We start from the raw sequence: 115343 nt of genomic DNA on the forward strand, positions 1-115343 counted from the left end.
CCACACCCGAGCAGGTGCCGACTTCCTTGAGCATTTCCAGATCATAGGTTGTGCGCATGCGCAGTCGCTGCGCTTCGAGAAGTTTGCCCTGAGATTCGAACCATTCGAGGCGTTCGGCCAGTTCATCCTCAATCGACTTGATCGCACGCTTCATACGCTCTTCGCCAGCGACATAGTGAGAGGCCGGAAATAGGTAGACCTGGTCAACGTCACGTATTACGTCGCCTGTCAGCGGGTGCAATACGGCGAGCTGGTCGATTTCATCACCGAACATTTCGATGCGGATAGCGAGTTCCTCGTACACCGGGATGATCTCGATGGTGTCCCCGCGCACACGGAACGTGCCGCGGGTGAATGACATGTCGTTGCGCACGTACTGCATATCCACGAAGGCGCGCAGCAAATCGTCGCGGTCAATGACCATTCCTCGCTGCAAATCCACCATACGTGCCACGTATTCTTCAGGCGTGCCCAGGCCGTAAATGCAGGACACCGACGAGACCACAACCGTGTCCCGACGCGTCAGCAATGAGTTGGTTGCCGAATGTCGCAGGCGTTCAACCTCGTCATTAATGGAGGAGTCTTTCTCAATATAGGTGTCTGTCTGAGGCACGTATGCTTCAGGCTGGTAGTAGTCGTAGTACGACACGAAGTATTCGACCGCGTTCCTAGGCAGGAATTCGCGGAACTCGGCGGTGAGCTGAGCGGCCAGCGTCTTGTTCGGCTCCATGATCAGGGCGGGACGCTGAATCTGTTCGATGAGCCACGCGGCCGTTGCCGTCTTGCCGGTGCCGGTCGCGCCCAACAGCACGACATGTTGTTCCCCACCGTTGATGCGTTCGGCAAGCTCACGAATCGCGTGTGGCTGGTCGCCTGAAGGGGAATACTCCGCGATCACTTCGAAAGGATGTTCCTGGCGTAAGATTCGTTGCCCGCTCATACGTCCCACCGTAGTCGCTGCTAACTGCTACCGCCTCCCGCCCATGGAGCAAGTGTCCTAGACTCGTATCTATATGAGTGCCTGCATGCGCCATAAGACCAGAGTTGTCTTCGATGAAGGTGGATTACCGTGACACATACTGCTGATCAGCCCCAATGGTGGAAGTCCTCGACTGTTTACCAGATCTATCCTCGGTCTTTTCAAGACTCCAACGGTGACGGCATCGGTGACATTCCCGGCATTACCTCGCGAGTGCCGTATCTGAAGAAACTCGGTGTTGACATCGTGTGGCTGTCTCCCCTGTACCGCTCTCCTATGGCCGACATGGGATACGATATTGCGGATTATCAGGATGTTGATCCGATGTTCGGTACCCTCGATGATCTTGATGAGCTGATCACGCAGCTGCACGCACACGACATGCGCCTGATCATGGATCTTGTAGTTAATCACACCTCCAACCGGCATCCCTGGTTCCAGGAGGCGCTCGACCCCGCATCAGACAAGCGCGACTGGTACATCTGGCGCGACCCGCGCCCGGGAGCAACCGCCCACGAGGTGCCGGCAGGGCAGCGCCGCGGTGATGAGCCTAACGACTGGACTGCGGCATTTAACGGCCCGTCATGGACGTGGCACAAAGCCTCCCAGCAATACTACCTGCACCTGTTTGCGCCTGAGCAGCCGGATTTGAACTGGGACAACCCTCAGCTGCGCCAGGCGATCTTCGAGATGATGCGCTGGTGGCTTGACCGAGGCGTTGACGGCTTCCGCATGGACGTCATCAACCTGATTTCCAAGCCTGAAGGATTCGACCAGCCTGGCGAAGGCTCTATCACATCGGCCGCTTTCGGCCCGCACTTCCACGAGTACATCCAGCAAATGCACCGCGAGGTGTTCGACCGCTATCCCGACCGCGTGTTCTTCACCGTCGGTGAGACACCGGGTGCCACACCCCATGATGCGATTTTGACCTCTGATCCGGCGCGCCGCGAGTTGGATATGATCTTCCAGTTCGAGCACATGGGGCTGGACAGTGCTGACGGGGACAAGTACCACATTCGCGATCTGCATTTGCCTGACATGAAGCGCAACCTTGCGCGCTGGTCGCAGGAACTGGCTGGAAAGGGCTGGAACTCCCTGTACCTGTCGAACCACGATCAGCCGCGTCCCCTGTCGCGCTATGGCGATGAGGAGAATCACCGCTACCATTCAGCCACCGCATGGGGCGCGATGCTGCACGCTCACCCGGGCACACCGTTCGTGTTCGAAGGCGAAGAGATCGGCATGTCGAACTACCCGTGGTCCGGTATCGACCAGTTCAAGGATGTGGAAACGATTGGTCAGTGGCGCCAGTCAGTCACCCTCGACGGCCAGGATCCTCAGGCAGTGTGGCCGGCGATCGTGAAGATGAGCCGCGACAATGCCCGCACCCCGATGCAGTGGGATGCGACCGAGAACGCCGGATTCACGACCGGTGAACCGTGGCTGCCGGTGAACCCGAATTATGAGACGGTCAACGCGCAGGCACAGGTTGACCAGGCAGGCTCCACGTTCGAGTTCTACCGCGCGATGATCGCGCTGCGCAAGCAGTATCCGATTCTGGTCGAGGGTGACTTCGAACTGGTCGAGCCAGATGATCCATCGATGTGGTGGGTGCGGCGCACCCTGGGCGACCAGGTGCTCGATGCGGTGGCGAATATGTCCTCGCATTCCATTGCCTGCGCTGTCCCCGACGGCGACGTGATCTTGTCGAACCGTCGTCACGACAATGGTGACGAGTGGGAGTACGCGGCTCTGGCCCCGTGGGAAGTCCGGTGGGTGATCCACCCAGCTTAAGTGCTCACCCGACCAGGGTGCTGCCCAGGTAAACGGCCACGAGAATCAGCCCGACCCCGGCGATGCGCTGAGAGATCAGTGCTCGCGAGGGGGCGGGCTGTTCCGATGCTTGCGTGCCGCGTACCAGAAGCTTCCAGATGATCTGCGGGCGGATGACCATCAGGAGGCCAAGGGCGCCAAAAAGGACGACGAAAAACCACAACATAAGGTGATTTTACAAATTCTGCCCGCGAACCACAGCGACGATTCGCTGCGCCTCGTCAGGATCGGTGCGTCCTGGCTGCTGTGCCGGAGCACGCATATGCACTTCGGTCGCTCCGGTGCTGTGGATCACAGAGGCGACATTGTGCGAGCGTAAACCGCCTGACACGAGGATGATCATCTCTCCAGCTGCGCGGTCTGTCAGGTGGCGAATATTCTCCACGTTGACCACAGACGCATCACCGCCGGTGGTGAGCACTCGATCGAATCCCGCACAAATAAGCTGGTCGAGGCTTCGGTCCATATTCTGCACGGTGTCGAAGGCACGGTGGAAAGTCAGTGGTCTCTCCCCGGCCGCGTCGCGCCACAGTGACAGCACGTCCTGATCGATCTCGTGGTCACTGGTTAGTCCACCGACGACGAAACCCACCGGTATGTCGGTGTGGTCGGTGCGTTCACGCAGGCGTCGCATCGCCTCGGCAATGTCGCGTTCCTCACCGGAGGGCATCACGAATGTGCCGGGACGGGGGCGGATCAGCACCTGCATCCCGCCTGACGGTGCGACGCTGAGCGCGCTGTCCACCACTCGATCAGAAGGAGTCAGGCCTCCGCAGCTCAGGTCATCGCACAGTTCGACTCTGTCGATGCCCATCTGTGAGGCAATCTGCACTCCCTCAGTGTCTTCAACACATAGCTCGATAACCGTCATTGATCTTCCAGTCGTTCCATATCTGCCGGTTCGCAGCCTGGGCACCCAGGATCGCGGCTCCCCACTTCCCTGCCTCTGCGCCCAGGCGGGCCGTCACAATTTCGGGAGGTGTTCGCCACGCCATCAGGTCACGCAGGTGACGGCGCACCGGTTCCAGCAACGTCTCACCGGCGTTGGACAGGCCCCCGCCGACAACGAAGCGAGTGGGGTCGAGGGCGAAGGTGAGGTGCGCGAAACACAGGGCCAGCGCGTAAGTGGCGGTATCCCATACCTCATCTGCAATGGGGTCGATTCCCAGCAGATCCTCTACCGTGCGAGCTGTTGCCTCTTTGCCGGTCTTCTGCGTGAAGCGTCGCGCGATGGCTTTTGCTGATGCGTACACCTCCGTGCAGCCTCGCTGTCCGCACGTGCATGCTTCACCATTCGGAATGACCGGCGTGTGGCCAACTTCTCCGGCGCTGAAGGCATCACCTGCCCACGGTCGGTTACCGTGGCAGATGGCTGCCGAAATGCCGGTGCCGATGGGAACCATGATGAAGGTGGGTGCGCCCTGGCCAGCGCCCAGGAGACCTTCAGCCAATCCTGCTGCCCGCCCGTCATGTCCGAGGCGCACCGGCCGTAAGCATGCTTCCTGCATGCGCTGGGCAAGGTTCACGTTCTTCAGTTCGAGGTTAGACGCATACTTGATAACGCCGGCCTCTTCGTCCACCACACCAGGTGTGATGACACCGATTCCGGCGACCTCTGGCCACTTGTCCACGATGGTCCGGGCGACGTGGCACGCTTGTTCGACCACGTTGCCCGGACGCGTGTCCAGGTGTACAGCATCGGTGACGTGTCCAGCTGAGTCCACCAGGAATGACTTGATGGACGTACCGCCAACATCAACCCCCGCAACCACGGTGTTCAAGAGATAAACACCTCTACGTCCAGTTTGGCGTCGGTCACATCCTCATCGAATGGGAACATCGGTCGGTCAATGCGGCGATGTCCCAGACGAATCAGATCCTGATCAACTCCGCCTGGAGTCAGTGCCATCATCCAGTCGGCCTGCGCCTTGTACAGATCCGGTTCCAGGTAGCCGATCTTGACTACCACGACATCGGGATCATCGATCGACAGCCCCAGTCGCTCATATTGCACGCGAGAATGGTATTGCATGCGCTGAGAGGTCACAATGACAGTCAGGCTATTGATCTTCAACGCACAAGTGCGACCACCCTCCGGATCGTCGATTACTCGGAGCACTGTCGCGTGGACCTTTTGCGGTCCAGGTTCACGCGTATCGATGTGCGCGCCCAGCTCAACATCGACCTGTGCCCCTTCACCGGCCTGATCCGCCACCTTCACGGCATTCGGATCAACCAGCGATGCGTACAGAACGTTGAGCGCCTCGTCCTTTACCGGTGCCCACTCCACGAGCTCCGACAGCGCGGCCGTGCAGTCGTCAGCACCGCCAGCACCGGGGTTGTCTCCGGAATCCGAAATGAAGAACGGACGCGGAGCGTCGAGGGCGTGCTCAAGGCACTCGCTCATGGTCCCCACGGGTGCAACGAATTCGAACTGATCGCGTACATCCCAGAAATGCTGAGCCAGACGCAGAGCCTGAGCTTTCACGTCCTCAGCGTCATCGCCTGTGACCACAACGGCCCCCTGGCAGCGTGGCTGATCCGCCCATGCGAATCCGACCCAGATTGCCGCGTCAAGAATACCGGGACGCTTTTCAACCTCCGGAATCATGGCATACAGCGACTTGGCTGGTTCAATACGTGTCGATGTCTTCTCACCAGGCAGCAGCACCGGCACGTGAACCAGTGCCTTAGCCGGCCTGCCTTTGCCACTGACCAGTCGTTCCACTAGGTTCACCGCTGCTCGCTTGCGCGATTCGAACGCATCCTCATGGGGTGCCATCCTGTAGCAGGTGAGCAGATCGCATCCTGCGAACAGGGCTCGGGACACGTTTCCGTGCAGATCCATGGAGGTCGAGATCAGGGGTTTATCTCCGACAACTGCACGGACGGCTGTGATCAGGTCACCCTCGGTATCGTCGTATCCCTGAGCGGTCATGGCGCCGTGGATGTCGAAGAAGACTGCGTCGACAGGTGCAACGGCGGTTAAGCCGTCGACTATTTCCTGCCGCCAGGCTTCGTAGTCTGAGCGCAGCACCTGGCCGCCCGGCAGTGCGCGGGCGTGAAGGATCGGGATCCATTCGACCTGGCGCGCCCAGTCCTCCTCCATCCACGTGTAACGTGCGAGCAGCTCCTCACCACGGCTGACCTGGAAATCCTTTTCAGTTGAAACGTATGGGGTAAAAGTCGAGGACTCGATGTGGAGCCCACAAATTGCTATTCGCGGAAGAGTCATTTCACCATCGCTTTCCATCTAAAAACATCTGAAGTCTGAGATCCGTACCACTCGTTCTACTCTTCGAAGATGATGTCAGGGTCCTCATAGCCAGTCACTGACTCAAATTCCGTCCTCAGCAACATAGCCTCATTCCACTCCGAACCGGCGAGGTCTTCCCTCTCAGACGGGTCCTGCTCGAGGTTATACATCTGACCGGTTTGATCGCGTTGAGCAGGACGACCAACAGGTTCCGAGAAACCTCCAGAACCTGAACTCCAAATTGCCTTACAATTCCCCTTCCGCAAAACCAAACTGCCGTCGTAAGACGAAACTCCGATGACACGCTCAGCATCGGAATTCGAAGAAACTAGATCTATTCCGTCGGTCTCAGATATGTCTGATAGGCCCATTAAGGTGCACAGTGTGGGTAAGAGGTCAAGGAGGCTCATAGGTGTGTCAGATTCGAAGGCTTCTGAACCGGGTCCGCATGCGATCAGCGGCACTCTATGTCCCCCCTCGAAAACATCAGCCTTCTGGCCTCTCCATGACGAGTTCGGCCGGTGGTGAACGACATCGCCGTCTTCAGGGAAAATCATCGGCGCTCCATTGTCACTCGTGAAGATGAACAGAGTATCGTCCAATACACCCAGCTCATCCAGAAGCTCCAGAATCCTTCCCACCATCCAGTCGACGAGCATTACCGAATCCCCACGCAGACCAGCCTGCGACTTTCCACGAATAAACTCGGGGGGCACGCAGGGGCGATGGGGAGCAGCAGATGCTACATATGCCAAGAATCCCTGCTTAGCAGACACCTGATCGGAAATCCATTCGAGAGCCTCACGCGTAACCGTAGTGTCAACTTCATCGTCCTTCCAGCCTTCGACCTGCAGTCCAGGCCTTTGAGAAGTGACCCGAGGTTCTTTCTCACGATCTGGAATCCCAACCGTTCGATCTTGACTCAGGAAACAGTAAGGAGGCATGTCCAGAGAACCCGCGATGCCGAAAAAGCGATCAAATCCATGGTCTAGTGGACCGTCCAAGAAAGGCTTAGAGTAATCAATCTCCCTACCATCTCCCTGCATATCGGGAGTCCAACCTTCTTCGAACGCGCTGTTAACGGTTCCCGCCTTCGACTGCCACCCAAGCCCAAGGTGCCACTTACCGAATGCTCCGGTCACGAAGCCGGCTCGCTTCGCATAGGTCGCGATTGTAGGAACCGTTCTCTCAATAATGGCAGGGTCGGATCCACCGAGAACGCCCTTTTTCAAGGGGCTTCTCCAAGGGAAGGAACCCGTAAGGATTCCATACCTACTTGGTGTGCAAACAGCGGAAGCTGCGTGACAGTCTCGAGCAATCCACCCGTTCTGTGCTAGGCGCTCAAGATTAGGCGTAGAGATTTTCTCTGCCCCTAAAGGGGTGATATCGCCGTACCCTAAATCATCTGCAACGAAAAGGACAATGTTCTTTACCACCGCTTACCGCCCCGCAAGTCCAACCGTCGCGATGCCTTTGACCAGATGTCTTTGAAGCACGATCACGACTAGCAGCGTCGGAAGAATAGAGATTACCGAGGCAGCGAGAATCAAGTGCCATTGCGCACCATGTTCGCCGACAAATGACTGCAAACCTAACGGCACTGTACCTAGCTTCCGGACGTCATCAATAGCAATCAATGGCCACAGGAAACTATTCCAGTTCGTGATGAAAGTCCAGACACCCAGAACAGCAAGAGACGACTTCGCCATCGGGAGAACAATTCTTGTAAAGGTTTTCCAATGCGAACATCCATCAATACGAGAAGCCTCAACGATGGCGTAAGGCAGATTAAGGAAAAACTGCCTCAAAAGGAACGTACCAAAAGCACCAAAAGCGAATGGCAAAATGAGAGCCTGCCAAGTGTTAATCCATCCCAATTTCTGCATAAGCAAAAACATAGGAATAACCAAAACTTCCTGCGGAATCATCATCGTTGAGAGATAAAGAAGCATCGTGCCATCTCGGCCACGCCAGCGGAGAATTCCGAAAGCATAGGCAGACAGCGACGAAACAGTCAGTACAATCAAAGTCGCGAGAGCGGAAACAATCACGCCGTTAAGAATGTATCGACCGAATGGTGCCTGAGAGAACACTTCTATATAGTTGCTCCACCGAACCTCAGAGCCAAAGAGTCTTGGTGGCTTCGAGAAGATCTCGTTCTTCGGCTTTAGCGACGAAGTGATTGCGAAGAAAATCGGAAAGATATAGCAGACCGCCAAGAAAGCAAGGCAAAATTCAGCAAGAAACTTGCCAATCTTAAGAGGCTTATTGTTACGCATAGTTCCTTTTTCCAGGGCGATTGAACTGTCGCCCACTAAAATCTTCTCACTCATAATGAACCCACTTCTTCTGTCCAAACCACTGGAATAAAGTCACAATCAAGATGAGGCCAAACAGTACGATGGCTGGCGCAGCGGCTTCACCGAGCTGCCCACTCTGGAATGCCGTTTGGTAGATATTCATGACGACTGTAGAGGTTGCGTGACCTGGACCTCCCGCCGTCATTACAAACGGCTCGTTGAAAACTTGGAAGGCTTGGATCATGGTGACGGTAGTAGCGAAGAAGATTGATGGTGTCAGGAGCGGAATCTTAATTTGGAAGAGCAGTCTTATAGATGACGCCCCATCAACCTTGGCGGCCTCAATTACCTCATTCGGCAACTGGTCGATAGCAGCTGAAAAAATCAAGGTGTTATAACCGAATCCTTGCCATATGATGACAGCGAGGACAGCGAAAAGGGCAGTTGACTCCGTCGCAAGCAAGTTTGGAAGCTTAATGCCGAAGATGCTCGCAATCCATGAAAAGAACCCATCTGGTTGATACAGCATCTTCCATATAACTGCAGTGGCGACAGAAGGTGTCACAACTGGTAGAAAAAAGACTACTCGATAGAACTTTGCAAAACGGCTAGTGGCTATCCAAAAAGCCATTGAAAGAGTCAAAATCAAGTTGATAGGCACAATCAGGAGAGTGAAGACAATCGTGTTACGCAGTGAAGCGAGGAATCCACTCAGCTCGTTTGTGAGTTCCTTGTAATTTGCGAGACCCGCAAAGCTTATCTCGCCAAAGGTCGGCCAATGAAAGAGGCTCGTAACAAAAGCAAGAACTGTAGGAAACACGATAAAAAGAGTTAGTCCCACCACGCTCGGTGTCATGAAACCGAGCGCGGCAGGCAACTCCGACCGGCGAGCGCGAGTCACTTAGAGGCCTCCTCGACCGTCTTAAGTGCTTCTGCTGGTGTGGTCGATCCCGAGTATGAGAGCACGAAATAGCGCGCAATCTGCTTAGTCGTTTCGTCCCAATTACTCGTCGAGATGAAGGGAATTGCATTTTGGGATGCAGCTTCCATCGTCTCTCGAGCCTGTTCAGAGTAGCCCGGATTCTTGGTATCCACTGATGCAGCCATCGACTCGAAGAACGCATCCATGGCGCTCAAACGTGCAGGTGCAGAGCCTCTCTGAGCCTGCTCCATTGCAGCTTCCTCCGAAGTGATGACTTCAAGAACCTTTGCCGCAGCTTCCTTGTTTTCACACGACGACGAGATACCGAAGCCAGAGTTAGCGGAGAATGTTCCACTGCCGTTCTTACCCGCAGGTAGTGGCACCGTACCAATCTTGAATTCAACATTCGACGCGTTATCTGCAATGTTCCACGTCCCATCAACCGCCATCGCAACGTTACCGGCTAGGAATTGTTGCTCGCCCCAAGGGACATCAGAACTGCTTGCCGGAGTGCTAGCAACATTTTGTTCTGTTGATAGACCCGAATACCATTCAAATGCCTCTTGCATCTCTGGCGTACTCAACTGTAGCTCACCATCTTTGGAAACAGGCGTTGCGCCGTTAAAAGAGTGAAGCATAGAGAACATATGAAGATCCGAGAACGACTGGCCGAATGCGAGTTTGTCGGTCTTCTCGGTGATCGTCTTTGCTGCCTTTTCGAAATCTTCAATGGTCCATGAAGGATCGGGCACAGGGAGGCCAGCAGCGGCGAAAATATCCTCGTTGTAATACATAACCAGGGTCGACATTCCAAAAGGAATAGCGTACTGCTTACCGTCATACTGCAATGCTTTGAGAGAGCCGGCATCCCATTGCTCGGCTGAAAAGTAGCCTTCAGGCATGACGTCGTCAAGTGGCGTCAATGCATCCTTGAAGGCAGGAAGTCTTAAGCTTTGCATCGAGATCAGACAAGGTGCAGTTCCGCCTGCCAGCTGCGACTGTAGCTTCGTGAAATAATCAGCAAACGGTGCCTGCGTGAGGTTCACCTTGACCGCCGGATCCGCTTCCGACGCCTTGGCCGCTAACCCTTCCCAGATTTTATTTAGCTCGTCCCCTTGGTTCCAAAAAGTCCAGTTAATAGTAGTATCTCCGCCCGCCGAAGCGCTTTCGGCTCCAGAGTTGTCGGAGCAGGCAGCCATGCATCCAAGCAGGCTGACCGAGGCAACTACTGCGGCGATTTTTCGAATTGATTTCACGAGAACCTCCACATCGAGTCAACATCGTCCTTATGGCACGATAGACTTAATTAGACCCCTTATTAACCTGTCTGTCAACTTGGCGCATTCGGTGTGTCAGACACTAAGCTAGTTACCAGTAAGAAATCTAGCTCTCTGGGTGGAGGTGCATAACCAAGTGAATCAGTTAGATGCTGAGAACCAGAGCGCGATTCTCCACCTCCTTTCGAGAGTTGGCCCCCTGAGCAGGAGCGAGATTGCGCCTATGTTAGGCATATCAGCACCTACCGCGACGACGCAGGTACGGAGACTCCTAGATGCAGGGTTCTTGACGGAAATGCATCCAACACCGAGCAACGGAGGCCGACCAAAGAAGCCATTGAAGATAGACGATGCCGCTGCATATACGATTGGAATCGACATCGGAGTTGATGAATCAACACTCGTCTTATCTTCACTATCAGGAAAGATCCTGAAGGAGTCTCGCTGTCACTATTCATCTCTAGACGAGATGCCTAGCACTATTGCAGTAGCCGTCAGTTCTCTTGAATCAGATCTGCCTCCAGGCATCAATTGCCTCGGAGGTGCAGCCTCCGTTTCCGGTACGATAACTCCGAACGCAAAAGATGTCAGCCTGTCGGTGGTCCATCATCGAGCAAACTGGCCTCTCGCACGTTTACTCTCCCTAGCGACTGGTCACTCTTTTGTCCTAGTTAACGACGTACAAAACTTTGCACTATGGAATTTATCCTTTGAACCAACACGACCACAGAGCTTCCTCTTAGTCTCTCTGGACATCGGCGTTGGTGCCGCCATTGTCCACGACAATCGCCTCCTTCACGGGGAAAAAAGTACTTCCACAGAATTCGGACATGTCTCAGTCGACCCGTCAGGGCCCCCATGTTCTTGCGGAAATTCCGGATGTCTTCAAGTTTTCGCCGGAGTCGAATCCTTTATCCAGCTGCTTTCGCATACAACTTCACATCCTCTCGACTCAATGCAGGATGCTCGAGACTTTCTCGATTCTGAACCCCGTGTCGCTCTTGAAAAGGTTGAGAAAGTTGGCTCCCTAATCGGCCGGTCTGTCGGAGCGACCTGTACATTGCTCGGCCTATCGGAAGTTTTGATCGGAGGGAAATTAACTCAAGTTTGGCCCTACCTAGAATCCGGTTTTACTTCCCAGCTCACTTCAAATACTTCTACCCTTCAACAAGTGCCGACCGTGAGACACGTTGACCTCTGTAGTCTAAATCTTGCGCGAGCGGCATCCGATTACGCCCTAGTGCGCCATTTCTCAGAAACCAAATCAGACTCTATCTAGAAGAGGAAATATAGTGATTAATTTCGAACATCGCACCGGCCCGGTTTTCTCTCCTGAGCCAACCTACCCACAACGCGATGTGCCCGACTGGTTCCAGGATGCCAAACTCGGCATTTTCGTTCACTGGGGTCTCTACTCTGTTCCCGCCTGGGCATCGCTGCCTGAAGAAGGCGTACAGCCCGATGACGAATACGCAATGCATTCCTACGCCGAGTGGTATGCCAATACAGTGCGGATTCCGCACAGCCCGGCGCATATTCGCCACAACAAGAAGTACGGAATCGGAACCTCCTACGAGGATTTTGCGCACATGTGGCACGCGGAGAAGTTCGATCCGCGCGCGATGGTGGACCTTTTCGTTGAGGCAGGTGCGCGCTACCTCGTTCCCACAACCAAGCACCACGACGGTTTCTGCCTGTGGAACACGGACACCACGAACTTCTCAGCCGCGCAGCGAGGCCCCCAGCGCGACATCATTCAGGAGTTTCATGACAGTGCGCGCGAGGCGAAACTCAAGTTCGGCGTTTACTTCTCGGGCGCCCATGACTGGCACGTTGCGCATTTCCCGCCGATCGAATCGGACAGAGATCTGTTCGTCTACCGTCGCAATGACCCTGAATTTGCGCGCTACGCGGCCGATCAGCTGCGCGAGCTGATTGACCGCTTCCATCCCGACATTCTCTGGAACGACATCGAATGGCCCGACAGCGGAAAATCGAATGAGGATTACGCTCTGGCCTCGCTTTTCCGCAAATACTTCTCGACTGTTCCCGATGGTGTCGTGAACGATCGTTGGGGTATTCCCTACCATGGCTACCTGACGCGCGAGTACAGCATCATCGACTCAGTGATCCCCGAGCCGTGGGAAGCAACACGTGGTCTGGGGCATTCATTCGGCTACAACACCAATGAAGACGAGAACAACACCCTGTCGGCACCAGCCCTGATTGATCTTCTCGTCGACACTGTCTCCAAGAACGGCAATCTGCTCATCAATGTCGGACCACGCGCCGATGGCACTATCCCGGAGCTCCAGCAAAATTCGCTGCGCGGCCTGGGACAGTGGTTGAAGACGAACGGCGAGGCGATCTACGGCACGCGCGTCTTTATCGATGCTGACAGTAGGAAAGCCTCGCAACGCTACACGCGCAATGATGGTGAGCTCTTCATCTTCGTGGATCCTTCTCAGCGCAGCGACGTTGAGATTCCGTCAGGGTGCCCGAGCGATGCGTCTGTTCGCTGGCTCGGTAATTCGTCACCGGCTGAGCGCAACGGCCTCGCGGTACAGATTCCGGACAGCCTACGTTCAGGTTCCCTCGCGGTGTGCGCAGTGCGCATGAAGTAGGCACCACCGTCGCTGTCATATAGAAAGATCCCGACTCGCTTGGCGAGTCGGGATCTTTCGTGCAGCTTCTTACCGCATCAGCATCAGTTGTTCGTCAGCTTCTCGCGCAGAGCGGCGAGTGCCTCATCCGATGCCAACGTGCCGGAGTTGTCAACCGGCGAGGAGTAGGACGCCTGTTCCTCGACTGACGGAGCAGCCTCTGCGTCTTCTTCCAGTGCCTTGGCAACCTGGGCACGGTGGGCTTCCCAACGGGCGTGCGCTTCGGCGTACTGGGCTTCCCAGGCCTCGCGCTGCTCGTCGTATCCTTCCATCCATTCCTGGGTTTCCGGATCGAAGCCTTCAGGGTACTTGTAGTTGCCGTTTTCGTCGTATTCGGCAGCCATTCCGTACAGTGACGGATCGAAGTCTTCCGATTTCGGGTCGACGCCCTCGTTGGCCTGCTTAAGCGACAGCGAGATGCGGCGACGTTCCAGGTCAATATCAATGACCTTGACGAAGACCTCTTCACCGACCTTGACGACCTGCTCCGGCATCTCAACGTGGCGCTGGGCGAGCTCGGAGATATGGACAAGGCCTTCGATTCCGTCCTCGACGCGCACAAACGCACCGAACGGAACGAGCTTGGTGACCTTACCGGGCACAACCTGGCCGATTGCGTGGGTACGGGCGAATGCCTGCCACGGATCTTCCTGGGTGGCCTTCAGGGACAGGGAGACGCGTTCGCGGTCCATGTCGACGTCGAGGACCTCGACGGTGACTTCCTGGCCGACCTCGACAACCTCTGACGGGTGATCGATGTGCTTCCAGGACAGTTCGGAGACGTGCACCAGGCCGTCCACGCCACCCAGGTCGACGAATGCGCCGAAGTTGACGATCGAGGAGACGGTGCCGTTGCGGACCTGTCCCTTCTGCAGGGTGTTGAGGAAGTTGGTGCGAACCTCGGACTGTGTCTGCTCCAGCCATGCGCGGCGCGACAGGACCACGTTGTTGCGGTTCTTGTCGAGCTCGATGATCTTGGCTTCAAGCTCGCGGCCGATGTAGGGCTGCAGGTCACGCACGCGACGCATCTCAACCAGGGATGCGGGCAGGAAGCCGCGCAGGCCGATGTCGAGGATCAGGCCGCCCTTGACGACCTCGATGACAGTGCCGGTGACAACACCTTCTTCTTCCTTGACCTTTTCGATCTGGCCCCATGCGCGTTCGTACTGTGCGCGCTTCTTCGACAGAAGCAGGCGGCCATCCTTGTCTTCCTTCTGGAGTACCAAAGCTTCGATCTGATCACCCACCGCGACGACGTCATCAGGATCGACGTCATGCTTGATGGATAATTCGCGTGAAAGGATGACTCCTTCGGTCTTGTAGCCGATGTCGAGGAGGACCTCATCGTGGTCAATCTTGACGACTGTTCCCTCGACAATGTCCCCATCGTTGAAGTATTTGATGGTCTTGTCGATGGCGGCGAGCAGGTCTTCTTCAGACCCAATGTCGTTCACTGCAACCTGAGGCGTAGAGATGCTCGGCTGCTCGGTGCTGGTGGTCATGTAGTTATGTACTCCGAAACGGACGATCTAGTAGATGGACAAAATTGAGTGTGTCCGTCAGTCACCGCGAAGGCAACTGACACACACCCGAGAAAGTTTACCAGTTCAGGATCAAAGATCTACCCTCAGCTCCTGAAAAGATGTGTGAGCAGTGACATATTTGACCAATCTCACAACTGGTGCACTTAGTGAGCAGCTTCTTTCCATGAATGGCCGATCCCCACCGCTACATCCAGCGGCACGCGCAGCGCCAGCACCGGGTGTTCGGCGCGCGTATGGTCGGTGGCTTCCTCCTGGCCGGTGGGTTCCACATCGCCATCGTCATCGGATTGCGGGGCGCGAGCAGTCTGCAGGCCATGCGGCAATGGAGGATAGGCCATGTTCTCACGTACCAGCTCTTCCACGTGCACAGCTTCTCCCTCGGCTATTTCAAGAATCAATTCATCGTGAATCTGCAGCAGTATGCGCGAGCGTAGTTTCTCGTCGCGCAAGGCACTGTCGACTCCAACCATCGCGATCTTGATGATGTCGGCTGCCGATCCCTGGATCGGCGCGTTCAGTGCGGCACGCTTGGCTATTTCACGGCGCTGACGATTGTCGGAGATGAGATCGGGCAGGTAGCGGCGACGACCGAACATTGTCTGGGTAAAGCCATCCTTCTGGGCCTGCTCCACGATGCCGTCCAGGTAGTCACGCACGCCGCCGAAACGCTCAAAGTAGCGTTCGCGCAGCTCCGCCGCCTCCGGCACACCGATTCCGAGCTGCGCAGACAGACCGTACGATGACAACCCGTAGGCCAGACCGTAGGACGTGGCCTTGATGCGCGAACGCTGCTCGGATGTCACCTGATCGACAGGCGTGTCGAACACCATCGACGCCATCGTGCGGTGCAGATCCTCACCCGAGTTGAAGGCGTCAATCAGTCCTTCATCGTTGGACAGGTGCGCCATGATGCGCATCTCGATCTGCGAATAGTCCACGCTCATCAGGGACTGCCACCCCTCCCCTGCAACGAACGCGTGCCGGATGCGCATGCCGTCGGGTGTGCGCGCGGGGATATTCTGCAGGTTCGGTTCCGACGAGGCGAGCCGCCCCGTGGCAGTCGCAATCTGAGAAAACGTCGTGTGAATCCTGCCGTCATCAGCAATCGCGCTGTGCAGGGACTGCGTCATCTGGGACAGCTTGATGCGGTCGCGGTGCGTGAGCAAATGCTCCAGGAACGGGTGGCGCGTCTTCGCGAACAGTGTCTCCAGCGCTTCCGCATTCGTCGTGTACCCCGTCTTCGTCTTCTTAGTCCTGGGCATATCGAGTTCATCAAACAGGACCTGTTGGAGCTGCTTGGGGCTCGACAGGTTCACCGTGTGGCCGATTGCGTCATAGGCGCGTTGCGCAGCACCTTCAACAGCTTTCGACAGCTCCTGACGTTGCAGGTCGAGTTCCTCACTGTCAATCGCGATCCCCACGTGTTCCATGCGTTCCAGCATGCGCGCGACAGGCTGTTCCACATCGTCAAGCAATGTTCGTTCATCATCATTCATCGCCCGCCTGAGAGCATCAGCCACATACGGCAGGACGGCTGCGCGCTGCGCCATCTGTCTACGCGCCGCAGCCTGTTTCTCCTCCGATTCACCGTCCAGATCCAGCATCTGCTGACCGGATTCTTCCTCTTCCAGGGCCGTGATGTGCACGCCCAGATACTGCTCAGCCAGATCGTCGATCGCGTAGGAGCGCTGCTCGGGCCGCAGCAGGTAGGCGCCCAATGCAACGTCGAAGGTCACCGGCAGGGTCTCCACGTCCCAGGCGCGCATCATATGCACCAGTGTTTTGAGGTCATGGGCAATCAGGGGTCGTGTCAGGTGCGCCAGCCATTGCGTGCACTGAGCCGTCTGCTCGGTGGTGACCTCTCGAGCATCAATGAGGAGTACCTTCATGCCGCTCGCGATCGCAAGATGTTCCAGGTCAGGCAGGGGCGGGTTCGCGACGCCTTCGCACCAGATTCCCACTGACGTCTCTGCCTCAAAGGTTGCAAGGACCTGCTGGACATTCGTGTTCGCATCGGCTCGGATAATTTCCACGTCATCAAGGATGAGTGATTCTTCCGCGCCACCCTCGTCGGCCGCGCTGCCCCCGGAATTGACGAGGGCGTCCGGAGCAGAGGGGTTGAGTGCGATCGATGCGACCGAGACGATCTCGCGGCGCGTGCCGGGTCCGAATTCAAGGCTGTCGCACAGACTCATCGCCTCTGAATGTTCGGTGGGACGACGGTAAAGGTCATCGAGGGTGATTCCCAGATCAACGTCAGTGAGCAGGCGGTTCAGCGAGCGGTTGCGGCGCACGTCATCGATATGGGCGCGCAGATCTGTTCCGCGTTTGCCACCGATCTCATCTGCGCGAGCCAGGACATTTTCCAGTCCGTCGAATCTGTTAATCCACGTGGCAGCGGTCTTGGGGCCGACGCCAGGCACTCCTGGCAGATTGTCGGCGGTCTCCCCCACCAGCGCGGCAAGCTCCGGGTAACGCTGAGGCGGCACGCCGTACTTCTCCTCAATGGCTTCCGGTGTCATGCGACGCAGGTCCGACATCGACTGACCGGGGTACAGAATCGTGACGTGTTCGTTCGCCATCTGGAAGGCGTCGCGGTCACCTGATGCCACGACAACATCCAGCCCCTGTTGAGACGCAGTATGTGCAAGGGTGGCCAGAATGTCGTCAGCCTCTATATTCTCCTTGCGCAGACGGCAGATACCCATGGCTTCCAGGAACGCGTCGATCAGATCAACCTGTCCGTGGAATTCAGGAGGAGTCTCATCGCGCGTGCCTTTGTACTCCGGGTACTTATCCGTGCGGAACGAATGACGCGAGACGTCGAAGGCAACAGCGACACGTGTCGGATTCTCATCCTTGAGGATCTTCGTGAGCATGCGGATAAATCCGAACACAGCACTGGTGTCCTGACCGGTCGAGGTCTGGAAATTACCCGAACGCATCGCGTAAAACGCGCGGTAGGCCATCGAATGTCCATCAATAATCAGCAGTTTTCCGTCCACACATGACACCCTAGAGGTATGAGCGAGACGAATCACGCCAATGACACACATTCACATCAATCTGATGACCATCAGGAATCTCACAGTGACTATGGGCCGACGATGGTGGGTCAGCATTGGCCAGGGACGCTGATGGACGCGATGGGCATGGAAGTGACACAGTATGGCCCTGACTGCACGTCGATCACAATGCCGCTTGAGGGCAATACGCAGCGAATTGGAATTCTGCATGGCGGCGCATCGGCGGCTCTGGCTGAGACAGCCGGATCGCTTGCGGCGGGAGCACACGCCTACAGTGTGGGCGGCCCGGATGCCTACGTGGTGGGCGTGGAACTGTCCATCTCGCATCTTCGAGCAGGCACCAAGGGGCCGATTACGGCGACGACCCGTGCGGCCCATCTGGGTGGCTCATCAACGGTTCATCTGGTCTCGATCACCGATGGAGATGAACGCCTCATTGGAACCGCACGTATTTCCAATCGTGTGCTGAAGCGACGCTGATCTCGGTCTTGAGCGAGACTGACAAGGGCGACGAAAATACGCGGTCTACACCTCTTGAGTTCACTGAGACGAATGCCACAGACACTGTTAATCTCATTTTTGGGATAGGGACTTACGTCACACCTACCTAAACTCCAATTGAGAGGACATTGTCATGACCACACACTCAATCGAAGAACTTGCCAACGCAATAGCTTTCGACTCCAACGGCGACAAGCTGGGCGACGTGAAGCAGGTATTTACCAACGATGCGACGGGTGAGCCCGATTTCATCGAAGTTGCTCACGGCCTCTTTGGCATGGGCTCCAGCCTTGTCCCACTGCGTGGATACCGCCTCGACGAGGAAGGCCTGCACCTCGCGTTTGAAAAGGATCGCATCAAGGATGCGCCTGACCTCGCTGATGAAGGTCACCTGACTCCTGAGGATCAGGACACACTGTACCGCCACTACGGTGTCGGTTCTCTGGCCGATGGTGCAGCACCGATCGAGGACCAAGCTCCGCGCACTGCACCGGAATCAGACGTTCCTGCCGCCGCCCCCGTTGCGCCTGTGGCCGACGAGGAAGTTCACGAGGAGGATCGCGCCGCTGAGGCGCGTCACCTGGCTGACCAGGAGCCGATCCACGACGAAGCAGACCAAGGCGAAATCATTCGTTCCGAAGAACAGCTCAACGTTGCCAAGGAACGCGTCGCGACTGGTGAAGCTCAGCTCCGCAAGACGGTCGTCACCGAAACCGAGACTGTCGAGGTTCCCGTCGAGCGCGAGGAAGTACGTGTGGTTCGCACCCCCATCAGTGAGGAAGAGGCAAAGAACCTGGATGGCCAGGACATCTCCGAGGGTGCTGCTTCCGTGACCCTGCATGAGGACCGTGTCGTTGTCTCCAAGGAGAGCGTGCCTGTTGAGCGCGTGTCACTCGAGACGCAAACCGTTCAGGACACGCAGACCGTGTCTGAAGACCTCAAGAAGGAGCGCATTGAAAGCAACGTCGACGGCGAAGAGCGTCTCGACTGATTGAGCGCGACTCTCACTCAACAATGCGGGTCTTGCAACTTCGTGCAAGACCCGCATACACATATCTCAAGCAGTCTCAGTCATCCACCTGATCGATCACTGCGTCTGCGACCTCACGCATGGACAGGCGACGATCCATGGACGTCTTCTGGATCCATCGGAACGCCTCAGGCTCAGTCATGTCCATCTTTTCCATCAGGAGTCCCTTGGCGCGGTCAACGCGCTTGCGCGTCTCGAAACGCTCCGACATGTCGGAGATTTCTTCTTCCAGTGACTCGATTTCACGGTGACGGGACAGGGCGATTTCAACTGCGGGAATCAGGTCGGCAGGGCTGAAAGGCTTCACAACGTACGCCATAGCTCCTGCGTCGCGCGCACGTTCGACCAGTTCTTTTTGTGAAAAGGCAGTCAGCATGACAACAGCGCAGGAGAGCTCTCGCAGAATCTTCTCTGCAGCTGTGATGCCATCCATTTTGGGCATCTTGACATCCATCACACACAGATCAGGAGTGTCATCCTCGTTGTCGGGCTCCAGTGCCAGCCGAACAGCCTCTTCTCCGTCACTTGCCTCTGCGACGACGTCGAAACCTGCTGCGGTCAGCGTCTCGACAATATCAAGGCGGATCAGGGATTCGTCTTCAGCTACTAACACTTTTCGCGGCTTGTTTTCGTCTGTGCTCATCTGAAATTCCTTCAATTGGTGTCTGATCAATAAATATCTTATCCTTGATGAGCACGTTCGCGTGTGCCCTGGTAGCCCAATTGGCAGAGGCGGTCGGCTCAAACCCGGCTTGTTGTGGGTTCGAATCCCACCCGGGGTACAGAAGTATTCGGCATTATTCGGCTGAAAACTCCCTCGACGAGGGCGTTTAGGGTGCGTTTATCACACCAGTTGGAATCACCCTTCTGAGCTGTGTTTCACTGCAGTATCCGCTCGTAATGGGATGGAAAAAGTCCTGCAGCAGGCTACGACAATGTGAATGTCTTTTCACCCCCGAAGCAAGAAAGATCTCACTCGATACGGCCGAGAAGCAGGGCAGCGCCGTGGACCAATGGAACACAACCGCTGCGCCTGGTCACATTCCCAGCAAACTGACAGGTGGAATGAAGTATCTCCCAAGAATCGTTTCTTATGCTCAAGCTATCCGAGCCGGACAGAACATGAAGCACGACACGTGCTGGTGCGACTGGCCGTTACGCTCGGGGATCTGAAGGAAGGGGCTCTGTTTTCGAAGGACTCGCACTGTGTTGATGGGATAGTGTTGGGGGTCGGCCACATGTGGCCGACCCCCAACACTGCGTCTGTGGTAGCTTTCCCTTATGCAGCTTCAATGAGTTCAAGACCCAGAAAGTCTGCTGCAGCGATGCGGCTGGCAGGCACACGCAGAGCCTCGATGGCGCGACGTACGTCGCCGTTCGTGAAATCAGCAAACCACGGGCGTACCGCATTGGAAAGTTGATCAAGCAGAACGTTGTTTGCCTGCCGATCCGAATTCCGGTCATGGACTGACACGGTCTTTGCATTGCGATCTTCAATTGTCATATTTCTATCCTCTTCTTCTTCCTCACGCCATAACGGGGTATGTACTCTTTGCGCACAGGCCGCCCCGTCAGGCATTCAGTTCTCAATCACACTCGCCCACCCCTCATCAGGTGGAAAGTGTGAAGTCATATCAGCGCAACTCTCAACACCAGGTTGACAGTTTGCATCCACGTCAACGATAACACATCATCGGGTCGCGTGAGAATAAGCCTCGGCGGCCGTTAGAGAAAACGTCCTCCCCGCAGCATCGCCGTTGATGCTGACGGCTCGACGCGATCATCTACTGTCTGCCCAGCATTCCGACTCGGCCACCAATGGAGTAATCAATATCGTCACCCACTGAGTGAACACGAATCAGGTTCGACGAGCCCGACACGCCCGGCGGCATACCGGCCACGATGACCAGCTGGTCACCCTGCTTACACAGCCCGGCTGTCTGTGAGATTTGATCGACCTGCCAGACCATGTCATCGGTGTGCATCACCGAGGGCACACGGTAGGTCTGCACTCCCCACGTCAGTGCCAACTGCCTGCGTGTCTCTTCGAGCGGCGTGAAAGCCAGCATTGGGATAGGGCTACGCAGACGCGCCATATAGCGCGCCGTCATTCCTGCCTGCGTGAAGGTCACCAGGAACTTCGTATCGAGCTTCTCTCCCACTGACACGGCGGCCTGGGAGATCACGGCCGAGCGGTCTGCGATGAAACCACCCAACGGCGCGATGCGCTCACCACCGTTTTCTTCGATGTTCTCCACAATGCGTGCCATCGTGCGTACAGCCTCGATCGGATACTGACCAATCGACGTTTCACCCGACAGCATGACGGCATCAGCACCGTCAAGGATCGCGTTCGCACAGTCCGATGCCTCAGCCCTGGTCGGACGCGGGTTCTTGATCATCGACTCCAGTACCTGGGTCGCAACGATAACCGGTTTGGCTGCCCGGCGTGCCAACTCAATGGCGCGTTTTTGAACCAGCGGCACAGCTTCAAGCGGCATCTCCACACCCAGGTCACCGCGCGCCACCATGATGCCATCGAAGGCGTCGACGACCTCCTCGAGCACCTCAACGGCCTGCGGCTTTTCAATCTTCGCGATGACAGGGCGCCTGCGGCCTTCCTCGTCCATGATCGCGTGCACTTCGTCAATGTCGCGGGCGTTGCGCACAAAGGACAATGCAATAAAGTCCGCACCGATCCTCAGTGCCCACCGCAGGTCATCGCGGTCCTTTTCCGACAGCGCCGGCACTGACACCGCAACACCCGGAAGGTTCAGGCCCTTGTGATCGGACACAAATCCGGGGACCTCTACCTTGGTGGTTACGTCGGTGTCCGTTACTTCCATGACACGCACGGCGACGTTTCCATCGTCGATCAGGAGACGGTCACCAGGACGACAATCCCCCGGCAGGCCTTTGAACGTCGTGCCGACGCGTTCCTTGGTGCCCTCGACATCTTCAGTCGTGATCGTGAAGGTGTCTCCCATCTCAAGGAACTGCGGGCCGTCCTTGAATGTCTGCAGACGAATCTTCGGGCCCTGGAGGTCCGCAAGAACAGCTACGGCCCGGCCCGACGTCATCGCTGCACGACGCACACGCTCAATGACACGTTCGTGTCCTTCGTGAGTTCCGTGTGAGCAGTTGATACGGGCCACATCCATGCCCGCGTCCACGAGTGCCTGTACTTGTTCGGCAGATTCAGTGGCTGGGCCTAACGTACACACGATTTTTGCTCGACGCATACTCTTACTCTACAGTGCCGATCTCGATTCAGGGGAACCCTCACCGGCTTCGGCGCTATCAAAGACGTTTTTCGCGCCCTGCACGCTGCCCGATTCGTCCGCGAGTTTCGATACATCCTCTTCATCTAAAGATTCGTCGGCCTCATTATCTGCGCCATCCGACTTGTCGAGGCCCAGGTGTGCCCGCAGGCGCTCATGCTCGTCTTCGCTGACAGTCGTTGACCTGCCGAGGCGTCCTGCCACGCAGAAAACGGCCAGGCCCGCGAGGAAGACCGCGATCGATGTCCACACGTTCAGACGCAGCCCCAGAATGTGCTGCGCTTCGTCAACGCGGAGCATCTCGATCCACACACGCCCGAGCGTGTATCCCATCAGATACAGCCCGAAGACCTGACCTGAAGCGAACCGTGCGCGTCGATCCACCCACACGATCAGTGCGGCAATAACCAAATTCCACAGGCATTCATAGAGAAATGTCGGGTGAAAGAGCGTGCCGGCGGCATACTGGGCAGGCATGTGAGCCGCGTCGACCTGCAGCCCCCACGGTAGTGTCGTCGGCGCGCCGAACAGTTCCTGGTTAAACCAATTCCCCCACCGGCCTATTGCCTGTGCCACCAGGAGGGCCGGTGCAATGGAGTCTGCCAGAGGTCCCATTCGTTGGCCGGCGCGTCGCAGCGCAATGTAGGCACCAACAGCGCCCAGAGCGACGCCGCCCCAGATTCCAAGACCGCCATTCCAGATTTTGAACGCGTCAATGGGATTGCCGTTGGGGCCGAAGTAAGCATCAGGTGAGGACACCACGTGGTAGATTCGCGCTCCGATGATTCCCAGCGGGATCGCCCACAACGCAATTTCGTACATGAAGTCGGCCACGCCACCGCGCCGCTCGTACCGCCGGCCGGTGATCCACACTGCAGCGACCATCCCCACCATAATGAGGATGCCGTACATATGGATGGTCAGTGGACCAATGTTCCACGCTCCCTGCGGCGGAGACGGTATCGCTGAGCCAATCAGTGAGCTTGCCACAGTCAGATCGTTCATCGTCACCGCGCCTTCCGGTTAGACAGTTCGTGAGTTCTTAACGCCATCACTGAGTTCACGGGCCAAAGTTCCGAGCGCTTCGAAAGCCTGTTCCCTGTCCTCGTCAAAAAGTGTGCGCACAAGTGCAGAACCCACAATAACGCCATCGGCGTAGGAGCCTATTTCATGTGCCTGCGTGCCGCTGGAAACGCCCAGACCCACGCACACGCGCTTTGCACCGGCTTCACGCGTGCGTGCGACCAGTTCGCGCGCGTGAGTGCCGACCGAGGATCGTGCCCCTGTCACGCCCATCGTTGACGCGGCGTACACCCATCCGCGTGCGTGGGAACTGATCAGTTCCAAACGCGTGCGAGTTGACGACGGTGCCACCAGGTAGATGCATTCCAGGTCATTTTCGCGAGCGGCATTTTCCCATTGCTCGCCTTCTTCGGGCGGCAGGTCCGGCGTGATCAGGCCTGATCCGCCGGCCTGGGCAAAGTCGCGGGCAAAATGGTCCACGCCGTACCATTCGACCGGGTTCCAGTACGTCATGCACACGGTGGTCAGACCATAGTCCACAACTTCCCTGGTCGCTTCCAGCAGGTCCTCCAGGTGTGTTCCATGTTCGAGGGCGGCCACGGTTGCGCGCTGGATCGTGGGGCCATCCATCCCAGGGTCGGAATACGGGAAACCAAATTCAAGGACATCAACGCCGTTATCTGCCAGAACTTTCGCTGCACGCACCGAGTCTTCCACAGTGGGGAAACCGACGGGCAAATATCCGATCAGGGCGGCGTGCCCGGCATTATTGGCGCGATCAATCGCATCTGCGCTGTGCATCATTTGTCGGCCTCCCTGCTCGGATCAATGTTCTGGTATGTGGGTTCACCCAGGCCGAACCACTTCGAAGCGGTTGTCACGTCCTTATCGCCGCGCCCAGACAGGCACACCACGATAATGGGTTCCTTGCCTTTTTCAATCGGTCCTGCTTCGAGTCGCTCGTGGGCCCACTGAATTGCCCCTGCAAGTGCGTGTGCCGATTCAATGGCGGGAATGATACCTTCGGTGCGACACAGGCGCACGAATGCGTCCATGGCGTGCGTGTCGTCAATCGCAATGTAGCGTGCTCGTCCGGAACGGGCCAGCCATGCATGTTCGGGTCCCACACCCGGGTAGTCCAGGCCCGCAGAAATCGAATGGGAGGCCTTGGTCTGCCCGTCGCGTTCCTGCAGCACGAATGTGCGCGCACCGTGCAGAACACCGACTTCGTTCGCTGAAATCGATGCAGCGTGGCGACCGGTCTCGATGCCGTCGCCTCCGGCTTCACATCCGATCAGCTCGACGTCCTCATCATCGATAAAAGCAGTGAAGGATCCAATCGCATTTGAACCACCGCCCACGCACGCGGTCACGGCATCCGGCAGGCGCCCCTCGCGCTCCAGGATCTGCTCGCGGGCTTCGTCACCAATGACGCGTTGGAGGTCACGGACGAGGCCGGGGAACGGGTGCGGACCTGCAGCAGTGCCGAAAATGTAGTTCGTGGTCTCCACATTCGTCACCCAGTCACGGAACGCTTCGTTAATGGCGTCCTTGAGCGTTTGAGACCCCTGAGTCACACCAATGACTTCCGCGCCGAGCATCTGCATGCGGGCTACGTTGAGTGCCTGACGTTCGGTGTCTTCCGCGCCCATATAGATCGTGCAGTCCAGGCCTAGCAGCGCCGCGGCCGTTGCGGTGGCAACGCCGTGCTGTCCGGCTCCGGTCTCAGCGATGATACGGGTCTTGCCCAGTTCCTGTGTGAGCAACGCCTGTCCCAGCACGTTGTTGATCTTGTGGGATCCGGTATGGTTAAGGTCCTCGCGCTTGAGGAAGACTCGGATTCCCCCCAGATCGGCAGCAAAGCGCGATGCTTCTGTCAACAATGAGGGGCGTCCGGCATAGTTGACGAACAGGTCATGGAGTCGTTTCTGGAAACCGTCATCATGCCACAGACGCTGCCACGTTTCATCAAGTTCTTCCAGTGCAGCCATCAGCGATTCGGCCACGAAACGACCACCGAAGGCTCCAAAATACGGGCCTCTCAGGTCGTCCGAGCGCGGCGATGCGGTACTCGACATGCCGACTCCTCCTTACTCGTCAGAAGATTCATTGCGTGCCATGCGCACGCGAGCTTTTCTATCGGTGAGCAGTGCCGGATGTTGGCCGGCGCTGACGATATCGCTGACGGCGGTCGCTGGATCACCGGACGTTACCAGTGCTTCTCCGACCAGCACAGCATCAGCGCCCCAGTTGGCGTACTGGATGACGTCGTGGCGATCGCGCACACCGGATTCGGCTACAGCGATCACGTCGGGCGGGATAACATCGATCACCTGCTCGACAACAGTTGGATCGACATCCAGGGTGGTCAGGTCGCGTGCGTTCACGCCAATCACGCGCGCTCCGGCATCGAGCGCCCGCAGCACTTCCAGACGCGAATGCGCCTCGACCAGCGCCGTCATTCCCAGTGATTCCGTTCGTTCCAGCAACGACACCAACGCCGGCTGTTCAAGTGCGGCAACAATCAGCAGCACAATGTCAGCGCCGTGAGCGCGCGCTTCATGGACCTGATACGGGGTGACAATGAAATCCTTGCGCAGCACAGGAATATCGACTGCTGCGCGCACTGAGTCAAGATCGGACAGTGACCCCGAGAAGCGACGCTGTTCAGTAAGCACCGAGATTGCAGCCGCACCGTTCGCCTCGTAGATGTGGGCCAGTGCTGCCGGATCGTCGATATGCGCCAGCGCGCCCTTCGAGGGCGAGGACCGCTTGACCTCTGCGATCAGCGAGACGGCACCACTGCTGCGCAGTGCTGATACCGCGTTTTTCGCGTCGGCGCAGCGTTGCGCACGCTTCTTGATGTCATCCATCGGCACGCGTGCTTCCCGCTCACGCAGATCTTCCAGCACTCCCGCGATGATCCCATCGAGGACTGTTGCCATCGCTCCTCCTCACCGTTGCCTACTGTGATGCTAACCAAAGTCAGCGTGTTTTCCCCAATTGGCTCACATGATGGGCTCAGTCCAGGTCCCCCGTCAGCTTCGCTGCGGTCAGTACGGATGCCAGTGCCGCGGCCGCTTTATTACGGGTCTCCACATACTCCGTGTGTTCAACCGAATCGGCCACAATTCCAGCTCCCGCCTGCACGCTGGCGCGGCCGTCTTTCAGGCATGCCGTGCGGATCGCGATCGCAAAATCTGTGTCGCCGCCCAGGTCAAAATAGCCGACCACTCCCCCGTACACGCCGCGCGCACACGGTTCGAGCTCGTCGATCAGTTGAATGGCGCGCGTCTTGGGCGCACCTGACAGTGTTCCGGCCGGGAACGTTGCCACCAGGCAATCCAGCGCGTCCACCCCCTCGTTCACGATGCCCGTAACGGTGGAGGAAATGTGTTGAATATGGGAGTAGCGCTTGATTTCCATCAGCGTAGACACTTCCACCGATTCAGGCCTGCAGACTCTCGACAGGTCGTTGCGCGCCAGGTCCACCAGCATGGCGTGTTCGGCCAGCTCCTTCGGATCCTTCAGTAGGTCTACGGCCAGGTCGTGGTCCTCGCTCCCGTTCGCTCCGCGTGGGCGTGACCCGGCAATCGGATAGGTCCACACGCGCTGTCCCTGCGTACGCACCAGTGTTTCAGGCGAGGAACCCACCACGTCGAAGTCACCGCCCACGCCATCGGGCAGGCGCAGCAGGTACAGATACGGCGAAGGATTGAGGGTGCGCAGCACCGAGTACACGTCCAGCGCATCCGCCTGGGTGGACACATCCATGCGTTGCGACAGCACAATCTGGAAAGCGTCGCCTCGCCCGATCGCCTCTTTCGCATCCCTGACGGATTGTTCAAAATCGTCCTGCGGTGTGCGGTGCTGGATCGCCAGATCATCCGACGAGGGGGATGCACTGACCCATACAGCTGGATTCATGCTGGATTCCAGGCGATGACACATGTCGCCCACTCGACGGCACGCTTCGTCATACGCCCAGTCGACTCGTTCATCGGTACCGTCCATGTTCCACGCATTCGACACCAGCCACAGTGAGCCGTCACTGTGATCGATAGCAGCCACGTCGCGCGCCAAAATGAGCGATGCATCCGGTACGTCCATCTCGCGCGGAGCCGACATCGTGATGCTCGGCTCCCATTCGCGGGCCATTGCCCAGCCAATCGAGCCGACAAAAGCGCCCGTCAAGGGTGGCAGACCTTCGATGGGATCAGCTCGCAGCACCTCGAGAGCCGAGTGCATCACCTCGAGAAATGATCCGGTCTCCATTGCGCCCCTCGGGCACACCCCCTGCCAGGACGTGACGCCATCACGGGTGATCACTGACGAGGCGGAATCCACTCCAATGAATGACCAGCGTCCCCACCTGCCGTCGTGTTCGGCTGATTCAAACAGGTACGTCCCCGGCTTCGAGGCACACAGGTGGCGGTACAGGCCCACCGGTGTGATATCGGGCGCCAGGACTTTCCGTGCCACGGGAATGAGGCGTCGGTTGCGCGCCAGCTCATGGAACTCTTCACGCGATGGCCATATCTGTCCCAGATGCAGGTCAGTGGCGTGACGTGTCATTGAATTGTTCCTCCCGCTTCAAAACATGAATGTGTCCCCGTATGGCACGCAGCACCGATCTGATCGACTTTCATCAACAGGGCATCCCCGTCGCAGTCAATCTGAATGCTCTTGACGTGCTGCACGTGTCCTGACGTGTCGCCTTTGCGCCAGTACTCCTGACGGGAGCGTGACCAGTAGGTGGCACGCCTGCTTTCCAGTGTGCGTCGCAGTGCTTCGTCGTCCATCCATGCCAGCATCAGAACTTCGTCAGTGTCGTATTGCTGGACGATGACTGCCACGAGACCTTGCTCATTTCGCTTCAGTCGCTGCGCGATGCGCGGGTCGAGGTTCTCAGCCGACCGTTTCACAGTCGCACCGCGATTCCGGCACGCGCCATCGCGTCCTTGACTTGCGTGATCGTCAAGGTACCGAAGTGGAACACTGAGGCAGCCAGAACTGCGTCCGCACCTGCCTGAGCTGCCTGAACGAAATCGTCAGTTGTGCCGGCCCCGCCCGAAGCGATCAGAGGAATGGACACTGTGGATCGAATCGCGCCGAGCATTTTCAGGTCGAATCCGCCCTGAACCCCGTCTGCGTCCATCGAGTTCAACAGGATTTCGCCTGCTCCCAGTTCGGCGACCCGGTTTGCCCACTCGACCGCGTCGATGCCGGTTGAGCGCGTTCCACCGTGTGTCGTGACTTCGAATCCGGAGGTCGTTGAGACACCCTCGGGCGTGCGCCGTGCGTCTAGGGACAGCACGATGATCTGGTCGCCATAGCGTGAGGCGACCCGTTCGATCAGGCTCGGGTCAGCGATCGCCGCCGTATTGACTGATACTTTGTCGGCTCCGCAGTCCAGCAGGCGTGACACGTCGTCCACACTGCGTACACCGCCACCGACAGTGAGCGGCACAAAAATCTGGCTCGCAGCGGCAGAGACGACATCGAGCATTGTCGAGCGCTGCTCGGTCGAGGCGGATACGTCGAGCAAAGTGATTTCATCAGCGCCCTCGTCGCTGTAGTGACGGGCACGCTCAACAGGATCGCCCGCATCTTTCAAATCTGCGAAGTTGACACCTTTAACGACGCGTCCGGCGTTGACGTCCAGGCATGGAATGATTCGGCAGGTCACTGACATGCTTCCATCGTAGCCATGTGCACGCTCTTGGTTGGCACCGGCTCAGGAAGTGGATGACGACGGCGGGTAGGTGGCAAGGATATCGACCAGGACGCACAGCGTGTCGTCACCTTCGGCCAGATCAGGAGGAATGGTGATCGCCAGGCGTGAGCCGACTCTTTGATCGACCAGCCCCTGCTGCAGGCCCGGCATGATGGTCGCCATGTCCAACCGTTCCGGCATTCCGTCGTTCCACGTTGATCGACCCTTGTCCGGATTGTTCCACCCCGCAATCACGTATTGCACCAGGACCCGGTCATCGGGCCCGACCTGAGGACCGTCGCCTTTGATATGTGGGGCGATGACGATCTGGCTGGGGGCCTCCCCCGTGTGAGTGACCTTGAAGCCATCTTCTGCGAATTCGACGCTGAATGGCTGGGTTGGTTCGGGATCAATCGGTGTGCCAGTTGCAGTCGAGGAGATCACATCGACGACGTCAATTTCAATGCGCGGCTGCGCAGGGGTCGTTCCGGCAAGTGTCTCCCCGTCCTTATCCGCCGCCGGTGTCAGTGGTCTGACGAACAGGAGGCGCGTCCCTTCGCGAGACCCGATCAGAGCCTGAACCAGCGTGGCATCCAGTTCGTCACTCGTTGCACGCTCCGTAAAGATCGCGGGCTGCCCGTCGGCCGTGATGACTCCCCCCGTGTCTCCGTCAAACGGTGTGATCGCGGCGATCACGGGCGACCCCTCGGTAATTTCCCGTCCTTGCCCCTCGATAATCGTTCTCACGAAAGGTGCCGTCACCGTCAAGGTACCGTGAATGGTCACAGTCGGTATGGCGCCGTGGTTACCGAATACTTCAACCTGATTGCCCACTGACTGTGCGTCATCAGCGCTTTGCACCACGTCAGGTGAGCTGCGGCGCCCTAGGGTCCACCACCCGACCATGATGAGGACGACGACCACCAGCACAGTCACTGTGGCAACCGTTCTGCGCGAAGACAGTGTCATGTGATCACGCCGGCAAGTCAGGAGCTGACTGGTTAATGTGCTCGATCAGCGCATCCACTCGCGCATCCTCGTTCGAGAGCGGGTCATTGAGTGTCAGTGGGGTGGCTGAAATATCTCCGAGCCGCACGTGCACCCAGTCGACCGACAGATCCCGGCGCGCGTCCTGTGCTGCACCGATGATCCGGCCGCGCAGGGACGCCCTCGTTGTGGCAGGAGGCGTGGTGACTGCGCCTGACACCTGGTCGGCCGCGATAAGCCGGCGCATCAATCCGCCGCCTTCCATGCGGTCACGCAGGCCTGTCGCCGTGATGTCGTGGTAGCTGAGCTCCAGGCGCGCCACGCGCGTGTCGGACAGCGGCACTGAGCGGCGTTCACAGTACTGGCGCAGCAGGCGGCGCTTGATTCCCACATCCAGTTCGGTCTCGACGCCGGACCAGTCTCCTGATTCGATCGCATCCAGTCCACGCTTCCACAGGTCCAGAACGTAGATGTGCATGGGATCGAGGGCGCTGGTGTCCGTGTGGTCGAGGATCCTGCGCCGGATTTCCCGCTGGATTGCCACAGGTGACATGGATGTTCCCGAGGCCAATGGGATAGGTGCCTGTCCCGTCAGGTCCGCGTTGATGGAGCGAATAGCCGACATGGGATCGGCCAGCGCCAGGTCTGCCAGCTTCACACCATCTTCGACCGCGCTCAGCAGCAGCTCGGTTGCCCCGACCTTCAGGGCGGTTGTCGGCTCGGACACGTTCGTATCCCCCACGATCACATGCATACGCCGGTAGGAGCCTGAATCTGCCAGTGGTTCGTCGCGCGTGTTGATGATTGGGCGCGAACGAGTGGTTGCTGCCGAAACTGCGTCCCACATCTGGTCTGCACGTTGGGAAAAGACGTACGTACTGCGTCCTGAAATGGTGCGGATATGTCCAGCTCCGACAACGATTTGTCGGGTGATGAAGAATGCGACGAGGGCGTCCGCGACTTCTCTGAAGTCACGTCGGCGGTGCAGCAGATAGTTCTCGTGGCAGCCGTAGGAGTTTCCCTGGGAGTCCACGTTGTTGCGAAACAGGTGGAGTCGGGCTGGGACGCCCTCGGACTGGAGCTGCTCGTCTGCGCGAGAGGCGAGGTCAGCCAGTAGAAGGTCACCTGCACGATTTTGGGCCAGGAGGTCCTCCAGCAGGTCGCATTCGGCTGTCGCATATTCAGGGTGTGAGCCGACGTCGAGGTACAGGCGCCCGCCGTTGCGCAGGAACAGGTTCGAAGAACGTCCCTGGTCAATGAGCGGGGCGAACAGGTACCGCGCCGCCTGATCCGCATCCACTGGTGAGGGCGCGGAGGTGGTGGAAGCTGCGGTCAGCCCGTATTCCGTTTCGATTCCGACGACTCGGCGCCTCACTTTATTGGCCGCCCTTCTGCACGAAGCCCTGAACGAAGCTTTGCGCGTTTTCTTCCAGGACGGTGTCGATGTCATCCAGCAGGTCATCGAGGGAATCGGTGTTCGCCTGAACCTGCCCGGCCTGGGCGTCGTCCTCGTCGAGCGGGTCTGAGTGAGGTGAATGTGTGAGTGACTGAACCATGGATGCTCCTTAGACAAGGTCAGAGATGTCGGTTGTGGTATCAGATGCGTCAGGCAGTGAGATGCGGACCAGGCGGTTGTGTTCGGGGTCGTCGACTACCACTGATGTCCATGATGCCCGAACGACGTTCGGCATCGAGGCAACAGCGTGTCCGCGTACTCTGGCGCGGGTTGACTGCGGCGGCGTATCGGCCGCACGGATCACGTCGTCAGGTGTGAAGAGTCTGCGGACTCGTCCCGCACGGTCGAGGCGGTTCACCAGGGAGCGTTCTTCTCGCAGGTCCGCCCATTGCAGATCCATTGCCGCCAGACGTGGGTCGGCCCAATCGGTGTTCAGCCGCTCACGCTGGCGATCGAAAAGCTGGTATTTTGCCACCCATTCAACGTCGCTGGCCACCGAGAACATGTCGGTGCGCAGACCGTCCAGGACTCGCTGCCAGGTGTCAAGCAGGTCGCGTGTGTCCTCATCCGGATTCTGGCCAGTCTCGTCGAGTGTTTCGAGCACCAGATCCAGGTAGATCTGCTGAATATCAACGGCATTCAGTGCGCGTCCGGCAGCGATCGGAACTTTGTGGCTCAGCGTCGGGTCGTGACTGACGTTCCATGTTTCCTGCACCGGATCGTCAATGCTCAGTCCATCCCAGTGCATCGACGTGCCCTGTTCAATGGCCCACAGGACAATCGCGGTCGTCCCCATCTTGAGGTAGGCCGAGATGTCGAAGAGGCTGGCATCGCCTCCGATGACATGCAGGCGACGGAACCGTGCGGGATTGGCATGAGGTTCGTCGCGCGTATTGATGATCGGGCGATTGAAAGTGGTTTCCAGGCCGACCTCGTTTTCCACGAAGTCAGCGCGCTGCGAGAGCTGGAAGCCGGGAGCCTGTGACTTTTGACCCAGCCCGACCCGACCCGAACCACAGGTGACGGGGCGCGTCACCATGAATGGGATGAGGCCGCGGATCAGGTCATCCAGATCAACTGAACGCTCCACCTGGTAGTTCTCATGAGTGCCGTAGGCCGCACCTTTACCGTCGGTATTGTTCTTGACCAGGACGAGCGGCACCTCCGAGCTGGCATCGATATGTGCCATGATTCGGCGCGCAATCTCATCACCGGCCCTGTCCCACAGCACTGCTTCGCGCGGTGACGAGGTTTCAGGTGCGGAATACTCCGGATGTGCGTGGTCGACGTACAGGCGCGCACCGTTGGTCAGCACCGCCACCGTCGGGGTTGGCAGTGCCCGCTCACTGTCACTGGGGCGTTCCAACGCTTCCACGCCCCCTGACGGTGCCAGGTGGTAGGGATCATCGGTCAACAGTGACGGGTCGGCTGCGGCACGGGACAGGCGCATACCGCGCAGATCATTGAGCGGATCCTCACCCGTGTAATCCCATCCAACAGGGTCGCCCTCGCGCGACAGCTGTCCGCCTGCAGCGACTGCCTGCGTGGACAGTGCGACCGCATTTGCCCACGGGTTGCCTGGCTGATAGACACCGAATTCTGTTTCGGTGCCCATGATGCGGTGGACGCTCATTGTGGATCTCCTTGAATGGGGGTCACGGATTGAATATCATCACGCACTCCCACGGTGCGTGCCCAGTCCACTGGCGAAGACGTAGCAGCCAGCTCCATTGATTCGCGCATCTCTTCTTCCACGCCGCGCAGCACGTGTTCCTGACTCAGCCCCTGCTCGCTCCCGCCAAGCGTGGCGCGGATAGCGCGTTTCTTGGCTCGCTCCACGCTCGAGGCGATCAATGCGCCTGAAACGATGTCACTCAGGTACAGCGTCGTCTGCGCGCCTGAGGTCAGCGTCGCGTGGAACAGTGCAGTGGACTGATCGCGTGCATACAGACGCTCCACGGCGGCGTCGATCATCTGATTGAGGGCCTCCTCGTGGCTCCCATAGCGGGAAATCTCGCTCGCTGCAATCGGGACGTGCGTGGTCAGATACTTCGTGAAGATGTCGCGCGCGCCCGTCCGGTCGGGTCGGTCGATGCGTATACGCACGTCGAGGCGTCCGGGCCGCAGTACAGCAGGGTCGATCATGTCGGCTCGGTTGGATGCGCCAATGATGATGACATTGTCGAGGGCTTCCACTCCGTCCATTTCAGCCAGAAGCTGCGGGACAATCATGGTTTCCACGTCAGAGGAGATACCTGCGCCGCGCGTGCGGAACAGAGCTTCCATCTCATCGAAGAACACGACAACAGGGATCCCGGTTGCCGCCAGTGCACGAGCACGGGAGAAAATTGCCCGAATCTGGCGCTCCGTCTCCCCCACGAATTTGTTGAGCAGTTCGGGGCCCTTGATAGACAGGAAGTGGCCGCGCACGCCTGATTCGGTCTGCGACAAGGCGTTTGCCACTGCTTTGGCAATGAGTGTTTTACCCGAACCTGGCGGCCCGTACAGCAGGATGCCTTTGGGCGGGCGCAAGCCGTAATCGCGGTAGAGCTGCGGGTGACGCAGCGGCATCTCGATCGAGTCACGCACACTGGCCAGCTGCTGATCCAGTCCGCCGATGTCGTCGTAGGTGACGTCCGGGACCTGCGGGGTGAGCAACTGCTCGACATCCGAGCGGGTGACGCGCTCGATGGCCTGACCGGCGCGCAGATTCGCCATGACGGAATCGCCTGCCCGTACGCTTCCGTGCCGCAGTGGTCCGGCCAGCGTCAGAACCTGTTCCGCGCCGCCTTCCAGGGACACCAGTACGCGATCGGCGCCCAGTACTTCCAGCACCGATGTCAGTGTCCCGGTGCGCTCGAAGTGGTCCACACCCACCACGACCATGTCCTCGTTGAGGCGTACCAGCTGTCCGACGGCCACCGTTGACAGGTCAACACTGGAGTCAACGGTCAGGCGCATGCGTTTGGTGCCCACCATTGCATCGATCTGACGCGCGGCGGTATCGACCGCGAGAACTGAGACGAATGTGTGTGGAGGCTGCTGAGAGCGGTGGATTTTCTCGTTGAGTTGGACAAGCTGTCCGCGGGCCGTCGACAGGGCACGTGAGAGGCGTTCGTTCTTCTCTTCCAAAGAAGCGACAGATCGCCGCAACGCGTCAACGGTCTGTTGGTCGGCAGACGTGCTCACTCGTACCCTCCTCGCGAGTCAGTTTTAGTGGTCATTCAACACTATGACGATCAGTGGGATTCCTCCAGATCCTTCCGAACCGTGGTCTGTAATGTTTCTCCCACCCAATGTTCGCTGCGCGCAGTTGCGTCACGACGCACTCGCCGTACTTTCTTGTCGCTGGGCACTCGCTGCCCGATTGACGAGGGTGTCCACCCATCTTCGTCGTCCCACATTCCACCCTGTCCTTCAGCAGCCGGAGCGGGGCGGCGTTGGGCGGTTTGCGGACGGGTGTGCGGTGCCAACAGACGCGTGGTGACCAGAAAGCCGGTATGGGCCACCATGCGGTGTTCGGGGCGCACAGCCAGCCCTTCGAGATGCCACTCGCGCTGCATCGTTTCCCACGCCAGTGGCTCTGTGAATCGTTCGCATGCGCGGATGTCTTCGACCAGACGGGACATCTGGGTCACTGTGGCGACGTAGCACGTCAATACTCCTCCGTAGTTCAATGCGTGTTCCACGGCTTGAAGGTTCTCCCACGGGGCCAGCATGTCGAAGACGATGCGATCCACGCTATGCGCCTCGCATCGATTGAGCACATCAGCCACCTCGCCTACTTCCAGGGTCCACGCGGGGTGGTGAGAGCCGAACCAGAGATCCACATTGGCGCGCGCAATGTCCGCAAAGTCTTCGCGGCGTTCCACTGAGTGGAGGTGGCCGTGTTCGCCTACCGCGTTGAGCAGTGCCAGTGTCAATGCACCTGATCCCACACCTGCTTCCACTACGCGTGCGCCGGGGAAAATGTCCCCCATATGAATGATGGTGCCGGTGTCTTTGGGGTAGATCACCGTTGCGCCGCGCGGCATCGACATGACGTAGTCGCTTTGCAGGGGTCGCAGCACCTGGAATGAGCGTCCTTCAGGCGTGGTGATCACCTGGCCGTCGGGCTGACCGATCACGGCGTCGTGATCGAGCCATCCGCGATTGGTTTGGAAGCGTCCGCCCGCCACCAGCGTGATGGTGTGGAATCGTCCCTTCGGGTCGCGTACCTGCACCCGATCGCCTTCGCGCAGTGGCCCGCGCCGGTTTTCCTGACCTAGTTCACTATGAGTACTCATCGCTGGGATTGTATCCACAACTGGAGCAGGCGAGCACGCAGATGCCGGTGCGCGGCGTTACGGTAGGCACATGCCGTCTTCATCATCGTCTGAACAGTGGGCGCCCGCACTGTCGGTGTCGCGCGCCCGCGATTTCATGAAATGCCCTCTCAAGTTCCGCCTGCTAGTTGTGGATCGCATTCCCTCGCCCGCCACACGTGCCACGGCGATGGGCACCCTCGTACACGCTGTCCTCGAGCATCTCTTCGACGTGCCGCAGCACGATCGCACCCCTGAGCATGCTCAGGAACTGGTTGCCCCGCAATGGGAAGTGCTACGCAGCAACGATCATACAGTGATGGATCTGTTCGATTCTGAAGAGGATTTGCAGTCATGGATGCGTGACGTGCGAACCGTCATCGAGCAGTACTTCCATATCGAGGATCCACGGTGGCTTGAACCGGTTGGACGTGAAGAACTGATCACTGTGGTGATGCCGGAAGGCATTCGTCTGCGCGGATTCATCGACCGCATCGATCAGGCTCCCACAGGCCAACTGCGCGTTGTGGACTACAAGACTGGCAAGGCTCCCAGTCCACGTTTCCAGGACGAAGCTCTCTACCAGATGCGCTTCTACGCATTGCTGCTTCAGCTCACACGCGAACTTCCGGCCCGCACGCAGTTGGTGTACATCAAGTCCGGTCAGGTCCTCACCTTGGACCCCACCGACGCCGACATGATGGACATTCGCGCCGATGTGGCACAGCTGTGGGAGCGCATCGAAAGTGCAGCTCGCCAACGTCGTTTTGTTCCGACAAAAAACCCGCTGTGCAACTGGTGCCACGTGCAGTCCATGTGCCCCATCTTTGGCGGTCAGGTGCCCGATATTCCTGAAGAAGGCATCGAGCGTGTACTGTCCATGCGTGCGAGTCAGTAAGTCACCCTCGTCAGGCTGCGACTCCCCCGGGCGTCAGGACGCCGGTCAGCAGCAGGATCGCGACGAGGGCGGCCAGACCCAGGCGGTACACGACGAAGGGGCTGAACGAGCGGGTGGAGATCAACTTGAGGAACCACATGATCACCACGTATCCCACGCCGAAAGCGATGAGCGTGGCCAGGATCGTCGGCCCGACCGCAACAATGTCACCACCACCGATCACCTTGGCCATCTTGTAGAACCCCGATGCGAAGACGGCGGGCATGGCCAACAGGAATGAGTAGCGCGCTGCAGCTTCTCTCGTGTAGCCCAGCGCGCGCCCCATCGTGATGGTGCCACCTGAACGGGAGACGCCGGGAATGAGAGCCATCGCCTGAGCAAAGCCGTAAGCAATGGCATCGCGCCAGCTCATGCGGTCAAGGCTGAGTTCCCTGCGCCCCAAGCGATCAGCCGCGCCGAGCAGCAGACCGAAGAAAACAAGCATGGCCACCGTGATCCACAGGTTACGGAATGATGTGTCGATCCAATCTTCGAGCAGCAGTCCAAGGATTCCGATCGGCAGGGATCCGACGATGATCATCCACCCCATGCGCGCATCGGGATCGGCACCGCGGACGCGCTTGGCGGGGCCGACTACGGGAAGGGAACGCGCCCATTTCGACACGATCCTCACGATGTCTTTCCAGAAGAACACCAGCACTGCGGTTTCAGTTCCGATCTGCGTGATCGCGGTGAAGGCAGCTCCCGGATCTGCCTGTCCGATCAGCTCTCCCACAATGCGCAGGTGAGCAGATGAGGAAATAGGAAGAAACTCCGTGAGGCCCTGAACCAGCCCCAGGATGATTGCATCAAGCCAACTCATGAGGCCTACTGTACGGGCACCACGCCGATTCCCCTACCGCGCCACCCGGTCACCACCACACTACGGTTACAGTATGCGCACTCGTTTTTGCGGCCGTTCGGGCCTGAGCGTCTCTGATGTTGGACTCGGCACACTCACGTGGGGCCGCGACACCGATGAGCACGAAGCTGAAGACATGCTGCGCCATTTTGTCGATGCTGGTGGGAACCTGATCGAAATTGCACCAACGCACGGAGACGGCGCGGCGGTGGACGTCCTCGGGTCGCTCATCAGCACAGTCAGTCGCAATCAGCTCGTGATCGCACTTCGAGGGGGCGCACACCTGGATGCGTCCACTAAGTGGCGTGCCAGTGCGGCGCGCGGCGACATGCTCGCCAGTCTGGACGATGCGCTGGCCCGGTGGCACACCGATTTCGTTGACCTGTGGCTCGCGGAGTTCACGCCGCACATTCCGGTCGACGAAACACTGTCCGCGCTGGAGGTCGCCTGGCGCTCGGGTCGTGCGCGCTACGTAGGGATCGCTCACGCATCGGCGTGGACGGCGGCATCAGCATCGACGAGGGCGGCCCTGGCGGGGATGCCTGTGGTTGCTTTGGAAGATGCCTGGTCACTGCTGGATCGCGGCCTCGAGTCTCAGGTGTTTGCACCGGCACGCTCAGCCGGGATGGGAATCCTGGCGCATTCGCCACTGGCGTGCGGCGTCCTGACCGGGAAGTATCGCCATGCCACTCCCCCAGATTCACGCGCCGCGTCACCGCACTTGCGTTATACCGTTGAACGCTACCTGGATCCTGCTTTGTCTGGCACGGTCAACGCCCTCGAACGCGCTGCTCAGGGGCTTGATCGCACGAGTATGGATGTGGCGTTGGCATGGGTGCGTGACGCTGAGGGTGTGGCAAGCGCGATCGTCGGTCCGCGCACGGTCCGACAGCTCGATCAGCTACTCGAATGTCAGGATCCACTTCCTGAGCAGATCCGAACGGTACTCAGCGAAGTATCTGATCCGCGCGTAGATTAGTCGTCCTCGTCGTTATCGTCGTCCAGGTCGATCTGGTCGTACTCGTCATCGTCGAAGCCGTCGAAGCTGTCATCGTCATCATCTTCGTCGTCGCCGTCGTCCTCATAGTCGTCATCATCTTCGTCGTCATCATCTTCATCCAGAATGTCGAACGGCAGTTCAGCGTCGAATCGTGTGAAGAGAACGTCGTCGTAGGTGAAGAACGCATCACGGAGGCGTTCTTCTGCCTGCGAAATGACGGCATCCGACGCGGCTGTGCCGCCCTGGACGACATCAAAGTGGTGCTCAAATGCTGCGATGAGTAAGTTCAGCGCGTCGCGAGGATCTTGTGTCATGTTCCCAGCCTACCTGTTCACGCCTAAATTGACGTGCTCAATTCAGGGAAGATTCAGTTGCGAGCGGATAACGGAAACCATCAGATCAGTGCCCTTGATCTCCGCTGTCTGTTCTGCACCGAGGATACGCATATTCCCGTCTGCGTCGATCAGCTGCGATGCACCCATCGACGGCCCGAGCGGCAAGATGACCCACTCCTTGGTGGGTTGGTAGGAGATATCGGGCTCTCCGCCTTCCAGTTGATGCGTGATATTGGCAATGACAACTCGGGCTTGCTGACGTGCCGCATCTGCGCGCTTGGATTCACGCACGTCGGTGATATCACCAATGGCGTACACGTTGGAGTGTCCCTTGACCTGCAGCGTGGGATCAACACGAATTGTTCCGTTCGGGTGAAGTAGTTCTTCGTATTCCGTTCCCGCCAGGTATCCGGAGTTCGCTGTCGCGCCGTAGCACTGGAACCATATATCTGCCTCGATCTGGTCACCGTTATGCGTCTGAACACTGAAGCGTCCTAGCTGGCCGGCCTGAATCGGCGGCAAATATGCCAGCGGGGAGCCTGTCACCACGCGCACACCCAGTTCGTCGAGCTGTTCCGTGATCGCGTCGCGAAGCTCCTGCGTGTAGCCAGGCGTGGACAGAATGGAGTCACCGGATTCAACCAGAATGATCTCCAGATCAGGGAACGCGCTGGCCAACTCACCTGTCATCTCAATGCCGACGGTGCCTCCGCCTACCAACATGACCGAGCCGGCCGATGTCAGTGCGTCGTGGAGCTGTTCAAGGCGCGCTTTCGCCACAGTCGCTTTCGAGGAGGAGTACTTTGCGGGGAACGGATACGTTGATCCACTTGCCAGGATCACGTAGTCCGCTTCGATGGGGTCGTGCCCAAAGACATGCACCGTCGTCCCCGTCACTGACGAGACGACGCCCTGGATCACCTGCCCATTCTTCAGCAGGTTCGAGTACGGCATGAAAATGGCGTGCTCCCACACCTCGTCGACCGCTGCCCGAAGTGCGGCCGCGTGGTGAACGAATTGGTCCTTCTGCTCAATGAGGATCACGTCAGCGACTGGATCCAGTCCTTTCGCGACGGTGACACCACCGTACCCACCGCCGACAACTACCACTTTGGTCACAGTTGATCTCCTTCGTTGATGATGATGCCATCATCTCACGTGTCAGTCGTCCAGGTGGAGCACGCGAGCAATATTGGGTGGGAAAAAGTTCGGTCCCTTCAGAACTTTTCCGTCCTCACGACGCTTCACCGACCCATCCGGCATGAGTTTGGACAGGTTCGATGCCTGAACTTCTTCCAGGACCGCATCCAGGTCGATGCCTGATTCCAGTGCCATCCCGTAGATGACGTAGACCAGGTCGGCCAAAGCGTCAGCGGTCTCGACGATATCGGAGGTGGCATGATCGCCTTCAGCTGCCTGCTGATAGGCCTGCTCGATGAGTGTCCTCGCGTCAGGTCCCCACATGGCTCCAATCAGTTCGCTGAATTCCTCAGCGATCAGGCTCATGCGCATCATGACACGGTCGTAGTCCAGTGTGGGTTCCCCGCCGTCTGCCACACGGTTGGGCATGTGGTAGGTCGAGTGGAACTCGCTGACCAGTTCCTGGGGGCTACGCGTGCTGCGGCCCGGTGTGTGCGAGGTGCCACTGCGCCGCCCCATCACCGGTGCGGGTGCAGCCGGCCCGTCCCACGGTGCAGCAGGCTCCATCGTGTCATCTGGTTCAAGGAATGCTTCCCAGATTTCTTCACCCTTGTCGTTTTCGACTTGCCGCCCTCGTTTGCCTGCGTGGAAGCCCAGTCGCCACGCCACGCGCCACGATGGCCAGTTGCCGACCCGTGAGCGCCACACGAGGCGCGGCGCGTTCAGCGTATCGAATGCGACGCGCGCAGCCAGGATAAGTGCTTCGGTAGCGTAGCCTGATCCACGGCTGTCGGCGCCTACCCAGTAGCCCACATCGAGCGTCCCGTCCTCGGATTGAATCCGCATCGACAGGGTGCCCACGAGCGTGTTGGTGGCCACGGTGCGGATCGCCCAGTGTGGTTCGTTCTTCTCCCAGCCGGCGTTCGCGACTTTTTCAACGAATTCCCTGGCCTGGTCACGCGAATATGGCGAGGGAACCGTCGTCCACTGCATGATGGCAGGGTCCTGGCACAGACGGTAGATATCGTTGGCATCGTCACAAGCTAGTGGCACCAGGGAGATGCGCGCGCCAGTGACCGTGAAGGGAGCGAGCGACATTGAATCCTCCTTTGGATGATCGCTTCAGGCTTCAGCGTGAGTGTGTTCCCACGCGGTCGCCAGCATAGTCCCCAAGGCCTGCGCATTCTGTGCGCCCTGGATCACAAACTTCTGATCGATGAGCATGGTGGGAACCGACTCAACACCCATTTCAACGGCGATCTGGTAGTCGGAAACTACATCTGCTGCTCGCTGCTCATCAGCGAGGGCGGCCACCACATCTTCTGCTGACATACCGACTCGCTTCGCACACTGAATCAACACCTCCGGATCGGAGACGTCCTGACCCATTTCGAAGTGGGCACGGTCAAGCGCTTCAGCCAGAGCAAGCTGAGTGGTATTCGCACCTGTCAGCGTGTCGTGCGCAAGGTCGTGTTCGTAGGCTGCGGCGAGGAGCCGGTGTGCGTTCGAGGTGGGCGCCACCACCATCGTTTCGAAGTTGAAGGTGATGTCCTCAGCCATCCCCAACTCAGTGAATTGAGCCAGGCTCTTGTCTGCATCTTCTTCTGACATTCCACGATGTGCTGTCAGGTATTCGCTTTGAGATAGCTCCAACGGTTCTGCTAAGTCAGGGTCAAGGAAGTAGGCGTGAAGTCGAATCTCAACCTCGTCAGCATGCTCGAATGAGCCCAGGGCCGTGCGCAGGTGGTGAAGACCCAGATAGCACCACGGGCATGCCACGTCAGACCAAATGTCGATGTGCATGTTGGCAACTGTCTCATAACTTTGCTCGATTGTCAGGGTGCCCGGGCCTTTGTCACCTAACTCATGAGCAAATGTGACGTGTCGCTCGTTCATATTGGACGTTTCGATTTGCCGACAGGTACCATTGTCGTGTTAAAGTTCTATCCGCTCTCATTGAGCGTTGCGCGGGTGGCGGAATAGGCAGACGCGCTAGCTTGAGGTGCTAGTCCTCGCTTTAGAGGGTGGGGGTTCAAGTCCCCCTCCGCGCACAATGAGCAGAATGGTCGCGACACCTTGCGGTGTCGCGATTATTTTTAACTCTGCTCTACAGTAGAGACGTGGAAACTTCTCGCTGGACCTGTGTACTTTTCGACGTGGACGGCACAATTGTCGATTCGGCAAGTGTCGTTATCGACTCGTTCCAACGCACACTTGCACACTTGAACTATCCGTCTCGTTCACGCGATGAGCTGGGGAAATACGTCGGCCCACCGTTGTGGGACTCCTTCATGGATCTGGGGATGGATGCTGAGCAGGCTGACAATGCTGCCACCATCTACCGTCACTACTATCGTGAACTGTTCCTTCAGCCAGAACCGTATCCCGGCATTGGACAGCTTCTGGAAGATTTGCATGCCGCCGGATACGCCTTGGCTACGGCTACCTCAAAACAGGAATACATGGCGCGCGACCAGATGGTTCATCTGGGTTTTGATCGCTTCATCGATGTCATTGCGGGAGCCATCCCAGATCCCGCCTATTCGAAAGCTCATGTGATCCGCGATGCACTGAAGCGCCTGGAGGAAAAAGGCCTCGACATTTCTCGCCCCGTCGTGGTAGGTGACCGTTCATGGGACCTGGAAGGTGCTCTGGAAGTCGGTCTGCCGGCGATCGGGGCAGGCTGGGGCTATTCGCATCCTGGCGAGTTCGATCAGGCACTGGCAGTTGCCCACGATGCCGACGAACTGCGCCAGCTGCTGATGGGAGATCACTCATGACTGATTCATCACGCACCTCAAAGTTCGGCAATCTGAAGCAGAACCTGAGCCGGTTCGTACGTTCTCCGCACGTCACTCAGGTGCCGGCCACGACGCGCACATCCACGCCGGCGCACCCTGCCTCATATCACACACCCCGACGGCGACGCGTCTCCTCGCCTCCGACCAAGCATTCGCGGGCCAATACTGCCGTGAAGCGACCCGATCTGCCTGACTGGCTGCGTAAATCCGGCCTGGCAGCGTGGGCCCTGATCGGCATCATGATCATCGTCGCCGCCGTCGTCTATGCTCTGGCACGCGTCACCCCGGTCTTCATCGCTGTTTTCGTCGCACTGGTGGTCACTGCGATTCTCAATCCCGTGGTCAATTTCCTTTCGCGCTTCATTCCGCGTGGCCTGTCAGTGGTTCTGACATTGCTGGGATTCTTCGGCATCTTCGCAGGTTTGATGGCATTGGTCATCAACTCCGTGATGGGACAGTGGACGAGGCTGGCCAATCAGTTCTCACGCGGTCTGGATGTGATCTCCGATTTCCTGTCCTCCCTGCCATTCGACATCAAGGTCACGCCGCAGGATGTGTCCGCATGGATGAACGACATGATCGCCAAGGGCCAGCAATACGTCCAGCAAAACTGGAGCAGGCTGGCATCCGACCTCCTGTCAAATGTCTCAGCCGCTGCCATCACGTTCACAATCGCCGCATTGGGCTTGTTCATCACGATCTTCTTCCTGCTGTCGGGAGAAAAAATGTGGCGCTGGTTCCTGGATGTCACACCGGCACGCAGGCGTGAGCCTATCCATCGCGCAGCTCTGGCAGGATGGGACACTTTCTCGGGCTACGCGCGCGGCACGATGATCGTGGCCGCGACCGATGGTCTGTTGGCGGGGATCTTCCTGCAGATCCTGGGCGTGCCGGTTGCGCCCGCATTGGGCGTCCTGGTGTTCATTGGTGCCTTCATTCCCCTGATTGGTGCGCCCGCAGCGATGATCATTGCGATGATCGTGGCTGCTGCAAGCGGCGGTTTGATGCAGGCCGCCATCGTTGGCCTCGGCATCGCCGGCATCGGCCAGCTCGAAGGGCACGTTCTCCAGCCCCTCATCATGGGCAAGCAGGTGTCTTTGCACCCTGTGGTTGTCGGTGTTGGCGTCACCGTCGGTACACTCACGGCGGGCCTGCTGGGTGCCGTCATCGCGATCCCGATTATCGGCGTGATCTGGTCTGTCTTCTCTGAACTGTATGAGCGTGATGCACCGATCGAAGATCCGTTGCCTGAACGCCGCAATGCGCCCGACGTTGAGGAAGAGCACGAGAACAAGATCGGCACCAGAATTGTGCGTTTTTTCCGCAACCGCGGCGACGACGAATCCGAGGCTGACGGCCAGAAAACCGAGGCTTCAGCGGAAGTCTCGTGATCGGACGCGCATCGGCATGTGCAGCTCTTTGAGCGAATGTGCCCGGATCATGACGACACCCTCGCCTCTTTCGACAGTGCCACTGACGATCAGTGCCTGCGCTGTCGTGGCGGTGGTGCGATAACGCGTCCACAGTCCCGGTGAGCACACAATGTTGGCAAACCCGCTTTCGTCTTCTAAAGACACGAAAATCAGGCCGCGCGCTGTGTGGGGACGTTGGCGGTGCGTGACAATACCAGCGACTGACGCGATGGACCCATCGTCACCTTTCTCCATCAGGTCACGCGCTTTCACGACGCCGCGATCATCAAGGAATGAGCGGATCAGGGCCAGCGGATGTTCTGCCACGGTCAGGCCGGTGGCCTGATAGTCGGCGCGCATCTGGTCAACATCGCTCATCTGCGGCAGGTTCCCTGGCGTCGTGCCCACCTCGATACCGGGAATATACGGCTGATACGCGTGTTCTTCTGCCACTCGCTCGGCACCCCACAGTGCGTCTCTTCTGCTGATTGCCAGCGAATCGAAAGCACCGGCTCGCGCGCATGCTTCCACCTGGCGCTCGGTGAGGTGAGCACGCTGCGCCACGTCACTCATACTGGAAAACGGACCGTCAGCTCGCGCATCGACGATGCGGTGGGCACCCTCCCCCAGTCCGCGTATCGATTCCAGCCCGATCCGAATCATGGCATCGTCATCCATGTCCAGTTCAACGCGTTCGTTTGCACATCGCTCGACAGCCGGGTCGTAGGGCTGGACGCATGCGGATACGTCAGAAAACTGCACATCGGCCCGAGCAACTGCTACGCCGTGACGCCGCGCGTCGTGGATCAGGCTATCTGGAGAATAAAACCCCATAGGCTGACTGGACAGGATACCTGCGTAGAAGAACTCCGGGTAGTGCACTTTCAGCCAGGCTGACGCGTAGACGATGTGAGCGAAGGAAAAGGAGTGCGACTCAGGAAAACCGAACGATGCGAAGCCTCGGAGTTGATCAAAAATCCTGTGTGCGCATTGCTCAGAGATTCCGCGTTGACGCATTCCTTCCATCAGCGGAGGTTTGAGCATGTCCATCTGTTTGAGTGAACGCTTCGACCCCATCGCCTTGCGCAAGCGGTCAGCTTGCGCCGCGGTGAAACCTGCCGCATCCTGCGCGATGCGCATGAGCTGTTCTTGAAACAGCGGAACACCCAGAGTCTTTTCCAACGCAGGCTTGAGCAGCGGGTGCAGATACGTCACCGCTTCTGCGCCCTGTCTTCGACGCAGATACGGATTCACTGCCTGCCCCTGGATGGGGCCAGGTCTGATCAGCGCCACCTCCACCACAATGTCGTAGAAGCAGCGCGGCCGAAGGCGTGGCAATGTATTCATCTGCGCGCGCGACTCCACCTGAAACACTCCCACCGTGTCAGCTGCGCACAGCAGGTCGTAGACACGTGGATCCTCTTCTGTCAGATTATGCAGTCCCAGCGCGCGCCCGTTCCTGCCGGTAATGCCGCGCTCCCCCAGCCAGTCGAATGCCCGGCGAATGGCGGTGAGCATTCCTAATCCCAGCAAGTCGAATTTCACCAGTCCGGCATCAGCGCAGTCGTCCTTGTCCCACTGGAGAACGGAACGGTCCTCCATGGCTCCCCACTGCACGGGGCAGATATGACTGACCGGTGTGCGCGTGAGCACCATTCCTCCGGTGTGGATTCCCATGTGACGCGGAAGGTCGGACATTTTCTGTGCGATTCGAGTGACCTGATCAGGGGGCGGGTCGCCCTCGCTCTTGCTCCACTTCGTCGCAATACCGGCGGCATATCCGCATGCGCGAGCAGCATCATGGATCGCTGAGCGGTGCCTGTAGGTGATGACGGTGGCAACCTGTGCGGCGCGTTCACGCCCATAGTGCTCGTAGACATGTTGGATGACTTCTTCGCGCCGCCCTGCCTCGATGTCGACATCGATATCAGGAGGGCCGGAACGTCCAGGCGACAAGAAGCGTTCAAAAAGCATTGAGTGACGCACCGCGTCAACTGCAGTGATGCCGAGGGCGAAACATACGGCTGAATTGGCGGCTGATCCTCGTCCCTGGCACAGGATGTTGCGGGAGGCACAAAAGTCAACGATTTCTTTGACGATCAGGAAATATCCCGGAAAATCCATGCGTTCGATGATGGACAGTTCGTGGTCAATCACCTCCCACGCATGGGGGTTGTCTGCCCGCGTTCCGTAACGTTCGAGGGCGCCCTGTTCAGTCAGATGACGCAACCATGTCGCGGACGTGAATCCCTCGGGCACCTTCGTTTCAGGCAGTCGGGGGGCAACGAGGCGCAGGTCAAAACTTGCGTGAGATCCGATGTCTGCCGCCATGCGAACAGCATCCGGGTAGTCGTGGTACATCAGCAGCATTTCTTCTGCGCTGCGCAGGAAGGAGCGAAAGGCCGGCAGGTGCGGTTCAGCTTCTTCCAGTGACATTCCCAGTCGGGTGGCAGCCAGGACATCACCGAGGGGCCCGGATACCGGGGTGGCACATCGCGCGGCCGTTGTGGCAACCAGCGGCACGTGGGCACCTGTGGCCAATTCACTGAGTGCACGCAGGGTCTCAGGTGGCTCCGTGGGGCTCAGCGCGCTTTCGACGGCGACGCGGTCACGTCCAAAGATACTGATCAGGCGTGTCAACATGGAGCGGGCGGCCGACATGCCACCCGCCCGCAGCGCTCGACGCAGCGGGCCACGCGACGTGCCGGTGAGCACTATCCACTCCCCTGCACCCAGTTCGTCCAGCATGTGTATCGGCGTGCGCCGACCTGGATGAGAAAGGGTGTGCCGACTCATTGCCGCACACAGCTGCGTGTATCCACACGGATTCGTGGCGATGATGGGAAGACGGATGCCGGGTTCTTCGGCTCCGGGAACCAGTCCCCATCCAGGCTGGGCTGAAAATTGCTGCGGATCCAGGGTCAGTTCCGCCCCGCACACAATCGGCAGTCCGCGCGCTCGACCGGCAGTGGCCATCTGTATTGCAGAATACATACCATCGACATCCAGTACCGCGAGCGCCTCCAGGTTCAGCGCGCAGGCAGCATCGACCATCTCGCTGGGCGTATTGGCGCCGTCGAGGAATGTGAATGCGCAGTGAGCATGTAATTCCGCGTAACGAGCAGGTTCGACCACTCCACCATCATATCGAACATCTGTTCGATTCTGTAGCGGTCTTATCCGTCGATCAGCGCACGCAGGTCAGCCACGTTAAGGCGCGTCCACTGCCCCGCGTCCTTCTGATCAACAGCCGCATCAACCAGGGATGTCACAAGTTCACGTTTGCGTTCCTGCAGTTCGACGACTTTATGTTCAATGGTGTCGAGGGCGACCAGACGGTACACACTGACAGGACGTTCCTGCCCGATGCGGTGCGCACGATCCACTGCCTGTTCTTCCACGGCCGGGTTCCACCATGGATCCATGACGAACACGTAGTCCGCTTCCGTCAATGTCAGTCCTGTCCCCCCAGCCTTCAGGGAGATGAGGAACACGTCAGCGTCCCCCTCGCGAAACTGTTGAATCACTGAGCGGCGATTGCGGGTTGAACCGTCGAGCTGGACACAGGAAATGGAGCGCCGCTTCAGCTCCTCCCGGATTCGTGCCAGGTAGGACGTGAACTGGCTGAACACCAGAGCCTTGTGACCTGCAGGCAGAATCTGCGTCAAGTGGTCCACCAGCACGTCGATCTTTGCCGACCCAATACCTTGGAAGTGTTCATCGACCAATGCCGGGTCAAGGGCCAGCTGGCGCAGTCGCGTCAGCGCGGCCAGAATGTCGATGCGGTGCCGTGAAGCGTCGTCAAGCAGATCGAGCAATTGGACGCGTATGCGCGTCAGATACTGGTCGTAGATCTGGCGGTGTTCAACTCCCAGCTCCACACCGACGGTTGTTTCAGTCTTGGCGGGAAGATCAGGTGCCACTGCTTCCTTGGTGCGTCGCATGATGAACGGTCGGATCGCTGCGCTCAACGCTGCGGCGGCGTTCGCGTCCCCCTCGTCAATGGGCCGTAAGATACGTGTGCTGAACGTTTTCCAGCCGGGCAACAAGCCGGGAGCAACCAGGGCTGCGAGCGCCCACAGATCCGCTGCGGAATTCTCCACGGGTGTACCGGTCACTGCGAGTGTCCACGGCCGGGACAGCTGCATGAGCAGGCGGTGGATGACAGTGCGCGGATTCTTCACATGCTGCGCTTCGTCGATCACCAGGCCGCCCCATTCGCGCGCTGCCCATTGGTCTGATTCCAGGCGCGCAATGGTGTATGTGGTGACGACGATGTCGGCATCGCGGATGGCACTGTCAAGTGATTCGTCGCGACGTTTGGAGGTTGACGTAATGTCGACGACTCGCAGCTCGGGTAGGAAGCGTTCGGCCTGTTCAACCCATGTGCCGACGACGGAGGTCGGTGCCACCACCAAAACTGGCGGCTCGGTGCCACCAGCGCGTTGCGACGCGATCGAGGCGAGGATTTGCAAGGTTTTGCCCAGGCCCATATCGTCAGCGACAATGCCACCCAATCCGTTGTGAATGTGGGAGGTGATCCACTGATGACCGTCGACCTGGTAGGGCCGAAGATCCGCATTAAGGGTGTCAGGCAGCGGCAACGGATCGCGCGCACCTCGGGCAGTAAGCACGTCGATAGTGCGGCGCAGGGAGTTGGGCACGGTGAGCGAGTCCGTCAGGTCGTCGAATTCTTCCCACAGCCCCACATGCATGCTCGATAGCTGCAGGTCAGATTCAGTGAAGCTGCCGCCCAGTTCCTGCGCGTTGTGGAGCAGGGCGCGCAGCCTGTTGATACGAGCGCTGTCGAGGGCGACCCACGTCCCCTCAACCAGCATATGATCGCGTCCATCGGCAAGTGCGGTGAGGACATCAGATAGGGCGACATCACTGTCACCGATGCGGATGCGTATATGGACATCAAACCAGTCGGTGGATGAGGACGGTTCAGCGTCCGTGTGGATCGTCAGTTCCTCATTGCTGATGCTCAGTGCCCGCACATCAGGGTCCACGTCCCATTGCAGAGCGTCGGCGGTCACCTCGTCGAGGGTGGCAAGCAGTTCCGGGGCTTTCCAGGCGGGCATATGGATGGGTGTGCCGACGGTCAAGGGCGCGCCGGTGGGAAGCGAGATCTGGCCGATTGCAGACTGTACGCTGCGTGCCAGGTGCGTGACATCGGGGTCTGTACTGTCGTAGGCGGTGCGCACATGAGAGGTGCCGACAGCTTGATCGACCCACCAGCGCATCACGACGTGTTCGATGTGATCCATACTGACGCGTCCGACGATGCTTGTCTTAACTGAAACGTCTGCGCTCACTGAGTCGTCACTGGACATGACCGGGTTGGTGCCGCTGAGCCGAGGAAGCCACTGGGCATGGAATTCGGCCGCGTCTTCAGCCGGAATGATCAGCGGTGAGGCACCTTCGAACGCGTCGAGCAGATGCGCCCCTGAACGAATATGTGCGACTGTGCGCCCGGCGTTGAAGAATGCCAGCTGCGTGGCTGCGCTGATGCGAACTCGGGCGGCGATGCGCGCACCGTCGGTGAGCACGGGTTTGATGAGAATGTCGCCTGTTTCGCCAGTGCGAGTGGTGTCGAGACTGACGTGCCAGGGAGTCGGGTCGACGCTCAGTGGTGTGAGCGGGTCGAGGTCAACGAACATGTCAAGGCCGGCTCGCGTAGCTGCCTCAATCCACGGCCCTGCCTGCACGCCCAGCGATTCCAGTGTGACGTCATTTGGTGAGCGGTACGTTCCATCTGAACGTGAGTGGCGGTAGGCCTGCCTGATCAGCGCGACGTGTGTGGGGTTGAGTCCATCTGTGACCGATTCCCACTGCGTGGCGGTCAGGTCCTGCCACGTTGCACGCTTCGTGGTCCACGCGCTGTGCATTCCAGGGCGCAGCGGTGTCAGTGCAATAGGTTCACGAGGGTTATGCGTATCAACCAGTAACGCCAGTGACTGACCCTCCATCGCCGTGGTGCCGGAAAGGGTGCGCAGCCTGTCACGCCATGTGGGGCCCTCCTCCGATTCTGCGGGCACGGAGCGCACGGCAAGTAAGGCTGCCACACTGTGCGGACAGTCACGTCCGATCGCACACGCGCAGCTCAGATCCAGGTGTACAGGGGCGCCGTCACGCAGGCTCACCCATGTGCGGTAGGTCAATCCGGGGCCTTTGACGCGGCACTGGGCTTCGCGTTCTGACGTGAGGTCGGTGTCCAGGACGTCGCCTCGGGTAAAGAACGCCAACCCTTTTGCCCACGTTGCCGGACCTACTCGCATCATGATGTCGTCGTCACTGAGGTGGTGAACATACGTCACGATGTCGCGTGGAGCCATCTTTCCAGTTTATGACGCCGCGCGCGCAGATGCTCAGTCTCCCAGCTTCCCGCCTGATTCACGCAGGTAGCAGCGTGCGCACAGTGATTCATATCCTGAGTCGACACCGTCGATCGCGACCTGTCCGCCGTCAAAGATGAAGGAGCCATTGACGATGCGGCCGTTGAAGACTGCTTTCTTTCCGCATCGGCAAATCGTTTTGAGTTCTTCGAGGCTGTGCGAGATTTCCAGGAGGCGGCGAGCACCGGGAAATGCGTTGGTCCGGAAATCGGTGCGAATGCCGTAAGCCAGGACGGGGATGCCATCGATGACGGCTACCCGCAGGAAATCGTCAACCTGACGTGGGGTGAGAAATTGCGCTTCGTCCACCAGGATGGCGGAGGTGGAAGCCATGCGGCCGGTTGCCTCGAGCGCTTCAAAGACGTCATCGGTGGAGTCCAGAAGGACATCAACGGTGCGCGTTACTCCCAGACGGGACACCACTGTGTCGTTGCCGCGCACGTCGACGCGCGGTTTGATCACCAGGACATGCTGGCCACGTTCTTCGTAGTTGTAGGCAACCTGAAGCAGTGCGGTTGATTTGCCTGAGTTCATCGCTCCGTATCGGAAGTACAGTTTCGCCACAGCTTCCCTTTCCTCGTCGACCGTGTCCTCCTGAGCCTGATGGTACCCGAGCTCGTTTTATTCAAAGAAACCTTCGATCCACCATCTGCCTGACTGAAAGCTCAGCAGGACGTCGCTTCCGTCCCGACTTGCAATGACATAGACACGTGCCGAACGTTCTGTTGTCTGTTCCTCCCACCAGCGCCCTTGGACAACCCAGATGCCCTGCACCTGCACGATGGAGATCTGTTCCCTGGCGCGCACGATATGTGTGGGCGGTGCGCTGAGGTATCCGCGTTCAGTCACCACGACAGGAGTCAGCCCGGCGCGCACCTCAACCTGCTCGGGTTTGTCCAGCATCACTGTGGGCGCGCGCAGCAGAGCGCCGTCCCATTCTCCTTCGCTCCTGACGGGCTCTTGTCCCGGGCTTCCCCAAGGGGAAGAGTGCACACGCGACCGTGGATCGAATCCTCCCTGCATACATACCGCGCGCACTCCCTCGGTGCCGACCACTGACTGCACCCGCAAAGCGGCCCGTTCAGCGCGTCGACTGCTCTCCGGCCCTGCCCACAGCTGGTCCGGCATTACTGTGTCGTACAGGTCGCAGGCCACCACCTGCATCGTGCTCAACCCACCGGCATCGCCATCGTCCTGTGGAAGCAGGCGGTCAAGCCAGCCGCGTAATTGCCAGCGCAGACGATCAACAACTTCACTGGGGTCCAGGCAGTTCACCCCACACCATGTGCGCTCACAGTCCTGTCCTGTTGTCGTCGCGACGCGGATACTCAGCGCGTGCGCGTTGACACCCTGGCTCCACAGTTTCTGCCGCAGATTTTCCGCCACTGCTCGAAGCTGCAAGGCAACCATGTCAAGACTGGTCACTGGGTCATCGAATGTGCGTTCCACGTTCACCGCTGAGGTGGTGCGTGCACGCGGCGCAATAAACAGGTCGCCCCCGCTGGCCAGGCTCCACAGGTCCTCCCCTGAGCGCCCGAATCGTGACAGCAGCGCTTTCTTGCCGACACGCAGCACATCAGCACACGTTGTCACCCCCAGGTCCTCAAGCACCTCGATCGCATGATGTGCGTCCTGTGTGCGTTGACACGGCACGATGCGTGGAATATGCGCCAGCGGTATTTCACTCACATACTGTTCGGCACAGGTGGCGGGAACGATCTCATCAGAGCGGGCGGCCCATATTGCTGTCAGTATCCCCGTCGCAATCCCCACGTGGCATTCGACCCCGCATTCCTCAACGATCGTTTCAGTCAGTTTTTGTGCGAGTTTTTCTTCCGATCCAACCCACCGCGCCGGGCCTGCAGCAGGCGCCCATGCCAGTCCTGGCCGCAGGCACGTCACATGTGCGGCCACCCGGTCGCATGCATCGAGCACATGTTCGAATGCGGCATTTTGCTCAAGCGGATCATCTGGGTAGATCAGTGCGTCGGGGCACAGATACTGCGCAGTCGTCAAGAGCATCGACGTGCGCACACCTGCGCGGCGCGCAGCCAGTGTCGCAGCCTGCACGCGACCATTTGACGCAATAATGGCTCGCCCTCCTGGCGGCGTGTTAACTGCAAGTGACTGGGTAGGCCAGTCGGGAACCCACACCACCACGCGTCTGCTGGCCGCCATCTCAGACCGCCTGCTTCGTTGGAGCCACCAGACTTGCAGCCAGCGGACGCGAAAGACCGATCCACGGGTAGGCAGTGACGATCCGTATCCCGCGTGTGCGCGCTCTGCCTGCCAGTTGGCGCTGTTCGCGCACGGTCAGTTCGACCCGCCCCACTGCGACGACATCCACGCCGTCGATCAGGGTACTCAGGATCTGGACAGCACAGCGATCCGGGTGCGGCACATCGATGACGCGTTCGAGTTCAAGTCCCATGTTCGATGCCGCTTCCCACCCCATATTCGCCACGCCGACAAATGCGCACCACGCTCCGTGCGGTGCCAGGTCAATAACGGCGCGGATCAGGTGAGTCGCAGAGGGCTCAACGTGAAAAATACAGCCCACCGGAGCCTCGGCGTCGTGAGCACGTGAGTTCAGATGGCGTTGGATGTCATACTCGTCGCGATGACGCACGCCAGTTTCTTCTTCCGCCTGAGCAAGCGCTGCGCGTGCGCCCTCCAGTCGTTCGCGTGCACTCAATGCCATTCCCCCTCCTTTCGAACAGATGTTCGATATCATAGGACACTCCCCCGGCATCTGGAGCTCATCCGCCAGTCGCCCTCGAAAATCACGCACAGCACGACTATGGTGGATATCTCAAACGAAAGGAGCAATGGTGAACCTCAACGATCGCCCAACAGCCCCCGATCCCTACGATCTCCTGCCTGTTGACGCTACTTTTCCCGTGACTTCCAACGACATTGTTGACAACCAGACTCTTCCCGCCATCCACAGCGCCGAGGGAGGAAACGTCTCACCCCATCTGGCGTGGAGCGGCTTCCCCGAGCAGACCCGCTCATTCGTCGTCACATGTTTCGATCCGGACGCCCCCACACCGTCAGGTTGGTGGCACTGGATAATCGTGGACATTCCTGCCACGCAGACCGAACTTCCACAAGGTGCCGGATCCTCCGACCTTGACCTTGACGGCGCCGCTTTCCATATTCGCGCAGACCACGGCGACCATTCGTACTACGGAGCCGCCCCGCCGCCTGGAGATCGCCCGCACCGCTACATTTTTGCCGTTCACGCACTGGACGTCGAAACCCTCGAGGTGGACGAGGACGCCTCGGCCGCCCAGGTTGCCTTCGCAACCATGTTCCACACGATTGCACGAGGGAGACTGACGGCAGTCTTTGCCACGCCTCAGGAGTAAAAGATCACGACGCGCCATGTCGCTGTCAGCGCCCGATAGGGGGCAAGATTGAACACGTGTTACATGTGATCTTTTATGAACCGCGCATCCCGGGCAATACGGGAGCCGCCATCCGGCTTTCCGCATGCACCGGATCGATGCTGCATCTGGTTGAGCCACTGTGCTTCGACATGGATGACGCGAAACTGCGTCGCGCCGGCCTGGATTATCACGACTTGGCGCACGTGAAGGTTCACCCCAACCTCGACGATGCACTGGCCGGCATTCCCGGAAAGATCTGGGCATTTACCGGACACACAACCACGATGTACACCGATGTGTCCTACAGCGACGGCGACGGGCTGATGTTTGGCCCCGAACCGACCGGTCTGCCTGAGGACGTGATGGATGATCCGCGTGTGACGTCGCGGGTCCGTATCCACATGTGCGAGGGGATCCGGTCACTCAACCTGGCGAACTCGGCTGCTATCGGCCTGTATGAGGCCTGGCGTCAGATCGGATTCCCGCACTCGTGCTAACTGCGGCGCCTCGGCTGGCGTTCGATCTGTTCGGCAAGTTCCACGATACGACGCGGATTTGACCACCACAGCCACACCAGTCCGACGACTGCCAGCAGCAGCGGCAGATAATAGTATTCCGCGCCGAAACGACTCCACGGGGATCGCTCGGATGTGAGCTCGTTGATTCCCCAGAACGACAGTCCGACGATCAGTGGGCCGACCGTCTGAGTGATGACACTGGCCCATCCGACCATGCGCATGCGGCGCCCGTTATGAGTCAACGCCGCTGCTGCAACGAGGTACAGCAGTGAGGCGACCAGGGCGAGCACATAGGGCCCCAGCGGTTCCTCGCCCCGACTTGTCAGGCTACGAATCGACACGACCGTTGTCCACGCACCGAAAAGCCAGTACGCGGCAGGAACAAGGCGGCCCAAGCCCCATGACGGGCCGCGATCATCTGCCACGCTTTCTGCTGGCTGTGGTGCCGGCGTAACACCCATGGACAGTGTCTCCTTTCAGCAACGGCGGTGCTGTCGCATATGACATAGTACGGCCCAGAAGCGACAAAACGGCCGTTCTTGGCGCGATGGCGCCAGATATGGGATGGCGCACCAAAAGTTCCCACGTACAAGTCAGAAAAAAACCGCTGCAAGTGGGACAATAGACCCAGTTGGTCCATGACGGTCCACACGAGTCCAACTTTGAGGAGTGAATAAGTGAGCGAGCCCGATTACGACATCGTCATCTTAGGAGCAGGATCCGGCGGATATGCCGCTGCCTTACGAGGCGCCCAATTAGGACTGAAAGTTGCACTGATCGAGGGAGACAAAGTCGGGGGCACATGCCTGCACCGCGGCTGCATTCCAACGAAAGCCTATTTGCATGCCGCTGAGATCGTCGACACGGTCAAGGAATCCGAGCACTTCGGTGTGAAGTCCTCCTTCGAAGGCGTGGACATGCCACAGCTGATGAAGTACCGCGACTCTGTCATCAAGAAGCTTTACAAGGGCCTGCAGGGGCTGATTTCCCAGCGAAAGATCGACGTGATCGAGGGATGGGGCCGTCTGACCTCCCCCACCACGATTGACGTTGACGGTCGCACCGTGACGGGAAAGAACATCGTCCTTGCGACGGGGTCATACTCGCGCTCAATCCCCGGTCTCGAGATCGGTGGCCGTATTATCGCCTCTGAGCAGGCGCTGCAGATGGAATGGGTGCCCGAATCCGTGGTCGTCCTGGGCGGCGGTGTGATCGGCCTGGAGTTTGCCTCCGTGTGGTGTTCACTGGGTGCTCAGGTCACGATCATCGAGGCACTGCCGCACCTGGCCAATAACGAAGATGAAGCGGTCTCAAAGCAGCTGGAGCGCCAGTTCCGCAAGCGCGGCATCAAGTTCCACACGAATACGCGTTTTGCCGGTGCCACGCAGGATGATTCCGGCGTTCACGTCACGACCGAAAACGGTAAGGAAATTGACGCCGACATTCTGCTGGTCGCAGTCGGACGCGGTCCTGTTACCAACGACTTGGGTTACGAAGAGGCCGGCATCACGATGGATCGTGGTTTCGTAATTACCGACGAGCGTCTGCGCACCGGCGTGGGCAACGTCTACGCTGTGGGCGACATCGTCCCCGGATTGCAGCTGGCTCACCGTGGCTTCCTGCAGGGAATTTTTGTCGCCGAGGAGATCGCGGGGCTCAATCCTCAGGTCATCGATGAGACAGGAATTCCGCGCGTCACCTTCTGTGAACCGGAGATCGCCTCTGTTGGTCTGACTGAAAAGCAGGCTCGTGAAAAGTACGGTGACGATGCCGTTCACACAGTCGAATACAACTTGGCTGGCAATGGCAAATCAAATATCTTGAATACCAGTGGTTTCGTCAAGCTGATCAACGTCCAGGATGGCCCGATCGTCGGGTTCCATGCCGTGGGTGACCGTATGGGTGAACAGATCGGTGAAGGCGAACTTATGGTGAATTGGGAAGCGTATCCGGAGGATCTGGCCGCGCTGATTCACACTCACCCCACCCAAAACGAAGCAATTGGTGAAGCAGCTCTGGCCCTTGCCGGCAAACCTCTTCACTCCCACAACTGAGTCACGCATAAAGGAGATTGAACGATGGCGACAGCAGTGAAGATGCCCGCTCTGGGCGAGTCCGTCACTGAAGGAACAGTGACAACGTGGCTCAAGCAGGTGGGCGACAAGATTGAAGCTGACGAACCGATTGTGGAAGTGTCCACCGATAAGGTCGACTCTGAAGTTCCCTCCCCCGCCAGCGGCGTTCTGCTCAAGATTCTGGTTGAAGAAGACGAAACCGTTGAGGTCGGAACCGAGATCGCCCTGATTGGCGAGGAAGGTGAAGAGGCTTCAGCGGACGAGGCAGGCGACGAGGGCGACCAGAGCGCCGATGAATCACAGGAAGCTGCCTCCGAGGAATCTGAACCAGAGCCGGAAGCCGAATCCAGGCAGGCCCCTGCCTCGAGCGGCGGTAACACCACCGAGGTCACCATGCCCGCCTTGGGCGAATCAGTCACTGAAGGCACGGTGACAACCTGGCTCAAGCAGGTCGGTGACGAGGTCGAAGCAGATGAGCCGCTTCTGGAAGTGTCCACTGACAAGGTCGACTCTGAAGTTCCCTCCCCCGCATCCGGTTACCTGGTGGAAATCCGGGTGGAAGAAGACGAAACGGTGGAGGTCGGCACCGTGGTGGCCGTGATCTCCGATCAGGCCGGCGGCGCAGCATCTGACCAGTCGGCGGAAAAGAAGACGGCAGATGCTGTCGCACCCGATGAGCCGTCGGAAGATACATCGGCTCCATCCCCATCGGCCGAGCCGCCCGCACCTCGTCAGGCGCCTCCGGCACCCCCTGCGCCACCCGCACCGCCTGCACCCCCGGCTCCTCCGATGCCGCATCAGCCAGGCGATTCGGATAAGAAGGAATTCGAGACGCCTGAAACGCTGGCGCCGAAAGCTACCGAGTCCGGCACGAAGGTTGCGGATCAGCCTGAACAGTCCGTTGCTTCTGGTCAGTACGTCACACCGATCGTGCGCAAGCTGGCACGTGAGGCCGGCATCGACCTGTCCACCGTGACTGGCACGGGTGTTGGTGGCCGTATTCGCCGCGAAGACGTCGAAAAAGCCATTGAGTCGTCCTCGTCGAAGGCAGCGCCGGCCGCATCTGGTGGGGCTCCTGCACCGCAGTCATCCGATGAGCCGATCGTCTTCGAGCCGTCTGAACTTCGTGGAAAGACTGAGAAGATGACGCGTCTGCGCCAGACGATCGCAAAGCGCATGATCGAGTCTTTGCAGACAGCTGCTCAGCTGACCACAGTGGTCGAAGTGGATGTCACCCGTATTGCTGCCCTGCGCGCAGCCTCCAAGGCTCCGTTCCAGGAAAAGCACAATACGAAGCTGACGTTCCTGCCTTTCTTCGTCAAGGCCGCTACCGAAGCCCTCGTTGCGCACCCGAAGATCAACGCAACGATCGACGACAAGAAGGTGACGTACCACGATCACGAGCACATCGGCATTGCCGTGGACACCGAGCGCGGGCTGCTGGTTCCGGTCATCAAGGATGCAGGAAGCAAGTCACTTCCTGAAATTGCAGCCTCGATCAATGACCTGGCCAAGCGCACACGCGATGGCAGCGCAGGTGTCGATGACCTGAGCGGATCCACCTTCACGATTACCAACACGGGATCGGGTGGAGCACTCTTCGACACTCCGGTTCTCAACATGCCGGAAACCGCAATTCTGGGCGTCGGAACGATCGTGAAACGCCCTGTGGTTGTCAAGGACGCGATGGGCAATGATTCAATCAGCATCCGCTCGATGGTGTACCTGGCCCTGTCGTACGATCACCGTTTGGTCGACGGCGGCGACGCGGCCCGCTACCTGATGGACGTCAAGCGTCGTCTGGAGCAGGGAGCATTCCAGGCAGATCTGGGTCTCTAGAAATCCTCACCAGGCGGGGGTGCGCTCGAGTTACTCGGCGCATCCCCGCTTGCTATGTCGTGAACACTCAGCGGATGTCCGCCCAGTGTCAGTTCCACGTTGTGTTCAGGCTGGGTGCCGACGCTGCGGCACAGTCCAGCCTCGCAGCGCTGGTGGCTGGCCTGCTGAATGCGGGTGCTGACCGTCACCATCTGCCCGTCGCAGCGAACCGTCACATCGCCCACAACGGCTGTCGACAGATTCTTCAATTCCACACCGCCTGCGACCAGATTCTCTATCAGTGCCTGGTCCGACTCCAGCAACACACCACTGGTTGCATACGTCAGCCCGTCAACATCGCGATTCATCAATGCGCTGTCACGTGAACGCAGCACATCGGTGATGACGTCACGAGCCTCATCACTGCTCGGGCACGCTGATACCGCGCCCGATTCGGAGACGCTCTGTTCAGCATCGCTGCGCACTGCATGCCCGATCACCCATGCGCCGACTCCGAACGCCATACACGCTGCAAAACCGACTTTTGCGTGAGAAGACCGAGGTCGCTTATGCCGTGCCGGCGCGTTCTCATGCTGTGTGAGCTCCGTGTTCGCCGCGCGACGCAGCACCTCCCCTAATTCGTCGCCCACACTGCCGGGGCCGCTGAGTTTGCGTTCAATACGCGCAACGCTGTCCCAGTCGCCCTCGACTGTGCCCTCACCATCGGACCATCCTTCAGTGCCGATGATGCCTTCGGGACCATCGATAATGTCAATGAGAACCGCCTGATAGTCGGGGCGCACCACGATATTGGATGGAGACAGGTCGCCGTGCACTATGCCGTGCTCGTGGAGCGCCTCCACACCGCGCCGGATGGACGCGCTGATGTGCTCGCGCACCTGCCTGCGACGAAGTGAGGGGGTCCCGATCAGCGTGTCGAGTGTGCGACCGGTGACGTACTCCATCACAACGGCACACCGTCCATCGTCATGGCGCGCCACGTCGTGGAGCCGTACCACGTTGTCACAGTCAATCTGCGCCCAGGCGCGCCACCGTGACTCCAGGCGCTGCGCATCGTCAGCTGACCGCAGTGCCAGCAGGCCTGCGTTCCCATCGCGAGTCAGTGTGTGCCACATGGGGCCGGCATGGCTCATCGAGGCCAATGACCGCAACTCGTAGGAATTGATATCCATGCCCCTACTGTGACGGGCCTTCCCCTATGACACAATACGCAATCGCAATCTGTGGATGGCGCATGGATACACGCTAGAATGGCACCGCTGCCGTGGCGCAGCAAGCCCTCCTGCTCTTGCCTGGCAAGACCCTTGAGGGCACGCCTATGTTGGGACATGCTTTCGTGCAGACATCACCATTTCGCGCTCTGGCGCATTATCGTATTCTGCCCGCTCTGGTTGGGTGGCCCGAGCTCATCATCGCGTTTGTGGCTCGCGCACCTTACGCCATGGTTCCGTTGGGGACGATGACGGCAATCACCGCCTCTACTGGATCCGTCGCAACCGGCGGACTGGCGACCGGTGTGGTCTCTCTGTCAACAGCCATCGCTTCGCCGCTGATCGGACGCTGGGCTGACCTTGGCGGACAACGACCGGTACTGCTCACGCTGCTCCCCCTCAACGCGCTCTCCCTAACTGGACTATGCGCTGTAGCGCTGACTGCTCACAGTGGCCCAGGTTTGTGGCTAGCTGCCTTATGCGTGGGCCTGACTGCCGTTCCGATTGGCTCATTTACGCGTGCACGCTGGGTGGCGCGCACTACCTCCCCCCATCATCTGGCCGCAGCCTTTTCCTATGAGTCCACCGCTGATGAATTCGTCTTCGTCCTCGGCCCAGCCCTCGTTGGCATCGCCGCGTCCGCCGCAGCACCTGCCGCGCCATTGGCACTGGCCGTCCTCCTCATGCTGTGCGCCGGGATTCCTTTCGCTATTCGCACGCCCGCTTCCCTGCCGAACGAGGACGACGCTGATCGCACGCAAACCCCGCCGGTGTCGATCGCCTCGGTGCTGCGCGTTGTCCTTCCGGCGATCCTCATCATGGCCTGTATCGGTACGATATTTGGCTCCGTTCAGGCCGGCACCACCCAACGAGCAGCAATGGCCGGAATGCAGACGCAGGCCGGTTTGATTTACGCGGTCATGGGTATCGGGTCAGCCGCAATGGCCCTGATGGTTGTCTTGATTCCCGAATCCGTGCGACTGTCGTGGCGCGTCATCATCGGCGGGGTCGGAATTGCGGCAGCGATGGGGGCAACAGCTGGGGCCTCGAGCATTATCCTGACTGCTCTCATGCTGCTCATTGCCGGACTCTTCGTGGGGCCCACAATGGTGACGGCCTTTTCATTGTCGGAACGCCTGGCTCCCCCACAAGGTGTTTCAGTGGCGATGACGTCGATGCAGTCTTCGGTCACAATCGGCGTGTCCTGTGGATCAGCCGCGGGTGGCATGGTGGCGTCTTCGTCCGGTGCGCCGTGGGCGTATGCGATCGCAGTGTGCGCCGGACTTGTTATCGCACTCACGGGTGAGATTTTGCGTCGCGCAGGAAGCCGTGGTCCCGCACGGCTCCAATCACAGGTAGGATAGGACCGTTATGGCAAAGGAAAACGCACCCCAGGAAAAGAAGCGTCGGTGGTATCAGAACTTCGCTGACGCTTATAAGATCACTGCGCGCTCATATCCGTGGATCGGATGGGTGATGATCGGTGGTTCCATCGTTCTCATCGCTCTTGGCATCCTCCTCGGATTCCTCACCAACTCATGGTTCATGTGGATCTTGACGGGAGTCATGTTGGCACTGCTGCTGTGCATGGGTCTGCTCGCCGCACTTGTGCGCCGCGCAATGTATCAGCAGATCGACGGCACGATCGGATCCGTGTATGCGGTTATCAGTCAGATCAAGCGCGGGTGGATTGTCAGCGAAGAGCCTGTTGCAGCGAATCGCCATCAGGATCTGGTGTGGCGCCTTGTCGGCAGGCCCGGTGTGGTTTTCATTTCCGAGGGACCCTCCTCGCGTGTGCGCCCGATGTTGAATCAGGAGCGTCGCAACACGCAGCGTGTCGCCCAGAACGTTCCGATTCACCTGATTGAGGTGGGCCATGGTGATGGACAGATCACCCTCGGGCAGCTTGACCGTCGTATCCGGAAGCTCAAGAAGACGCTGACTCGTGAGGAAGTTCCTGCGATCTCTCAGCGGTTGACAGCGTTGGAGAACAAGACGCACCAACGCGTTCCTCGCAGCATTGATCCCATGAAGGCGCGCCCGTCGCGTCGTGCCCTGCGTGGCCACTGACCATGTCTGAGCGGCGATGCCGCCGCGCCGGTCGCTTCACATATTGAGACGGCGACACATAACTATACTTTTATGCGCATACTCGTATATGTTGGTCGACGTGGAGAAATAGTTCCTTCGCGTTGCTCGCATATTGGAGGAAATCATGCGTAAGTTTACTGTCGTCACTGCAATTGCTGCCCTGACCGCCTGTGGCCTGGCCGCGTGCTCTGATCCCGATGACGTCCCTGCCGATCAGTCGAATGCCGGCGCATCATCCGGAGCACAATCAGCGACCTCATCTGCCGACAATCCAATGGCATCCACGGGGATCACCCCCTTCGATACCAGCCAGATTCCAGTCCAGGATGATATCGCTGCCCTCGTTCCACAGGAAATCAAGGATCGTGACGTCCTGCGAAATGGTGCCTCCACGGACTACGCGCCGGCGGAATTCCGCGGTGACGATGGTCAGACCCCTGTTGGCTACGAAGTTGACCTGGTGCGCGGCCTCGCACAGGTGCTGGGTCTGTCGGAAGGCACCACCACGCACGCCGAGTTCCCCACGATCATTCCGGCACTGGGCACCAAGTTTGACATCGGCATGTCAGCGTTCACGATTACTCCAGAACGTGAGAAAGAAACCAACTTCGTTCAGTTCATCGAGGTTGGTTCCGCATACGCCGTATCGACAGGCAACCCGAAGAACTTCGACCCCGCTGACCCCTGTGGCGCCACCCTCGGCGTTCAGAACGGCACGTTCCAGCACGAGTACGCCAACGAGCTGTCCGCAAAGTGTGAAGCCGACGGCAAACCCGCCATTCAGGTCATGCCGATGGATCTGCAGACTGACGTCGCCACGAAGGTTGTGGGTGGACAGTACGACGCAACCCTGGCAGATTCCACAGTGATCAGCTACACGGTCAAGCTCACCCAGGGACAGCTCGAACAGGTTGGAGACGTCATCGAAGCAGCCCCACAGGGCGTTGCGGTTTCCACGTCTGATCAGGCTCTGACAGATGCCCTTGCCAAGGCCATGCAGTACCTGATGGACAGCGGATACCTAGAGAAAATCCTCGCGCCCTACGGCGCGGACTCCTCCGCCCTCGACACGGCCACTGTCAATCCGCCGGTTGAGTGACCTGTCGGTTAACCAGAGAAAGAGTGACCAGTGCCGAAGCAAGACATTCGTAACGGCGTTGAGATTATTCACGCCAAACCCGTGCCACGTATCGGTCGGCTCGTGTCGGCTGCGATTGTCGCCGTGCTTGTCGCCATGGCGATCAACACGCTGCTGACCAACCCGAACTTCCGGTGGGACGTTGTGTGGCAATGGCTGTTCTCACGCACCATTGTCAGCGGCGTGATGTACACGATCCTCCTGACGATCGTCGCCATGATCCTCGGCACGGTCCTCGCGGTGACGATGGCAATTATGCGTCAGTCGCCCAACCCGATCCTGCGGTGGGTCGCCACGTTCTACATCTGGTTCTTCCGCGGCACACCAATCTACACGCAGCTCATCTTCTGGTCTCTGCTTCCAACCCTCTACCCTCAGCTCTCACTTGGTATTCCCTTTGGCCCCGAGTTCGTCACCTTCGACACCGCTCAGGTTTTCACGCCGTTTTGGATGGCGTTCATTGGCCTGGGACTCAACGAGGGTGCCTACCTGGCTGAAATTATCCGCGCAGGTCTGCTGTCCGTTGATAAGGGACAGGAAGAAGCAGCGACCGCGCTCGGTATGCATCGCGGTCTGATCCTGCGTCGCATTATCCTGCCGCAGGCAATGCGCGTGATTGTCCCGCCGATCGGGAATGAGACGATCTCGATGCTCAAGACCACCTCTCTGGTTGCCGCCATTCCGTTCACTCTGGAATTGACGTTCGTGGCGCGCACCAAGGGGCAGGCGCTGTTCGTGCCGATCCCCCTGCTGATCGCGGCCGCACTGTGGTATCTGGCGATCACCTCGCTGTTGATGGTCATTCAGTACTTCATTGAGCAGCACTATGGGCGTGGCTTTACCTCTGACCGCCCGGAAGGCACGACCGGCACTTCCTCGCACAAGACGGGACGCCAGAGCGCCATCAATTCCTCTCACACCACGAAAAACGATCCATTTATCGAGGTCACACCATGAGCTCTTCACTTGCCCCGATGGTCTCCGTGCAGGCAGTTCACAAGTTCTTCGGTGATCTTCATGTATTACGCGGCATCGACCTGACGGTACGCAGCGGCGAGGTGTGCGTGATCCTGGGGCCGTCCGGTTCAGGAAAATCAACCCTCCTGCGCTGCATTAACCAGTTGGAACGTATCAGCGCAGGCAGGATTTATGTTGAAGGCGACCTGATTGGGTACCGCGAAACCACTGACTCATCTGGTCAGCCTGTTCTGCATGACCTGCCCGACAAGGTCATCGCTCAGCAACGCTCTCGCATTGGCATGGTGTTTCAGCGTTTCAACCTGTTCCCCCATATGACCGCCCTCGAAAATGTGATGGAAGCACCTGTGCACGTCAAGGGCGTCAAGGAAAAAGAGGCGCAGAAAACGGCGCTGTCGCTGCTGGATCGTGTCGGTCTGGCTGACCGTGCTCAGCACTATCCTTCGCAGCTGTCCGGTGGCCAGCAGCAGCGTGTTGCCATTGCGCGCGCACTTGCCATGGACCCGGAGCTGTTGTTGTTCGATGAGCCGACGTCAGCCCTCGACCCTGAGTTGGTTGACGAAGTGCTCGGCGTGATGAAAGATCTGGCCCGCTCCGGCATGACGATGGTGGCTGTCACGCACGAGGTTGGGTTTGCGCGCGAAGTGGCCGACCAGGTCGTGTTCATGGATGAGGGTGTGATTGTGGAGGCGGGGAAGCCTTCCGACGTCATCGAGCATCCCACGCGCGAACGCACCAAGGCGTTCTTCTCGAAGGTTCTCTAAGCACTCAGTTCTGATCGCACCAGTGGAATCTCGCCGTCGGGCACGGGCCATTGGCCGATCGGACGGTCGTTCCATGTGCGCGCAACCCACTGGCCGCCTTCACGATCGAGCACCGTGGTGCCGGTGTTGCGCATCGGATTGGTTACCGTCATGCGCGCATCCGCATTCGAGGCAAGCACGGGTGTGATTGTGCGCAAAATAGCGCCATGCGCGACAAGTGCGACGACTCCGTCCTTGTGCTCCTCGGCCCACTGTTCAATTTCTCCGATGACGGGACGCACCCGTGCCAGCACTTCATGCCCGTTTTGCGCACCCGGCATTCTGGCATCCAGATTGCCCTGAGCCCAGTGGACGATGGTGCGCACGTACGTCATTTCCGAGGCGCGGTCCACCGCCATTTCACCGTCGCCTGTCTCAATTTCACGGATGCCGGGTCGAATCCACACGTGTGGGTTGAAGCGGGCGATCAGCGGTGCTGCTGTTTGCCGCGTTCGGATCAAAGGTGAGACGACCACCAGGCCTGGTGCCGGTGCAATATCGTTTTCCCACCGCGCTGCCAGCGATTCGGCCTGTTTACGTCCTCGCTTGTCGAGGGGTGCGCCGGGACGGCCCGTATCCAGTGCGTGTGATCGATTGGCGGCGGTTTGTCCGTGCCGGACAAGAACAAGTTTCATTTCCTACTTCCTCAAGATGCCATTCACCGTGAGTCTGACCAGAAGAGCCGTTCCATCACATCCCGTGAACGCCGGGCCGCACGCAGCCAGTCCTCTTCCAGGGCGTGATAGCCGCCTGCCCCATATCCTAACAAGTGCGCCAGCGAAGCCAGTTTCGCACCCGAGCGCGCCAGCACGTCGATTTTGACCCCGGATGTGCGCCCGGTTGCCAGCACGTTTCCCGTACGGATGCGTCGAGCTAAACTCCACGCGCGATCCAGGTCATCAGCGTCCTCTCCGCTGATCAGGTTGCTGTGTCGTAGGACCGCCAGCGCGCGCTGCGTGGAAGTGGTGCGCAGCTCCTCACAGCTGTGAACGTGACGCATCTGCATGAGCTGCACGACCCACTCCACGTCGCTCATTCCCCCCACGCCAAGTTTGACATGCCGCGTCGGCTCAATGCCACGAGGCAGTCGCTCGCGTTCCATTCGAGCTTTCAGCAGGCGAATCTGCTGGATATCAGCGTCCGAGGGTGACTGATCGTAGCGGATCGGATCAATGGCGGCAAAGAAGTCGGCCAGCAGCTCCCCGTCACCTGCTGCGGGTCTGGCTCGTAACAGTGCCTGACGTTCCCATACTGATCCCCACCGCTGGTAATACTCCTCATAGGAGCTCACCGTGCGCGAAACTGGCCCGGATTTTCCTTCCGGTCGCAGATCCATATCCACGCTCAGCCCCGATCCCTCGTGGACAGAGCTGAGCAGCTTTTTCACGCGCATGGTGATGTCAACGGCGGCACCGGCGTCCCCCTCGTGAACGGCAATAATGTCGGCGTCGGACATCAGCGAAGATTCGCGTCCGCCGTATGAACCCATCGCAACAAAAGCCAGGCGTGGCGGCTGCGCGTCTGCGTGCTCACTGCTCCACTGGCGAGTCGCGATAGTCAGTGCGCCATGAAGCGCCACATCCGAAGCGTCCGCAATGGCGGTTCGCACAGGGGCAACATGTGCCAGTGCATCTCCCAGGGCTGCGCGCGTCACTTCACGTACACGTACCGCCTGCACGCGCCACATGGCCTGTTCAGTGTCGCTGTGTCGCGAGATAAGCGCGTCCACCTCGTTGATCAGGCGCTGACGGTCGCGCGCTTTGAGCTGCTCATCACCGTCAAGCCACTGCACTGCTTCAGGCAACTCAGCAAGAGCGGAGGCAACCCAGCGTGAGGACGGCAAGAGTTCGCACAGTCGTGAGGCCGCCAGACCTGAATCGCGCAGAAGCGACAGGTACCAATGCGAATCGCCGATGCGTTCGGACAGGGTACGGAAGTTCAACAGCCCGAGGTCAGGGTCAGCTCCGTGCCCAAGCCACGTCATAAAGACAGGCAACAGGTGGCGTTGAATGGTGGCACGGCGTGACGTGCCGTGTGTCAGAGCTTTGATATGACCGAGCGCTCCGGCAGGATCCAGATACCCCAGCGCCGCCAAACGAGCCTTGGCAGCCTCCAGATCCAGCGCGGCTTCGTCGGGAGCCAGGCGGGCGGTGGCCGCAATAATCGGCCGGTAGAACATATCGTCATACAGCTTGCGGACGCGCTCACGCACGCCGTCCACGGTGTCGATGAGGTTTTCCGCGCTCATGAGCTCCGGCCCCAACGCTCGGGCAATACGCCGCAGTTCGTGTCCTGATGAGGGGATCATGTGTGTTCTGCGCATGCGTGCCAGCTGGGCCCGGTGCTCAACAGTGCGCAGGAAGCAGTAGCAGTGCGTCAGGTCGCGCGCATCCGTTCGGGCAACATATCCTCCGTCGGACAGTGCCCGGATTGCTCCGACGGTGTCGGCAATACGGATCGATTCGTCTGTGCGCCCGTGAACAAGCTGGAGCAGCTGAATCGTAAATTCGACGTCCCGAAGTCCTCCGGCACCGAGTTTAAGTTCCCGGTCGCTGTCCGCAGCCGGGACCAGGGCTTCGGCGCGTTGCCTCAAGGTGCGGGCGTTGTCCACGAACCCTTCGCGGTCCGCGGCGGACCACACAAATGGAGTAATCGCGTCAATGAAGTCTTGTCCGACATGACGATCCCCTGCCACCGGGCGCGCTTTGAGCAGTGCCTGGAACTCCCAGGTGTGCGCCCAGGACTGGTAGTAGGCGACGTAGGATTCGACGGTTCTGACCAGCGCGCCGTCACGGCCTTCCGGCCGCAGCGTGGCGTCAACTGCCCACAGCGGTGGCTCACTGCCCGCACCAGAACACGCCTGAGCGGTCATCGCTGCCAGCCGCGTGGCGATTTCAATAACGCTGCGCTCTGACTGGCCTTCCTGCACGCCCACCACGTACATGACGTCAACGTCGGAAATATAGTTCAGTTCACGCGCCCCCGTCTTACCCATAGCGATGATCGCGAACTTGACGGTGTGATCGGGGTCGATCTGGCGCCGTGCCAGCAACAGGGCACCTTCCAACGCCGCGTCAGCAGCATCGGTCAGCCGTGCAGCCACCTCAGGCAAGTGCCCAACCGGGTCGGAGTCCGTCAGGTCAGTGGCGGCAATCGAAATCAACACGTTTCTGTACGCTCGTCGCAGGTCATCTGCTGTTGCGGTGGCCGAGGCAAGAGCGTCGAGGATGACCTGGCGAGCATCACATGCCTCGACCCACACCGCGTCAATGGCGTCAGAGTGGGCAACAATAAAATCGCCGAGGGGACGCGATGCGCCCATCACGGCGGCAAGCTGGCGCGCCGCACCGTGGTTGAGTACGTGGCGCAGAGCATTCGGGTCCGCTTCGTGCAGTCGCACGAGCTGGAGGGCAACCAGGTCTGGATCGGCACTGGTCTGAGCTGCCCGCATCCAGATGTCGGCACTGTCAGGAAGCTGACTGAAATAGTCCGCGCTGGTGCGGGCATCGTGAAAGCCTGCACTGCGCAGGTGCGCTTCAATGCGCTCGCTGCGCATCAATTGGCCTTAATGAATTGTCTGATTTCCTGGGGCGTGATCTGGTGGCGGTACTCAGCCCATTCCTTGAACTTGTTGCGCAGCACGTAGTCGAAGACTTCTTCACCCAGGGTCTGAGCAACAAGATCGGAATTCTTCATACATTCCAGGGCGCTGTGCAAGGAGGCGGGCAGGGAATCGATGCCAAGAACCTGACGTTCGTGTTCGGACAGGTCCCACACGTTGTCCTCAGCTTCAGGCATGAGCTCCATCTTCTTGTCAATGCCATCCAAGCCTGCGGAGATGAGCACTGACAGCGCAAGGTAGGGGTTGCACGCCGGATCAAGTGCGCGGTATTCAATCCGCGCTGAGCGCCGTTTATCCGGCTTATACAGTGGCACACGAACCAGTGCCGATGAATTGTTGTGACCCCAGCACACGTAGCAGGGAGCTTCTCCCCCGCCCCACAAACGTTTGAACGAGTTGACGTGCTGATTGGTGATCGCGCTGATTTCGCGGGCATGCGCCAGCAGTCCGGCGATGAAGTGGCGTCCGGTAGCTGACAGCTGATACGTGCCGGCCGGATCGTAAAATGCGTTGTGGTCACCTTCGAACAGTGACAGGTGGGTGTGCATGCCTGAGCCGGGGTAATCGGCAAACGGCTTAGGCATAAACGTGGCGACGACGTCCTCGCTCAGTGCCACGTATTCAATGAGCGTGCGGGCGGTAATGATGTTGTCGGCTGCCCGAACCGCATCGACTGCCCGCAGGTCAACTTCGTTTTGCCCAGGGCCGCCCTCGTGGTGGGACAGTTCGACGGCGATGTCCATGCTTTCGAGCATGTGAACCAGGCGACGACGAAAATCGTGGGCAATGGATCGCGTGACATGGTCGAAATAGCCGGCACCGTCAATGGGAACGAGGTGATCGGGGGTTGCAGGCTTATGCAGCAGGTAGAACTCGATCTCGGGATGCACCATCACGGTGAATCCCATGTCGGTTGCACGCTGCACAGTACGTTCCAGCGTTCCTCGCGGATCGGATCGGGCCTGCTCACCGTCGGGGGTGAGGACATCGCACAACATGCGTGCAACTTTGTCGTCCTCACTACCCCACGGTAAAACCTGGAAGGTGCTGGGATCTGGTTTCAGGAGCATGTCCGACTCATGGACGCGTGTCAGCCCCTCGATCGAGGAACCGTCAAAGCCGATACCTTCGCTGAGCGCATCCTCCAATTCACCTGGATCAATGGCCAGCGATTTGAGTACGCCGGCCACATCCGTGAACCACAGGCGGATAAAGCGAATTTCCTGATCGGCAACTTCACGCATCACCGAGTCGGACAACTGATCCATCTATTTCTCATTCTCCTCTGGAGGCAGCTCCACATCTTCGATCGGCTCAATCAGGTCTTTGAGCTTTTCGGAGGGGCGGGCCTGCGTTGGCTCATCGAGGACGCTCGGCCCTTTGGGACGGGTGTCTACAATCGGTGCCTGGCTTGAGTGCCTCACAGGGGTGGGCGGCATGGTCGGCTTAGCCGGCCCGGATTCTCCATCCGTTCCCCCACCTGAAAAGCCTTTCGCCACAGCGTCGAGGGCGGCTGTCAGCTCAGTTGGCACAACCCAGACCTTCGATGCTTCACCTTCAGCGATACGCGGCAGCATCTGCAGGTACTGGTAGGACAGAAGATCCGGGGTCGGCTTGCCGGCGTGAATGGCGTTGAACACGGTCTGGATGGCCTCGGATTCACCGCGAGCTTTCGTCACTGCGGCCTGTGCGGCACCTTCAGCGCGCAGAATCTGGGACTGCTTGTCACCTTCAGACTTGAGGATCTGAGACTGGCGCACACCTTCAGCAGTCAAAATGGCGGCACGCTTGTCGCGCTCAGCGCGCAGCTGCTGCTCCATCGCGTTCTGAATGGACGGCGGCGGATCGATGGCCTTGAGCTCGACTCGATTCACGCGAATACCCCAGCGGCCGGTTGCCTCGTCCAGGACGCCGCGCAGCTGAGAGTTGATCTGGTCGCGGCTGGTCAGTGTTTGCTCGAGGTCCATTGAGCCGATCACGTTACGCAGCGTCGTGACGGTGAGCTGCTCGATAGCCTGAATGTAGTTCGCGATTTCGTAGGTCGCGCTACGCGGATCGTTGACCTGGTAGTAAATGACCGAATCGATGGAGACCACAACGTTGTCAGCGGTAATGACAGGTTGGGGTGGAAACGACTGGACCTGTTCACGCAGGTCAACCTTGCTTGCGATGCGATCAAGGAAAGGTACCAGGACGTGAAGTCCGGCGTAGAGCACCGACTGGAACTTACCGAGACGTTCCACCACCAGGGCCCGCGACTGCGGGACCACCTGGATTGACTTGGCTACGGTGACGACAACGAACAGCACGATGAGGAAGATCAGCGCCATTCCGATTGTCTGCCCGAATGAGTTAAACATTATGACAGCCTCTCACTGCATAGGGGGTTCGTTACGTTCAATAATGGCTGTTGCCCCATCGATGCGGACAACGTGCGCGTGGACGCCGGCGGGGATTTCCCGCCCATCCGCCGAGCGCGCGCTCCACGTATCGCCGGCAACTTTGGCACGCCCGTCGATTCTGTTGACTCGAGTAAGCGTGAGGGCGTCTGTTCCAATCAGCCCTTGTGCATTGGTTCGAATATTCGGGTTCGTGCGTGTCAGATGCGCCTTAGCCCATGGACGAACGAGAAGGAGAAGAAGCAGGCTGGCGACCGCAAACACGGCCACCTGCACGCCTGTTCCCCCTCCGGCAGCGCTGGCAATTCCGCCTGCAAGTGCCGAAATAGCCAGCATGAGGAAGAAGAGGTCGAGTGACAGCATCTCGACGATGCCCAAGCCTAGTGCGATGAGAAGCCACCAATAAAAGACCACTGTTTCCTCCGTTTCAGTGTCGACGGGAACTGTCGGGTTTCCGGTCCCTGTTCATACGCGCCCACCAGCGCCCGTCACCGTGACCGACCTCCAGCGGCAGATCGAATGCCGTCGACAGGGTCTCACTGGTCAAAGTCTGTTCAATTGGCCCGCTCGCAACGATGTGGCCCTGTGACATCACCACGCCGTGCGTGAAGCCGGGTGCAATTTCTTCAATCTGGTGGGTAACCAGCAGCAGTTGCGGTGAACGAGCATCCCCGCTCAGCTCCGTCAGCGCCTCCACCAACAGTTCACGCGCCCCCAGATCAAGTCCGGCACTCGGTTCGTCAAGTATCAGAATTTCCGGGTCCGCCATGAGTGCGCGAGCCAGTGCGACGCGTTGGCGCTCCCCTTCTGACAGCGTTCCGAAACGGCGCTCCGCCAGGTGCGAGACGCCGAACAGGTGCAGCAGGTTATCTGCGCGCCCCTCGTCCTCAGTGTCGTACTGTTCGCCGTAGGTAATCGACCTGCCCCATGCTGCGGTCATCACCGCCATGCGCACCGGCATGGACACTGAGATTCGTGCCGTCAGTGACTGTGAAGCAAAGCCGATGCGCGCGGACAATTCCCCGGGGTCGGCTTCTTCGATCGGCGTGCCCAGAATGGTCACGGAACCGCTGGTTGCGCGCTCGCGCCCACTAATCAGTCGGATCAAGCTGGTTTTGCCTGCACCGTTCGGGCCAACAATGACCCAGTGTTCACCGCGATGCGTCGACAGCGTCAGGGAATCAACAAGGTGGGATCCGCCGCGCTCAAGCGTGACGTCGTGTAGATCAACAACGTTCTCCATGTCTTCAGTGTAGCCAGAACCTTGCCTCATCAGCCCACCAGCGCGCGATAAAGGTCGAGTGTCTGCTGGCCGATTGTGTCCCACGAAAATTCAGTGCGCGCCCGCTCCAGGCCGGCTTTGCCCATCTGACGCGCCTGCCCTGGATCAGCCAGCACGGCAGTGATGCGTTCAGCCATCGCAGATTCGAACGCTTCTGGATCAATGGGGGTTCCGGTTCCGTCAGTCTTCTGCTCGATGGGAACAAGGTAGCCGGTTTCTCCCTCGACAATAACGTCGGGAATTCCGCCGGTGCGTGTGCCCACCACCGGCAACTCCATCGCCATAGCCTCCAGGTTCACGATGCCCAGCGGCTCGTACACAGACGGAGTGATGAAGACGGTCGCCACGTCCAGGATTGCACACAGATCGGCTCGCGGCAGCATCTGGGAGATGAGCACGACCCCGTCTCTGTCGGCCGCCAGTTCCTTGACCAACGTGTCGACCTCAGCGGCGATTTCCTTGGTGTCCGGCGCTCCTGCACACAGCACGATTTGAGCATCTCGTGGAAGCTGGCGAGCTGCGCGCAGGAAGTACGGCAGACCTTTCTGACGGGTAATCCGCCCAACGAAGACCACTGTGGGCCGGTCAGGATCAATACCGAATTCCTTGAGCACGCGCGCCTGGTTGGCTTTCTCATCCTCGGTGGAGGGTTTGCGCCACTCATTCAGATCGATACCGTTAAAGATGACGTGAACCCTGTCCTCTTCGACACTGGGATACGAGCGCAGGATGTCATCTTTCATCCCGTTGGACACCGCAATGATCGCGTCAGCATTCTCGTAGGCGATGCGCTCAGCGAAGCTGGACAGACGGTAGCCACCGCCCAGCTGCTCGGCCTTCCACGGGCGCAACGGTTCGAGCGAGTGTGCGGAAACAACGTGAGGGACGTCGTACAGCAACTTCGACACATATCCGGCAAAGTTGGCGTACCACGTGTGCGAATGCACCAGGTCAGTTCCGTCGGTGTGGGCCGCCATCTGCAGATCCACCCCGAGTGTGCGCAACGCTGCATTTGCGCCGTCCAGTTCGGCAAGTTCGTCGTATCCCCGCACACCGTCGAGGGCACCCTCGTCCCCCGGCTTCCTGGGACCATCGAATGCGTGAACCCGAATGTCAGGACCTAGGCTTCGCAATACGCGAGCCAGTTCAGTCACGTGAACACCCGCACCGCCGTAGACGTGCGGCGGATATTCACGTGTCAATAAATCTATACGCATGGCTGCCTCCTACTGAGAGCTTATCGAACAGCAGCGCATCTCGTGTCGTTTGCGCACATTCACGCTGATTATTGCCTACCCTTGAGACATGGCAAAAAAACATGTCCTAGCAATCGTTCTTGCGGGTGGCGAAGGCAAGCGTCTCATGCCCTTGACCATGGATCGAGCCAAGCCTGCAGTACCTTTTGGTGGAAACTACCGACTGATTGACTTCGCGCTGTCCAATATCGTCAACTCCGGCTACATGCGTGTCGTCGTGCTCACCCAATACAAGTCGCATTCGCTGGACCGACATGTTACAAAGACGTGGTATATGTCGCCGTTGCTGGGTAACTTCATTGCTCCCGTACCGGCGCAGCAACGACGGGGACCGCACTGGTACCTGGGCAGTGCCGACGCGATCTACCAGTCCCTGAACGTCATTGAGGACGAGCACCCTGACTACATGGTGATCATCGGTGCCGACAACATCTACCGCATGGACTTTTCTCAGATGGTGGAGCACCACATTGAGTCCGGTCTTCCGGCAACTGTGGCAGGCATCCGCCAACCGGTTGAACTCGCCCCCGCTCTGGGCGTCATCGACGCCGAAGGCGGCGTGGTGAAGAACTTCCTCGAGAAGCCGCAAAACGCTGAGGGTCTGCCGGATGATCCGTCCAAAGTGCTCGCATCTATGGGTAACTACGTGTTCGATACGGACGCCCTCGTCGCCGCACTTCGTGCAGACGCGGAAAACGAGGATTCAAATCACGACATGGGTGGCAATATCATTCCGTGGTTCGTCGAACGTCAGCAGTGCGGTGTCTACGATTTCAAGGACAACATCGTGCCCGGGTCCACAGAGAGGGACCGCGACTACTGGCGCGATGTCGGCACACTGGACGCGTACTACGACGCGAATATGGACCTGATCAGCGTCCACCCGATCTTCAACCTCTATAACCGCGACTGGCCGACGATGACCCTCATCGATGGCTCCTTGCCGCCGGCAAAGTTCGTCTACGGCGATGAGCATTCGCGTATGGGGCACGCCATCGACTCGTTTGTCTCCCCCGGCTCGATTGTTTCGGGCGGCGAGGTTTACCATTCGATCATTTCGCCTGGCGTGTACGTGCACTCGTGGGCTCAGGTCACTGACTCGGTCGTCATGGGCAACACCCGCGTGGGTCGCCACTCCATCGTCTCCAAGACGATCCTGGATAAGGACGTCGTCGTGGAAGAAGGAGCGACGGTCGGTGTGGACCTGGAACATGATCGCGCTCGCGGTTTCACCGTCACCGAGTCCGGCATCACCGTCGTCCCCAAGGGTATGGTGGTGACTAAGTGAGCCAACGGGCTGGCGCAGCACTTTGCGTCATTGCCCCGCATGACGTCGCAAGTTTTCCGTACGAGGCTCCGGCAGTTCGCGCACTGGCAGATTTTGCCGGTGTGCGCCGTTCAAAAATACATGTGCGAGCATTGCCGTTCGTGGCGAACCCGATTGGCGGGGACGTCCCTGCGTGCGTGGTGGCCTGCGTGCGCGAGGGTGATGACGGTGTGGGCATGCTGGATCTTGACGGTGCGCACGCCGCGTTGTCACGGTGGGGAGATGTTCTGGTCGTCCCTGTTTCTGTTCGTGAAGAAGGCGGGCCAGCGCTGATCGTCACCGACGTGGATTCAACGCTGATCGCTCAGGAAGTGATCGAAGAACTTGCCGAGTGGGCGGGTACGCGTCAGGAAGTGGCGGCAGTGACCGCGCGGGCAATGAACGGTGAGATCGATTTTGCGCAGTCCTTGCGAGAGCGGGTCGCCACACTTGCCGGCGTCCCTGAGACCGTGTTCCGCCACGTTACCCGCTCCCTCACCGTCACTCCCGGCGCCAAGCAACTCATCAAAAGTGTCCACTCCGTTTCCGGCGGTGCCTTTGGTGTGGTCTCCGGCGGGTTCGAGGAAGTCGTCGGTCCATTGGCAACGCGACTGAGCATCGATTTTTACTGTGCGAACCGACTGGAAGTGCGTGACGGGCACCTGACTGGCCACGTCCTCGGAGAGATCGTGACATCGCACGTGAAGGTCCGTAAGCTCACTGAATGGGCAGCTCAGCTGGGAGTATCCCCCTCGCGGTGCGTTGCCATTGGTGATGGCGCGAACGACATCCCCATGATGCAGGCCGCAGGATGGGGCGTCGCTTTTTGCGCCAAGTCCGCTGTCCGCGACGCGATTCCCAATTCTCTGGCCGTGCGTCGCCTCGACGCGCTCGTCGCTGCCCTGTTCTAGGTTCGGCTACTTCCAGTCGACGCCTTCTGAACGGTGCCAGGTGAGCCGCTTGGCATCCCACAGTTCCGTGAGCGAGGTGACGCGCCGGGAGAATTCCTCCCACTTGTCGTCACCACTGCCGGTCCATGCGACCTCAGCAATGGCAGTCAGACGCGGCAGGAGCTTCTCAAAGAGCTGTTCACGCGTGCGGATGTACTCTGCCCACACGCATGCTTCAACACCGATCACCGCCCGCGGATCCAGCCCTTCGAGCGCGGTGCGCGGATTCCACTCCAGCGCTGTCCGGAACGGTAGAGGCCCGGCCCAGTCCTGGCCCCACGGCTCATCGGCATTCTCTTTCATATCCAGATATGATTTCTGTCCAGGCGACACGATGACGCGTGCACCGCGCTCAACGCCCGCCAGCACGCCCTCAGTATGATTGTTGGTGGTATCCCACAGCTGCACGATGTCGCCCTCGTGTGCCATTGCGCCCGCTTCCTGCCACATGATCGCCCGCCTGCCGCATGCGTGAACGCGTTCCACCGCCATTGTGACCAGGGCGCGGAACTCGTCGTGAGGTGTGGAATGGCTTTCGTCGCCGCCGATATGCATACCGAGCGGCGAGTCAGCTGCCAGCTGTCCGATCACTTCGTCCATGAAGCGTTCGGTGTCGGCTGCCTGCGTGCTCAGCGTCGACATTCCCACGTCGATACCTTCGTAGACATCCCGCGCCTGACTGTCGGGATTCAGACCCGGCATCGCGTGCAGTGCGGCGTTGGTGTGTCCCGGCATATCAACCTCAGGCACCACGTCAACTCCGCGGGCACTCGCGTAGCGTCGCAGGTCGTTGTACTGCTCGACAGTCAGGTATCCGCCACCTTCGCCATTCACGGCACTCTGTGATGATTTTTCCGTCAGTTCGGGAAGAGCGGGAATTTCGACTCGCCACCCCTGGTCGTCACTCACGTGCAGGTGAAGGACGTTCAGTGACAGGCTTGCCATCAAATCGACGATCTCCTTGAGGACATCGAGGGAAAAGAAGTGGCGTACAGTGTCGATCATGAGGCCGCGCCATTCGAATTCGGGCCAGTCCACAATCGTTCCGCTCAGCGCAGCTCCGCCTCTCTTGAGCTGATTCAGTGTGCGGCTGGCGCGCACCACACCAACCTCGGTGATGGCCCGAATATGAGTGCCGTCCTCACCGATCGTCAGGGCGTACGCCTCCTTTTCCTGGAATGGCTCCAGTGCCGTGTCAATACCCAGTTGCGTCGCGTCCTGAACCAGTTTCGTCGTGACAGGTGAGAACCGTCCTGCACCCTCGGACATATCGGCATGTCGGACAGTGGGAATTACGGGCAAATACATGACATTCTCCTCAGTGGCTGATGTGGTGGCTACTTTACCCGACGGATGACTCGTCAAGCTCGATCATGGTCCCATCCCACCCGTCTTTCCATTGACGAGCCATCGCGACCAGGTCACGTGGATAGACTTCCGCTCTTCGGGCTTCGACCTCAAGATCGTCCAAGTCCCACCACGTCATCGTATCGAGCACGCTGCGCTCCAGTTCAGTCCAGCCGTCCCAGTTCAACTCTGTGCGGTGCACGTGCGCAACGAAGAACCATTCCTCCTGGCGCGCTGTCACGTTGAGAAAATCGAACAGCGCGCGCCGATGCAGGACAGGGCCGACAAGACGAGTCGGATCCAGGGCGATCCCCGTCTCTTCACGAATTTCGCGCACCGCCGTCTGCTGCAGTGTTTCGCCTTCTTCCTGCCCGCCTCCTGTGGTGAACCACCAGGAGCGTGTGACATTTTCTGAATCGTGTCCGCGCACGAGGAGTAGCTTGCCGTCCTCGTCGAATACGGCTACGCGGGCAGCGCGTCGGAACGGTATGCCGTCTTGGTCTGGAATCCATTCCGGTCCAAGGTCACTCACTCGTTATCGTCCAATCTGCCTGTTGGCGTGAGCACTGCGCGTGCGCGTCAGGAACACGTCTCGGGACGCGATCAACTGCTGCAGCATGTCCTGATCCTGTGCCACGCGATCTGCGTGCCTGCCCGCCTTACGGTGGATCATTTCATCCATTCCCAATGCGGCAGCCAGTCGCTGGAAATTCTTCATGGCGCGTTTGGCAGCGCGACCGCCCTGAGCTGCCCACCTAACGGCTGAACGGCGGGCACCGCGGTTGACCACCATTGTCACTTCGCCCGGCAGGATCCATCCGGTACGCACATAGGGCTCCAACCCGTTGGCAATGGTGCGCGCCTGCCGCGCGGACATGACCAGCAGCGCGACGATCCACGCGATGAAAATCGGGACCTCGACGAAGAGGTAAAACACGAACCACCGTTCCATCGACGTGCTGGCCAGGTAGTTCCACGATCCGTGGATGAGGACCGCGACGATCCACCCCAGCGGCAAGGTCCAGACCCATGCGAGACCCGACTTGTGGCGCACCACGCCCCACGCTGCCGCCAGCCCGATGAACGAGGTGGCCATCGGATGCAGGAACGGGCTCATGATGCCGCGCAGGAACCACGTGATCATCAGTTGGCCCTCTTCTGAGCTGCGCAGGAAGTACTGGATGTTCTCGATAAACGCGAAACCTGCGCCTGCCATTCCGGCGTAGACGATACCGTCAATCAGCGAGTTGATGCGGTGACGTCGCCAGGCCAGAACAAACACCACGCCCGCGCCCTTGAGGGTCTCTTCCACGATGGGTGCCACGATCGAGGCCGTAGCTACCATCGTCAGGCCTGAGTGCCCGGTGATCAACTGGATGTTCGTCTGCAGCGCAGTGTTGATCACCATCGCCACCACTGCTGCAGCTCCCGCTCCCCACACGAAGGTCACGAGCATCGCGACCCACGGTTCGGGTTCCCAGCGATCAATAAAACGCAGCACTGCGATGATGAATCCCAAGGGAATCAATGCCAGCACTCCGGTCAGAACTGTTGACGGTAAACCACCGGTGCGCACGTATCCGAACAGCGCAAAACCCAGTGCCGCCACGCCAACAATGGTGAAAATGATTTCAAACCACGCAATCGAGCGCTTGCGCGTGGGCGGAGACCACACGGGAGCGACTTCCTGCGGACTGGACACACCCGTTGCCGGCGCGCCTGCCGGGGCGTCAGCCCACTGATTCCCGCCGACGCGACCAATCCTGGCAAGGCGGTAGTCCTCGCCGGGACCTCCCCACTTCATACGTTGCTCGCTCACGGGTCTCACCGCCTTTAGTTACTGCGCGTCGTCGAAGTCGATGCTCGATGGCACTCGTGCATGGCCGTACAGGTGAGCGATGCGCACCAACGGATGAGCACGCAGTCGCCTAATTTGTGTCACGTCTAGATTATGCACTGAACGAGCCACATGCACGCGGTAGTGCGACGCGTCGAGAGCGCTGATCAGGTGTGCAGCATCGGCATCGTCACGCGCCTCGTCGCGCAGCTGGGGTGTCATGCACGCACGAATCTGTCGCGACAGGGCCGACTCGGCATTCAGACGTCTTGCAGCCATCTGCGCATCGCCGTCAGACAGTCCGTCAATGTCACGCTTGCGGTCGAAATCGTCATCCACCAGTGGGGTTCCGCTCAACGCCAGGCAGCGCGCGGCAGCATCGTCCAAGTCGGCGCTTCCCTGTCCTGCCAGTCCGCTGGCCGCCAGCAGCCCTGCATCGACGGCTCGTCTGATCAAATGCGTGTCGAGGGCGACTCGTGACATCGTCACGCGCCAATGCAACCTGTCCAGGCGCCCAGCCAACATGACGCACTGCCAGATCAATACCGCCACAACCACGATGACACCGGCCAGGAGGATCCACTGCCACAGGCTCATTGGTCGACCTCCCGCAGCCGTCCGCCACGCATGAGCGACAAGGCGTTCTGCCTGCCAGGATCTTCACGCGCCCCGGCCACAACGGTCTGGTACACAGCCATAATGCGATCAGTGACGGTCGACCAGTCATAGGCGGCTGATGCGGCCTGCCCTCGTACGGCAAGTTCGTCCAAAGCGTCCGCGTCGCTCAAGGCATTGACGAGGGCGTCCGCCAGTGCAGCCGAATCGCCGCTGTGGAACAACATTCCGGCGTCACCATTGTTGAGAACGGCTCGGAAGGCTTCGATATCGGATGCGACGACGGCACACCCTGCAGCCATCGCTTCGACCAGCACAATGCCGAAGGATTCTCCCCCTGTTTGCGGAGCAACATAGATTGTCGCGCCAGCCAGCAGTGATTCTTTTTCCTCGTCCGTAATTTCGCCCAGGAACTCCACTGAGTCTCCCAGGCCTTCCAGATCGGTTCGTATCTGGCCGGCATCGCCGCGTCCTGCGATCATAAAGCGCGCCCCGGGGACGTGTTCAAGCACTGTGCGGATCGCACCGGCAAAGATGCCCAGTCCTTTCCGCGGCTCATCGAGGCGTCCCAAGAAGACGACCACCGGCCTGTGCTGGGTGGCTTCCCACTGTGGCAGCGGCTGAGCGCGACGGAAGTTCTCCGTCTCAACGCCGTTGGGGATAATCACAGCGTCACCACCATGGTGTTCGATCAGGGTGCGGCGCGCTTCAGCCGACACTGCGATGCGCGCACTCAGGCGCTCCATGAGAGGGCGGATCATGCCCGCGGTGATTTCCCTGGCGTAGGAGCGCTCCATTGCTGAATGGAACGTTCCCACCATGGGCACATCCGCATTGATCAAGGCCAGGAAGGACACAGATGGCACCCCTGGTTCATGGATATGGACGACATCGAAGTCGCCCTCGTCGAGCCATTTCCTGGTGCGTTTGGCTGAACGTGGAGTAAATGAGAGGCGTGCGACGGACCCGTTGAAGGGGATCGGAATGGTCTCACCCGCGCCGACGGCCCAGCTCGGTAAGTCTGTGTCGTGTTTGGCCGGAGTCAGAACGGAGACGGTGTGGCCTCGGCGGATAAGCTCTTCAGCAAGGTCACGCACGTGGAACTGGACGCCTCCAGGCACGTCCCATGCGTAGGGGTTGACGATTCCGATTTTCACTGTGAGTCCTCGACGCGTCGGCGGGCCCTGGCCAGGCGTTCTGGATCGAGGTCGTCGACAAATAGCGGTTGCATCATGTGCCAGTGTGCCAGATGTTCACGAATCATAGGGACAAGCGCGTCGACCCACGCCTGGGTGTGTGTTTCCACACTGGTACGCGATTGGGTAGCGCCGGGATTGTCGATCACGTCGGAAATATCGATGCGGATGTGGCTACCTGTGGTGTGATAGATCATCGCGGCTGCCAGTGGGCGGTCCAGGCGCTGTGCCAAAGCTGCGGGGCCTGCTGCGACAAGTGCGCGGCGGCCTCCAAAATCAACGTCAACGCCTCTGCCTGAAATATCGCGGTCTGCCAGCAGCGGTACCAGAAGGTTGGCGCGTCCCTTCGCCTGGGCAGCGAGCTGGTGAAAGACGGATTCCTTCTTCCCCACCCCGATAATTTCCATACCGAGGTCTTCGCGCAGGTCGACAAATGCCTGGAACAATTCCGGTGGGTCGAGCTTTTCAGCCACGGTCAACACGGGAAGGCCGTTGCGGCACATCCATGCGCCGGCCAGGTCCCAGTTTCCGGCATGTGCGAGGGCGAGCACAACGGGGCCGTCAGCAGCCAGTTCGCGCAGCATGTCCATCCGCGGCACGTCCACCATGTCATCCAAGTTGCCGTCAATGAGGTGTGTGAGCGCGAATTGTTCGGCGTAGGTCTGCGCGCTCAGTCGGACGGCCTGGCGCACGTGGCTCGAAGGGAGCGAATGCCCGGCGACTCGCTCGTGGTTGGAGCGCAGCCGCGCCGTCACGTCTAGCGGGAGTGCGGCGACGATGTCACCTGCCGTTCGTGCCGCACCGAACAGAAGTGAGCGTGGCAGGCGCGGAGCGAGGCGAAATGCTGACAGCTGCCAGGCGTTACTCACCCGCGTCGCCTGCCTCGATCTGCTTCTTCGTGTACAGCACGCGCTGCGTCACCGTGATAAGCGAGGCGAATGCCACCCATATCAGTCCGATCGGGTAGAACCACGACCACAGGTTCCAATCGGTCAGGGCTGCGCACACCAGCGCGATGATGAGTCGGTCAGTGCGTTCAGCTATACCGACCGACGCGGTAATCCCCATAATTTCAGCCTTGGCACGGGCATAGGGAACGGCTGCCACGCCCACCATCGCGACCGTTCCGGCGATGATCGCGGTCGTGCGTTCAGGTGACGGCTCCAGGTGGAATACGGCATTGACCAGCAGCGCACCGAACACTGCCCCGTCACCGAGGCGGTCCATCGTCGAATCCAGGAACGCGCCAAACCGTGAGGTCTGTCCGCTGTAGCGTGCAAGCACTCCATCAACGGAATCACAAAACAGGATCACGCCGAGTATGACGCCAGCCTGCCAGACGTAGCCGCGTGCCAGCACCGCACAGGAAATCATGACGACCAGTGTCGTCGATGTTGCTGTCACCATATTCGGTGTGACGTGAAGGCGATGCAGAAGTTTGGCGAAAGGTGTGAAGATCGTCGTCGCCACCGACCTGCCATGATTACCGAGCATCTACTTGTCATCTCCCTGAGGCCACGCCTTGGCCAGACGCTGCCGCGCATCACCGAGCAGTTCGGGGAGTGCACGTGAGCGGGCCACGATCGGCAGAAAGTTTGAGTCTCCTCCCCATCGGGGCACCACGTGCTGATGCAGGTGCGCGGCGATTCCGGCTCCGGCAACCTGTCCCTGGTTCATGCCCAGGTTGAAGCCCTGCGCACCCGCCGTCTCACGTTCCACACGCATGGCCGTGGCGGTCAGCTCGCCCAGCTCGATGCGTTCCTCGTCCGTCAAATCCGTGTAGTCGGCAACGTGGCGGTACGGGCACACGAGCATGTGGCCGGAGTTGTAGGGGAACAGATTCATCAATACGAAGCAGGTGCGTCCGCGGTGAACGATCAGTGCCTCTTCATCTGTCTTGTCCGGCGCCGCGCAGAAGGGGCATTCTCCTGCTGACGAGTCCGCAGGCTTGTGATCTCCCTGGATGTAGACCCAGCGGTGGGGCGTCCACAGCCGGTCAAAGCCATCCAATTCACCGGCAAAATCGCCTGAGTCTTCCGCCTGCGGGTCACCCGGATGAGGCTGACCGTTCCTCATGTCGCTGCTCCCCTTTTCTACGCTTTGTCCTCGTTGTTGTGAGTCTCAATGTGGTGCACGATGCGTTCAACGGCTTCATCAACCGGAATGCCGTTATCCTGGCTTCCGTCACGGTAGCGGAACGAGACAGCGCCTGCTTCTTCGTCCTCACCGCCCGCGATCAGCACGAACGGCACTTTTTCCTTCGAGGCGTTGCGAATCTTCTTGCCGAAACGATCATCGGAATGGTCGACCTCAACACGCACGTGGCGCGCGCGCAGTTTCGCAGCCACCTGGTCGACGTATTCATCGAATGCGTCTGCTACGGGAACGAGTTTGACCTGCACAGGTGCCAGCCATGCCGGGAATGCGCCGGCGTAGTGCTCAGTCAGCACGCCGATAAAGCGCTCAACGGATCCGAGCTTGGCGCAGTGAATCATCACCGGACGCTGGTGCGTACCATCGGGCGCAGTGTATTCCAGGCCGAAGCGTTCAGGCTGATTGAAGTCGTACTGGACGGTGGACATCTGCCATGTGCGGCCGATCGCATCCTTGACCTGAACGGAAACCTTCGGACCGTAGAACGCGGCACCGCCTGGATCTGGCACCAGGTCCAGCCCTGTTGACGCGCATGCTTCCTCCAGGATCCGAGTTGCCGCATCCCAGTCCTCATCCGAGCCGATGAACTTGTCTTTCTTCGACTCGTCATCACTGCGGGTGGACAGTTCCAGATAAAAGTCCGTCAATCCGAATTCGCGCAGAATCGACAAGAAGAAGTTCAGCAGCATCGTGATTTCGTCGCGCGCCTGTTCAGGTGTGCAGTACGTGTGCGAATCATCCTGCGTAAATCCGCGCATACGTGTCAGGCCGTGCACCACTCCGGACTTTTCGTAGCGGTAGTCGTGTCCCATTTCGAAAAATCGCAGAGGCAGTTCACGGTAGGAACGCCCTCGTGAACGGAAAATCAGGTTGTGCATCGGGCAGTTCATGGCCTTGAGGTAGTACTCCTGGCCTTCACGCGTCACGTGCCCGTCTTCTGCGCGTTCTTCATCGACCATCATCGGCGGAAACATCGTGTCCGCGTAGTACGGGAGGTGACCCGAGGTGTGGAATACGCCTGACTTGGTGATCTCAGGCGTATGAACGAAGTCAAAGCCTGCTTCCAGGTGGCGCTGCGTGACGTACTCTTCGATCACGTGACGCAAAATACCGCCTTTGGGGTGGAACAGAACCAGGCCGGGGCCAACTTCCTCGGGAAATGAGAACAGGTCAAGTTCCTGTCCCAGTCGCCGGTGGTCGCGGCGCTGTGCTTCCTTGATTCGTTCCTGGTAGGCGACGAGGTCGTCCTTGCTGGCCCACGCGGTGCCGTAAATGCGTTGCAGGTGATCGTTGTTCTGATCACCTTTCCAGTACGCTGCCGACGACTTCGTCAATGCGAAGCCATTGCCGATCAGTTTGGTGGACGGCAGGTGCGGGCCGCGGCACAGATCTTTCCATGCGACGCTGCCGTCGCGCCGCACATTGTCGTAGATTGTCAGTTCGCCGTGGCCGACCTCAACGGACGCGCCTTCTGCGCCTGATCCCTTCGTAGTGACCAATTCGAGCTTGTAAGGCTGGTCAGCCAGTTCGGCGCGCGCCTCGTCCTCGGTGACGACGCGGCGGCGGAACGTTTGGCCTTCCTTAATGATCCGCTTCATGCGTTTTTCGAGGTCGCGAAGCATTTCTGGGGTCACTGCATCGATGTTGCCGAAGTCGTAGTAGAAGCCGTCCGTGATGAACGGGCCAATTCCCAGGTTGACGTCCGGAAATACATCCTGCACTGCCTGGGCCAGCACGTGCGTGGTGGAGTGGCGCAGAATCTGCAGACCTTCCTGAGAATCCAGCGTAATAGCGCTGACTTCAGCGCCATTGGGAATTTCAGCGGTCAGATCGGTCGGTGCGCCGTTGACGTTCATGGCGATTACCCGCCGGTTGGAGGAGTACCACGTAGCTCCTGTTGTTCCTTCGTCAATCTGTTCAATGTTGCCGTCAATAGTCGCGGTCAGTTCTGACACGATGATGCTCCTTCTCTGGCACGCTGTACGGGTGCGTGCTTCTAGTTTCCTAGCCCATCGTAACGCGTACGCGGCGAACAGCGTTCTCCACTGCATGTTTCGTGGCCAACGCAGCCTTCAGAGCGCTGAGTGCACCGGGGATCACCGGCACGTCCCACGCGCCGTCCACATCGGTAAATGACTGGCACCAGCGGCGCTTATAGCGGCCCACCGAATACAGCTCCGGCACACGTGGCGAATACACGCCCATCAGGTCAAGCCCCTTGACGCCTTCCTTCGCCAGCCGAACAGCCACGTCAAAATCCAATGCGTCAGGCCCCAGCACGGTGCGCGCCTGATCTGTCGATGCGCCATAGTAGGCAACGGCCTGCTTATCGTGCACCAACACCAGATCCCAGCACACCAGTGTGTCATCGGGCAGACGCACGCCGAACAGTCGGGAAGATTCGGGCATGGAGTCCAGCATCGACCAGTAGACCTGCGGCGGATGTGGATGGAACCCATCCCTGCGCGCTGTTTCCTTCATCACCTCGTAGTACTCACGGAATGCTGCGCGCGTCAGGCCTGTTTCTTCAACGACTCGCGCGCCTCCCCCGGCCATCTTCTTCTTGGCTCTGCGAACTGCACGGCGTCCGTCTTTCGTCATGGTCGCGAGAATCGAATCCTCAGTGCCGCTGCTGATGTCAATGATTGCGGTGCGGTCATATGTGATGAACTGGAGTGGCTCATGCAGGTCCGGCGCCTGGAAGAAGGCGTGCATGCGGATAAAGGCGATGCTTCTGTCGCGTTTCCTGACCATGCGTACCAGGTCGGCCCGCAAGGCCGCTTCACTATCGGGTGACTGTTCTTTCAGCCAGACTGGTCCGTGTTTGGCCCACAAGTACTTCACTCCGCGCAGCGAATACTCGTACAGTGCGATGATCGCCTGGTCTTTATCGTCTTTTTCCCATGCAAAACGGCCCCATAGTCGCCGTCCCTGCGTCTGTTCGAATGCCTCCCACGGCGCTGCCTGTTCGATCGGCAGCGGTATCACGCCAGCGGCGGCGATCCTCATCTGATCTGCGGTCAGTTCACGCAGCTCGGTTGCCATGATGGCTCCTCCTTAGAATGAGCGGTCTGTGGCCTCAGGGTAAAAACGTCGGAACTTGCGGATATGGTTGAGCGTCTGGAGAGCGACGATCGCCGATCGTACCAGTGACGTTTCAGCGGTGTAGACCAGCGGATTCTTGCGCTTGCCGCTGCGCTGCAACGCGTGGACGCGTTGGCGCAGTTCTTCATCGCGCACGTAGTGGCGCAGCAGTGCATCGGGAACCAGGGAGTAGAGAATTTTGTTGTGTACTTCCTGCGGCTTGACGTGCTCATGGTCAATCAGGTCGCGCACCATGATAGACATGGGGTTCACGCCGGCGGCGCTCATGTACCAACTGTTGCGTCCGATGCGCGGATTGACTTCAAAGAACACGGCTCGGCCGTCACGCGGATCCACTTTGACGTCGAAGTTGGCGAAGCCGCGATAGCCGGTGTGGGTCAGAAAAGCACGGGCACTGTCCCACAGATCGTCGAATGGCTCGGTGATCATCGCAACAGGGTTGCCGATCATGGTGGGCGCATGGTCCTCCAGCAGCACGCGTGCCGACCCGATCATTGTCACGTCACCGTGAGAATCGACGTACGCGGTGATGGAACGCATCTGCGTGTTGTCTCCGGGGATGAGTTCCTGCACAAGGAACGTATCGTCGAATCCTGCCTCACGCAGCGTCGCCCACAGCTCGTCCAGTTCGGCTGCGGTCTCGATGAAATAGATCTTCCGTTTACCTGGGAAGTCGACCTGGTCGTAGGCGTCCCCTCGCGCCGCTTTGGCAACGACGGGAAAGTCGAACGGTAACGAGGGTGTCTCACCACTCCCCACGTTCACGCTGACGGTGCGAGGTGTGTCAATGCCAAGTTCGGTGCAAATCTGTGCGAACTGAGCTTTATCTGTGACGCGTTCGGTGACCTCAACGGGTGGGAAAGGCAGCGCGTATCCTGCTTTTTCAAGTTCGCTGTGATAGCGTCCGACGAATACCGAGTGTCGGTCGTCGTTCGCCATGAGTACGAGTTTCCTGCCGGGATTCGCAGCTGCCAGCCCGCGCAAGACTGCAAGTGTCTGCCGGTCATCGGCATGTGGCGGAAGTGTTTCCACGTCAAAAAAGACGGAGCGTGTAATCGCATCTGTTGGGGATGCCGCCAGGCAGATGCAGCGGCACCCGTAGGCTTCGTGGAATGAACGCCCGATGGCGTACACGCCGATGTCACCGCCGACAATGACGGGAAGAAGGTCTGTAGTCATCCTTCTACTGTAGCGGCTGGCGATCCGTCCACTCGGTCAGTTCGACGCGAGGCCCGGTGAAGAACGGAGTGTCTTCGCGCACGAATAGTCGAGCTTCCGCGTCGCGCTGGCGACGCAGCACACCCATGACGCGGTCGAGGCTGTCGGATTCGAGGGCGACCGTCCACTCGTAGTCCCCCAGCGCGAATGCGGCCAGCGTGGAAACCTGCACGTCCAGGTAGTCGACGCCGTTCATGCCGTGCTCTTTCAAGATGGCAGCGCGGCGAGCTTTCGGCAGGTAGTACCAGTCCCAGCTGCGCACAAAGGGGTAGACGGCGCAGTATCCGCGCGGCGCTGCACCGTTGAAGCAGGCGGGCAGGTGACGGGTGTTGAATTCGGCAGCCTTGTGTGCCGCCATTGCTGACCACACGGGTTCGAGAGCTGCGCCCAAGTCAGACGCAACGATCGCATGGTAGCCGGCCTGCAGTTTGTCGGCGCTGTCAGACAGTGCCCACATCATCAGGTCAGCGTCAGCGCGGTATCCGCCCACGTCATACCACCCTCGAATTTCCACGCCGGTGTCCCGCACGGCTCGTTCCATTGCCGCCGCCAAGTCGTGTGCGCTGTCGGCCGGCAACGGCACCACGGTGCGGAAGACGCATTGCAGCGAGTAATTGTCGCGCGCGTTGACTTCTTCGGGGTCAATGTCGGTCCGGTCGCGAGGGTCGTGAACCGGTGCCGGATGGTGACCATGTGGCATTTCACTCATGGGTTTCTCCTTGGTTGGGGTGATTAAAACAGGTTGGACGCATCTGGTAGGACTCACGCGGCAGGCAGCATTCCTGCGAGCATGTCACGGGCCACCTGATGTCAATCGCGTCGCCCGCTGCCCCGCTTCCGATCCGTTCGCAGACCACGTCAGCGAGCGAGGACACGAACGCTGGATCGGTGCCTGGAGTGGCGGCGCGCCGATAGTCCATTCCCAGATTGTCTGCAGTCGCCTTGGCTTCAGTGTCGAGGTCGTAGACCACTTCCATGTGGTCGGAAATAAAGCCAATCGGCGCGACGACCACGGCGCGCGTGCCGCCATCATGCAGGAATTCAAGATGGTCATTGATATCCGGTTCGAGCCACCGCGACTGTGGCGGACCCGATCGGGAACAGTACGCCAAATCGAATGGCACCTCTCGCCCCAGTTCGTCACTAACGCGTCTACAGATTTCCTCGCCCAGCTGGTGGTGCTGGCCGACATACGTGGGCAGGTGGTGGTCACCGGAGTTAGCCTCCATCGACACGGGGATGGAGTGCGTGACGAGGACAAGGTGCGGGTCGTCCAGCTCACGCATTGCGCGTGTGATGGAACGGACGTGGGCGCTGAGAATTCCGTGCGTCGTGTAATAGGGACGCACTTTCGTCAAAACCAGCTCACTGGCTTTGTCGCCCAGCTCGTCGAGCGCCGCAGCCAGATCTTCGCGGTACTGGCGACACCCGGAATAAGAAGCGAACGCTGAGGTGAAGACACATAGGACAGTGCGGTGTCCCAGGTCGATCAGGCTCGTCAGTGTTTCCGTGAAGTAGGGGTGCCAGTTGCGGTTTCCGACAACGACTGGGCATTTGACTCCTCGCTGCTCGAGTTCGCCAGCGAGGGCGCGCGAAAATTCGTCGTTGCATTCATTGATCGGGCTCTTCCCCCCAAACAGGCTGTAATGGCCGCCGACCTGGATGAGACGCTCGTCAGGGATCCCTTTGCCGCGCGTGGCGTTGCGCAAAAACGGCAAAACGTCGTCGGGTTGCCTGGGTCCTCCGTAGCTGCAGAGCATGATCGCATCCACGCTGGTTGTTTCGGCCTTCACGTTGAGCAATTTAAACAGAAAAGTGTGCTCTTCGCTTGGATTAGTCCTGCGGATGTTTTATGACTGAGCGTCGCTTTGAGCGGGCAGCGCCCTGCCTCGTTCGTCCATACCGAGGCGAGCGTAGGCCGTGGGAACTGTCACGAGCATCCACACTGCGCAGCAGGCAGCTGCCACTGCGGTCGCCCACGCGCTCATCGTTGCTCCCCATGCGGCCACCAGCACGGAAATCACGAATGGACCCACCGTCGGGCCCACCTGCGAGATGGCCTGCCAGATTCCCAGGAATCGGGAGCGGTTGATGTCCGGAGACAGGTCGACTCCCATCGTCATAACGGTTCCTGCGCTGAATCCGTTGCCGAACCCCACGACACATGCACTGACCATGAAGCTCACGACTCCCCCGCTCAGGGCCAATCCCACGAACCCTGCCGCCATGATCAACAGGCACGGCAGAACGGATGCTCGTCTGCCGAAACGGTCCATGATCGCCCCTGAGAAGTAGAAGACGGCGACATCCAGTCCCGCTGAAATCGCGAAGGTCGCTGATATGAGTTCCTCTGTGATTCCGAGGCTCGTGCCCACCAGAGGCACCACAATGATCTGGTTGGTGCGCACCAGCGACAGCAGAACTGTCCCCACCGACAGCAGCATGGTCGACACGACGTCCACGTGGGTACGAGGGCGACGCTGCAAAGACACCGGCGGCGTTTCACTGGACGATCGTTGGGACGCCGGCGGTTTGACATCCAGAATTTCGGGCGTAGGCGCGGTGAACAACAGGATCAGACTCAGGGCAAGCACGGTGGCTGCGATGAAGAACCAGAATGTGCCGGGAATACCTCCCAGCACAATGGCCAGCGACGCCAGCGCAGGACCGATCAACCGGCCGAGCCTGGACATTCCTCCGAGCATCGACATTGATCGTGCTCGCCATGTCATAGGCACGGATTCTGCCACATAGGACTGCCGCGCCAATTGCCACATGTCTCCGGCGATCGAAATGGCGACCATCGCGATAACGAATGCAACAACTGCACGGTTAATGCCGGGAAACCGTAGACATACCAGGGCGCATGTTCCGGCCAGCACGGCGATCAGCCCGCCGATGACGAATGATGAGCGGTCGCCGATGCGGTCGACCATCCGGCCGATCGGTACAGATGCGATGACACCGGCAACGCCCATGATTCCCACCATCGCCGATGCCCATGACTCGCTCATCTGCATGGACAGCCCGGCCAATACCACCACTGAATTGAGCGCACCGATACCGGTGGACCATGTCAGTGACGGGACGTAGACCGGGAGAGCCAGCAGGACAATTGGCGATGATGACCGTCGCATGAAGGTCTAGCGTAGTGCCATCACATCAAGCGCTGTACCGACAAACATACGTACGCCACGCACCATAGCGTCTTCGTTTGGTGAGAACGTTACGGTATGCCCAGCAGCCGGCGAATCAACAAGGATACGAATGAATGAAGCCTGGCCCCCATTGGACTGCACCCGATCCATCATGAACGAATAGTCTTCCGATCCAGGTGAAATCAGTCGGTTGGGCGAAGCGGGGCGCACCTCAACTTGTTCTGCTACCCGATCGATGCGCTCCATCAGCTCTGGAGAGGACTCGAGTGAAATTGCTTCTCCTGTTTTCGTGATCTCGCATTCGACTCCATGCATGTGCCCGGCATCTTCAAGAATCCGTCGGGCATATTCCTCCATATACGCATTGATCTGAGTGTTGGCGCCGCGAATTTCCACCAGCATAGTGGCATTGTTGGCAATGATGTTACGGCCCGATCCAGCGTGGACAACACCCACGTTCACGCGCGTTTCTCCCTGCGAATTTCGCGGAAGCGCATACAGGTTGAGGATCGCTGTAGCAACAGCAGGCATCACGTTCCTGCCTTTTTCCGGAGCTCCTGCAGCGTGAGACGCCAAACCGGTGTAAGTCACGTCCAGTTTCGTTGTGGCCAGTGATCCGCCTGCGCCCGCGTATATATCAAACTCGTTGCATTGGTTCGATGCTGTCACATGAGAACCGAGCATGACAGTTACATCATCAAGGTGCCCGTGCGCGACGATGGATTTTGCTCCACGCACGCCTTCTTCAGCTGGCTGAAAGACTAACTTGAGGGTACCTGACCATTGATCGCGCATTTCCATCATCAGCTGCGCAACTCCCAGGCCGATGCTCGTGTGGCAATCGTGTCCGCATGCGTGCATCGTGTTGGCATGCACGGATTGAAAGCCTTCCCTGTTCGGGAAATGCTCTGGATCCGTCGTTTCTGCCAGCGGAAGCGCATCGATGTCAAAGCGCATTCCCACAACCGGGCCGTCACCGTTCTCAAGGATGCCGACGGCTCCGGTAAAACCGCCTTTCATGGCTTCAAGAAGTTCCTCCGGTGCACCTTCCTGCAGCGCTCTCTGGTAAGCCGATTCGAGTTCCTCTGCGGGAGGCACTCCCATACGGGCAGACTCTTCGCACACTTCTTTACCCACACGAACGATATAGCCCAGCTCGCGAAGTCGCTGAACGACAATACTGGTGGTTCTGAATTCTTCCCACCCTAGTTCCGGATGCTGATGAAGGTCACGACGTACAGCGATGAGGTCGTCAGCGATCTCATTGGAGCGTGCGACGATGGTGTCAAACATGGTCTTCTCCTTTCTCAGTGAATCAGATACAGCCAGATAAAGGATGTGGTGATCTGCGTGATGTACGCCGCCGCCATCACAGGAATTGTGCGTTTTGCCAGGTCGACGGGATTGACTTCCGCCAGACCCGACACCGCGATCAATACACCGGAGATCGGCGACATTGAACGTCCGATGCCCGCCGACAGCTCCATCGGCAGAGCTATTGCTACAGCAGGCTGGCCAAGGGGTTGCGCCACCTGAGGAGCCAGGGGCGCAAAAGCGAACCATGCTGCGTTTCCTGACCCGGTAAGGAGTGCAGTCAACAGGATTATCAGTGTCATGAGCACTGTCATGACGACAACGCCCAGGTGCAAATTGAATGCTCCATCGACAATGAACTTGATGAATCCGATTTGCGTGAGGCCTGCGGCGAACATCTGTCCTGCGACGATAAGCGTGGCAATTGCAACGAACTGCTTCCCCATTCCTTGAAAGAACACTTTCATGATTTCGCTGGCTCTGCTGAATGAGCGATATCTGATCATTTCGATGATCAGGACCACCAACATTGATGTCAGCATTGACGTCGCAACATTCATCTTGACGGAGGAGATGAGATATTCCGAAAAAACAATGAGTAAGACGAGCGGTATGAGCGGCAGGACTGCATAGTAGACGGGGGTCTTGAGCTCGGTTTTCACACTGCCTGTATCCGGTGAGGCTCCTGATGCTTCCTGTTCGAGATTCGAGGGCGGATTTATTTCCGGCAGCGTTCCGGCTTTCTTGTCGAAATGACGCTGAATCAGCATGTGGCTGATGGCAATCACTGCCATCGTCACAATTGCCACAGGCCCCTGATAGTCGATGAAGTATTTCTGAACGGTCATGGAGGATACCTCGGCCGATAAGTTGGAGTTCGACGACGCTGGCCCGAGATCCAGGCAGGAGGTTGTCGCAATTAATGCTGCCGCGCTCAGACGCGAAATCCTCAAGGAACGCAGAAGTGGATACAAAGTCACCATAAGCAGCATTGCCAAGCCAGATGCAGACGGAATGATCATTCCGAGGCACTGTCCGAAAATATACGCGATTCCAAGGAAAATGTATGGCCTACGGATCCGCGACAGCGGCTTCATAGCAAGGTGCACCAGCATTGCGCTGGCACCGACTTTTTCCATTATCAGAGAGAATCCGCCCACAGCCATGATGATGAGTCCAAGACTGGCAGATGTGGAGGCAAATGTGTCGCGTAAGAAATCCACGACGTCAAGAACCATATTCCCCGTGGTTTTCTCGCTGTCCATCAGCGGCTCTTCAGACAGAGGGAGTGAAATGAAAAGAAGCAACAAACCTGCAAGGATCAATACTGTTTGTGGATGGTGTTTCTTAATGATCAGCCATGCCACTACAACTGTGACAGCCAAGCCAATCAAAAATCCGATTAGCGTCATCGCCTATGACCTTTCGACTTCAACTATTGACTAAAGAGTCTCTTGAAGTCTAAGGCACATAAAACAAATGGTGGGCGATACTGGGATCGAACCAGTGACCTCTTCCGTGTGAAGGAAGCGCGCTACCCCTGCGCCAATCGCCCGAGGTGGGTACCGGATTCGAACCGGTGTATACGGCTTTGCAGGCCGCTGCCTCGCCTCTCGGCCAACCCACCAAGTCATCTCAGACCGAGCGGATGACGGGACTCGAACCCGCGACCCTCACCTTGGCAAGGTGATGCTCTACCAACTGAGCCACATCCGCATGCGTATGAATACTCAGTGGGCGATACTGGGATCGAACCAGTGACCTCTTCCGTGTCAGGGAAGCGCGCTCCCGCTGCGCCAATCGCCCGAGCGGATGACGGGACTCGAACCCGCGACCCTCACCTTGGCAAGGTGATGCTCTACCAACTGAGCCACATCCGCGATGCGCCTGTCAATCAAGCGACGCAGGGAAGCTTAACAGGTTCTGGCCCGGTTGGGGAAATCCTGAGGACTTAGGCACGACTCGCTCCGGCATCGAAAACCCACCGAAAAATGTCGAAATTCCGCCATTTTCCGCGACTTTTCGCCACCTTCGGGCTGGAATTTTCGCGACCAGCTTCACAATTTTCCACACTCATCGCACCCTTTTTGCGGTTTCATGGCAATCTAAGAGTATGGATATTTGGCCAGGACATGCCTACCCGCTGGGCGCAATGTATGACGGCAATGGAACAAATTTCGCAGTTTATTCATCTATCGCGGACCGCATTGAATTGTGTCTCCTTGACGAGGATCGTCACGAAACCACAGTTGAACTCACTGAGGTCGATTATGACCAGTGGCACGCCTACCTGCCCGGCATAGGGCCCGGACAGCGCTATGGCTACCGCATCCACGGTCCCTACGCGCCAGACGAGGGACATCGATGCGACCCGTCCAAACTCCTGCTCGACCCTTATGCGAAAGCAATTGAAGGGCAGATCAACAATTCCAATTCGGTCTTTTCCTACGACTTCAACGACCCATCGCAACCGAATCACGACGACTCTGTCCACGACACGATGCTCTCCGTCGTCGTCGACGAGTCCTTCGACTGGGGCGATGACCGTCGCCCGAACTACGGGTATTCCCAAACAATCATTTACGAGGCACATGTACGCGGCATGACCATGCTGCACCCGGACGTGCCTGAAGAGCTGCGCGGCACCTACGCAGGGATCGCTCATCCGGCGATCATCAAACACCTGCAGGATCTTGGCATCACGTCCATTGAACTGATGCCGATCCACCAGTTCGTCAATGATCCATCCCTGCAGGCTCGTGACCTGTCGAATTACTGGGGCTACAACACCATCGGATTTTTCGCCCCGCACAACGCCTATTCATCGTCGGGTCAGCTCGGCGGGCAGGTCACCGAGTTCAAGAACATGGTGAAGACGCTCCACGCGGCCGGTATCGAAGTCATCCTCGACGTGGTGTACAACCACACCGCTGAAGGTAACCACATGGGGCCGACGCTGTCACTCAAGGGCCTCGATAACGCGAAGTACTATCGCCTCGTTCCCGATGACCTGAGGCATTACTTCGATACCACCGGCACAGGCAATTCCCTGCTCATGTCCTCGATCTCGGTCCTGATGCTCATCATGGATTCGCTGCGTTACTGGGTCACTGACATGCATGTCGACGGCTTCCGCTTCGACCTAGCAACGACATTGGCACGCCAGTTTGACGAGGTCTCGCGTGCCTCGACTTTCTTCGACCTGATCCACCAGGATCCGGTGATCAGCCAGGTCAAACTCATCGCTGAGCCGTGGGACGTCGGCTCCAACGGCTACCAGGTAGGAGGCTTCCCTTCCCTGTGGTCCGAATGGAACGGTGAATACCGCGATGCGGTGCGCGATTTCTGGCGCGGGGAGTTCTCGTCCCTGTCCAGTTTTGCCTCCCGTCTGGCTGGCAGCGCTGACCTCTATGAGCATTCAGGACGGCGCCCTGTCGCCTCGGTCAACTTCATCACCGCTCATGACGGCTTCACCATGCGTGACCTCGTGTCCTATAACGGCAAACATAACGAGGCAAACGGTGAGGACAACAATGACGGCTCGTCCAATAACCGCTCCTGGAACTGCGGAACGGAAGGTCCGACGGATGATCCGGGCATTCAGGAGCTCCGCCAGCGCCAGATTCGCAATTTACTCACCACTCTTTTCTGCTCGCAGGGTCTGCCCATGCTGGCTCACGGTGACGAAATCGGACGCACGCAGATGGGCAATAACAACGTGTACTGCCAGGACAATGAGCTGTCATGGATGCACTGGGATCTGGAGGACTGGCAGCGCAAACTGCTCGCTTTCTCTCAGCGCCTCGTCCACCTGCGGCGTGATCACCCCGTTCTGCGCCGCCGACGCTTCCTGAAAGGGCCGGCAACGCGCGGCGGTGAATCGGAGCTGGGCGAGATCGAATGGTTCACCCCTGCCGGCACTCACATGACGGAAGACGAGTGGAACCAGGCATGGGCTCGCTCCACGATGGTCTTCTACAACGGTAACGCCATTCAGGAACCCGACCCTGAGGGCAACACGATCACCGATGATGATTTCCTGCTGATGATCAACGCGTCTCCTGACTCCGTTGAATTCACCATTCCGAACCAGACGTATGGCAAGACCTGGACAACGATGATCAACACGGGTGACGATGATGATCACAGTCAGTACCAGTCCGGTGACTCGATCACGCTGCCCGGCCGCACCACCATGATTCTGCTGAATCCGTTGGGACAGTGACATGTCTGATCTTCACCCCCACGTTCCCCCGTCATCTCGATACACTCCACTGTCGACGTATCGACTCCAGCTCACTCCGGATTTCACATTTGAACACGCCCGTGGTGTCCTCGAGCATATTCGCCGTCTGGGAGCCACGGATGTTTACCTCTCCCCTATCCTGCAGCCTGTCAAGGGCTCCCGGCATGGGTACGACGTGGTGGACCACTCCCATGTCAACGCGGAGCTGGGTGGGCGTGAAGGGTTTGAAGATTTTGCGCGCGCCGCGCACGCCCTCGGCCTGCACGTCGTGGTCGATATCGTGCCGAATCACATGGCTGTGCCCACTCCGGTGTGGCAGAACCGCGCCATGTGGTCAGTGCTGAAACGGGGCGCCGAGTCGCCGCGCGCACGCTGGTTCGACGTGGCGACCGATCAGCCCATTTTGATGCCGATTTTGGGTGCGCGCATCGGCCAGGTGCTCTCCGCCGGTGACCTACACGTGGAATCGATGGTGGTTCCAACTGAGCCGGAATACGGTGAGCAACCTGTCCTGCGCTACTTCGATCACGTGTTCCCCCTGGCGGAGGGAACCGAGTTCCTCCCGTTGGAAGTTCTGCTGGAGCGCCAGCATTACCGCCTGGCTCACTGGATGGTCGGTGACGAGGAACTCAACTACCGCCGTTTCTTTGACGTGGACACGCTGGCAGGTTTACGTGTCGAGCGTGAAGACGTGTTCGAGGCGACTCATCACCTGCTGTTCGACCTGTTCGACGAAGGCTTCATTGACGCGTTCAGAGTGGATCATCCTGATGGCCTGGCTGATCCGCGCGGCTATTTCCAGCGTCTGAGCCAACGCACCGGCGGCGCCTGGATTGCTGCTGAAAAGATTCTCGAAGGCGAAGAGCACTTGCCCTCTGATTGGGATGTTGCCGGAACGACAGGCTATGACACCGCATGGCGCATCAACTCCCTGCAGGTCGATCCGCGAGCGAACATGCCGATGGGTGCCATCATGCAGGAGCTGACCGAAGATTCACCGGCGGACTTTGCGCGGCTCGAACACGAATCGAAACGGCAGATCATTCGCACCTCGCTGGCAGCTGAGCTGCACCGCCTGGCCTCGTTGATCTGGGAAATTTGCCAACAGGACCTGCGTCTGCGTGACCACACGATGCGTACCTTCGAACGCTGCCTGGGCGCCCTCGTGATGAATATGGATCGCTACCGGATCTACGTGGTGCCCGGATCCCCCACCCCGCAGTGGGCGCGCGATGAGATGACCGAGGTGCGTGACCGTTCGCTGCGCGAGTTGCGTGACTCAGGGTTTGACGGCATTGAGGACACGATGGATGTGCTCATTGCGCTCATCCTGGGCGACGAAATCGGCACGGCAGGTCTGGCATCCTCCGATGAGCGCCGCGACGAAGTGCCGGTGCGGTTCCAGCAGGTGTGCGGTGCGGTCATGGCAAAAGGTGTCGAAGACACCGCGTTCTACCGTTGGACACACCTGTGCGCACTGACTGAAGTGGGAGGCAACCCCACCCATTTCGGTATCAACCTCGACACGTTCCATGCGTTCGAAAGTGCATTGCAGTCGTCGTGGCCGGCGACCATGACATGCGGAACGACCCACGATTCCAAGCGTGGTGAAGATGTGCGAGCCACACTGGCCGCCATCACGTCATATCCCAGTCAATGGGTCTCCCTCGTCCAGCAGCTACGTCTGACCAGCGCCGAATACCGGCCACTCACGCTGGATGGGCGCACGGAAAACCTCCTGTGGCAGACACTTGCCGCGACCACGTGGTGTGAGTCCGACCCGATGACGCAGGAGCGCCTGACTGACTACCTGCAAAAGGCAGTGCGGGAACAGAAAACGTGGACGACATGGACGCATCCTGATGAAGAGCGGGAAGAGGAGCTGTTTGACTTTGCCCGCCAGGTACTCGCTGATTCCTCGATCGCCGAACTGCTCACACGCTTTCATGAGCTGACGGAGTCGGTTCGCAACTGCTGCATCGAAGTGACGAAAGCCCTGCAATTGACGGTTCCTGGAGTGGCTGATGTGTATCAAGGTTCCGAGGGGCTGGCGACTTCCCTGGTTGATCCGGATAACCGACGTCCGGTTGATTTTGAACGACTCGGGCGGTTGCTGGATTCAGACGAGCAGACTCTCGAGGGTCGAAAAGTGCGCCTGACCCGCGCCATCCTGAAGCTTCGCAGCCGCCACCGCGACGCATTCGTATCCGCACACGCAACGTATACGCCACTGGCAACAACCACCGGACATGCGATCGCCTATGCACGCGGCAACCAGGACGGCCCATGCGTGTGTGTCATCGCTGTGCGACTGCTCAGGGCACTGCGTCAGATCGGCGGCTGGGGGGATCATCGTGTCTACCTTCCAGCCGGCTCATGGCAGGACATCATGTCAGGGCGACGATTCGACGTCACTGACGGCAACGGTTTGAGCCTGGCTGATGTGATGAGTGACGACAACGTCGTGGTTGTGGAGAAACTCTCGTGACGCGGGTGTGGGCGCCGGACGCTCAGAGCGTCGACCTTGTTCTGGCCGACGCGCAGCTCCCCATGAGCCGCGCCGCTGGCGGCTGGTGGGACGGCCCTGATCTGCCCGATGGGACAGATTACGGTTTCAGCCTCGATGGTTCTGACCCGCTGCCTGATCCGCGATCCTTCTACCAGCCTTACGGGGTTGATGGTCTGTCACGCAGTTGGGATCCGTCACGACATCACTGGGTCGCATCGCCCGGCACGTCCGTCCTGGGCAACGTCATCTATGAACTCCACGTCGGTACGTTCACTGCTGAAGGCACCCTGATCAGTGCCATCGAATGCCTCGACCACCTGCGTGACCTGGGGGTGACCACAGTTGAGCTCATGCCGCTGGCACAATTCAGCGGAGAGTTCGGATGGGGGTATGACGGCGTGGATCTTTTCGCCGTTCACCGAGCCTACGGCGGTCCGGATGCCCTCGTCGAATTTGTCAACGCTGCCCATGAACGCGGCCTGAATGTGTGCATCGACGTCGTCCTCAACCACCTCGGTGTGTGGGGCAACTACCTGTCGATGTTCGCACCGTACTTCCACCCCACTGCGACCGGACCGTGGGGGCCTGTGCTGGACTTGAACGGTCCCGAACAGCGCGCCTACCTTATTGACGTGTGTCGCCATTGGCTGGTCACCATGCATGCCGATGCGCTGCGTCTGGATGCGGTTCACGCCATTCACGACGAGACGGATCGACACCTGCTGGCAGAACTATCACAGTGCGTGGCCCAGTGGTCGCACGACGAGGGGCGCCCGATGACGCTCATTGCCGAATCTGACCTCAACCAGCCTTCGATGGTGATGCCCACCAGTGAGGGCGGCATGGGGATGGACGCTCAGTGGGCTGATGACATCCACCACGCCCTGCACGTGGCGCTCACGGGCGAAATTGACGGGTACTACGGTGATTTTGCCGATACGCACGCGCTGGCAACCGTGCTGGAAAATGTCTTCTACCATGATGGTCGCTACTCGACGTTCCGCCACCAAAACTGGGGTGCACCCGTTCCTGCCACTCTGGATCGGCGCAAATTCGTCGTCTTTTCCCAGGATCACGACCAGGTTGGCAACCGCGCTCAAGGCGACCGCCCCAGCCAGGTGCTCTCCGACGCACAACTGGCCGCCTCTGAAGCAATCATCCTGCTCAGCCCCTTTACCCCCATGCTGTTCATGGGTGAGGAATGGGGCACGCGCACACCGTTCCGATTCTTTGCCGACCAGGAAGACGACGAGCGCGCCCAACTCGTGCGCGAGGGCCGTCAAAAAGAATTCAGTGAGCACGGTTGGAGCGGAGACGTTCCCGACCCAACCTCGCGCACGACTGTCGACCATTGCGTGCTGGACTGGAGTGAGCCGCGCGACGGCAGATGCCGACGCATGCTCGAGTGGGCACGTTCGATGATTCATGTGCGCGCCACGGCGCCCGGCGTGCGTGACGGTGTCTGTCAACGCGTCACTCACGAGGGTGACATTGTGCGCATGATCAATGGTGCTGTCGCGGTCGAGGCCGATATGAACGGTGACGCACTTCCGGCTGCAGACAGTCACGATTGGCCGCGTGAAAACGGTGGGCATATTGGTTCCCTGCTGGCATCCTTCCCTGATCAGAAGGGCGCCGCCGTGCGGGTCTGGCAATGGGTCGGCGTGCCTGACTGAATCCACCGCTGCGCCCTCTTAGTGTGAAGGGGTGGGTGAGGAACAACTTCCTGAGGCGTTTGTCACAGCTTTAATGTCGCTTCGTGACGCACCGATCAATCCTCATGTGGAGATTGAAGAGGTGCCCGGTCCAAGCAAGCTGGCTCCGTGGACCGCTGCGCTTGCCATGCGAACCGTGCACCGCGCGCACGATCAATCCTTGGGATCAGGCCGATTCGTCATCCTGTTCGACCCGGACACGCAAGCCGGCTGGAACGGACAGTTCCGCCTTGTCGCTCAGCTTCGCGCCCAGATCGACCCCGAAATGGGTAACGACCCTATGATCGGTGAAGGCCTGTGGAACTGGGCGCACGACTGCCTCGAAGATGCGGGCGCTGGGTATCATGACATGACCGGCACCGTGACGCGGGAAGTTTCCGAATCTTTCGGGGGTCTCACGTTGCGCGGATCCACCTTGTACGTCGAACTGCGGGCCTCGTGGACTCCGTCGACTCCATATCTGGGCGAACACCTTGTAGCCTGGAATTCCCTGTTGTGCCACGTTGCCGGCGTTGAGTCAGATCAGTTTCTACATGAGGTTTTGAATACGGATGCTCGTTGATAATCCCGGCGGCCTGCCGCGCGGGAACACGGACGATCCCCCCACTGTCAGGCGTTTGCGCGACGGCGTTCCCTCAGTCATTGACACCACAGACGCCCTTGAGCGGGTTGCCGCTGAGTTGGGAGCCTCCAGCCAGCCGGTCGCCCTCGATGTGGAACGCGCCCATGGCTTCCGCTATACGACGAACGCCTACCTGGTGCAGATCCGGCGCGAAGATGTCGGAACGTACCTGATTGATACGCATGCGCTGCCTGACCTGTCAGCCCTGGCACCGGCACTGGATGCCACGTGGATCCTGCACGACGCCAGCCAGGATCTGACCAATCTGCGTGACCTGAACCTGCACACCACTGACCTGTTTGACACCGAAGTTGCGGCACGCCTCATCGGATTGCAACGTTTCGGTCTGGCAGCCGTGTGTGAACAGGTACTGGGATTTTCATTAGCCAAGGACCATCAGGCATCCGACTGGTCGGTGCGACCGCTGCCCACCGACTGGCTGCGCTATGCCGCACTGGACGTGGAATTTCTGACAGAACTGTACCGGCGGCTCTCGATCACGCTGCACGACATGGATCGCTGGGAGTGGGCACAGGAGGAATTCGCCCACGTGCTGCACGCCCCTGCTCCGACTCCGAAGACGCATCACTGGCGCGGTATCAAAGGCCTGGGCAAACTGCGCTCCCGTCGAGCGCTGGCCGTTGCCCGCGAACTGTGGCTCACGCGTGAAGAGATCGCCCGCGACAAAGACCTGGAACGCACGCGCGTTGTCCGCAATTCTGACCTGCTGAAAGCCGCTCAGCGTCCACCGACCAATCGTCGCCAGCTGCGCTCACTGGATTCTTTCCGCTCTCCCGTCACCCGTCCATATACGACGGACTTCCTCGATGCGATTGAACGCGCCAGGCGCATGCCAGAAGACCAGCTGCCGCCCAAACGCGTTACACATCCTGCCGGCACGATTCCGGAAGCGCGCCTGTGGCAGCGTCTCGACGAACACGCACATGAGCGTCTGCTCGCGGTTCGTGAAGCGGTCGCCGGTGTTGCCGAACAGCTCGGGCTGGCACCCGAAGTTGTCCTGGAGCCGCGCGTGCAGCGTTTCGTGTGCTGGGCTCCCCTCAAGCCGCTCACCCCCGAGGCGCTCGATCAGCGATTGGACGAGGGCGGCGCACGCGCCTGGCAGCGTGAGCTGGTATCTCAGTGTCTGTTCGACGCTTTGAGGTAGTCGCGCACGCTACGCACGATGCCGGCAGCGTCCAGGCCGATCTCGTGCTGAATGTGAGCGCGCGAGTCGTGCGCGAGGAACTCATCGGGAATCCCCATCGGAATCACCGGCACATCTGTGTCCTGCGACAATGCCCATCCGAAGCCTCCTCGCACGACGCCGTCTTCCACGGTGACAACCAGGTCATAGTCGCGGCTCATCGCCACCAGTTCATCGGGTACGGGCTGAATCCACGTCGGGGCAGCAACGCATACCGTCGCATCTGAGGCCAATTGCTTCGAGGCGTCAATCGCCTGGGCGACCATGGCGCCCAGGGCGACGATCAGGATTTTCGTTTCTCCGTCGCCTCCCTCGTGCACAATGTCGACCGGGCCGACGCTGCGCAGCGCAGGGATCGGCTGCGGCAGCGGGCCTTTCGGGTAACGCACCACGGTGGGAGCATCAGCAATGTCAATGGCGCGACGCAGCGCTGCCCGCAGAGTTTCCTCGTCACGAGGGGTCGCTATCTGCAGTCCCGGCACGATCGACAACAATGCGATATCCCACATGCCGTTGTGCGAGGGCCCATCCGCTCCGGTGATGCCGGCACGGTCAAGGATGAAGGTCACGCCCGCATGGTGCAGTGCCACGTCCATGAGGACCTGGTCGAACGCGCGGTTCAGGAACGTGGCGTACAACGCGACAACGGGGTGTGCACCCATGAAGGCCATTCCGGCTGCGCTGGTGACGGCATGCTGTTCAGAAATGCCGACGTCGATGACGCGGTCGGGGAATTCATCTGACAGCGGGCCCAGTCCCACCGGCAGTTTCATCGCTGCAGTAATGCCGACAACATCTTCACGTTCGCGGGCGATCTTCACGATTTCGTCGGCAAAGACGCTGGTCCACCCAAAGCGCGCGGGTTTGATCGGCAGGCCCGTTTCCGGGTGGATTTTGCCGACCGCATGGAAGCGGTCTGCGATGTCTTTTTCCGCCGGTCGGTATCCGCGCCCCTTCTGCGTGATGGCGTGGACAATGACGGCCTGGTGCAGGCTGCGCGCCCGCGTCAACGCGGTTTCCATCGCAACGATGTCATGCCCGTCGATCGGTCCCAAATACTTCAGCCCCAGATCCTCGAACATGACCTGTGGCGCCAACACGTCCTTGATTCCCACTTTCAGTCCGTGCAGCGCTTCGAAGGCAGCACGCCCAGGCTCCCCCATTCCCAGCAGTGTTTTCTTCGTCCATGACAAGGCGCGCTCATATTGCTCCGAGGTGCGCAGCGCATCCAGATGGTGCGCCATACCGCCAATGGTAGGAGCATAGGAGCGGCCATTGTCGTTCACCACGATGACGATGTTGCGGTGAGGTTGCTCAGCGATGTTGTTCAGTGCTTCCCATGCCATACCGCCGGTGAGCGCCCCGTCCCCGATGACTGCCACTGTCCAGGATGAATTCCCGGTGCGTGTCTTTTCGCGCGAAATGCCGTCAGCCCACGACAGTGCTGTCGAGGCGTGGGAATTTTCCACGATGTCGTGCTCTGATTCGGCGCGCGAGGGGTATCCGGACAGTCCCCCCGCCTCGCGCAGATGTGAAAAGTCTTTGCGCCCTGTCAGGAGCTTATGGACGTAGGCCTGGTGACCTGTGTCGAAGATTATTGAGTCGGTAGGTGAGTTGAAGATACGGTGCAGCGCAATCGTCAGCTCCACCACACCCAGGTTGGGTCCCATATGCCCGCCCGTACGTGACACGGACGCAATGAGGTAACGCCTGATTTCGTCAGCCAAGTCAACGGCCTGCGACGTGGTCAGATGCTGAACGTCGTCAGGCCCGTCGATATGCGACAAAATCGGCAACTCGTCGGCACTGTCTGGAAGAACCATAGTTACGAGTCTAATGGTCCTCTCAAAGTCCGTTGGTTCCAGCTAGGATTGATATACGCGACAGACGCGCATATCCGAGTTGACAGAGGTTGCACATGTCCCCCTCAGTGAAGTCGTACGGCCAGTGGGAATCCCCGATCACGGGCGAGTCATTCACGGCTCGATTCGTGACGCTTTCTCAAGTACGCATCGATGGCGCCGACACGTATTGGGTAGAAGGCCATCCTACCGATAATGGGCGCAACGTTCTATTACGACGTAACGGCATGGGTCAGACGATGGAGCTCCTGCCCATGATTGACGGTGTGCGCCTGCCCGATGTGCGCACCCGTGTCCACGGTTACGGTGGCCGCGCCTACGCCGTCCACGAGAACATCCTCGTTTTCTCCGACGGCTTTGATGACCGTGTCTACCTGTTCGACATGTCTGCACCCACCGTTGGCCTGACGGCACTGACCCCGATGGAAAAGAAGCGCTACGGCGACTTTGAGATTGACGAGGTTCGCTCCCTGGTCTACGCCGTATGTGAGGACCACACGGGACAGGGTGAACCGGTCAACACGATGGTGGCGATCCCTCTGGACGGCTCCGCGGCGCGCGATCCGAAGCCTATTCGCACCGTCTTTTCCGGCACCGACTTCTGCTCGGCACCCACGCTCTCCCCGGATGGGTCGAAGCTGGCGTGGCTGTCATGGAACCACCCGCACATGCCGTGGACTCAGTCCGTCCTGCACGTTGGCGCCCTCACGTTCGAGGGTGACATCGATACCCACGTCACGCTGGTGGACCGAGAAGGTGTCTGCGTCTATGAGCCTCGCTGGACTCTGCGCGGCGACCTGATCCACGTGGATGATTCCTCAGGATGGGCAAACCTGTACCGCACTGAAGGCTTCGAATGGCACGAGGACGAGGATGCCCACGCGTGGACGGATCGCCTGCGTACACGTGTCCTGCATCCCGGTCAGCGCGCGTTCTCACACCCCCACTGGGAACTGGGCCTGCACTCCTACGACAACCTGGATCATGAGCACCTGATCTGCTCCTGGTCGCAGGATCACACGTGGCACGTCGGCAGCGTGCGACTGGACAATGGCCTGCTGGAAGAATGGGAAACCGGATGGTGGCCCATCGGTAACGTCGCTTCCGACGAGGGGCGCGTCGTTTTCCTGGCCGACTCCCCTACGCACGCGCCAGCCATCGTCGAGATCACCGATTCGCACGCGCACGTGCTGCGCCCGTCCTCGGAAGCTGAGATCGCTGAGGAGATGATTTCAACTGCACAGACCGTGCGCTGGACGACCAGCGACGGCAATGAGGCAGACGGCTTCTACTACGCGCCGGTCAATCCCGACTTCACCGCACCTGACGGCGAACTTCCGCCACTGATCGTGTCCGCTCATGGCGGGCCGACCTCGTCAGCTCGCCCCGGCCTGTCCATTGCCCGACAGTTCTGGACGACTCGCGGCTTCGCATTCCTGGACGTGAATTATCGCGGATCCACCGGATCAGGACGCGAATACCGTGAGGCGCTCAACGGCCAGTGGGGCGTCATCGATGTCATGGACTGTGCTGACGGGGCGCGCTACCTGATTGATCAGGGCCTCGTTGATCCCGCACGAGTCGCGATTCGCGGCCATTCCGCCGGCGGTTTCACCGCCCTGTCAGCTCTGGCGACAACCGACGTGTTTACGGCTGGGACATCCTCCTCAGGTGTGTCTGACCTGCATCGCATGGCGCAGGAAACCCACAAATTTGAGTCCCACTACTTCTACACGCTTCTGGGCTCGGACAACTTGGACGATCCCGTGTGGACGGAGCGCTCTCCGATTTGCCACGTCCAGGACATTCACGCACCGCTCCTGCTTTTGCAGGGCACAGAGGACACGATCGTGCTGCCTTCACAGTCACGCAGCATTTACGATGCGCTTCGCGAACTGGATCGACCGGTCGCCCTCGTCGAATTCGATGGCGAAGGGCACTCGCTGCGTACTGCTGCCAGCATTGCGAAGGCCTGGGCGAGTGAGCTGGGTTTCTACGCGACAGTGTGGGGTTTTCACGCTGATGGTGCGGCTGAGATCAGCGTCACCACTCTATGAGCCGCGTGCGTAGAGCGATCAGTGCAATCGTCACTGATCACCGTTCAGCGTTCGCGGTAGTAGCCGGCATTGTCGGCGCAGTGGTGGGACTGGCAGCCGTCATCTTCAACTGGCTGATCGCCGTGTGGATGCGCGCCACCACCGGCGCTGCGGACTATTCGGTAACAGGCGGAGCACCCCACGGGTGGCCGGCGTGGACACACATCCTGATCATTGCCGTCCCCGTCGTGTCAGCACTCATGTATGGGCCGATGATCTGGCGATGGGCCCCCACGGCCAAAGGACACGGCATCCCTGAGGTCATGCTGGCGGTGCGCCGAAGGGGCGGCAAGATTCCTGGCCGCGTCGCGGTGGTCAAATTGGTCTCCTCCGCCCTGACAATCGGTGGCGGCGGGTCGGCTGGCCGTGAAGGCCCGATCGTTCAGGTCGGTGCGTCCCTGGGATCCACGATCGCATCGTGGGTGCGTCTTCCCACCACACGCGTCGTGGTGCTCGCCTCCTGCGGTGCTGCCGGCGGTATTGCCGCCACATTCCATGCTCCGCTGGCTGGTGCGATCTTTGCGCTCGAAGTGATTTTGGTGCGCTTTACCGCAGAGACATTCGGCTACGTCGTCATATCGTCTGTCATGGCATCGATCGTTGCCCGCGCACTTCAGGGGTCAGCGCCCCTGGTTGACCTGAACTACAGCGTGGACCTGGCTTCCTTGACTGACATAGGGTGGGCCGCCCTCGTCGGCCTGATTGCCGGCCTGTGCGGGCTGGCCTTTTCCAAATTGTTGTATGCGATGGAAGACTGGCTCGACTGGGGGTGGGAACGTCTCACGGCAGTTATCGCGTTTCCGCAGTGGTCTCGCGCAGCTCTCATGTCAGTCGTGCTGGGCATTGGCCTGTTTTTCTTCCCCGCCATGTACGGTTCGGGCTACCCGATCCAGCTCGAGGCTCTTCATGGCGCACTGCCCATCGCCACGCTGCTTGCGCTGGCTGTGGGTCGCATGATTTTCACGTCCTTCACGATCGGAATGGGCGGTTCGGGCGGCGTGTTCGCTCCGACGCTGTTCATTGGTGCAATGGTCGGCAGCGCGATCGGACATCTGATTGATCCGCTCACTGATTCGTCCATAGCGGTGTTCGGAGTAATCGGCATGGGTGCTGCCTTTGCTGGGGCTGCGCGTGCACCCATGACAGCGGTTCTGATCATCGTGGAGATGACGGACCAGTACTCGCTGATTCTTCCCATGATGCTGGCCGTCGTGATCGCAACAGGATGCTCACGGTTCCTGACACGCTCCACGATCTACACGGAAAAGCTGCGCAGGCGTGGCGATATCCTCGATGATCCCGTGTCCCACACTTTGCTGGGTGTCAACCCGGCCGGGGCGCTCATGCAGCCAGCTCCTGCCACTCTTAGCCCATCAGACACCATCATGCGCGCGGTGTCCCGCATGCGCGAAGCGCACGCCCAGGCACTCCCCGTGGTCGATGCGGACGGCGTGGTGTCCGGTGTTGTCAGCGCCCTGGATATTGCCTCCTGGCGTGAAGAAGGGGTCGAGCATGACACCGCGTTGGAAGCTCTGCCGTTGCGACATGTGTACGTGGTTGACACGGATCTGCCGTCCACGGTCATGCGCGTGCTGACATCCAGTGGCGTCGAGGGGATTCCCGTCTTGCATGACGACGGGCAGGGTGCGCCCGCCCACATGGTCGGCTGGATCAGCGGGCGCGACCTGGTTGACCGTATGTATCGCGATCAACGGCGGGCGCTCGACGCACGTATCGAATCCTCTTTCGGTTCGCGGTGGCGTGAGCGTCATCCTCGTCGTCGTAGCTAGCGGGTAGACTGCTCCTATGCCAGCGTGGGCCATTGTGATACCGATCGCGTTCCTCATCGCGTGTATCTGTGCTGCGTTGTGGCGTCATCATGTGGCACGTCTGCGTGCAACCACGCTTCCACTCACCCTGTACGCGCCGCTGGAACTGATCGCGTGCTACGGCGCGATGGTGCTGATTGGTGCGTGGGCTCTGTGGCGGGAACTCACCACTCAGCCACGCGTCGCGATCATCGCCGTGGCGCTGGGTTTGAGCGTGCTGGGACTGGCTCTGCTCATCGTTGAAGTTCCGCGCAGGCTCTATCTGACGCCCGATTACCTCGCTGTGCGATCCATGCGCGGCACGCGCACAGTTGAGCTGCTTGACATCGTGACGATTTCAATCCGCCCGGCACAGACTTCAACCTGTGTCACTGTGACGGATGTGCATGGTCGGCGCGTCACGTGGCATGCAACCGGCATGATGGATGAAACATTCGTCGCATACATGCGCGAACTGGAGCGCCGTATCCGCAATGGCCGCATCCCTCTGCTGCACCCCACCCGACATCGGCCGGTCAATCCGCTGACAGCGCACGCGTTGCAAGTCGTTGCCCGTGAAGCCGCGCACGACCCGAAGGTGCGTGAGCTTCTCACTCAGGCTTCAGTGTGCGTGGGCACCGACCCGGATCAGGCGCATATTCTCCTGCGCGATGCGGCCCGTGAGTGTGCGCGCTCGTGGCCACTCGATTCGGAGCTTGGCGCCACGATCGTCGCACTGTCTCACCGGTATCCGCCCGGACAGTAGAAGCCTCTACTGCTGGGCAAGCTGACGCAACACATACTGCAGAATGCCGCCATTACGGTAGTAGGCAGCCTCTCCAGGCGTGTCAATCCGCACGACCGCATCGAACTCGATGGGGTCCGCACCCTCGCGGGTGGCACTGACATGCACTGTCTTCGGGATCGACCCATCATTGAGCGCGTCAATGCCGGTGATATCGACTACTTCCGTACCGTCCAGACCCAGGGAATTACGATCTTCGCCTTCAGGGAACTGCAACGGCAGCACGCCCATGCCGATCAGGTTCGAACGGTGGATGCGTTCGAATGATTCGGTGATCACCGCGCGTACGCCCAGCAGCACTGTTCCCTTGGCTGCCCAGTCACGTGAGGAGCCTGATCCGTATTCCTTTCCGCCCAGAACCACCAGTGGCACACCTGCTTCGCTGTAGCTCATCGCCGCATCAAATACCGGCACGGTCGGCGCATCGTCCTTCGTGAAGTCGCGGGTAAATCCGCCCTCCACGCCGGGCACCATCTCGTTTCGGATACGAATATTTGCGAATGTGCCTCGGATCATGACTTCGTGATTACCGCGACGCGACCCGTAGGAGTTGAACTGCGAGCGTTCCACTCCCCGCTCAATCAGGTACTTGCCTGCCGGCGTATCCGGCTTGAAGGAGCCAGCCGGCGAAATGTGATCCGTTGTCACCGAATCGCCCAGCTTGAGCAGCACTCGCGCACCGTGAATATCCTCAACCGGAGCGGTCTCCAGAGTCATTCCGTCAAAGTACGGTGGTTTGCGCACGTAGGTGGAATCTTCGTCCCATTCAAACGTATCACCCTCGGGAGTATCGAGACCCTGCCAGCGGTGGTCACCAGCAAACACGTCCGCATAGTCCTGCTCGAACAGGGAGCGGTCGATACACGAGTTGATTGTGTCATCCACCTCTGCCGCATCAGGCCAGATGTCACGCAGGAACACGTCCTTGCCGTCCTGGTCCTGCCCCAGCGCTTCAGTCTCAAAATCGAAATCCATCGTACCGGCCAGCGCGTAGGCGATGACCAGCGGCGGGGATGCCAGGTAGTTCATCTTAACGTCGGGATTGATGCGACCTTCGAAGTTGCGATTACCCGACAGCACGGACACAACAGCCAGGTCATTGTCATTGACGGCCTTGCTGATTTCGTCCGGCAGCGGGCCGGAGTTGCCGATACACGTGGTGCACCCATAGCCCACCAGGTTGAACCCGAGTGCGTTGAGGTCCCCCCACAGTCCGGCCTTTTCGAAGTACCCTGTGACGACCTGTGAACCGGGGGCCAGTGAGGTTTTCACCCACGGCTTGGAGTGCAGTCCACGCTTAACTGCGTTGCGTGCCAGCAGACCGGCCGCGATCATGACCGCCGGGTTGGACGTGTTGGTACATGAAGTGATCGAGGCGATCGCCACGTCACCGTGATCCAGTTTCGTTTCCGTCCCGTCCGCCAACGTGACATCGACGATGTGGTGCGGTCGGTCGTCGATTGTCGAAGCGATACGTGGTTCGTCATCGTCTTCATGGTCGAGGGCGTCCGGATCGACCGGATCTGATGCAGGGAAGGTGGAAGCCAGTGCCTCATCGAGTTCTGAAGCGGAGTGCTGTTCGTGTTCGCTGACATAGTTCGGCAGCGTGGCGCGGAATGATTCCTTGGCGGCGCTCAGTTCGATGCGGTCCTGCGGACGCTTCGGGCCGGCAATGGAAGGCACCACTGTGGACAGGTCGAGTTCCAGGTACTCGGAGTATTCTGCCTCGCGCGAGGGGTCGTGCCACAGCCCCTGTTCCTTGGCGTACGCTTCGACCAGTTTGAGCGTTTCTTCGCTGCGTCCAGTCAGCCGCAGGTAGTCAACGGTGACGTCATCGATCGGGAAGATCGCGGCGGTTGAGCCGAATTCGGGCGACATGTTGCCGATGGTGGCTCGGTTTGCCAACGGCACAGCGGAGACACCCTGGCCGTAGAATTCAACGAACTTGCCGACCACGCCGTGTTCACGCAGCATCTGCGTGATGGTGAGGACGACGTCCGTCGCGGTCGCGCCGGAGGGGATCTCGCCGGAGAGTTTGAAACCGACGACGCGGGGGATCAGCATGGAAACTGGCTGGCCGAGCATGGCTGCCTCGGCTTCAATACCACCGACACCCCAGCCGAGCACGCCCAGACCGTTGACCATCGTGGTGTGGGAATCGGTGCCGACGCAGGTATCCGGGTAGGCGAGCGTGTCTTCGCCGTCCTGGCGTGTGAACACGGTGCGCGCGAGGTATTCGATGTTGACCTGGTGGACGATACCGGTGCCCGGTGGGACGACGCGGAAGTTTTCAAAGGCTCCCTGTCCCCAGCGCAGGAACTGGTAGCGCTCACGGTTGCGTTCGTATTCCTTGTCCTGGTTGGCTTCGAACGCCTCCGGCGTGCCGTACACGTCGATCTGCACGGAGTGGTCAATAACCATTTCCGCTGGCGCCAGCGGATTGATTTTCGAGGGGTCGCCGCCCAGCTCCTCCACTGCTTCACGCATGGTGGCCAGGTCGACGACGCAGGGAACGCCGGTGAAGTCCTGCATGACAACGCGCGCAGGGGTGAATTGGATTTCAGTGCTGGGTTGTGCTTTTGGGTCCCAGCTGGCCAGCGCCTTGATCTGGTCGGCGGTGATGTTGACACCGTCTTCGTTGCGCAGAAGGTTTTCAGCCAGGATCTTCAGTGAGTATGGAAGCCGGTCAAATCCGTCCACCGCATCGAGGCGGTAGATGGTGTACGTCGAATCATCCACTGTGAGCGTGGAGCGTGCATCGAAACTGCCTTGCAAAGCCATGTGATCCCCCTAATGTCTCGATATCAAGATATCAGAGGGCGGGGACGCTGCAAGGAGAACACGAAAATCACGCGCAGAGCACGCAGGAAATCGCAGTGTCGCGCGAAAAACCCGTCTGCGGCCACCGGGCCGAGAAACTCAGTCCTTCTCCAGCGCGGCGATAAATTCGACATGGTGAGTGTGCGGAAATAAGTCCCACGCTTCGAGGGAGGTCAGGCGGTATCCGCCCTCCGTCAAAGTCCGCAGGTCACGGGCACCTGCCGCCGGATCGCATGAAACGAGCACAATTCGCTCCGAACCAAGCGCGGCTACCGTCTGACATACCTCGTCGCCCGCACCCGAGCGTGGCGGATCCATCACCACGACATCGGCATGTGACTGCAGCTCGTTGGACAGATCGAGGATCCCCTGATGATCAACATCCCCGATGAACGTTTCAACATGTGCCGCTCCCCCGAGGTTCAGCGCGGCATCTTCCACGGCACCGTCGTCACCCTCGAGCGACACGACGCGTCCGAACGCGCCCGCAAGCGAGCGTGTGAATAATCCGGCCCCCGAATACAGTTCCATTGCCGCGCTGCCCTGGCCAGCCAGACGGCGTACAGCATCGGACAGGACCTGCGCACCGCGTACATGCGTCTGCCAGAAGCCCGAGGGGCGGACGTTGAACGGTTCGGGATCGGGCTCCACGACCCACCGCAACTTTTCGCGGTCCAGTGGCTTGCCCTGCCCGTCGTACGTTCCCGACGGCGTCACCACGGCGATGTCACCGCCCGTTGAGGCGACCGCTCGCACACGATCACGCGGCCCCCACGCGGTCAGCCACCGCGAATCGTTCCCGTCAAACAGGCCGATCTCGCATAGTGCGTCTACGGCCAGCGGCATTGACTCTAATGCAACGACCTGGTTCGACCGGTAGCGCGACATGCCCAGCCTACCGTCCTTGTCAGCCACCAGCTCGATGCGTGTTCGCCTGTGCAGCAGTAAGTCGTCCGGATCCTCATCGCCCGGGCACGCCTGCACGCGGACGCCTCCGATCGAGTCGACGGCTTGTGCCAGGCCCTCTCCCCCGACGCGCCGGATCTGTCCACGCAGCACGTCTTCCTTCCAGGTGCGCTGGGCTGCGGGACGCACATGACACAGTTCGGCTCCACCGATCTTTTCGCGAGCAGCCTGCGGCCATGCCGGCTCGACACGGTCAGGGCTTGCCTCGAGCACCTCGATTACATTGGCCCATGCAAGGCGCTTGCGGGTGGCACTCACACGTGCCACGACTTTCTCACCGGGCAGCCCGTGTCGCACGAAAACGACGCGACCGTCGTTGTCTCGGGCGACGCATGCTCCACCGTGTGCAGGTTCTCCCAGCGTGAGCGTCAATTCTTCGCGATTACGAGGCGGAGTCATGAGGACCTTTCTGACGTGAACGGAACGGGTCGTTAATCAGCTGGCGTTTGATTGGCTGCTCACCCTCCACCTGGCTGTCTTCCCCAAGTTTCCATGGTACAAGAGTGAGGACTACGCCCGGAATCCGCAGCAGTGCCTGACGCAACCTCAGTGCCGTCTGATTGTGCAGCACATTTTCCCACCAGTGCGACACGAGGAACTGCGGCACGTACACAACCACCATTTCGCGAGGTGACCGGCGTCGCTGGGAACGCACGTGCTGGACGATGACCTGCGTGATATCCCGGTAAGGTGCTGACAGAATCGTCAGCGGGATCGGCAGACCGGAGGCCCGCCACTGCCGGATGATCCGTTCTTCTTCAGCCTGGTCGGCAACCACACTCACCAGTTGCAGTGACGAGGGCGCCGTCGCGCGGGCAGTGGCAATTGCCCGCATCGTCACTCTGCTCATTGACGACACCAGCACTAACGCGTGCACGCGCGACGGAAGTGCGCGCCGAGTCGAGTAGTCCTCCACGCGCAGCTGCGTTGCAACGGTGTCGTAGTGATGGCGAATGGCACGTTGAGTCAGGAACACCAGCCCCATCAACAGCAATGTGATCCACGCACCGCGGGTAAATTTCGTCACGAGTACGACGATCAGCACCGTTCCCGTCAGCACGAATCCGATCATGTTGACCAGCCGCGAGCGCAGCAGGGAGGCCCGCGAGTCGGCGCGCTGAGGATTGCGCAGTTTCGCATTCCAGTGGCGGATCATGCCCACCTGGCTGAGCGTGAAAGAGATGAACACGCCGACGATGTAGAGCTGGATCAGGTGGGTAACCTGCGCATCAAACGCGATGATCAGGACGATTGCTGCGGCCGACAAGGCAACGATGCCGTTTGAGAATGTCAGCCGGTCTCCACGGCGGTACAGCTGACGCGGCAGGAACGAGTCGCGTGACAGTACCGAGGCCAAGGTTGGAAAACCGTTAAACGCCGTGTTGGCTGCCAGCACCAAAATCAATCCGGTCACAATCGTGATCAGGTAAAACAGGATCGATCCGTGTCCGAATACTGCTGAAGACAACTGGCCGATCACCGGGTCGAGCCTGACATCGCCTGCTGGCGCCCCGTTCAGACTCAGTTGTGTGGCCGGATCCTCCACGATTCTCACGCCGGTCGCCTTCGCCAATACGAGAATTGAAATCAGCATGGTGGCAGCGATCCCGCCGAGCATCGCGAGAGTTGTCGCCGCGTTGCGGGACTTGGGGCGCTGGAATGAGGGCACGCCGTTGGAGATCGCTTCGACTCCGGTCAGCGCTGCGCAGCCCGAGGAAAATGCGCGCATCACCAGCAGCGCTCCGCCCAGTCCGACCAGGCCCGATACGTGAGAGGCCTGCGGGACAAGGTCATACATTGCCGAGGGAGCCTGACCGAGGTGGCCTGTGACCAGTTTGACCATGCCGACCGCGATGAGAATACCAATTGAAGCCATGTAAATGTATGTCGGAATAGCGAAAGCTGAACCTGCCTCGCGCATACCGCGCAGATTCAACAGGCACAGCACGATGACAACGGCCACTGCGATCGGCACTTCCTGGCCTGCCAGCTGTGGGATTGCGGTGGTCACGTAGTGCGCCCCTGAGGAGATCGACACCGCCACCGTCAGCACGTAGTCCACCAGCAACGCCGATGCGACGACCAGTCCCCACGACGGTCCGAGGTTCTTGGTCACGACTTCATAGTCTCCGCCGCCTGACGGGTAGGCGTGTACGGTCTGGCGGTAGGACAGCACGACGACCAGCAGCACTACCGCCACTGCCAGCCCCACCCACACCGATTGGGTTACTGCAACTCCTCCGGCGATTGCCAGGGTAAGCAGAACTTCATCTGGCGCGTAAGCGACGGATGAAAGCGCATCAGATGCGAAGATCGGCAATGCGATCCGTTTGGGCAATAACTGGTGCCCCATGGCGTCTGAACGCATGGGTCGCCCAATCAGTACGCGCTTGGCGCGAGAAAAAGCCTCCAACACGATGGTCTAGCCTACTACCCTTTCGACAGGAAAACCGAGTACCTTTGAACCTGTGCATTTCGTAATTATGGGATGTGGCCGGGTCGGCGCGTCGATCGCCTCGACACTTGATGAACAGGGCCATTCAGTTGCCGTCATTGATATGAACGCTCAGGCTTTCAGACGCCTGTCATCCGACTTTTCCGGTCGGCGTGTGACAGGCGTCGGCATGGATCGCGATGCTCTGCGTCAGGCGGGCATCAAGGATGCGTACGCTTTCGCCGCGGTCTCCAATGGCGACAATTCAAACATCATTGCGGCCCGAGTAGCTCGCACGACTTTCCATGTTGAGCGCGTGGTCGCACGCATCTACGACCCCTCGCGAGCCGCAGTGTATGAGCGCTTGGGCATCCCCACGGTAGCAGCGGTTCGCCGCACGTCCGAGGCTGTTCTGCGCTGGATGATGCCGCCAAATGCGCACGTGACCTGGACGCACTCGACCGGC

General features: G+C 59.4%; 95 protein-coding genes and 7 tRNA genes (2 of these 102 running past the window's edge). 31 read left to right on the plus strand and 71 right to left on the minus strand.

The window, feature by feature from the left end:
- Window positions 1–940 carry the start of an excinuclease ABC subunit UvrB gene (gene uvrB, locus QP093_RS01005; protein ID WP_058236656.1) on the minus strand. It extends 1169 nt beyond the left edge of the window, so 940 of the gene's 2109 nt are visible here — the first part of the coding sequence; its start codon is at window positions 938–940; the stop codon falls past the left edge of the window.
- 129 nt (window positions 941–1069) lie between these two features.
- On the opposite strand from uvrB, the gene QP093_RS01010 reads away from it, so the two are divergent.
- Window positions 1070–2776, plus strand: a complete 1707-nt coding sequence (locus tag QP093_RS01010; RefSeq protein WP_285014113.1) for an alpha-glucosidase — start codon at window positions 1070–1072, stop codon at window positions 2774–2776.
- A gap of 4 nt (window positions 2777–2780) precedes the next feature.
- On the opposite strand, the gene QP093_RS01015 is transcribed toward QP093_RS01010, so the two are convergent.
- From QP093_RS01015 to QP093_RS01050, 8 genes are read right to left on the minus strand one after another with little or no spacing between them, the layout of a single operon-like run.
- Window positions 2781–2981, minus strand: coding sequence for a DUF6199 family natural product biosynthesis protein (locus QP093_RS01015; RefSeq protein ID WP_058236654.1), 201 nt, complete (start codon window positions 2979–2981; stop codon window positions 2781–2783).
- Window positions 2982–2990: 9 nt separating this feature from the next.
- Entirely contained in the window at window positions 2991–3686 is a 696-nt protein-coding gene (locus QP093_RS01020; RefSeq protein WP_285014114.1) for a copper homeostasis protein CutC, read from the minus strand.
- Window positions 3661–4587 (minus strand): ROK family protein, encoded by a 927-nt coding sequence (locus QP093_RS01025; RefSeq protein ID WP_285014324.1) that lies wholly within the window; start codon window positions 4585–4587, stop codon window positions 3661–3663. Before QP093_RS01025 ends, QP093_RS01020 begins: the two co-directional genes overlap by 26 nt.
- A 5-nt stretch (window positions 4588–4592) precedes the next feature.
- Window positions 4593–6050: a M81 family metallopeptidase gene (locus QP093_RS01030; RefSeq protein ID WP_285014115.1), complete on the minus strand. Its 1458-nt coding sequence runs from the start codon at window positions 6048–6050 to the stop codon at window positions 4593–4595.
- Between the two features lie 56 nt (window positions 6051–6106).
- A complete protein-coding gene (locus QP093_RS01035; protein ID WP_285014116.1) occupies window positions 6107–7507 on the minus strand; it encodes a sulfatase family protein in 1401 nt (466 codons plus the stop codon).
- Between the two features lie 3 nt (window positions 7508–7510).
- Window positions 7511–8404 carry a carbohydrate ABC transporter permease gene (locus QP093_RS01040; RefSeq protein WP_285014117.1) on the minus strand — a complete coding sequence of 298 codons (894 nt, stop codon included), beginning with the start codon at window positions 8402–8404 and terminating at the stop codon, window positions 7511–7513.
- On the minus strand, window positions 8397–9272 hold the full coding sequence (locus tag QP093_RS01045; protein WP_285014118.1) for a carbohydrate ABC transporter permease: 876 nt from the start codon (window positions 9270–9272) through the stop codon (window positions 8397–8399). Before QP093_RS01045 ends, QP093_RS01040 begins: the two co-directional genes overlap by 8 nt.
- On the minus strand, window positions 9269–10549 hold the full coding sequence (locus tag QP093_RS01050; protein WP_285014119.1) for an ABC transporter substrate-binding protein: 1281 nt from the start codon (window positions 10547–10549) through the stop codon (window positions 9269–9271). Before QP093_RS01050 ends, QP093_RS01045 begins: the two co-directional genes overlap by 4 nt.
- Before the next feature lie 157 nt (window positions 10550–10706).
- On the opposite strand from QP093_RS01050, the gene QP093_RS09990 reads away from it, so the two are divergent.
- Complete coding sequence (locus QP093_RS09990) at window positions 10707–11849, plus strand: ROK family transcriptional regulator (RefSeq protein ID WP_350309944.1); 1143 nt, start codon at window positions 10707–10709, stop codon at window positions 11847–11849.
- A 13-nt stretch (window positions 11850–11862) separates the two neighbouring features.
- Window positions 11863–13194: an alpha-L-fucosidase gene (locus QP093_RS01055; RefSeq protein WP_058236646.1), complete on the plus strand. Its 1332-nt coding sequence runs from the start codon at window positions 11863–11865 to the stop codon at window positions 13192–13194.
- 83 nt (window positions 13195–13277) lie between these two features.
- On the opposite strand, the gene rpsA is transcribed toward QP093_RS01055, so the two are convergent.
- Together rpsA and polA are read right to left on the minus strand one after the other, a co-directional pair.
- Complete coding sequence (gene rpsA, locus QP093_RS01060) at window positions 13278–14735, minus strand: 30S ribosomal protein S1 (RefSeq protein ID WP_058236645.1); 1458 nt, start codon at window positions 14733–14735, stop codon at window positions 13278–13280.
- A gap of 185 nt (window positions 14736–14920) precedes the next feature.
- A complete protein-coding gene (gene polA, locus QP093_RS01065; RefSeq protein WP_285014120.1) occupies window positions 14921–17782 on the minus strand; it encodes a DNA polymerase I in 2862 nt (953 codons plus the stop codon).
- Window positions 17783–17800: 18 nt separating this feature from the next.
- Between polA and QP093_RS01070 the strand changes: the two genes are divergently transcribed.
- Both QP093_RS01070 and QP093_RS01075 read left to right on the plus strand, forming a co-directional pair.
- Complete coding sequence (locus QP093_RS01070) at window positions 17801–18283, plus strand: PaaI family thioesterase (RefSeq protein ID WP_227469353.1); 483 nt, start codon at window positions 17801–17803, stop codon at window positions 18281–18283.
- Between the two features lie 154 nt (window positions 18284–18437).
- Complete coding sequence (locus QP093_RS01075; RefSeq protein ID WP_058236644.1) at window positions 18438–19295, plus strand: YsnF/AvaK domain-containing protein; 858 nt, start codon at window positions 18438–18440, stop codon at window positions 19293–19295.
- Window positions 19296–19371: 76 nt separating this feature from the next.
- Here the strand turns inward: QP093_RS01075 and QP093_RS01080 are convergent, their stop codons facing one another.
- Window positions 19372–19977, minus strand: a complete 606-nt coding sequence (locus QP093_RS01080) for an ANTAR domain-containing response regulator (RefSeq protein WP_058236643.1) — start codon at window positions 19975–19977, stop codon at window positions 19372–19374.
- A gap of 65 nt (window positions 19978–20042) precedes the next feature.
- Here QP093_RS01080 and QP093_RS01085 point away from each other — a divergent pair.
- Window positions 20043–20116, plus strand: a tRNA-Leu gene (locus QP093_RS01085).
- Between the two features lie 497 nt (window positions 20117–20613).
- Here the strand turns inward: QP093_RS01085 and QP093_RS01090 are convergent.
- From QP093_RS01090 to QP093_RS01160, 15 genes are all read right to left on the minus strand, one after another.
- On the minus strand, window positions 20614–20838 hold the full coding sequence (locus QP093_RS01090; protein WP_058236642.1) for a hypothetical protein: 225 nt from the start codon (window positions 20836–20838) through the stop codon (window positions 20614–20616).
- Between the two features lie 280 nt (window positions 20839–21118).
- Entirely contained in the window at window positions 21119–22576 is a 1458-nt protein-coding gene (gene pyk, locus QP093_RS01095) for a pyruvate kinase (protein WP_092648555.1), read from the minus strand.
- Window positions 22577–22585: 9 nt separating this feature from the next.
- Window positions 22586–23620: a prolipoprotein diacylglyceryl transferase gene (lgt, locus tag QP093_RS01100; protein ID WP_285014121.1), complete on the minus strand. Its 1035-nt coding sequence runs from the start codon at window positions 23618–23620 to the stop codon at window positions 22586–22588.
- 18 nt (window positions 23621–23638) lie between these two features.
- Window positions 23639–24442 (minus strand): tryptophan synthase subunit alpha, encoded by an 804-nt coding sequence (trpA, locus tag QP093_RS01105; protein ID WP_070726672.1) that lies wholly within the window; start codon window positions 24440–24442, stop codon window positions 23639–23641.
- Entirely contained in the window at window positions 24439–25716 is a 1278-nt protein-coding gene (gene trpB, locus QP093_RS01110; RefSeq protein WP_285014122.1) for a tryptophan synthase subunit beta, read from the minus strand. Before trpB ends, trpA begins: the two co-directional genes overlap by 4 nt.
- A gap of 12 nt (window positions 25717–25728) precedes the next feature.
- Window positions 25729–26583 carry an indole-3-glycerol phosphate synthase TrpC gene (gene trpC / locus QP093_RS01115; RefSeq protein WP_058236637.1) on the minus strand — a complete coding sequence of 285 codons (855 nt, stop codon included), beginning with the start codon at window positions 26581–26583 and terminating at the stop codon, window positions 25729–25731.
- A gap of 76 nt (window positions 26584–26659) precedes the next feature.
- Window positions 26660–28213 carry a chorismate-binding protein gene (locus QP093_RS01120; RefSeq protein WP_285014123.1) on the minus strand — a complete coding sequence of 518 codons (1554 nt, stop codon included), beginning with the start codon at window positions 28211–28213 and terminating at the stop codon, window positions 26660–26662.
- A complete protein-coding gene (hisI, locus tag QP093_RS01125) occupies window positions 28210–28563 on the minus strand; it encodes a phosphoribosyl-AMP cyclohydrolase (protein WP_092648551.1) in 354 nt (117 codons plus the stop codon). Before hisI ends, QP093_RS01120 begins: the two co-directional genes overlap by 4 nt.
- Window positions 28560–29333: an imidazole glycerol phosphate synthase subunit HisF gene (hisF, locus tag QP093_RS01130; protein WP_285014124.1), complete on the minus strand. Its 774-nt coding sequence runs from the start codon at window positions 29331–29333 to the stop codon at window positions 28560–28562. Before hisF ends, hisI begins: the two co-directional genes overlap by 4 nt.
- Before the next feature lie 42 nt (window positions 29334–29375).
- On the minus strand, window positions 29376–30323 hold the full coding sequence (locus QP093_RS01135; RefSeq protein WP_285014126.1) for an FKBP-type peptidyl-prolyl cis-trans isomerase: 948 nt from the start codon (window positions 30321–30323) through the stop codon (window positions 29376–29378).
- Between the two features lie 4 nt (window positions 30324–30327).
- The gene (pafA, locus tag QP093_RS01140) at window positions 30328–31716 is read right to left on the minus strand and encodes a Pup--protein ligase (RefSeq protein ID WP_285014128.1); all 1389 of its coding nucleotides are present in this window, start codon (window positions 31714–31716) and stop codon (window positions 30328–30330) included.
- Window position 31717: 1 nt separating this feature from the next.
- Complete coding sequence (locus tag QP093_RS01145) at window positions 31718–31897, minus strand: ubiquitin-like protein Pup (RefSeq protein WP_285014130.1); 180 nt, start codon at window positions 31895–31897, stop codon at window positions 31718–31720.
- Window positions 31898–31906: 9 nt separating this feature from the next.
- Complete coding sequence (gene dop, locus QP093_RS01150; RefSeq protein WP_285014132.1) at window positions 31907–33430, minus strand: depupylase/deamidase Dop; 1524 nt, start codon at window positions 33428–33430, stop codon at window positions 31907–31909.
- The gene (gene arc / locus QP093_RS01155) at window positions 33427–34986 is read right to left on the minus strand and encodes a proteasome ATPase (RefSeq protein WP_285014134.1); all 1560 of its coding nucleotides are present in this window, start codon (window positions 34984–34986) and stop codon (window positions 33427–33429) included. The genes dop and arc overlap by 4 nt, the downstream gene beginning before the upstream one ends.
- Window positions 34987–35036: 50 nt before the next feature.
- Window positions 35037–36083 carry a tRNA (adenine-N1)-methyltransferase gene (locus tag QP093_RS01160; protein ID WP_285014136.1) on the minus strand — a complete coding sequence of 349 codons (1047 nt, stop codon included), beginning with the start codon at window positions 36081–36083 and terminating at the stop codon, window positions 35037–35039.
- A gap of 70 nt (window positions 36084–36153) precedes the next feature.
- Between QP093_RS01160 and QP093_RS01165 the strand changes: the two genes are divergently transcribed.
- Entirely contained in the window at window positions 36154–36999 is an 846-nt protein-coding gene (locus QP093_RS01165; RefSeq protein WP_285014139.1) for a RecB family exonuclease, read from the plus strand.
- Between the two features lie 10 nt (window positions 37000–37009).
- Here the strand turns inward: QP093_RS01165 and QP093_RS01170 are convergent, their stop codons facing one another.
- Window positions 37010–37861, minus strand: coding sequence for an undecaprenyl-diphosphate phosphatase (locus QP093_RS01170; protein ID WP_285014140.1), 852 nt, complete (start codon window positions 37859–37861; stop codon window positions 37010–37012).
- A 73-nt stretch (window positions 37862–37934) separates the two neighbouring features.
- On the opposite strand from QP093_RS01170, the gene QP093_RS01175 reads away from it, so the two are divergent.
- On the plus strand, window positions 37935–38879 hold the full coding sequence (locus tag QP093_RS01175; protein ID WP_058236625.1) for an aldo/keto reductase: 945 nt from the start codon (window positions 37935–37937) through the stop codon (window positions 38877–38879).
- Here the strand turns inward: QP093_RS01175 and QP093_RS01180 are convergent.
- Genes QP093_RS01180 through QP093_RS01195 form a run of 4 tightly spaced genes read right to left on the minus strand, consistent with a single transcriptional unit; the run spans window position 38876 to window position 42178 of the window.
- Window positions 38876–39214: a DNA primase gene (locus QP093_RS01180; protein ID WP_285014142.1), complete on the minus strand. Its 339-nt coding sequence runs from the start codon at window positions 39212–39214 to the stop codon at window positions 38876–38878. The two genes, QP093_RS01175 and QP093_RS01180, sit on opposite strands and share 4 nt — an antisense overlap.
- Window positions 39215–39256: 42 nt before the next feature.
- Window positions 39257–40354 carry an NAD(P)/FAD-dependent oxidoreductase gene (locus QP093_RS01185; protein ID WP_058236623.1) on the minus strand — a complete coding sequence of 366 codons (1098 nt, stop codon included), beginning with the start codon at window positions 40352–40354 and terminating at the stop codon, window positions 39257–39259.
- A 42-nt stretch (window positions 40355–40396) separates the two neighbouring features.
- Complete coding sequence (locus QP093_RS01190) at window positions 40397–41473, minus strand: GNAT family N-acetyltransferase (protein WP_285014145.1); 1077 nt, start codon at window positions 41471–41473, stop codon at window positions 40397–40399.
- 24 nt (window positions 41474–41497) lie between these two features.
- The gene (locus QP093_RS01195; protein WP_058236892.1) at window positions 41498–42178 is read right to left on the minus strand and encodes a DsbA family oxidoreductase; all 681 of its coding nucleotides are present in this window, start codon (window positions 42176–42178) and stop codon (window positions 41498–41500) included.
- A gap of 162 nt (window positions 42179–42340) precedes the next feature.
- On the opposite strand from QP093_RS01195, the gene QP093_RS01200 reads away from it, so the two are divergent.
- The 3 genes from QP093_RS01200 to QP093_RS01210 all read left to right on the plus strand — a co-directional run bounded on the left by QP093_RS01200 (window position 42341) and on the right by QP093_RS01210 (window position 44567).
- Window positions 42341–42426 (plus strand) — tRNA-Leu (locus QP093_RS01200).
- A 69-nt stretch (window positions 42427–42495) separates the two neighbouring features.
- Window positions 42496–43155, plus strand: a complete 660-nt coding sequence (locus tag QP093_RS01205; RefSeq protein ID WP_285014148.1) for an HAD hydrolase-like protein — start codon at window positions 42496–42498, stop codon at window positions 43153–43155.
- On the plus strand, window positions 43152–44567 hold the full coding sequence (locus QP093_RS01210) for an AI-2E family transporter (protein WP_285014150.1): 1416 nt from the start codon (window positions 43152–43154) through the stop codon (window positions 44565–44567). The genes QP093_RS01205 and QP093_RS01210 overlap by 4 nt, the downstream gene beginning before the upstream one ends.
- Here the strand turns inward: QP093_RS01210 and QP093_RS01215 are convergent.
- Genes QP093_RS01215 through imuA' form a run of 5 tightly spaced genes read right to left on the minus strand, consistent with a single transcriptional unit; the run spans window position 44550 to window position 53687 of the window.
- The gene (locus QP093_RS01215) at window positions 44550–47723 is read right to left on the minus strand and encodes an error-prone DNA polymerase (RefSeq protein WP_285014152.1); all 3174 of its coding nucleotides are present in this window, start codon (window positions 47721–47723) and stop codon (window positions 44550–44552) included. The genes QP093_RS01210 and QP093_RS01215 overlap by 18 nt on opposite strands.
- A 41-nt stretch (window positions 47724–47764) precedes the next feature.
- Window positions 47765–50926, minus strand: coding sequence for a DEAD/DEAH box helicase (locus QP093_RS01220; RefSeq protein ID WP_285014154.1), 3162 nt, complete (start codon window positions 50924–50926; stop codon window positions 47765–47767).
- A gap of 33 nt (window positions 50927–50959) precedes the next feature.
- Entirely contained in the window at window positions 50960–51550 is a 591-nt protein-coding gene (locus QP093_RS01225; RefSeq protein WP_285014156.1) for a thymidine kinase, read from the minus strand.
- Window positions 51551–51607: 57 nt separating this feature from the next.
- Window positions 51608–53164 carry a DNA polymerase Y family protein gene (locus QP093_RS01230; protein ID WP_092648537.1) on the minus strand — a complete coding sequence of 519 codons (1557 nt, stop codon included), beginning with the start codon at window positions 53162–53164 and terminating at the stop codon, window positions 51608–51610.
- A 1-nt stretch (window position 53165) separates the two neighbouring features.
- The gene (gene imuA' / locus QP093_RS01235; RefSeq protein ID WP_285014157.1) at window positions 53166–53687 is read right to left on the minus strand and encodes a DnaE2-dependent mutagenesis accessory factor ImuA'; all 522 of its coding nucleotides are present in this window, start codon (window positions 53685–53687) and stop codon (window positions 53166–53168) included.
- A gap of 130 nt (window positions 53688–53817) precedes the next feature.
- On the opposite strand from imuA', the gene QP093_RS01240 reads away from it, so the two are divergent.
- Window positions 53818–54357 carry a YbhB/YbcL family Raf kinase inhibitor-like protein gene (locus tag QP093_RS01240; protein WP_257525469.1) on the plus strand — a complete coding sequence of 180 codons (540 nt, stop codon included), beginning with the start codon at window positions 53818–53820 and terminating at the stop codon, window positions 54355–54357.
- Between the two features lie 56 nt (window positions 54358–54413).
- Window positions 54414–54875: a tRNA (cytidine(34)-2'-O)-methyltransferase gene (locus QP093_RS01245; protein ID WP_058236891.1), complete on the plus strand. Its 462-nt coding sequence runs from the start codon at window positions 54414–54416 to the stop codon at window positions 54873–54875.
- On the opposite strand, the gene QP093_RS01250 is transcribed toward QP093_RS01245, so the two are convergent.
- Window positions 54872–55357: a hypothetical protein gene (locus QP093_RS01250; RefSeq protein WP_285014160.1), complete on the minus strand. Its 486-nt coding sequence runs from the start codon at window positions 55355–55357 to the stop codon at window positions 54872–54874. The genes QP093_RS01245 and QP093_RS01250 overlap by 4 nt on opposite strands.
- A gap of 216 nt (window positions 55358–55573) precedes the next feature.
- Between QP093_RS01250 and lpdA the strand changes: the two genes are divergently transcribed.
- Window positions 55574–56950: a dihydrolipoyl dehydrogenase gene (gene lpdA, locus QP093_RS01255; RefSeq protein WP_058236612.1), complete on the plus strand. Its 1377-nt coding sequence runs from the start codon at window positions 55574–55576 to the stop codon at window positions 56948–56950.
- A 24-nt stretch (window positions 56951–56974) separates the two neighbouring features.
- On the plus strand, window positions 56975–58810 hold the full coding sequence (sucB, locus tag QP093_RS01260; protein WP_285014163.1) for a 2-oxoglutarate dehydrogenase, E2 component, dihydrolipoamide succinyltransferase: 1836 nt from the start codon (window positions 56975–56977) through the stop codon (window positions 58808–58810).
- Here sucB and QP093_RS01265 read toward each other — a convergent pair.
- Window positions 58807–59982: a protein kinase domain-containing protein gene (locus QP093_RS01265; RefSeq protein ID WP_285014165.1), complete on the minus strand. Its 1176-nt coding sequence runs from the start codon at window positions 59980–59982 to the stop codon at window positions 58807–58809. The genes sucB and QP093_RS01265 overlap by 4 nt on opposite strands.
- A gap of 92 nt (window positions 59983–60074) precedes the next feature.
- Here QP093_RS01265 and QP093_RS01270 point away from each other — a divergent pair, with 92 nt between their 5' ends.
- From QP093_RS01270 to QP093_RS01290, 5 genes are all read left to right on the plus strand, one after another.
- Window positions 60075–61385 (plus strand): MFS transporter, encoded by a 1311-nt coding sequence (locus tag QP093_RS01270; RefSeq protein WP_285014167.1) that lies wholly within the window; start codon window positions 60075–60077, stop codon window positions 61383–61385.
- Window positions 61386–61392: 7 nt separating this feature from the next.
- Complete coding sequence (locus tag QP093_RS01275; RefSeq protein WP_058236609.1) at window positions 61393–62091, plus strand: DUF4191 domain-containing protein; 699 nt, start codon at window positions 61393–61395, stop codon at window positions 62089–62091.
- 145 nt (window positions 62092–62236) lie between these two features.
- Complete coding sequence (locus tag QP093_RS01280; RefSeq protein ID WP_285014169.1) at window positions 62237–63211, plus strand: transporter substrate-binding domain-containing protein; 975 nt, start codon at window positions 62237–62239, stop codon at window positions 63209–63211.
- 30 nt (window positions 63212–63241) lie between these two features.
- Window positions 63242–64207, plus strand: coding sequence for an amino acid ABC transporter permease (locus QP093_RS01285; RefSeq protein WP_285014171.1), 966 nt, complete (start codon window positions 63242–63244; stop codon window positions 64205–64207).
- On the plus strand, window positions 64204–64992 hold the full coding sequence (locus QP093_RS01290; RefSeq protein ID WP_058236607.1) for an amino acid ABC transporter ATP-binding protein: 789 nt from the start codon (window positions 64204–64206) through the stop codon (window positions 64990–64992). Before QP093_RS01285 ends, QP093_RS01290 begins: the two co-directional genes overlap by 4 nt.
- Here the strand turns inward: QP093_RS01290 and QP093_RS01295 are convergent.
- From QP093_RS01295 to glgA, 7 genes are read right to left on the minus strand one after another with little or no spacing between them, the layout of a single operon-like run.
- A complete protein-coding gene (locus QP093_RS01295) occupies window positions 64989–65666 on the minus strand; it encodes a histidine phosphatase family protein (protein ID WP_285014175.1) in 678 nt (225 codons plus the stop codon). The genes QP093_RS01290 and QP093_RS01295 overlap by 4 nt on opposite strands.
- Before the next feature lie 23 nt (window positions 65667–65689).
- On the minus strand, window positions 65690–68587 hold the full coding sequence (locus tag QP093_RS01300) for a bifunctional [glutamine synthetase] adenylyltransferase/[glutamine synthetase]-adenylyl-L-tyrosine phosphorylase (RefSeq protein WP_285014177.1): 2898 nt from the start codon (window positions 68585–68587) through the stop codon (window positions 65690–65692).
- Window positions 68587–69921, minus strand: a complete 1335-nt coding sequence (locus QP093_RS01305; RefSeq protein ID WP_058236604.1) for a glutamine synthetase family protein — start codon at window positions 69919–69921, stop codon at window positions 68587–68589. Before QP093_RS01305 ends, QP093_RS01300 begins: the two co-directional genes overlap by 1 nt.
- Window positions 69922–71013 carry an SPFH domain-containing protein gene (locus tag QP093_RS01310; protein ID WP_285014180.1) on the minus strand — a complete coding sequence of 364 codons (1092 nt, stop codon included), beginning with the start codon at window positions 71011–71013 and terminating at the stop codon, window positions 69922–69924.
- 12 nt (window positions 71014–71025) lie between these two features.
- On the minus strand, window positions 71026–71466 hold the full coding sequence (locus tag QP093_RS01315; protein WP_058236603.1) for an NfeD family protein: 441 nt from the start codon (window positions 71464–71466) through the stop codon (window positions 71026–71028).
- Window positions 71467–71479: 13 nt separating this feature from the next.
- The gene (locus QP093_RS01320; protein WP_285014182.1) at window positions 71480–72295 is read right to left on the minus strand and encodes an ABC transporter ATP-binding protein; all 816 of its coding nucleotides are present in this window, start codon (window positions 72293–72295) and stop codon (window positions 71480–71482) included.
- A 29-nt stretch (window positions 72296–72324) separates the two neighbouring features.
- Window positions 72325–73551 carry a glycogen synthase gene (gene glgA / locus QP093_RS01325; protein ID WP_285014185.1) on the minus strand — a complete coding sequence of 409 codons (1227 nt, stop codon included), beginning with the start codon at window positions 73549–73551 and terminating at the stop codon, window positions 72325–72327.
- 88 nt (window positions 73552–73639) lie between these two features.
- On the opposite strand from glgA, the gene glgC reads away from it, so the two are divergent.
- Window positions 73640–74878, plus strand: a complete 1239-nt coding sequence (gene glgC, locus QP093_RS01330) for a glucose-1-phosphate adenylyltransferase (RefSeq protein ID WP_285014187.1) — start codon at window positions 73640–73642, stop codon at window positions 74876–74878.
- A gap of 266 nt (window positions 74879–75144) precedes the next feature.
- Window positions 75145–75807 (plus strand): phosphoserine phosphatase SerB, encoded by a 663-nt coding sequence (gene serB, locus QP093_RS01335; RefSeq protein ID WP_070726769.1) that lies wholly within the window; start codon window positions 75145–75147, stop codon window positions 75805–75807.
- Between the two features lie 6 nt (window positions 75808–75813).
- On the opposite strand, the gene QP093_RS01340 is transcribed toward serB, so the two are convergent.
- The 21 genes from QP093_RS01340 to QP093_RS01440 all read right to left on the minus strand — a co-directional run bounded on the left by QP093_RS01340 (window position 75814) and on the right by QP093_RS01440 (window position 93670).
- Window positions 75814–77154: a family 20 glycosylhydrolase gene (locus QP093_RS01340; protein ID WP_285014189.1), complete on the minus strand. Its 1341-nt coding sequence runs from the start codon at window positions 77152–77154 to the stop codon at window positions 75814–75816.
- Window positions 77155–77188: 34 nt separating this feature from the next.
- On the minus strand, window positions 77189–77725 hold the full coding sequence (locus QP093_RS01345) for an NUDIX hydrolase (RefSeq protein WP_285014191.1): 537 nt from the start codon (window positions 77723–77725) through the stop codon (window positions 77189–77191).
- Between the two features lie 3 nt (window positions 77726–77728).
- The gene (locus tag QP093_RS01350; RefSeq protein WP_285014193.1) at window positions 77729–79012 is read right to left on the minus strand and encodes a PrsW family intramembrane metalloprotease; all 1284 of its coding nucleotides are present in this window, start codon (window positions 79010–79012) and stop codon (window positions 77729–77731) included.
- An 18-nt stretch (window positions 79013–79030) separates the two neighbouring features.
- The gene (locus QP093_RS01355) at window positions 79031–79627 is read right to left on the minus strand and encodes a hypothetical protein (protein WP_070726607.1); all 597 of its coding nucleotides are present in this window, start codon (window positions 79625–79627) and stop codon (window positions 79031–79033) included.
- Complete coding sequence (locus QP093_RS01360; RefSeq protein ID WP_070726605.1) at window positions 79624–80802, minus strand: glycosyltransferase family 4 protein; 1179 nt, start codon at window positions 80800–80802, stop codon at window positions 79624–79626. Before QP093_RS01360 ends, QP093_RS01355 begins: the two co-directional genes overlap by 4 nt.
- Window positions 80799–81710 carry a phosphatidylinositol mannoside acyltransferase gene (locus QP093_RS01365; protein WP_092648529.1) on the minus strand — a complete coding sequence of 304 codons (912 nt, stop codon included), beginning with the start codon at window positions 81708–81710 and terminating at the stop codon, window positions 80799–80801. Before QP093_RS01365 ends, QP093_RS01360 begins: the two co-directional genes overlap by 4 nt.
- The gene (gene pgsA / locus QP093_RS01370; protein WP_058236594.1) at window positions 81703–82335 is read right to left on the minus strand and encodes a phosphatidylinositol phosphate synthase; all 633 of its coding nucleotides are present in this window, start codon (window positions 82333–82335) and stop codon (window positions 81703–81705) included. Before pgsA ends, QP093_RS01365 begins: the two co-directional genes overlap by 8 nt.
- Window positions 82336–82917 carry an HIT family protein gene (locus QP093_RS01375; protein WP_285014196.1) on the minus strand — a complete coding sequence of 194 codons (582 nt, stop codon included), beginning with the start codon at window positions 82915–82917 and terminating at the stop codon, window positions 82336–82338. It lies immediately after the preceding gene.
- 17 nt (window positions 82918–82934) lie between these two features.
- Window positions 82935–84950, minus strand: a complete 2016-nt coding sequence (gene thrS / locus QP093_RS01380; protein ID WP_092648526.1) for a threonine--tRNA ligase — start codon at window positions 84948–84950, stop codon at window positions 82935–82937.
- 49 nt (window positions 84951–84999) lie between these two features.
- Window positions 85000–86040 (minus strand): lipid II:glycine glycyltransferase FemX, encoded by a 1041-nt coding sequence (locus QP093_RS01385; RefSeq protein WP_285014198.1) that lies wholly within the window; start codon window positions 86038–86040, stop codon window positions 85000–85002.
- Window positions 86041–86052: 12 nt separating this feature from the next.
- Window positions 86053–87279 (minus strand): carboxylate--amine ligase, encoded by a 1227-nt coding sequence (locus tag QP093_RS01390; RefSeq protein WP_285014200.1) that lies wholly within the window; start codon window positions 87277–87279, stop codon window positions 86053–86055.
- Window positions 87280–87283: 4 nt separating this feature from the next.
- Window positions 87284–88027, minus strand: a complete 744-nt coding sequence (gene hemQ / locus QP093_RS01395) for a hydrogen peroxide-dependent heme synthase (protein WP_227469305.1) — start codon at window positions 88025–88027, stop codon at window positions 87284–87286.
- Window positions 88020–89111 (minus strand): ferrochelatase, encoded by a 1092-nt coding sequence (locus tag QP093_RS01400; protein ID WP_285014203.1) that lies wholly within the window; start codon window positions 89109–89111, stop codon window positions 88020–88022. The genes hemQ and QP093_RS01400 overlap by 8 nt, the downstream gene beginning before the upstream one ends.
- 57 nt (window positions 89112–89168) lie before the next feature.
- A complete protein-coding gene (locus QP093_RS01405; RefSeq protein WP_285014205.1) occupies window positions 89169–90455 on the minus strand; it encodes an MFS transporter in 1287 nt (428 codons plus the stop codon).
- Window positions 90456–90461: 6 nt separating this feature from the next.
- Entirely contained in the window at window positions 90462–91769 is a 1308-nt protein-coding gene (locus tag QP093_RS01410; RefSeq protein WP_285014206.1) for an amidohydrolase, read from the minus strand.
- 14 nt (window positions 91770–91783) lie between these two features.
- Window positions 91784–93202: a C4-dicarboxylate transporter DcuC gene (gene dcuC / locus QP093_RS01415; protein WP_285014208.1), complete on the minus strand. Its 1419-nt coding sequence runs from the start codon at window positions 93200–93202 to the stop codon at window positions 91784–91786.
- 68 nt (window positions 93203–93270) lie between these two features.
- Window positions 93271–93345, minus strand: a tRNA-Val gene (locus QP093_RS01420).
- 1 nt (window position 93346) lies between these two features.
- Window positions 93347–93417 (minus strand) — tRNA-Cys (locus tag QP093_RS01425).
- A gap of 16 nt (window positions 93418–93433) precedes the next feature.
- A tRNA-Gly gene (locus QP093_RS01430) sits at window positions 93434–93506 on the minus strand.
- An 18-nt stretch (window positions 93507–93524) separates the two neighbouring features.
- Window positions 93525–93596 (minus strand) — tRNA-Val (locus QP093_RS01435).
- 1 nt (window position 93597) lies between these two features.
- A tRNA-Gly gene (locus QP093_RS01440) sits at window positions 93598–93670 on the minus strand.
- Window positions 93671–93903: 233 nt separating this feature from the next.
- Here QP093_RS01440 and glgX point away from each other — a divergent pair.
- Genes glgX through QP093_RS01465 form a run of 5 tightly spaced genes read left to right on the plus strand, consistent with a single transcriptional unit; the run spans window position 93904 to window position 102047 of the window.
- Window positions 93904–96015, plus strand: a complete 2112-nt coding sequence (gene glgX, locus QP093_RS01445) for a glycogen debranching protein GlgX (RefSeq protein ID WP_285014210.1) — start codon at window positions 93904–93906, stop codon at window positions 96013–96015.
- A 1-nt stretch (window position 96016) separates the two neighbouring features.
- On the plus strand, window positions 96017–98524 hold the full coding sequence (gene treY, locus QP093_RS01450) for a malto-oligosyltrehalose synthase (RefSeq protein WP_285014212.1): 2508 nt from the start codon (window positions 96017–96019) through the stop codon (window positions 98522–98524).
- The gene (gene treZ / locus QP093_RS01455) at window positions 98521–100221 is read left to right on the plus strand and encodes a malto-oligosyltrehalose trehalohydrolase (RefSeq protein ID WP_285014214.1); all 1701 of its coding nucleotides are present in this window, start codon (window positions 98521–98523) and stop codon (window positions 100219–100221) included. The genes treY and treZ overlap by 4 nt, the downstream gene beginning before the upstream one ends.
- A 31-nt stretch (window positions 100222–100252) precedes the next feature.
- The gene (locus QP093_RS01460; RefSeq protein WP_285014216.1) at window positions 100253–100822 is read left to right on the plus strand and encodes a DUF3000 domain-containing protein; all 570 of its coding nucleotides are present in this window, start codon (window positions 100253–100255) and stop codon (window positions 100820–100822) included.
- Window positions 100812–102047 carry a ribonuclease D gene (locus QP093_RS01465; protein WP_285014218.1) on the plus strand — a complete coding sequence of 412 codons (1236 nt, stop codon included), beginning with the start codon at window positions 100812–100814 and terminating at the stop codon, window positions 102045–102047. The genes QP093_RS01460 and QP093_RS01465 overlap by 11 nt, the downstream gene beginning before the upstream one ends.
- On the opposite strand, the gene dxs is transcribed toward QP093_RS01465, so the two are convergent.
- Window positions 102020–103909: a 1-deoxy-D-xylulose-5-phosphate synthase gene (gene dxs, locus QP093_RS01470; protein WP_285014220.1), complete on the minus strand. Its 1890-nt coding sequence runs from the start codon at window positions 103907–103909 to the stop codon at window positions 102020–102022. The two genes, QP093_RS01465 and dxs, sit on opposite strands and share 28 nt — an antisense overlap.
- A gap of 95 nt (window positions 103910–104004) precedes the next feature.
- Here dxs and QP093_RS01475 point away from each other — a divergent pair, with 95 nt between their 5' ends.
- The 3 genes from QP093_RS01475 to QP093_RS01485 are packed head-to-tail and all read left to right on the plus strand — an operon-like array spanning window position 104005 to window position 108618.
- A complete protein-coding gene (locus QP093_RS01475) occupies window positions 104005–106005 on the plus strand; it encodes an alpha/beta hydrolase family protein (RefSeq protein WP_285014222.1) in 2001 nt (666 codons plus the stop codon).
- Window positions 106002–107834, plus strand: coding sequence for a chloride channel protein (locus QP093_RS01480; RefSeq protein ID WP_285014224.1), 1833 nt, complete (start codon window positions 106002–106004; stop codon window positions 107832–107834). The genes QP093_RS01475 and QP093_RS01480 overlap by 4 nt, the downstream gene beginning before the upstream one ends.
- Before the next feature lie 16 nt (window positions 107835–107850).
- A complete protein-coding gene (locus QP093_RS01485) occupies window positions 107851–108618 on the plus strand; it encodes a hypothetical protein (protein ID WP_285014226.1) in 768 nt (255 codons plus the stop codon).
- Between the two features lie 6 nt (window positions 108619–108624).
- On the opposite strand, the gene QP093_RS01490 is transcribed toward QP093_RS01485, so the two are convergent.
- The 3 genes from QP093_RS01490 to QP093_RS01500 all read right to left on the minus strand — a co-directional run bounded on the left by QP093_RS01490 (window position 108625) and on the right by QP093_RS01500 (window position 114811).
- A complete protein-coding gene (locus tag QP093_RS01490) occupies window positions 108625–111438 on the minus strand; it encodes an aconitate hydratase (RefSeq protein ID WP_285014228.1) in 2814 nt (937 codons plus the stop codon).
- A 138-nt stretch (window positions 111439–111576) separates the two neighbouring features.
- The gene (locus tag QP093_RS01495) at window positions 111577–112842 is read right to left on the minus strand and encodes a class I SAM-dependent RNA methyltransferase (protein WP_285014230.1); all 1266 of its coding nucleotides are present in this window, start codon (window positions 112840–112842) and stop codon (window positions 111577–111579) included.
- Window positions 112826–114811, minus strand: coding sequence for an APC family permease (locus QP093_RS01500; RefSeq protein WP_285014325.1), 1986 nt, complete (start codon window positions 114809–114811; stop codon window positions 112826–112828). Before QP093_RS01500 ends, QP093_RS01495 begins: the two co-directional genes overlap by 17 nt.
- Window positions 114812–114926: 115 nt before the next feature.
- Here QP093_RS01500 and QP093_RS01505 point away from each other — a divergent pair, with 115 nt between their 5' ends.
- Window positions 114927–115343, plus strand: the 5' portion of a protein-coding gene (locus tag QP093_RS01505; protein WP_285014327.1) for a potassium channel family protein. 234 nt of this gene lie beyond the right edge of the window; 417 of the gene's 651 nt are visible here — the first part of the coding sequence; it begins with the start codon at window positions 114927–114929; its stop codon lies beyond the right edge, outside the window.

Source organism: Pauljensenia sp. UMB10120, assembly GCF_030212035.1.
Taxonomy (GTDB): Bacteria; Actinomycetota; Actinomycetes; order Actinomycetales; family Actinomycetaceae; genus Pauljensenia; species Pauljensenia radingae_A.

Coding starts and splice junctions, on each gene's coding strand:
- QP093_RS01015 (WP_058236654.1), bottom strand. CDS start 2,981: ATGTTGTGGTTTTTCGTCGTCCTTTTTGGCGCCCTTGGCCTCCTGATG.
- QP093_RS01020 (WP_285014114.1), bottom strand. CDS start 3,686: ATGACGGTTATCGAGCTATGTGTTGAAGACACTGAGGGAGTGCAGATT.
- QP093_RS01030 (WP_285014115.1), bottom strand. CDS start 6,050: ATGACTCTTCCGCGAATAGCAATTTGTGGGCTCCACATCGAGTCCTCG.
- QP093_RS01040 (WP_285014117.1), bottom strand. CDS start 8,404: ATGAGTGAGAAGATTTTAGTGGGCGACAGTTCAATCGCCCTGGAAAAA.
- rpsA (WP_058236645.1), bottom strand. CDS start 14,735: ATGACCACCAGCACCGAGCAGCCGAGCATCTCTACGCCTCAGGTTGCA.
- QP093_RS01070 (WP_227469353.1), top strand. CDS start 17,801: ATGAGCGAGACGAATCACGCCAATGACACACATTCACATCAATCTGAT.
- QP093_RS01075 (WP_058236644.1), top strand. CDS start 18,438: ATGACCACACACTCAATCGAAGAACTTGCCAACGCAATAGCTTTCGAC.
- QP093_RS01080 (WP_058236643.1), bottom strand. CDS start 19,977: ATGAGCACAGACGAAAACAAGCCGCGAAAAGTGTTAGTAGCTGAAGAC.
- QP093_RS01090 (WP_058236642.1), bottom strand. CDS start 20,838: ATGACAATTGAAGATCGCAATGCAAAGACCGTGTCAGTCCATGACCGG.
- pyk (WP_092648555.1), bottom strand. CDS start 22,576: ATGCGTCGAGCAAAAATCGTGTGTACGTTAGGCCCAGCCACTGAATCT.
- lgt (WP_285014121.1), bottom strand. CDS start 23,620: ATGAACGATCTGACTGTGGCAAGCTCACTGATTGGCTCAGCGATACCG.
- trpA (WP_070726672.1), bottom strand. CDS start 24,442: ATGATGCACAGCGCAGATGCGATTGATCGCGCCAATAATGCCGGGCAC.
- trpB (WP_285014122.1), bottom strand. CDS start 25,716: ATGTCGAGTACCGCATCGCCGCGCTCGGACGACCTGAGAGGCCCGTAT.
- trpC (WP_058236637.1), bottom strand. CDS start 26,583: ATGGCAACAGTCCTCGATGGGATCATCGCGGGAGTGCTGGAAGATCTG.
- QP093_RS01120 (WP_285014123.1), bottom strand. CDS start 28,213: ATGACACGTCACGCCACTGACCTGCATCTGGGACAGATATGGCCATCG.
- hisF (WP_285014124.1), bottom strand. CDS start 29,333: ATGTCAGTGACCTGCCGAATCATTCCATGCCTGGACGTCAACGCCGGA.
- QP093_RS01135 (WP_285014126.1), bottom strand. CDS start 30,323: ATGACACTGTCTTCGCGCAGAACGGTTGCCACAGTGACTGTGCTGGTG.
- QP093_RS01145 (WP_285014130.1), bottom strand. CDS start 31,897: ATGGTTCAGTCACTCACACATTCACCTCACTCAGACCCGCTCGACGAG.
- dop (WP_285014132.1), bottom strand. CDS start 33,430: ATGAGCGTCCACCGCATCATGGGCACCGAAACAGAATTCGGTGTCTAT.
- QP093_RS01160 (WP_285014136.1), bottom strand. CDS start 36,083: ATGAGTACTCATAGTGAACTAGGTCAGGAAAACCGGCGCGGGCCACTG.
- QP093_RS01165 (WP_285014139.1), top strand. CDS start 36,154: ATGCCGTCTTCATCATCGTCTGAACAGTGGGCGCCCGCACTGTCGGTG.
- QP093_RS01170 (WP_285014140.1), bottom strand. CDS start 37,861: ATGAGTTGGCTTGATGCAATCATCCTGGGGCTGGTTCAGGGCCTCACG.
- QP093_RS01175 (WP_058236625.1), top strand. CDS start 37,935: ATGCGCACTCGTTTTTGCGGCCGTTCGGGCCTGAGCGTCTCTGATGTT.
- QP093_RS01180 (WP_285014142.1), bottom strand. CDS start 39,214: ATGACACAAGATCCTCGCGACGCGCTGAACTTACTCATCGCAGCATTT.
- QP093_RS01190 (WP_285014145.1), bottom strand. CDS start 41,473: ATGTCGCTCGCTCCCTTCACGGTCACTGGCGCGCGCATCTCCCTGGTG.
- QP093_RS01195 (WP_058236892.1), bottom strand. CDS start 42,178: ATGCACATCGACATTTGGTCTGACGTGGCATGCCCGTGGTGCTATCTG.
- QP093_RS01210 (WP_285014150.1), top strand. CDS start 43,152: ATGACTGATTCATCACGCACCTCAAAGTTCGGCAATCTGAAGCAGAAC.
- QP093_RS01220 (WP_285014154.1), bottom strand. CDS start 50,926: ATGGCTCCACGCGACATCGTGACGTATGTTCACCACCTCAGTGACGAC.
- QP093_RS01230 (WP_092648537.1), bottom strand. CDS start 53,164: ATGGCGGCCAGCAGACGCGTGGTGGTGTGGGTTCCCGACTGGCCTACC.
- imuA' (WP_285014157.1), bottom strand. CDS start 53,687: ATGGCATTGAGTGCACGCGAACGACTGGAGGGCGCACGCGCAGCGCTT.
- QP093_RS01250 (WP_285014160.1), bottom strand. CDS start 55,357: ATGGGTGTTACGCCGGCACCACAGCCAGCAGAAAGCGTGGCAGATGAT.
- sucB (WP_285014163.1), top strand. CDS start 56,975: ATGGCGACAGCAGTGAAGATGCCCGCTCTGGGCGAGTCCGTCACTGAA.
- QP093_RS01265 (WP_285014165.1), bottom strand. CDS start 59,982: ATGGATATCAATTCCTACGAGTTGCGGTCATTGGCCTCGATGAGCCAT.
- QP093_RS01275 (WP_058236609.1), top strand. CDS start 61,393: ATGGCAAAGGAAAACGCACCCCAGGAAAAGAAGCGTCGGTGGTATCAG.
- QP093_RS01280 (WP_285014169.1), top strand. CDS start 62,237: ATGCGTAAGTTTACTGTCGTCACTGCAATTGCTGCCCTGACCGCCTGT.
- QP093_RS01290 (WP_058236607.1), top strand. CDS start 64,204: ATGAGCTCTTCACTTGCCCCGATGGTCTCCGTGCAGGCAGTTCACAAG.
- QP093_RS01295 (WP_285014175.1), bottom strand. CDS start 65,666: ATGAAACTTGTTCTTGTCCGGCACGGACAAACCGCCGCCAATCGATCA.
- QP093_RS01300 (WP_285014177.1), bottom strand. CDS start 68,587: ATGCGCAGCGAGCGCATTGAAGCGCACCTGCGCAGTGCAGGCTTTCAC.
- QP093_RS01305 (WP_058236604.1), bottom strand. CDS start 69,921: ATGGATCAGTTGTCCGACTCGGTGATGCGTGAAGTTGCCGATCAGGAA.
- QP093_RS01310 (WP_285014180.1), bottom strand. CDS start 71,013: ATGTTTAACTCATTCGGGCAGACAATCGGAATGGCGCTGATCTTCCTC.
- QP093_RS01320 (WP_285014182.1), bottom strand. CDS start 72,295: ATGGAGAACGTTGTTGATCTACACGACGTCACGCTTGAGCGCGGCGGA.
- glgA (WP_285014185.1), bottom strand. CDS start 73,551: ATGCGTATAGATTTATTGACACGTGAATATCCGCCGCACGTCTACGGC.
- glgC (WP_285014187.1), top strand. CDS start 73,640: ATGGCAAAAAAACATGTCCTAGCAATCGTTCTTGCGGGTGGCGAAGGC.
- QP093_RS01340 (WP_285014189.1), bottom strand. CDS start 77,154: ATGTATTTGCCCGTAATTCCCACTGTCCGACATGCCGATATGTCCGAG.
- QP093_RS01355 (WP_070726607.1), bottom strand. CDS start 79,627: ATGAGCCTGTGGCAGTGGATCCTCCTGGCCGGTGTCATCGTGGTTGTG.
- pgsA (WP_058236594.1), bottom strand. CDS start 82,335: ATGCTCGGTAATCATGGCAGGTCGGTGGCGACGACGATCTTCACACCT.
- QP093_RS01375 (WP_285014196.1), bottom strand. CDS start 82,917: ATGAGGAACGGTCAGCCTCATCCGGGTGACCCGCAGGCGGAAGACTCA.
- QP093_RS01385 (WP_285014198.1), bottom strand. CDS start 86,040: ATGGCAACCGAGCTGCGTGAACTGACCGCAGATCAGATGAGGATCGCC.
- QP093_RS01390 (WP_285014200.1), bottom strand. CDS start 87,279: ATGACTACAGACCTTCTTCCCGTCATTGTCGGCGGTGACATCGGCGTG.
- hemQ (WP_227469305.1), bottom strand. CDS start 88,027: ATGAGTGAAATGCCACATGGTCACCATCCGGCACCGGTTCACGACCCT.
- QP093_RS01405 (WP_285014205.1), bottom strand. CDS start 90,455: ATGCGACGGTCATCATCGCCAATTGTCCTGCTGGCTCTCCCGGTCTAC.
- QP093_RS01410 (WP_285014206.1), bottom strand. CDS start 91,769: ATGTTTGACACCATCGTCGCACGCTCCAATGAGATCGCTGACGACCTC.
- dcuC (WP_285014208.1), bottom strand. CDS start 93,202: ATGACGCTAATCGGATTTTTGATTGGCTTGGCTGTCACAGTTGTAGTG.
- glgX (WP_285014210.1), top strand. CDS start 93,904: ATGGATATTTGGCCAGGACATGCCTACCCGCTGGGCGCAATGTATGAC.
- treY (WP_285014212.1), top strand. CDS start 96,017: ATGTCTGATCTTCACCCCCACGTTCCCCCGTCATCTCGATACACTCCA.
- QP093_RS01465 (WP_285014218.1), top strand. CDS start 100,812: ATGCTCGTTGATAATCCCGGCGGCCTGCCGCGCGGGAACACGGACGAT.
- dxs (WP_285014220.1), bottom strand. CDS start 103,909: ATGGTTCTTCCAGACAGTGCCGACGAGTTGCCGATTTTGTCGCATATC.
- QP093_RS01475 (WP_285014222.1), top strand. CDS start 104,005: ATGTCCCCCTCAGTGAAGTCGTACGGCCAGTGGGAATCCCCGATCACG.
- QP093_RS01480 (WP_285014224.1), top strand. CDS start 106,002: ATGAGCCGCGTGCGTAGAGCGATCAGTGCAATCGTCACTGATCACCGT.
- QP093_RS01485 (WP_285014226.1), top strand. CDS start 107,851: ATGCCAGCGTGGGCCATTGTGATACCGATCGCGTTCCTCATCGCGTGT.
- QP093_RS01490 (WP_285014228.1), bottom strand. CDS start 111,438: ATGGCTTTGCAAGGCAGTTTCGATGCACGCTCCACGCTCACAGTGGAT.
- QP093_RS01495 (WP_285014230.1), bottom strand. CDS start 112,842: ATGACTCCGCCTCGTAATCGCGAAGAATTGACGCTCACGCTGGGAGAA.
- QP093_RS01500 (WP_285014325.1), bottom strand. CDS start 114,811: ATGCGTTCAGACGCCATGGGGCACCAGTTATTGCCCAAACGGATCGCA.